Source organism: Myxococcales bacterium, from assembly GCA_016712525.1.
In the GTDB taxonomy this organism is placed as follows: domain Bacteria; phylum Myxococcota_A; class Polyangia; order Polyangiales; family Polyangiaceae; genus JAAFHV01.
Window position 1 is genome coordinate 230,687 of record JADJQX010000001.1, and the last position, 115,343, is coordinate 346,029.

At 69.4% G+C, this 115,343-nt stretch carries 98 protein-coding genes (1 of these 98 cut by a window edge); 53 read left to right on the top strand and 45 right to left on the bottom strand.

The genetic code is table 11. From position 1 onward, the window contains the following. Positions 1 to 55 precede the first annotated feature (55 nt). From arsB to IPK71_00990, 5 genes are all read left to right on the top strand, one after another. Positions 56 to 1,045, top strand: coding sequence for an ACR3 family arsenite efflux transporter (gene arsB, locus IPK71_00970; protein MBK8212293.1), 990 nt, complete (start codon positions 56 to 58; stop codon positions 1,043 to 1,045). 344 nt (positions 1,046 to 1,389) lie between these two features. Continuing rightward, positions 1,390 to 1,917, top strand: a complete 528-nt coding sequence (locus tag IPK71_00975; GenBank protein ID MBK8212294.1) for a VOC family protein — start codon at positions 1,390 to 1,392, stop codon at positions 1,915 to 1,917. Between the two features lie 2 nt (positions 1,918 to 1,919). Further along, on the top strand, positions 1,920 to 2,687 hold the full coding sequence (locus IPK71_00980; protein ID MBK8212295.1) for a protein-tyrosine-phosphatase: 768 nt from the start codon (positions 1,920 to 1,922) through the stop codon (positions 2,685 to 2,687). 237 nt (positions 2,688 to 2,924) lie between these two features. Next, on the top strand, positions 2,925 to 4,205 hold the full coding sequence (locus IPK71_00985) for a chloride channel protein (protein ID MBK8212296.1): 1,281 nt from the start codon (positions 2,925 to 2,927) through the stop codon (positions 4,203 to 4,205). A 29-nt stretch (positions 4,206 to 4,234) separates the two neighbouring features. Next, positions 4,235 to 5,476 carry a TPM domain-containing protein gene (locus IPK71_00990; GenBank protein ID MBK8212297.1) on the top strand — a complete coding sequence of 414 codons (1,242 nt, stop codon included), beginning with the start codon at positions 4,235 to 4,237 and terminating at the stop codon, positions 5,474 to 5,476. Here IPK71_00990 and IPK71_00995 read toward each other — a convergent pair. Further along, positions 5,470 to 6,624, bottom strand: a complete 1,155-nt coding sequence (locus IPK71_00995; protein ID MBK8212298.1) for a putative sulfate/molybdate transporter — start codon at positions 6,622 to 6,624, stop codon at positions 5,470 to 5,472. The genes IPK71_00990 and IPK71_00995 overlap by 7 nt on opposite strands. Positions 6,625 to 6,859: 235 nt before the next feature. Between IPK71_00995 and nhaA the strand changes: the two genes are divergently transcribed. Next, entirely contained in the window at positions 6,860 to 8,272 is a 1,413-nt protein-coding gene (gene nhaA / locus IPK71_01000) for a Na+/H+ antiporter NhaA (protein ID MBK8212299.1), read from the top strand. A gap of 22 nt (positions 8,273 to 8,294) precedes the next feature. On the opposite strand, the gene IPK71_01005 is transcribed toward nhaA, so the two are convergent. Both IPK71_01005 and IPK71_01010 read right to left on the bottom strand, forming a co-directional pair. After that, a complete protein-coding gene (locus tag IPK71_01005) occupies positions 8,295 to 8,780 on the bottom strand; it encodes a cytochrome P460 family protein (GenBank protein MBK8212300.1) in 486 nt (161 codons plus the stop codon). Between the two features lie 22 nt (positions 8,781 to 8,802). Beyond that, positions 8,803 to 9,501, bottom strand: coding sequence for a redoxin family protein (locus tag IPK71_01010; GenBank protein ID MBK8212301.1), 699 nt, complete (start codon positions 9,499 to 9,501; stop codon positions 8,803 to 8,805). A 99-nt stretch (positions 9,502 to 9,600) separates the two neighbouring features. On the opposite strand from IPK71_01010, the gene IPK71_01015 reads away from it, so the two are divergent. The 3 genes from IPK71_01015 to IPK71_01025 all read left to right on the top strand — a co-directional run bounded on the left by IPK71_01015 (position 9,601) and on the right by IPK71_01025 (position 12,292). Continuing rightward, complete coding sequence (locus IPK71_01015) at positions 9,601 to 10,485, top strand: hypothetical protein (protein ID MBK8212302.1); 885 nt, start codon at positions 9,601 to 9,603, stop codon at positions 10,483 to 10,485. A 104-nt stretch (positions 10,486 to 10,589) separates the two neighbouring features. Beyond that, positions 10,590 to 11,261 carry a carbonic anhydrase gene (locus IPK71_01020; GenBank protein ID MBK8212303.1) on the top strand — a complete coding sequence of 224 codons (672 nt, stop codon included), beginning with the start codon at positions 10,590 to 10,592 and terminating at the stop codon, positions 11,259 to 11,261. 26 nt (positions 11,262 to 11,287) lie between these two features. Continuing rightward, a complete protein-coding gene (locus IPK71_01025; protein MBK8212304.1) occupies positions 11,288 to 12,292 on the top strand; it encodes an NADP-dependent oxidoreductase in 1,005 nt (334 codons plus the stop codon). Positions 12,293 to 12,301: 9 nt separating this feature from the next. On the opposite strand, the gene IPK71_01030 is transcribed toward IPK71_01025, so the two are convergent. Together IPK71_01030 and IPK71_01035 are read right to left on the bottom strand one after the other, a co-directional pair. After that, positions 12,302 to 13,918: an amidohydrolase family protein gene (locus IPK71_01030; GenBank protein ID MBK8212305.1), complete on the bottom strand. Its 1,617-nt coding sequence runs from the start codon at positions 13,916 to 13,918 to the stop codon at positions 12,302 to 12,304. Between the two features lie 125 nt (positions 13,919 to 14,043). Next, complete coding sequence (locus tag IPK71_01035) at positions 14,044 to 15,378, bottom strand: flavodoxin family protein (protein ID MBK8212306.1); 1,335 nt, start codon at positions 15,376 to 15,378, stop codon at positions 14,044 to 14,046. 170 nt (positions 15,379 to 15,548) lie between these two features. Between IPK71_01035 and IPK71_01040 the strand changes: the two genes are divergently transcribed. Next, on the top strand, positions 15,549 to 15,914 hold the full coding sequence (locus IPK71_01040) for a translational machinery protein (protein MBK8212307.1): 366 nt from the start codon (positions 15,549 to 15,551) through the stop codon (positions 15,912 to 15,914). Position 15,915: 1 nt separating this feature from the next. On the opposite strand, the gene IPK71_01045 is transcribed toward IPK71_01040, so the two are convergent. Together IPK71_01045 and IPK71_01050 are read right to left on the bottom strand one after the other, a co-directional pair. After that, positions 15,916 to 16,299, bottom strand: a complete 384-nt coding sequence (locus IPK71_01045; protein ID MBK8212308.1) for a carboxymuconolactone decarboxylase family protein — start codon at positions 16,297 to 16,299, stop codon at positions 15,916 to 15,918. Between the two features lie 27 nt (positions 16,300 to 16,326). Next, complete coding sequence (locus IPK71_01050) at positions 16,327 to 16,746, bottom strand: YjbQ family protein (GenBank protein MBK8212309.1); 420 nt, start codon at positions 16,744 to 16,746, stop codon at positions 16,327 to 16,329. A 142-nt stretch (positions 16,747 to 16,888) separates the two neighbouring features. Here IPK71_01050 and phnD point away from each other — a divergent pair, with 142 nt between their 5' ends. The 3 genes from phnD to IPK71_01065 all read left to right on the top strand — a co-directional run bounded on the left by phnD (position 16,889) and on the right by IPK71_01065 (position 20,519). Then, a complete protein-coding gene (gene phnD, locus IPK71_01055) occupies positions 16,889 to 17,689 on the top strand; it encodes a phosphate/phosphite/phosphonate ABC transporter substrate-binding protein (protein MBK8212310.1) in 801 nt (266 codons plus the stop codon). 40 nt (positions 17,690 to 17,729) lie between these two features. Further along, positions 17,730 to 18,290, top strand: coding sequence for a CDP-alcohol phosphatidyltransferase family protein (locus IPK71_01060; protein ID MBK8212311.1), 561 nt, complete (start codon positions 17,730 to 17,732; stop codon positions 18,288 to 18,290). A gap of 84 nt (positions 18,291 to 18,374) precedes the next feature. Beyond that, complete coding sequence (locus IPK71_01065) at positions 18,375 to 20,519, top strand: beta-propeller domain-containing protein (protein ID MBK8212312.1); 2,145 nt, start codon at positions 18,375 to 18,377, stop codon at positions 20,517 to 20,519. Positions 20,520 to 20,525: 6 nt separating this feature from the next. Here IPK71_01065 and IPK71_01070 read toward each other — a convergent pair whose 3' ends face one another. Next, positions 20,526 to 22,424, bottom strand: a complete 1,899-nt coding sequence (locus tag IPK71_01070; GenBank protein ID MBK8212313.1) for a hypothetical protein — start codon at positions 22,422 to 22,424, stop codon at positions 20,526 to 20,528. A gap of 66 nt (positions 22,425 to 22,490) precedes the next feature. Here IPK71_01070 and IPK71_01075 point away from each other — a divergent pair, with 66 nt between their 5' ends. From IPK71_01075 to IPK71_01090, 4 genes are all read left to right on the top strand, one after another. Next, entirely contained in the window at positions 22,491 to 22,976 is a 486-nt protein-coding gene (locus tag IPK71_01075; protein MBK8212314.1) for a zf-TFIIB domain-containing protein, read from the top strand. Between the two features lie 67 nt (positions 22,977 to 23,043). Beyond that, complete coding sequence (locus IPK71_01080) at positions 23,044 to 23,703, top strand: AgmX/PglI C-terminal domain-containing protein (protein MBK8212315.1); 660 nt, start codon at positions 23,044 to 23,046, stop codon at positions 23,701 to 23,703. 85 nt (positions 23,704 to 23,788) lie between these two features. Further along, entirely contained in the window at positions 23,789 to 24,199 is a 411-nt protein-coding gene (locus IPK71_01085) for a YjbQ family protein (protein ID MBK8212316.1), read from the top strand. Then, entirely contained in the window at positions 24,196 to 25,503 is a 1,308-nt protein-coding gene (locus tag IPK71_01090; protein ID MBK8212317.1) for a hypothetical protein, read from the top strand. The genes IPK71_01085 and IPK71_01090 overlap by 4 nt, the downstream gene beginning before the upstream one ends. Positions 25,504 to 25,539: 36 nt before the next feature. Here IPK71_01090 and IPK71_01095 read toward each other — a convergent pair whose 3' ends face one another. The 3 genes from IPK71_01095 to IPK71_01105 all read right to left on the bottom strand — a co-directional run bounded on the left by IPK71_01095 (position 25,540) and on the right by IPK71_01105 (position 28,973). After that, the gene (locus IPK71_01095) at positions 25,540 to 26,247 is read right to left on the bottom strand and encodes a hypothetical protein (GenBank protein MBK8212318.1); all 708 of its coding nucleotides are present in this window, start codon (positions 26,245 to 26,247) and stop codon (positions 25,540 to 25,542) included. A gap of 7 nt (positions 26,248 to 26,254) precedes the next feature. Next, on the bottom strand, positions 26,255 to 28,255 hold the full coding sequence (locus tag IPK71_01100) for a serine/threonine protein kinase (GenBank protein ID MBK8212319.1): 2,001 nt from the start codon (positions 28,253 to 28,255) through the stop codon (positions 26,255 to 26,257). Positions 28,256 to 28,391: 136 nt separating this feature from the next. Further along, on the bottom strand, positions 28,392 to 28,973 hold the full coding sequence (locus IPK71_01105; protein ID MBK8212320.1) for a hypothetical protein: 582 nt from the start codon (positions 28,971 to 28,973) through the stop codon (positions 28,392 to 28,394). A gap of 74 nt (positions 28,974 to 29,047) precedes the next feature. Between IPK71_01105 and IPK71_01110 the strand changes: the two genes are divergently transcribed. The 3 genes from IPK71_01110 (at position 29,048) to IPK71_01120 (ending at position 33,963) form a co-directional block, all read left to right on the top strand. Next, the gene (locus IPK71_01110; protein MBK8212321.1) at positions 29,048 to 29,434 is read left to right on the top strand and encodes a hypothetical protein; all 387 of its coding nucleotides are present in this window, start codon (positions 29,048 to 29,050) and stop codon (positions 29,432 to 29,434) included. A 91-nt stretch (positions 29,435 to 29,525) separates the two neighbouring features. After that, complete coding sequence (locus IPK71_01115; protein MBK8212322.1) at positions 29,526 to 30,998, top strand: ferritin-like domain-containing protein; 1,473 nt, start codon at positions 29,526 to 29,528, stop codon at positions 30,996 to 30,998. Positions 30,999 to 31,065: 67 nt separating this feature from the next. Continuing rightward, complete coding sequence (locus IPK71_01120) at positions 31,066 to 33,963, top strand: vanadium-dependent haloperoxidase (GenBank protein ID MBK8212323.1); 2,898 nt, start codon at positions 31,066 to 31,068, stop codon at positions 33,961 to 33,963. 10 nt (positions 33,964 to 33,973) lie between these two features. On the opposite strand, the gene IPK71_01125 is transcribed toward IPK71_01120, so the two are convergent. Genes IPK71_01125 through IPK71_01135 form a run of 3 tightly spaced genes read right to left on the bottom strand, consistent with a single transcriptional unit; the run spans position 33,974 to position 36,967 of the window. After that, positions 33,974 to 35,173 (bottom strand): HupE/UreJ family protein, encoded by a 1,200-nt coding sequence (locus IPK71_01125; protein MBK8212324.1) that lies wholly within the window; start codon positions 35,171 to 35,173, stop codon positions 33,974 to 33,976. After that, positions 35,125 to 36,366, bottom strand: a complete 1,242-nt coding sequence (locus tag IPK71_01130) for a hypothetical protein (protein MBK8212325.1) — start codon at positions 36,364 to 36,366, stop codon at positions 35,125 to 35,127. Before IPK71_01130 ends, IPK71_01125 begins: the two co-directional genes overlap by 49 nt. A 7-nt stretch (positions 36,367 to 36,373) precedes the next feature. Next, on the bottom strand, positions 36,374 to 36,967 hold the full coding sequence (locus tag IPK71_01135) for a hypothetical protein (GenBank protein ID MBK8212326.1): 594 nt from the start codon (positions 36,965 to 36,967) through the stop codon (positions 36,374 to 36,376). Positions 36,968 to 37,157: 190 nt separating this feature from the next. On the opposite strand from IPK71_01135, the gene IPK71_01140 reads away from it, so the two are divergent. Both IPK71_01140 and IPK71_01145 read left to right on the top strand, forming a co-directional pair. Then, on the top strand, positions 37,158 to 38,774 hold the full coding sequence (locus tag IPK71_01140) for a DUF4331 domain-containing protein (GenBank protein MBK8212327.1): 1,617 nt from the start codon (positions 37,158 to 37,160) through the stop codon (positions 38,772 to 38,774). Positions 38,775 to 38,783: 9 nt separating this feature from the next. Beyond that, complete coding sequence (locus tag IPK71_01145; GenBank protein ID MBK8212328.1) at positions 38,784 to 39,107, top strand: hypothetical protein; 324 nt, start codon at positions 38,784 to 38,786, stop codon at positions 39,105 to 39,107. 75 nt (positions 39,108 to 39,182) lie between these two features. Here the strand turns inward: IPK71_01145 and IPK71_01150 are convergent, their stop codons facing one another. Next, positions 39,183 to 41,003, bottom strand: a complete 1,821-nt coding sequence (locus IPK71_01150) for a hypothetical protein (protein ID MBK8212329.1) — start codon at positions 41,001 to 41,003, stop codon at positions 39,183 to 39,185. 363 nt (positions 41,004 to 41,366) lie between these two features. On the opposite strand from IPK71_01150, the gene IPK71_01155 reads away from it, so the two are divergent. Genes IPK71_01155 through sdhB form a run of 3 tightly spaced genes read left to right on the top strand, consistent with a single transcriptional unit; the run spans position 41,367 to position 44,990 of the window. Continuing rightward, the gene (locus IPK71_01155) at positions 41,367 to 42,086 is read left to right on the top strand and encodes a succinate dehydrogenase (protein MBK8212330.1); all 720 of its coding nucleotides are present in this window, start codon (positions 41,367 to 41,369) and stop codon (positions 42,084 to 42,086) included. Positions 42,087 to 42,144: 58 nt separating this feature from the next. Beyond that, entirely contained in the window at positions 42,145 to 44,181 is a 2,037-nt protein-coding gene (gene sdhA, locus IPK71_01160; GenBank protein ID MBK8212331.1) for a succinate dehydrogenase flavoprotein subunit, read from the top strand. A 14-nt stretch (positions 44,182 to 44,195) separates the two neighbouring features. Further along, complete coding sequence (gene sdhB / locus IPK71_01165) at positions 44,196 to 44,990, top strand: succinate dehydrogenase iron-sulfur subunit (GenBank protein ID MBK8212332.1); 795 nt, start codon at positions 44,196 to 44,198, stop codon at positions 44,988 to 44,990. A 70-nt stretch (positions 44,991 to 45,060) separates the two neighbouring features. Here sdhB and IPK71_01170 read toward each other — a convergent pair whose 3' ends face one another. Next, positions 45,061 to 45,822, bottom strand: coding sequence for a DUF1275 domain-containing protein (locus IPK71_01170; protein ID MBK8212333.1), 762 nt, complete (start codon positions 45,820 to 45,822; stop codon positions 45,061 to 45,063). Positions 45,823 to 45,989: 167 nt separating this feature from the next. Here IPK71_01170 and IPK71_01175 point away from each other — a divergent pair, with 167 nt between their 5' ends. After that, complete coding sequence (locus tag IPK71_01175) at positions 45,990 to 46,892, top strand: prolyl oligopeptidase family serine peptidase (GenBank protein ID MBK8212334.1); 903 nt, start codon at positions 45,990 to 45,992, stop codon at positions 46,890 to 46,892. Between the two features lie 10 nt (positions 46,893 to 46,902). Here IPK71_01175 and IPK71_01180 read toward each other — a convergent pair whose 3' ends face one another. The 5 genes from IPK71_01180 to IPK71_01200 all read right to left on the bottom strand — a co-directional run bounded on the left by IPK71_01180 (position 46,903) and on the right by IPK71_01200 (position 50,989). Continuing rightward, positions 46,903 to 48,093 (bottom strand): metallophosphoesterase, encoded by a 1,191-nt coding sequence (locus IPK71_01180; GenBank protein MBK8212335.1) that lies wholly within the window; start codon positions 48,091 to 48,093, stop codon positions 46,903 to 46,905. Positions 48,094 to 48,202: 109 nt separating this feature from the next. Next, positions 48,203 to 49,069 (bottom strand): hypothetical protein, encoded by an 867-nt coding sequence (locus IPK71_01185; protein MBK8212336.1) that lies wholly within the window; start codon positions 49,067 to 49,069, stop codon positions 48,203 to 48,205. 165 nt (positions 49,070 to 49,234) lie between these two features. Further along, a complete protein-coding gene (locus IPK71_01190; protein ID MBK8212337.1) occupies positions 49,235 to 49,495 on the bottom strand; it encodes a hypothetical protein in 261 nt (86 codons plus the stop codon). 2 nt (positions 49,496 to 49,497) lie between these two features. Continuing rightward, a complete protein-coding gene (locus IPK71_01195; protein ID MBK8212338.1) occupies positions 49,498 to 49,941 on the bottom strand; it encodes a hypothetical protein in 444 nt (147 codons plus the stop codon). A gap of 100 nt (positions 49,942 to 50,041) precedes the next feature. After that, positions 50,042 to 50,989, bottom strand: a complete 948-nt coding sequence (locus tag IPK71_01200; GenBank protein MBK8212339.1) for an HDIG domain-containing protein — start codon at positions 50,987 to 50,989, stop codon at positions 50,042 to 50,044. A 134-nt stretch (positions 50,990 to 51,123) separates the two neighbouring features. Between IPK71_01200 and IPK71_01205 the strand changes: the two genes are divergently transcribed. Further along, a complete protein-coding gene (locus IPK71_01205; GenBank protein MBK8212340.1) occupies positions 51,124 to 51,738 on the top strand; it encodes a hypothetical protein in 615 nt (204 codons plus the stop codon). A 61-nt stretch (positions 51,739 to 51,799) separates the two neighbouring features. Here IPK71_01205 and IPK71_01210 read toward each other — a convergent pair whose 3' ends face one another. The 5 genes from IPK71_01210 to IPK71_01230 form a co-directional block, all read right to left on the bottom strand. Beyond that, positions 51,800 to 52,669 (bottom strand): SUMF1/EgtB/PvdO family nonheme iron enzyme, encoded by an 870-nt coding sequence (locus tag IPK71_01210; protein ID MBK8212341.1) that lies wholly within the window; start codon positions 52,667 to 52,669, stop codon positions 51,800 to 51,802. Between the two features lie 382 nt (positions 52,670 to 53,051). Further along, on the bottom strand, positions 53,052 to 54,026 hold the full coding sequence (locus IPK71_01215; GenBank protein MBK8212342.1) for an SUMF1/EgtB/PvdO family nonheme iron enzyme: 975 nt from the start codon (positions 54,024 to 54,026) through the stop codon (positions 53,052 to 53,054). A gap of 143 nt (positions 54,027 to 54,169) precedes the next feature. Beyond that, positions 54,170 to 56,491, bottom strand: a complete 2,322-nt coding sequence (locus IPK71_01220) for a hypothetical protein (protein MBK8212343.1) — start codon at positions 56,489 to 56,491, stop codon at positions 54,170 to 54,172. A gap of 223 nt (positions 56,492 to 56,714) precedes the next feature. Further along, positions 56,715 to 56,900, bottom strand: coding sequence for a hypothetical protein (locus IPK71_01225; protein ID MBK8212344.1), 186 nt, complete (start codon positions 56,898 to 56,900; stop codon positions 56,715 to 56,717). A 351-nt stretch (positions 56,901 to 57,251) separates the two neighbouring features. Further along, complete coding sequence (locus tag IPK71_01230) at positions 57,252 to 60,719, bottom strand: class I SAM-dependent DNA methyltransferase (protein MBK8212345.1); 3,468 nt, start codon at positions 60,717 to 60,719, stop codon at positions 57,252 to 57,254. A gap of 838 nt (positions 60,720 to 61,557) precedes the next feature. Between IPK71_01230 and IPK71_01235 the strand changes: the two genes are divergently transcribed. The 8 genes from IPK71_01235 to IPK71_01270 all read left to right on the top strand — a co-directional run bounded on the left by IPK71_01235 (position 61,558) and on the right by IPK71_01270 (position 70,822). Next, positions 61,558 to 62,349, top strand: coding sequence for a hypothetical protein (locus IPK71_01235; protein MBK8212346.1), 792 nt, complete (start codon positions 61,558 to 61,560; stop codon positions 62,347 to 62,349). A 90-nt stretch (positions 62,350 to 62,439) separates the two neighbouring features. After that, positions 62,440 to 63,246, top strand: coding sequence for a hypothetical protein (locus IPK71_01240; GenBank protein ID MBK8212347.1), 807 nt, complete (start codon positions 62,440 to 62,442; stop codon positions 63,244 to 63,246). Between the two features lie 512 nt (positions 63,247 to 63,758). Further along, positions 63,759 to 65,918, top strand: a complete 2,160-nt coding sequence (locus IPK71_01245; GenBank protein ID MBK8212348.1) for a protein kinase — start codon at positions 63,759 to 63,761, stop codon at positions 65,916 to 65,918. Between the two features lie 7 nt (positions 65,919 to 65,925). Then, the gene (locus tag IPK71_01250) at positions 65,926 to 66,747 is read left to right on the top strand and encodes a hypothetical protein (protein ID MBK8212349.1); all 822 of its coding nucleotides are present in this window, start codon (positions 65,926 to 65,928) and stop codon (positions 66,745 to 66,747) included. Between the two features lie 11 nt (positions 66,748 to 66,758). Next, positions 66,759 to 67,649 carry a hypothetical protein gene (locus tag IPK71_01255; GenBank protein ID MBK8212350.1) on the top strand — a complete coding sequence of 297 codons (891 nt, stop codon included), beginning with the start codon at positions 66,759 to 66,761 and terminating at the stop codon, positions 67,647 to 67,649. Between the two features lie 266 nt (positions 67,650 to 67,915). After that, the gene (locus IPK71_01260; GenBank protein ID MBK8212351.1) at positions 67,916 to 69,130 is read left to right on the top strand and encodes a DUF1565 domain-containing protein; all 1,215 of its coding nucleotides are present in this window, start codon (positions 67,916 to 67,918) and stop codon (positions 69,128 to 69,130) included. A 478-nt stretch (positions 69,131 to 69,608) separates the two neighbouring features. Then, positions 69,609 to 70,292 (top strand): DUF1565 domain-containing protein, encoded by a 684-nt coding sequence (locus tag IPK71_01265; protein ID MBK8212352.1) that lies wholly within the window; start codon positions 69,609 to 69,611, stop codon positions 70,290 to 70,292. A 170-nt stretch (positions 70,293 to 70,462) separates the two neighbouring features. Beyond that, complete coding sequence (locus tag IPK71_01270; GenBank protein ID MBK8212353.1) at positions 70,463 to 70,822, top strand: hypothetical protein; 360 nt, start codon at positions 70,463 to 70,465, stop codon at positions 70,820 to 70,822. A gap of 125 nt (positions 70,823 to 70,947) precedes the next feature. Here the strand turns inward: IPK71_01270 and IPK71_01275 are convergent, their stop codons facing one another. Together IPK71_01275 and IPK71_01280 are read right to left on the bottom strand one after the other, a co-directional pair. Then, complete coding sequence (locus IPK71_01275) at positions 70,948 to 71,154, bottom strand: hypothetical protein (protein ID MBK8212354.1); 207 nt, start codon at positions 71,152 to 71,154, stop codon at positions 70,948 to 70,950. Between the two features lie 427 nt (positions 71,155 to 71,581). After that, positions 71,582 to 71,944, bottom strand: coding sequence for a DUF559 domain-containing protein (locus IPK71_01280; GenBank protein MBK8212355.1), 363 nt, complete (start codon positions 71,942 to 71,944; stop codon positions 71,582 to 71,584). Positions 71,945 to 72,631: 687 nt separating this feature from the next. Between IPK71_01280 and IPK71_01285 the strand changes: the two genes are divergently transcribed. Next, the gene (locus IPK71_01285; GenBank protein ID MBK8212356.1) at positions 72,632 to 73,276 is read left to right on the top strand and encodes a hypothetical protein; all 645 of its coding nucleotides are present in this window, start codon (positions 72,632 to 72,634) and stop codon (positions 73,274 to 73,276) included. 253 nt (positions 73,277 to 73,529) lie between these two features. On the opposite strand, the gene add is transcribed toward IPK71_01285, so the two are convergent. The 4 genes from add to IPK71_01305 form a co-directional block, all read right to left on the bottom strand. Further along, on the bottom strand, positions 73,530 to 74,657 hold the full coding sequence (gene add / locus IPK71_01290; protein ID MBK8212357.1) for an adenosine deaminase: 1,128 nt from the start codon (positions 74,655 to 74,657) through the stop codon (positions 73,530 to 73,532). 139 nt (positions 74,658 to 74,796) lie between these two features. Further along, complete coding sequence (locus IPK71_01295) at positions 74,797 to 77,244, bottom strand: DNA internalization-related competence protein ComEC/Rec2 (protein ID MBK8212358.1); 2,448 nt, start codon at positions 77,242 to 77,244, stop codon at positions 74,797 to 74,799. 323 nt (positions 77,245 to 77,567) lie between these two features. Continuing rightward, the gene (locus tag IPK71_01300) at positions 77,568 to 79,049 is read right to left on the bottom strand and encodes a hypothetical protein (protein ID MBK8212359.1); all 1,482 of its coding nucleotides are present in this window, start codon (positions 79,047 to 79,049) and stop codon (positions 77,568 to 77,570) included. Between the two features lie 109 nt (positions 79,050 to 79,158). Continuing rightward, complete coding sequence (locus IPK71_01305) at positions 79,159 to 79,761, bottom strand: helix-turn-helix domain-containing protein (GenBank protein MBK8212360.1); 603 nt, start codon at positions 79,759 to 79,761, stop codon at positions 79,159 to 79,161. Positions 79,762 to 79,987: 226 nt separating this feature from the next. Between IPK71_01305 and IPK71_01310 the strand changes: the two genes are divergently transcribed. The 3 genes from IPK71_01310 to IPK71_01320 all read left to right on the top strand — a co-directional run bounded on the left by IPK71_01310 (position 79,988) and on the right by IPK71_01320 (position 83,814). After that, complete coding sequence (locus IPK71_01310; protein ID MBK8212361.1) at positions 79,988 to 82,102, top strand: protein kinase; 2,115 nt, start codon at positions 79,988 to 79,990, stop codon at positions 82,100 to 82,102. A gap of 138 nt (positions 82,103 to 82,240) precedes the next feature. Further along, on the top strand, positions 82,241 to 82,921 hold the full coding sequence (locus tag IPK71_01315) for a hypothetical protein (GenBank protein MBK8212362.1): 681 nt from the start codon (positions 82,241 to 82,243) through the stop codon (positions 82,919 to 82,921). Continuing rightward, the gene (locus tag IPK71_01320; GenBank protein ID MBK8212363.1) at positions 82,918 to 83,814 is read left to right on the top strand and encodes a matrixin family metalloprotease; all 897 of its coding nucleotides are present in this window, start codon (positions 82,918 to 82,920) and stop codon (positions 83,812 to 83,814) included. The genes IPK71_01315 and IPK71_01320 overlap by 4 nt, the downstream gene beginning before the upstream one ends. 6 nt (positions 83,815 to 83,820) lie before the next feature. Here IPK71_01320 and IPK71_01325 read toward each other — a convergent pair whose 3' ends face one another. The 3 genes from IPK71_01325 to IPK71_01335 are packed head-to-tail and all read right to left on the bottom strand — an operon-like array spanning position 83,821 to position 87,562. Beyond that, positions 83,821 to 84,360: an MYXO-CTERM sorting domain-containing protein gene (locus IPK71_01325; protein MBK8212364.1), complete on the bottom strand. Its 540-nt coding sequence runs from the start codon at positions 84,358 to 84,360 to the stop codon at positions 83,821 to 83,823. 58 nt (positions 84,361 to 84,418) lie between these two features. Continuing rightward, a complete protein-coding gene (locus tag IPK71_01330) occupies positions 84,419 to 85,306 on the bottom strand; it encodes a Dyp-type peroxidase (protein ID MBK8212365.1) in 888 nt (295 codons plus the stop codon). A gap of 48 nt (positions 85,307 to 85,354) precedes the next feature. Further along, a complete protein-coding gene (locus IPK71_01335) occupies positions 85,355 to 87,562 on the bottom strand; it encodes a S9 family peptidase (GenBank protein ID MBK8212366.1) in 2,208 nt (735 codons plus the stop codon). A 633-nt stretch (positions 87,563 to 88,195) separates the two neighbouring features. Between IPK71_01335 and IPK71_01340 the strand changes: the two genes are divergently transcribed. The 6 genes from IPK71_01340 to IPK71_01365 all read left to right on the top strand — a co-directional run bounded on the left by IPK71_01340 (position 88,196) and on the right by IPK71_01365 (position 94,953). Then, positions 88,196 to 90,337: a M4 family metallopeptidase gene (locus IPK71_01340; GenBank protein MBK8212367.1), complete on the top strand. Its 2,142-nt coding sequence runs from the start codon at positions 88,196 to 88,198 to the stop codon at positions 90,335 to 90,337. A 71-nt stretch (positions 90,338 to 90,408) separates the two neighbouring features. Continuing rightward, positions 90,409 to 91,311, top strand: a complete 903-nt coding sequence (locus IPK71_01345) for a hypothetical protein (GenBank protein ID MBK8212368.1) — start codon at positions 90,409 to 90,411, stop codon at positions 91,309 to 91,311. A 92-nt stretch (positions 91,312 to 91,403) separates the two neighbouring features. Continuing rightward, complete coding sequence (locus tag IPK71_01350) at positions 91,404 to 91,988, top strand: hypothetical protein (protein MBK8212369.1); 585 nt, start codon at positions 91,404 to 91,406, stop codon at positions 91,986 to 91,988. 226 nt (positions 91,989 to 92,214) lie between these two features. Then, positions 92,215 to 93,030: a dienelactone hydrolase family protein gene (locus tag IPK71_01355; protein MBK8212370.1), complete on the top strand. Its 816-nt coding sequence runs from the start codon at positions 92,215 to 92,217 to the stop codon at positions 93,028 to 93,030. 283 nt (positions 93,031 to 93,313) lie between these two features. Beyond that, entirely contained in the window at positions 93,314 to 94,336 is a 1,023-nt protein-coding gene (locus tag IPK71_01360; protein ID MBK8212371.1) for a DUF4388 domain-containing protein, read from the top strand. Between the two features lie 41 nt (positions 94,337 to 94,377). After that, positions 94,378 to 94,953: a GNAT family N-acetyltransferase gene (locus IPK71_01365; protein MBK8212372.1), complete on the top strand. Its 576-nt coding sequence runs from the start codon at positions 94,378 to 94,380 to the stop codon at positions 94,951 to 94,953. Between the two features lie 65 nt (positions 94,954 to 95,018). Here the strand turns inward: IPK71_01365 and IPK71_01370 are convergent, their stop codons facing one another. After that, positions 95,019 to 95,576 carry a Uma2 family endonuclease gene (locus IPK71_01370; protein MBK8212373.1) on the bottom strand — a complete coding sequence of 186 codons (558 nt, stop codon included), beginning with the start codon at positions 95,574 to 95,576 and terminating at the stop codon, positions 95,019 to 95,021. Positions 95,577 to 96,114: 538 nt separating this feature from the next. On the opposite strand from IPK71_01370, the gene IPK71_01375 reads away from it, so the two are divergent. Continuing rightward, entirely contained in the window at positions 96,115 to 96,843 is a 729-nt protein-coding gene (locus IPK71_01375; protein MBK8212374.1) for a hypothetical protein, read from the top strand. Between the two features lie 131 nt (positions 96,844 to 96,974). On the opposite strand, the gene IPK71_01380 is transcribed toward IPK71_01375, so the two are convergent. Next, the gene (locus tag IPK71_01380) at positions 96,975 to 97,736 is read right to left on the bottom strand and encodes a methyltransferase domain-containing protein (protein ID MBK8212375.1); all 762 of its coding nucleotides are present in this window, start codon (positions 97,734 to 97,736) and stop codon (positions 96,975 to 96,977) included. A gap of 209 nt (positions 97,737 to 97,945) precedes the next feature. Here IPK71_01380 and IPK71_01385 point away from each other — a divergent pair, with 209 nt between their 5' ends. The 5 genes from IPK71_01385 (at position 97,946) to IPK71_01405 (ending at position 103,612) form a co-directional block, all read left to right on the top strand. Beyond that, the gene (locus IPK71_01385; GenBank protein MBK8212376.1) at positions 97,946 to 98,476 is read left to right on the top strand and encodes a hypothetical protein; all 531 of its coding nucleotides are present in this window, start codon (positions 97,946 to 97,948) and stop codon (positions 98,474 to 98,476) included. Positions 98,477 to 98,527: 51 nt separating this feature from the next. Next, positions 98,528 to 99,640: an FHA domain-containing protein gene (locus IPK71_01390; protein MBK8212377.1), complete on the top strand. Its 1,113-nt coding sequence runs from the start codon at positions 98,528 to 98,530 to the stop codon at positions 99,638 to 99,640. A gap of 96 nt (positions 99,641 to 99,736) precedes the next feature. Beyond that, positions 99,737 to 101,647 (top strand): serine/threonine protein kinase, encoded by a 1,911-nt coding sequence (locus IPK71_01395; protein ID MBK8212378.1) that lies wholly within the window; start codon positions 99,737 to 99,739, stop codon positions 101,645 to 101,647. Between the two features lie 88 nt (positions 101,648 to 101,735). Then, the gene (locus IPK71_01400) at positions 101,736 to 102,485 is read left to right on the top strand and encodes a CPBP family intramembrane metalloprotease (protein MBK8212379.1); all 750 of its coding nucleotides are present in this window, start codon (positions 101,736 to 101,738) and stop codon (positions 102,483 to 102,485) included. Positions 102,486 to 102,517: 32 nt separating this feature from the next. Then, positions 102,518 to 103,612 (top strand): hypothetical protein, encoded by a 1,095-nt coding sequence (locus IPK71_01405; GenBank protein MBK8212380.1) that lies wholly within the window; start codon positions 102,518 to 102,520, stop codon positions 103,610 to 103,612. Between the two features lie 90 nt (positions 103,613 to 103,702). Here the strand turns inward: IPK71_01405 and IPK71_01410 are convergent, their stop codons facing one another. The 7 genes from IPK71_01410 to IPK71_01440 form a co-directional block, all read right to left on the bottom strand. Then, on the bottom strand, positions 103,703 to 104,896 hold the full coding sequence (locus IPK71_01410) for a PrsW family intramembrane metalloprotease (GenBank protein MBK8212381.1): 1,194 nt from the start codon (positions 104,894 to 104,896) through the stop codon (positions 103,703 to 103,705). Between the two features lie 129 nt (positions 104,897 to 105,025). Continuing rightward, a complete protein-coding gene (locus tag IPK71_01415; GenBank protein ID MBK8212382.1) occupies positions 105,026 to 107,824 on the bottom strand; it encodes a hypothetical protein in 2,799 nt (932 codons plus the stop codon). Between the two features lie 810 nt (positions 107,825 to 108,634). After that, positions 108,635 to 109,108 carry a ribosomal protein S18-alanine N-acetyltransferase gene (gene rimI / locus IPK71_01420; protein ID MBK8212383.1) on the bottom strand — a complete coding sequence of 158 codons (474 nt, stop codon included), beginning with the start codon at positions 109,106 to 109,108 and terminating at the stop codon, positions 108,635 to 108,637. Then, a complete protein-coding gene (locus IPK71_01425) occupies positions 109,105 to 110,622 on the bottom strand; it encodes a hypothetical protein (protein MBK8212384.1) in 1,518 nt (505 codons plus the stop codon). The genes rimI and IPK71_01425 overlap by 4 nt, the downstream gene beginning before the upstream one ends. Next, positions 110,619 to 111,134 (bottom strand): Hpt domain-containing protein, encoded by a 516-nt coding sequence (locus tag IPK71_01430; protein ID MBK8212385.1) that lies wholly within the window; start codon positions 111,132 to 111,134, stop codon positions 110,619 to 110,621. Before IPK71_01430 ends, IPK71_01425 begins: the two co-directional genes overlap by 4 nt. Continuing rightward, entirely contained in the window at positions 111,131 to 111,895 is a 765-nt protein-coding gene (locus IPK71_01435) for a hypothetical protein (GenBank protein ID MBK8212386.1), read from the bottom strand. Before IPK71_01435 ends, IPK71_01430 begins: the two co-directional genes overlap by 4 nt. A 69-nt stretch (positions 111,896 to 111,964) precedes the next feature. Continuing rightward, the gene (locus IPK71_01440) at positions 111,965 to 112,378 is read right to left on the bottom strand and encodes a chemotaxis protein CheW (protein ID MBK8212387.1); all 414 of its coding nucleotides are present in this window, start codon (positions 112,376 to 112,378) and stop codon (positions 111,965 to 111,967) included. 191 nt (positions 112,379 to 112,569) lie between these two features. Between IPK71_01440 and IPK71_01445 the strand changes: the two genes are divergently transcribed. Together IPK71_01445 and IPK71_01450 are read left to right on the top strand one after the other, a co-directional pair. After that, positions 112,570 to 112,998 carry a RidA family protein gene (locus tag IPK71_01445; GenBank protein MBK8212388.1) on the top strand — a complete coding sequence of 143 codons (429 nt, stop codon included), beginning with the start codon at positions 112,570 to 112,572 and terminating at the stop codon, positions 112,996 to 112,998. After that, on the top strand, positions 112,995 to 114,356 hold the full coding sequence (locus tag IPK71_01450; GenBank protein MBK8212389.1) for an amidohydrolase family protein: 1,362 nt from the start codon (positions 112,995 to 112,997) through the stop codon (positions 114,354 to 114,356). Before IPK71_01445 ends, IPK71_01450 begins: the two co-directional genes overlap by 4 nt. Positions 114,357 to 114,408: 52 nt before the next feature. Here IPK71_01450 and IPK71_01455 read toward each other — a convergent pair whose 3' ends face one another. Continuing rightward, positions 114,409 to 115,343 carry the final stretch of a response regulator gene (locus tag IPK71_01455; GenBank protein MBK8212390.1) on the bottom strand. It continues 1,327 nt past the right edge of the window, so 935 of the gene's 2,262 nt are visible here — the last part of the coding sequence; the start codon falls outside the window, past its right edge; its stop codon occupies positions 114,409 to 114,411.

A 115,343-nucleotide genomic window follows, 5' to 3' on the forward strand; every position in this document is an offset into this window, starting at 1 on the left:
TGGAAAGAAGCTCTCGTTCCTCGACCGTTACCTCACCGTGTGGATCCTCGGCGCGATGGTGCTCGGGGTCGTGCTCGGGGTCGTCGCCCCGGGCGTGCCCAAGGCCATCGCGAAGCTGTCCGTGGGGACGACGAACGTGCCTATCGCCGTGGGCCTCGTGCTCATGATGTACCCGCCGCTCGCCAAGGTCAGGTACGAAAAGCTCGGCGAGGTCTTTCGGCGAAAGCGGGTCGTCGCGCTCTCGCTCGTGCAGAACTGGGTCATCGGCCCCGTCCTGATGTTCGGGCTCGCCGTGCTCTTCTTGCGCGACAAACCCGAGTACATGCTCGGGCTCATCGTCATCGGGCTCGCGCGCTGCATCGCCATGGTCCTCGTGTGGAACGATCTCGCCAAGGGCGACACCGATTATTGCGCCGGCCTCGTGGCGCTGAACTCGGTGTTCCAGGTGCTCTTCTTCTCGGTGTACGCGTACCTCTTCGCGACCGTGCTCCCCCGCGCGCTCGGGCTCCAGGGCGCGGTGGTCGACGTCGGCATGGCGGACATCGCCAAGAGCGTGGCGGTCTACTTGGGTATCCCGTTCGTCGCGGGCTTCCTCACCCGAAAGCTCCTCGCGCCGAAGATCGGGCAAGAGGCTTACGAGAAGCGCTTCTTGCCGAAGATAGGCCCCATCACGCTCGTCTCGTTGCTCTTCACGATCGTCGTCATGTTCTCCCTCAAGGGGCACGACGTCGTCGCCCTCCCGCTCGACGTCGCGCGGATCGCCGTGCCGCTCCTCGTGTATTTCCTCGTGATGTTCGCCGTCTCGTTCGTCATGGGGCGCGCCCTCGGGGGCACCTACGCGCAGACGGCCACGTTGTCGTTCACGGCCGCGTCGAACAACTTCGAGCTCGCCATCGCGGTGTCCATCGCGAGCTTCGGGATCCATAGCGGCGCGGCCTTCGCGGCGGTGATAGGCCCCCTCGTCGAGGTGCCCGCGCTGATCGGCCTCGTCAACGTGGCTCTTTGGGCCAAAAAGAAGTACTTCGCGAGCGAGGCAACCTCATGAAGATCGAGAAGGGTGTCGTCTTCTTGTGTGTCGCGAACTCGGCGCGCAGCCAAATGGCCGAGGGCCTCGCGAAGAAGCGGTTCGGCGATCGATTCCCCATTTCGAGCGCGGGCTCGGCGCCGACGCGCGTGAACCCGTACGCCGTCGAGGTCATGCAAGAGGTGGGGGTCTCCCTCGAGGGCCACGCGTCGAAGTCGGTCGACACGATCCCGCCCGACAGCGTCGATCTCGTCGTCACGCTCTGCGCCGAAGAGGTGTGCCCCGTCTTCCTCGGGCCCGCGCGCAAGCTGCACCTCGCGGTGGCCGATCCGGCGAGCCCCGATCCCTCGATCCCGCGCGAAGAGATGCTCCGGCGGTTCCGCGCGGCCCGCGACCAAATCGACGCGCGCCTCGCCGTGCTCGAGAGCCTGCTCGACCTCCCCGAGGGCCCCTCTCCCCGCGAGTTTCACGCGAGTATCCGCGTAAGCGAGCTCGGGCGCACCGCGCGCTTCTACGCGTGGCTCCTCGGCACGGAGCCCAAAGAGTGGACCCACAGGTACGTGACGTTCGTCAGCGAGAAGCTCGCGCTGAACCTGGTCTTCCTCGTGTCGGACGGGAAAACACTGGGCAAAGACACGCTCTACCACCTCGGGATCGACGTGGGCGACAAGGCCTCCGTCGTGCGCGCCCACACGCTCGCGCTCGCGCTCGGGGCCACGATCACGAAGCCCCCGCGCACCACCTGGCGAGGCACACCGCTCCACGAGCTCTGGCTCGAAGACCCCGACGGGAACCTCGTCGAGATCTACGCGCGCCTTACCCCCGAGGAGCTCCGCGAGATGCCCGCCGATCAAGAGCCCGTCTTCCTCGTGCCCCCTCCGCCCACGGCCTGACCATGCGACATTCCATAATTGCATTCTGCACATTTTTCGCCGCCCTCGCCGCGACGGCCTGCTCCCCGCGCGCCGAGCCCCCTGCGACCGCCGGCGTCACCACGCGGAGCGGAAGCGCCCCTCGGGCCGAGGTCGTGGCACCGCTGTTCCCGGCGCTCGAGGCCAAGCTCTCGGGATGGGAGGGCATGGGTCCGTCGGGCACCCCCGAGCACCGCGCGAAGCTCGAGGCGCTCGCGGCGGTGATACGCGAGCAACGGCTCGCCGGCCACGAGGCGCAGCTCGTGTTCGTGTGCACCCACAACTCACGCCGTAGCCAAATGGCCCAGCTCCTCATGGCCGCGGCGGCGCGGCGCGCCGGGCTCTCGGGGGTGACCACCTTCTCGGCGGGCACCGAGCGCACCGCGTTCAACCCACGCGCGGTCGCGGCCCTCCGGCGCGCCGGGCTCGCGGTCGAAACGACGGCCGCGGGCGACAACCCGCGCTACACGGTGCGGCTCGGCGATGGGGGCCCCGCGCTCTCGGCGTTCTCGAAGCGCCTCGACGATCCCGAGAGCCCCAAGGCCGGCTTCGTCGCGGTGATGACCTGCTCCCAAGCCGACGCGGCGTGCCCGTTCGTGCCGGGCGCCGACCGACGCATCGCCATCCCCTACGACGATCCCAAGGTCGCCGACGGCACTCCCGAAGAAACGGCCCGCTACGACGAGCGCGTCGAGCAGATCGGGCGCGACATGATGTGGGTCGCGAGGGCCGCGGCGAAACAGACCCATTGACACGAGCGTCCCGTCGGCGCGAGCATCCTTAGGAATACGAAGGCGGTGGAGTCCGCCGAGAACCGCGGGAGCGTGCCCGCCAATGACTCCTACGTCGTGCCGATTCACCCCCGGCGCCGTAGGCCATTTCGCTCACGGCGCCGCCCCTCGCGAGACGCCGATGCCGAGACCTACCTCCACGAAGACAGTCGCCGAACCTCTTCGCGCACGAAGCTCGCGGAGGAGCCCGTGAAGCCCATGGGGCGTGCGCGTCGATTGGGGGAGACCGCGCTCCTCGGGGCGCTCGTGGGGGTCGTGTGCGGCGCGGCGTCGGCGCTCTTTTTGTGGGGGCTCGACGGCGTCACACGCGTCCGCACGAGCCACGAGGCCATCGTCTACGCTTTGCCCCTCGCGGGCCTCGTGCTCGGCGCGATCTACGAGAAGCTCGGCAAGCCGATCGAGGGCGGGAACAACCTCGTCATCGACACCCTTCACGACGATGGCGCGGAAATTCCCCTGCGCATGGCCCCCATGGTGCTCCTCGGCACGTGGCTCACGCACCTCTTCGGCGGCAGCGCGGGCCGCGAGGGCACCGCCGTGCAGATGGGGGCTTCCCTCGCCGACTTCGTCGCGCATCGCCTGAAGCTCACGAAGAGCCTGCGGAGGCTCGTGCTGGCCGCGGGCATCGCGGGCGGGTTCGGCTCGGTGTTCGGCACGCCCGTCGCTGGGACGATCTTCGCGCTCGAGGTCGTCATCTTGGGCAAGCTCGACACCGAAGCGCTCGTGCCCGCCCTCGTCGCAGCGATCGTAGGAGATCTAACCACACGCGCGCTCGGCGTGGGTCACACGCACTACCCCGAGCCCGCGAGCGTGCCACTCACGCCGTGGCTGCTCGCCAAGTGGGTGGTCTTCGCGGCCGCGGCGGCGCTCACGTCGGCCGTGTTCATCGAGCTCCTCCACGCGCTGAAGAAGCACGGAAAGCGACTCGTCCCACGCCTCCCCGCGCGCATGTTCCTCGGCGGCGTGGCCGTGGTGGTCATGTGGAAGCTCGTCGGGACGAGTGACTACTTGGGCCTCGGAGTGCCCACGATCGTGCGTGCGTTCTCGGACCCGAACCTGCCCGTCATGACCTTCGCCCTGAAGCTCGTGTTCACGGCGGTGACCCTCGGCGCGGGCTTCGTGGGCGGCGAGGTGACGCCCCTCTTCTTCGTAGGCGCGGCGCTCGGCAGCGTGCTCGCGCGAGCGCTCGGCATTCCCCTCGAGCTCGGGGCCGGCGTGGGGCTCGCGGCGGTGTTCGCGGCGTCGTCGAACACGCCGATCGCGCTGTCGATCATGGCGATGGAGCTCCTCGGCGGCCACGCGTTCCCGCACGTGTTCATCGTGTGCGCGCTCGCGTACGTCATGGTGGGGCACAGGAGCATCTACACGGCGCAAAGGCTCGCGCGAGGGAAGGGAGGCACGCCCCTCCCGCGAGCCCTCCCGCTCCGCGACGTAGGGGCGCACGGCTCCGAGCCGCCAGACTCGAAACACTCCGAGTGATCACGCCGCACTTCGCGTACGCTCGTGGCATGGGGTTTCGCGCTCTCTTCTCGGGCCTTTGGCTGCTCGTGCTGTCGCTCGTCGTGTTCGAGCGCGCGGCGATGGCGTACACACCACCACCGATCGCCGGGGCCGTGAACGACGGCGCGAACGTGCTCGGCGCGGACGAGCGCGCGAAGCTCGAGGCTCGCCTGAAGACCCACCGCGACACCTACGGGCACGAGATCGTCGTCTTCACGGTGGCCTCGCTCGGCGGCGAGTCGATCGAAGATGTGGCCTACGGCGCGTTCAACGGCTGGAAGATCGGCAAACAGGGCAAAGACAACGGGGTGCTGCTCGTCATCGCGCCGAACGAGCGCAAGACGCGCATCGAGACGGGCAAGGGCGTCGGGGGAGAGATCACCGATCTCCAATCGAAGCGCATCTTGTCGGAGCGTGTGGGACCTCGCCTCAAGGAGGGCAAGTTCTACGAGGGGATCTCTGCGGGCGTCGAGTCGATCGCGTCGCTCCTCACGGGCGGGCCGCTCGTCCCGGACGGGGGCACGGAAGCCCCGGTAGCCGAGAAGAAGAAGCCCGCGGGAGAAGAGAGCATCCCGCCCACGAGCGTCTTCGTCGACACCACCGGGAGCTTCCCGGAGGCCGAACGCGCACGTTTCCTCGCGGCGTACGAGGCACGCGTGAAAGCCAAGAAGGCGGCCTTCGCGGTCATCGTCGTGCCCGACACGCGCGCCGGCGAGCTCCCGAGCCTGTGCGGGTGGAACTCGGCGGACTACCAAAAAGCGCTGCCCAACGTGATGGCGCTCGTCGTGGCCACGCGGAGCGGCAAGTACATCGTGGGGTATCCTGCGTACGGCGCCGAAGGTCCAGGCGCGAAGGCCCTGCCCGACGAGATGTTCGCGCTCTCGGCGAAGATGAAGAAGGAGCGAGGCGCGGGCGCGGACACGGTGCTCGTCGACGGGCTCCTTCAATCCCTCGGCACGCTCGATATCGAGCTCCCGGGGTTCTGGGCGGCCCGAGACAAGGACGGGACGATTGCCTATTTCATCGTGGGGGGGGTGTTCGTCGCCATTCTCTTTTTCGGATGGCTCACCTCCAAGCTCGGTATCTCGAGCGGCGGCGGCGGCGGCAGCTCCGGAGGGTCGTCGTACTCCGGGGGCTCGTCGTACTCGGGAGGTGGGGGCGGCGGCTACTCGGGAGGTGGAGACAGTGGCGGTGGCTACTCGGGGGGCGGTGGCTCTTCGGGGGGCGGTGGCGCGAGCGACAGCTACTGAGCACCCGGCTGGGCGAGCACTCCGCGCTTCATGGCGTAGGCCATGAGAGTACCGACGACCAGGCCGATGAGGTACCCGTACGAGAAGCCCACGACCATAGCCGCCACGGCGACCGCGATCCACACCTTGCCCTTGTCCGAGGCTACGTCACGGACGAGCGCCATGAGCGCGACGGCCTCGAACGCGAGCACCACGCCGAGCACCGGCATGGGGAAGAGGCCCACCACCTTGCCCAAGCCCGGTGCCAGAAACAGACCGAAGATCAAGTACATAGACCCATAGATGACCGGGGCCCCGCCCGTGCGCGCGCCGAACCCGTAGAAGCCCACGAGGCCGCCGCAGCCATGGCACGCGGGCGCCCCACCGAACCAAGGAGCGACGAGGTTCATGAGGGCGTACGTGACGCCGATCTTGCGCACGGGCACGGGCCGCTCGGGGAAGAGATCTTGGGTCGTTTGGCTCGTCGCGAGCACGGAGTTGCCAATCGACAAGGGGAGCTGGGGGAGCGCGAGGAGGAGCGCGCCCTGCGACAGCTCGTGGGGAGTCGGCACGGTGAGCTTCGGGAGGCGCAGGCCGACGACTCCGTGAAGGTCACGGAGCCCGGATTTCGTCGCGAAGGCGTACACGAGGCCGAGCCCCATGACGACGAGGGGCGCGGGGATCTTCTTCTTGCCACGCATCGACAGGAGCAGCGCGGCCGAGACGGCGGCGATCACGTACCCGGGCACACCATCGCTCACCACGTATTGTTTGAGCGCGAGGGTCGCGAGCGTGATGCCGAGCCCGAGCTGGATCCCGCGCACGACCTCCCGGGGGACGACACGGGCGAGCCACTCGAGCGCCCCGGTGAAGGTGAGGACGAGCATCGCCAGACCGATGACGATGCCGCCGCCGGCGAACGTCCCCGCCGAGAGCTTCTGGGCGAGCATGATGGCCGCCATGGCCTTGAGCGGCTGCACGGGCATGGGCAAGCCGTAGACGAGCCCCGTCACGATCTGGAGCAGCCCGAACATGACGAAGATGCTGGCCGCGTCGAGCCCACACGTGGCCACGAGCGCGACGAGGAGCGGGAGGTCGGTGCCGATGTCGCCGAACGCGCCGGCGAGCTCGTGCCTGTCGAAGCGAATGCGCGGCGTCGCGGGGGGCATGCAGGCATCATGGTCGAGATCGGCGCGATTCGGAACCGCGAGCCTCACGAGGGCCACAAGAGCCTTCTCGAAGGCACGCGACGACGCACGACGGGGCGAAGCCCTCCTTGACACGGATCGCCCGAGAGGCGACCCTCGGGCTCGGGTGCGTGCCGCGTCGGCGCGCAGGCAACTGCGGAAGGTCGGGCCGCCGTCCGCGTCGGAGGAGCGCTCTTCAGGGTGCTCGTGAAGTCGCTTGCCGTCGTCCCGCCATCGTGAGCCCGAGCTACCGCCCCCGGAGGCATGGGGACCCGCCCTGCGCCTCGCCCGGATCGCGCGCAAGCCGCTCGAGAAATTCCTTCAAATCCAGGCCGCGAGCGGCATCCTCCTCATCGTCTGTGCGGTGGTCGCGCTGGCCGTGGCGAGCTCGCGCTTCGGCGCGTCGTACACGCACTTCTGGCACCTCCCCGTCGGGATCCAAGCGGGACCGTTCCACTTCGAGAGGCCGCTCGAGTGGGTCGTGAACGACGGGCTCATGGCCATCTTCTTCTTCGTCGTGGGCATCGAGATCCGGCGCGAGATCCACCAGGGAGAGCTCTCGGAATGGAGGCGCGCGGCCCTGCCCTTCGCGGCGGCGCTCGGAGGCATGATCGCGCCCGCCCTGCTCTACACGTTCGTCGCGCGCTCGGCCGCCGAGGCGCACCGCGGGTGGGGTGTGCCCATGGCGACCGACATCGCCTTCGCCGTGGGGGTGCTCACGCTGCTCGGCAAACGCGTGCCTCCGGCGCTGCGCGTGCTTCTGCTCGCGCTCGCCGTGATCGACGACCTCGGCGCGATCGTGGTCATTGCCATCTTCTACTCGAAGGGGATCTCCGCCTCGGGGCTCGCGGTCGCTGGGGTCGGGCTCTTCGGGATCTTCCTCTTGCGCACGATCGGCGTGCGCCAGAAGCTCGCCTACGTCGTGCCCGCCGTGGTCCTTTGGGCGGGTACGTACATGGTAGGAGTACACCCTACGATTGCCGGTGTGATCGTCGGAATGCTCACTCCGGTGCGGGCCTGGCTCGGCACCGAGGGCGCGCGGGAAGGGCTGAAGGACGACGTGGCCATCTTGTCGCGCTCGGGCGAGGACATCTCGTCGCAGGAGCTCGCCCAAGTGCTTCGGCACGTCGATACGGTGCGTCGCGAGACCTTGTCGCCGGCCGAGTCTCTCATCGAAGCGCTCCACCCGTGGGTGGCCTTCGTGATCATGCCCATCTTCGCGCTCGCGAACGCCGGGGTGGCGGTCACCGGCCTGTCGCTCACGCGCGGGTCCACGCTCGCCCTGGTCGGCGCCGCGGTCGGCCTCTTCGTGGGCAAACCACTCGGCGTCCTACTCGCGAGCTTCGTCGTGGTGAAGGCTCGGCTCGCCACCCTCCCGCGGGGGCTCGGGGCGAGGCACCTCGTCGTGCTCGGGTTCGTCGCGGGCGTGGGCTTCACCATGGCGCTCTTCGTCGCGCAGCTCGCGTTCGTCGACGAGGCCATGCTCGCGGCGGTCAAGATGGGTGTGCTCGGGGCGAGCGCCGCGGCCGCCGTCGCCGCGCTCGTGCTCGGTCGTGTGCTCCTGCCGGCCACTCCCGAAGAGCCCATCGCCGAGACGGCCGACGAGGCCGAGGCGTCGACCGAGACCTGAAAGCGAATCGGCCCGCGCGCCGTTACCTCGGCAGCTCGACCGTGAAGAGCCAGTCGGACTGGTTCTTTCGTGCTTCGTGGCAGTCGACGCAGATCTTGGGTTTTCCCGAGAAGAGGGCCTCGCCATCTCCCGAGTACTCGGCGAAGTACCACTCCCCCGCGCGCTTCTCCATGACCGCCACGATGGCCAGGTCGTCGCTCGTGCCCGAGTACCCTTCTTTGACGACCATCGCGCCATCGGGGAACTGCTGGAGCGGGGCCTTGCCGTCCCTCGCGGCGGCGAGCGCGGGGCTCAAGAAGATCTCGACGCTCCCACCGTGCAGCGTGAAGCTCGGCTCGCGCTTGGGGTACGCGCGGGCGCGGGTCCACTGTCGGTAGCCCGACTGGGACACCCTCGCCCAAAGCGCGTCGGCGCCTTGAGGATCTTGGTTGTCACGGCAGCCGGCCGAGACCGCCGCGACGACGAGGGCCACGGCGCAGGCGAACGAACGTCGGTGGAGGCGCTTCATTTCGGGACGAGCTTACTTCGGTCTACTTCGCGAGCGCCGCATCGATTTGCGAGAGCACCTGCGCCTTCGAGAGGCCGTGCTCCTTGTATGTAACCACACGATTCTTATCGAGAAATGCGGACGGAGCGGTGTAGTTCGAGGTCTTCAGCTTGGCGAACGCGACGCCCTTCGGATCGTCGTAGACGTACACGTTGGTGATGCCGGCGAGCTTGTAGGCCTCTTTCCACTTCGCGCACGAGGTCCCGTTGTCGTCGTAGACGAGGTGCACGACGGCCACGTCTTTCCCCGCGACGGCCTGGGCGACCTCGTCCGTGAAGCCGGCCGTGCTTCGGCACGTCGGGCAGTGCGTGTGGGCCGCGAAGATCCAGGTGGCCTTGGCGCCGCACGCCTCGTCGACCGTGGCAGGGGCTCCCGTCTCGCAGTCGCGCACACCGAGATCACCGAGCGTCTGCCCTACGGCGAAGCCCTTGTCGGCCGCGCTTGGGCACGCCTCCGCGCCCCATCCTTGTGGACGGCTCACGGCGCCCGGAGCGGGCGGAGCAGGCGAGGTCGACGAGCCGGTGGGCGAGGGCGCCTGCGGGGCCGAGGGCGTGTTCGTCGAGCCCGCGCCGTCCGCCGGGGGGACGCCACCTTCTTGCGTGGTGACGCTGCAGGCCGCGACCGAGAGGGACACGGGGACGACGAGCGCGAAGAACGAGGCGAGGCGGGCTCCGGAGTGCATGGTGGCCCCTACGCGGCGGAGCCCGAGAGGTTACGAGGTCGAGAGCTTTTTTTTCGAGATGGCCCGTAACCCCGGGCGCCCACGCGCGTAGGCGGCGTGATGTCCTTCTTTTTTCGGTGGATCGGCGTAGGGCTCCTCGGCCTCGGGCTCTCCTGTACGGCTGAGCCGACCAGCGAGGCGCCTCGGGACGCTGCCGCCCCCGACGCCGGCCCGGTGGTGTGCGGACCTCCCCCGGGCGGCGTGTCGAGCGACACCGCGCGATGTGTGAGGCGCGTCGAAGGCCGGCTCTCGGACGACCGAGGCGCCCCTGTTCCCGACCTCACCGTGACCGTGTGCGGGCTCGTGTGCTTCGCGGCGCTGAGCGACACGGGCGGCAACTTCTCCGTCCCCGTCGACGCGTTCCTCCCCGAAGGAGGGTACGCCGTGACCGCGAACGGTCGGCCCACGTTCGGTGGAATCTACACGCGTCTCCCCGCGGGGGCCGAGGGCACGGTGCGCCTCGCCGAGCCCGTCGTGCTCCCCCGGTTCGAGGCCGGAGCCCCGCTCCTCCCAGGCGACTCGGTGGGCGGCGTCGTGCGCGCGGGCCCGCTCACGCTCGAGATCCGCGAGGGCACGACCTGGGACCTCGAGCTCGAAGACCTCACCGATCCCGTCGAAGGGAGAAAGCTCCGCGTCGCGCAGGTGAAGACCGAGGCGCAGCGACCGGCCTTCGCCAAGGGCGCCGCGCTCGTCTTGGCTCTCGGCCCGTTCAAGGCGAAGCCCTCGAAGCCCGTCCCCGTCACGCTCACGACCGACGCGCTCCCCAAGGGCACGGCCGTCGACTTCGTGGTCATGACCGACGACGGCCTCGCCGCCAAGAACGACGCGGGCCTCGGGCGAGTCGTGGCGCGAGGCCGCGTGTCCGACGACGGCAAGACGGTGCGCACCGATCCAGGTCAAGGCATCGACAGGCTCACGTGGCTCGCCGTGGTACCCTCGAAGTAGCGGCGCGCCGCTCACGCCCCGAGCGACCCGAGGCCCGCCGTATTTGCGCCGACATGCCGATTGGTCTGGCGTAAGCTGAACAATACGTTAACTTACATCGACGTATGGAGAAGCTCGTCAAGGGCGTGCACGCCTTCCAAGAAGAGGTCTTTCGATCCGAGCGCGAGCTCTTCCAGCGCCTCACCGCAGGGCAGAGCCCCGAGACGCTCTTCATCACGTGCTCCGATTCGCGCATCAACCCGAACCAGCTCACGGCGACCGACCCGGGTGAGCTCTTCATCTTGCGCACCGCGGGAAACCTCGTGCCCTCGAGCAACGAGCACCCCTCGGGAGAGGCCGCCACGATCGAGTACGCCGTGTCGGTGCTCGAAGTGGAGGACATCATCGTGTGCGGCCACTCGCTCTGCGGCGCGATCGACGCCCTCCTCGACCCCGCGAAGACCGAGAACCTTCCGAACGTACGCTCGTGGCTCGCCCACGCCCGCGAGACGAAGCAAATCGTGGATACGAGCTACCCGGGCCTGAGCGAGGCCGCGCTCGCGAGCGTCGCCGTGCAGGAGAACGTGCTCGTCCAGATCGAGCACCTGAAGAAGATGCCGTGTGTCGCCGAGCGCATCGCGGCGGGCACCCTGGGTCTCCACGCGTGGGTCTACCGCATCGAGAGCGGCGACGTGTTCGCGTACGATCCTAGTGCCGGCCAGTACGTGCACCTCACCGAAGAGGTCGCCCGCGCGGGAGTGAAGAGCCGCGGCAATCGAGCGATTCGCCCGATCTAAACCCGCGTTCGGGTATGCTCGCGGTCGTGCGAGCCATGACCATCCACGGGTACGGCGGGCCCGAGGTCTTCCGCGAGGAGGACGTGCCGAAGCCCACCCCCCGCCCGAACGACGTGCTCGTGAGGGTGTGCGCGGCCGCGGTGAACCCGGTCGACTGGAAGATCCGCTCGGGTGGCCAGCGCAACATCATTCGCCTGGATTTTCCCTGGATCCTCGGGCTCGACGTGTCCGGCGTGGTCGAGGCCGTGGGGAGCCGGGTCACTCGCTTTCGCGTGGGCGACGAGGTGTACGCCTCGCCCCGGCACACCCGCCCGGGCTGCTACGCCGAGCACGTGGCGATCGACGAGCGCGAGGCCGCGAAGAAGCCCAAAAACCTCACCCACGACGAGGCCGCGTCGATCCCTCTCGTGGGGCTCACGGCGTACCAGTGCGTGCTCGAGAAGGGCAGGCTCGTGCGCGGGCAGCGTGTGCTCGTCCACGCCGGCTCGGGTGGCGTCGGTGCCTTCGCGGTGCAGCTCGCGAGGCACACCGGGGCGCACGTCGTCGCCACGTGCAGCGGAAAAAACGCCGATTTCGTTCGGGGGCTCGGGGCCGACGAGATCGTCGACTACACGAAGGGCCCGTTCGAAGAGGCCACCGGCGACATCGACCTCGTGCTCGACTCGCTCGGAGAGCCCGCCTTCGAGGGCAACCTGAAGGTCACGAAGCGCGGCGGGCGCATCTCGAACATCACCGTCGACGTGACGGCGCACGTCGAGAAGTACGGCGCGTTCTTCAGCCTCTTCTCCCTCGGGTACGCGATGGCCCGGTTCCACGTGGTGCCGTACCTCCGGAAGCGCATCGTGTTTCGCCACGTGATCAAGCGGTGCGACGGCGCGCAGCTCGGGGAAATCACGAAGCTCGTCGAAGAGGGCGCCATCGTTCCCACGCTCGAGAAGGTGTTCCCGCTCGGTGAGGTCGGCAAAGCCCACGAGCTGTCGGCCTCGCACCGCGCGCGAGGCAAGATCGTGCTTCACGTCGCCGACGGGTGACGAGCACGACTACTTGGAGCAGTTCACGAGGGGCGCGAGCGGGGCGAAGTCGTACCCGTCGCTCTTGGTGATCGTGTCCACGTCGACCATGGCCGCCTCGAGCGCCGCGCGGATCTGTGCGTAGGTCTGCCCGAGCTTCGACGCGGTGTCGGCCTCGGCCACGCACACGAGCTTCGACGCGGTGCAGACGTCGACCGTCTCGCAGCCGGGAGCCGCGGGGACGAGAGGTCGTAAAGCCACGTCACCATAGAGGATTTTGCCTCCCACCATGGTAAGTCGTACGTCCTTCGGGCGCGCCGAGAGCAGCGACGCGAAGGGATCTTGGCCCGCGCGCGGAACGACCATGAGGTCGGCGTAGTAGCCCGGGGCGAGCGTGCCGATCTTGTCGGCGAGGGCCACCGCGGCCGCGGCGTTCACCGTGACCATCGCGAACAAGTCTTTGGGGGTGAGCACGTTCCCGAAGTGCGCGTTGTCCCACCCGTCGGCGAAGCGGAGCTCGTCGAGGAGGTTCTGGCTGCCGCCCATGGACCAGTCGGGGGCGAGCGTCACGGTGACCCCGGCCGCGCGCGCGAGCGGGATGTTCGTGCTGCTGCCATAGAGGGCCACGTTCGACGCGGGCGACCACGTGAGCTTCATGCCCGCGGCAGCCATGCGCGCAAACTCGGGCGCACCGAACGCGGTGCCGTGGGTGACCGTGGTCTGCGGGGCGTAGAGGCAGCCCGGCGTGGTCGACACGGTGCCGAGCCTGTCGAGCTCTCCTAGCGAGCGAGCGTCGACGCCCTCGCCCACGTGGATGAGATACGCGTCGGTGCGCGCCGACGTGAAGTTCGAGCACACCCCGTCCGCGGCCGAGCGTGACGGAGGAAAGAGCGCGCTCGTCTGGATTTTGTCTTGTCCGAGGCCGTTCTGCGGGGCGTCGAGGGTGCGCGCGACCGACGAGAAACATGCCGAGGTGGTTCCCGAGAGTCCCACGATCGACGTGGTGCCCGCGACGATGCCCTTGAGCTCGCCGAACTTGTCCATCTCGCACTTGAGCGAGCCCGCACCGTCGTACGTCGCCGGGCACCAGGTGGGCTTCCCTTGAGAGGCGTCCTCGAGGCACTGCTTCACGTCGAGCATCGCCTGGTATTTCGCCTCGTTCGGCCACTCGTCGTGGTTCGCGTAGCGGCGCGCCGGGAGCCAATCGCTGTCGTCGAAGACGTCGAACAAAATGTGGTTGTGCGTGTCGATGAGCCCGGGAGAGATGACTCCATGGGTCTCGATGACGCTCGCGCCGTTCGCCCCCGGGGACGCCGCGCACGAGGGCCCGACGCACGTGATGCGATCGCCTTCGACGAGCACCTCCCCTTCGATGGCGCCGCTCGTCGCCAGGATCGTGCCTCTCAGCAAGGTGCGGCCAGCCACCCCGGGGATCACCGTGAGTGGAGCGCCGCCGTCGCCCGCGTCGGTCGAGGCCTCGGGGCTCACCTGGACGTCGGCGCCACCGTCGCGCGGGACCGGAGGCCCGATCTGGGGAATGTCGGTCGAAGGCGAAGCGTCGGGAGACGGCTCGCCGCCCCCTTCGGGGTCGGCACACGCGACGCTCACGAGGAGCAGAGGGATGACTGCGAGGAAGCGCGCGTACATGGCTCGTCGCCTCCGGGCGAGCCTATGTCGTACATGACGTCGCACTCGCGTGCCACCGCGCTCTTCGGCGACCTTTGACGCAAGAGGACACGAACCCCGCGTGTGGAGGACGACGCGCGTTCAGCTCATTCGGTATCGAATGGACGCGCCGTGAGGGCGCTCTGCGGAATGCCGTTTTTGTGGGCTTGGTAGCGCCAACCGAGGCCTCCGAGGAACCTGTAGAGGGACTCGGCCATGGCCTTGTCGGCCATCCCTTCGATGGCAGCCTCGGGCACGTTCTCGCCGCGTGCGAGCGCGTGCACGGCCGAATCGAGGGCTTTTTTGACGTGTTCCATGGGGCCTCGCTGCGCGTCGATGGGCCCCTCGCCGACCATCCCTCCCGCGCCGAGGGCGAGCCCACCCGCGAGGTGGTAGTGGGCGCGAGCGGCAAAATGGCACACGATGCGGAGCGCGGTGCGCGCGTGCTCGGGCTCCGGGAACCCGCAGTTTACGAGGGCCGCGAGCTTCCCACGTTTGGGCCCCGCAGCACGGACCGTCGCGATCCGCTCGAGCGCCAACGTGGTCAGGGCGGGGAGCGCGTCCCAATAGAGCGGCGCCGCCAGGACCAAGAGATCGGCCGACGCGAGCGCCTCGAGCTCGGCCGACGTCCTCGTGTTCTCGTGCTGGAGATCCGCGACGAAGTGCACTTCGCTCCCGACGCCCTCGTGCTCGAAGCGCTGCGCCATCGCCGACGCGAGGCGCTCCGACACGCTCGTCCCCTTGGGTTTCGCGCTGCCGACGAGGAACGCCACGCGCGCGGGCGCACGCATCGCCTCCGTCGAGAAGTCGCCCTTTGCGGCCTCGAAGAGGGCCGCGCGCAACGAGGCGCGATCCACGAGGCGGGCCCCCGGGACCTCTTCGGAGACGAGCATGCCCGTGAGCGCGTCGACCCTGGCCTCGGGAGACGACGTGTCGTCCACGACCACCGCCCCGACACGCGGCGAGATGAGGTTGATGGCGTTGGCGTCGGCGAGCCCGAGGAAGGTCTCCACCTCGGCCTCGTCGATCCGCGGCATCCACCCCACGGCGTGAAAGGAGGGCGCCCTCTCGTACCGGGCCGCGTGATGCGTGAGGAGTGCACGTTTCTCGAAGAACGGAGACAAGAGGCACAAGAGGCGGTCTTGCGCGCGCTTCACCGTGGAGCTGTGCCCGCCGAAGGTGACCGCGTCGAGCAACACCACGCGCGAAGCGTCGTGAACGGCCTTGGCGATCTCGTTCTCGGCGTCTTTCGCGCGGCAGGTCCCGGGCGACCTTGCCCAACAGTCGAACTCTCCGAGGCAGTGGGCGAGCGGGAGACCGGCGAGCTCGAAGGTGCGCACCTCGGTCTCGCCGACGGCCGCGAGGGCGCGCGCGAGCTCTCCGGCGATACGCTCGAGCGCGGGATACCGAGGCGAAGCAGCCGAAAGGACGACAGTGGACATGCTGCCCGTGAAGCAGGCGGCGTGCCGCACGAAGAGACGCGCAGGACAGCGCTCGCCGTTCACGGAACGAAGGATCGGCACCAGGGGCGCACCCTTTGCGTACAAGACGAGCCGAGGTGGCGGAAATGGGGCGTGCTCCGCCTTGGCCCGATGCTCGCATAGCGGGGGGCATGAGCTACCACGCCGCCGTCTGGATCGATCACTCGCAGGCCAAGGTCTTCCACATCGATCGCGAAGGCGAGATCGAAGACGTGCTGAAGGGGCCCAAGCACCATCGCGAGCGCGGCTCGGCCGAGATGGAGCACTTCTTCCACGACGTGGTGAAGGCCGTGTCCGACGCGCAGGAGATCCTCGTGTGCGGCCCGGGGTCGGCCAAGCTCGAGCTCATCCGGCACGTGCATCGGCACGACAAGCCGCTCGAGTCGCGCATCGTGGGCGTCGAGTCGGCCGATCACCCGACCGACGGACAGCTCGCCAAATACGCCCGTGCCTACTTCCGCGAGAAGGATCGCATGACCGGCGGCGGCCGCCTCTGATTCAGGCCTTTCCGTCGATCACCTTCGCGGCCGCACGAAACGCCTCGGCGGCCGCGGGGAGACCACAGTAGACCCCAGCGTGCAAGAGGACCTCGCGGATCTCCTCCGGCGTCGCGCCGTTCGTGAGCGCGCCGCGCACGTGGCCCTCGAGCTCGGTGGGCTTCCCGAGGGCGACGAGCATGGCCACCGTCACGAGGCTCCGCGTCCTCGTGTCGAGGCCGTCGCGTTGCCACACGTCTCCCCAGGCGTGGCGGGTGATGAGGTCGGCCAAGGGCGCGGTGAAGGGCGTCTCGGCGGCCTTGGCGCGATCGACGTGCGCGTCGCCCATCACCCTCCGTCGCATCGCGTCTCCGGCCGCCCACGCGTCGCGTTCGTCGTGTTTCATGCGCGCACTCTACCTCGGGAGCTCACGTCACTCGCCGAGCACGTGGAGCACGAGCTCGCGTGTATGCGGGTGCGACCTGTGCTCGAAGAGGTACACGGCCTGCCATGTGCCGAGGAGGAGCGCTCCGCCAGAGAAGGGCACGGCGAGCTGCGTGGCCGTGAGCGCCGCGCGCACGTGGGCCGGCATGTCGTCGGGGCCTTCGGCGTCGTGGCGGTAGCTCGGGTCGCCATCGGGGACGAGCCGCGCGAAGAACCGGAGCATGTCGCCGAGCACGTCGGGATCGGCGTTTTCCTGAATGATTACGCTTGCCGACGTATGACGAACGAACACGGTCACGAGCCCCTCCTGGAGGCCGCTCGCGCGAACGGCCGCCCTTATCTCGTGGGTCACGTCGACGAGGGAGCGGCCACGAGTCGGGACCTTCACACGTACGAGGTGTTGCCTCATCGGCGGTAGCGTACGCGATCGCCTCGTGCGCGGGCGAGCTGGGCTGGACGCACGTTCCGGGCTGGTTTCGCGCGGGTCTCTTCGCGTACCATGAGGCTTGGCGCGTGGCGCGGGCGGTGGGCCTTCGCGCTCGGAACCCCCTATGACATCGAGCCTGACCTTCGGATACTTCGCCCAAGAAGAGACGACACGCGCCGCCTCCGAGCGCCTCCGCGAGTGGATGAGCGAAAAGCTCGGGTTTCGCTTGGAGCTGCATTTTGCAGGCGGCTACGAGGCCCTGACCCGCGACGTCGAGTCGGGCAAGGTCGACATGGCCTGGCTCCCTCCGGTCGCTTACGTGAAGGCCGACCCCACCAAGGTGACCCCGCTCCTCGCGCTCGTGCGTGGGCGCCAGACCGGCTACCAAGGCGCGCTCGTCGTTCGCTCCGACGCCCCCTACGAGCGCCTCGAGGACCTTCGAAACGCGCGCGCGGCGTGGGTCGACGCCTGGAGCGCGAGCGGCTTCGTCGTGCCTCGCGTGGGCATGAAGAAGGCCGGGATCGACCCGAGGAACTTCTTCCGCACCGAGTCTTTCCACGGCTCCCACAGCGCAGCCCTCCGCGCCGTCATCGATGGTGCGGCCGACGTGACCGGCTCGCACGCGCGCCCCAAGGCGAGCGGCGACGAGGGCTTCGAAGGCTCGTGGACGCTCGTCGATGGCGTGGCGATGCGTGTACTCCGCACGTTCGGAGAGGTCCCCTCGGACCTCATCTGCGTGCGCTCCGCCCTCGAGACGCCCGTCCGCACCCGCCTCGCCGAGGTCTTCAAAGAGGCGGCCACGGCGCAGCGCGCGGAGATCAAGGCCATCTTCGGCGCCGATCGCTTCACCGACGCGTCCCCCTCGGGGTACGACGAGCTCCGCGCTTCGCTCGCCGAGGCGAGCAAGGCCGGCCTCTTCGACTGAGACGAGCGAGCGAGCGCTTCACGCGTTACGTTGGCCGCGGATGGGACGTTACCGCGCGCGCGATCTGGTGAACGCACCGACGTTGGTGAGCCTGCTCAGGTTCCCGCTCGCGGCCCTGTTCCCGTTCGTGCACGAGAGCGCGCCCACGAGCCTCGTCGTGCTCGCCGCCGCGGCGCTGACGGACGTGGTCGACGGCGCCATCGCCAGGCGCTTCGGCCTCGCGACCCCGACGGGCGCCGTGGTCGACGGCGTGAGCGACAAGGTGTTCGCCTTCGCCGTGCTGGCCACGCTCGTGACGAAGGGCGTGCTCACGCCGCTCGACGTCGCGCTCCTCGGCACGCGGGAGATCGGCGAGTTGCCCCTCGTCGTGTGGCTCGCGGTGAGCCCCGAGGCCCGCAAGCGAAAGGTCGACGACCGAGCGAACCTCCTCGGCAAGGCCGCGACGGTGCTCCAATTCGCCGCGATCGCGCTCGCCATCACGGGCTCGCACTTCAAGACGCCGCTCGTCGTGGCGACGGTGGTCGTCGGCGCCGCGGCGGCCGCGAGCTACTGGCGTCGCGCCTTGCTCGCGCGGCAACGAGGCTCTTCCGACGGCACGTAAGCGCCCGGATTCGTGAGGCTTTTTGTTTCGTCCGTCGGCGCGAAACACGGGAACTTCCGAGGCCGTCGTACCTCCAACGGGGCCATGCGACGCCTCTCCATCTTCGCGTTCTCGTGCTTCACCCTCGCCGCCCTCGCGCACACGACCTCGTGCCGCACCTCGCCGAGGCCAACGTCCGAGGTCGACGCCACGACGCCGGTCGACGCTACTTCGGCCTCGAGCGCGCCGGCCGATGGGGGCGTGCCCAAGCTCACCGCGTTCGCGTCGGCCGACGACCTCAGGGCCTACATGAAGAACCTCGTGCGCGAAGCCGACGAAAAGCGCAACGCGCAGAAGGCCAAGCGCCTCGCCGCGATCGAAGCCGGCGCCGAGGCCGGTCCTGGCGGGCTCTGGGGCGACGAAATCGGCGACGAGCTCGGGGGCGGAGGGCTCGGCCTCGGAGACATCGGGACGATCGGACACGGCACCGGCACCGGCACCGGGCAGGGGTACGGCGCTGGCTCGGGCAAGCTCTCGGGGCCGAGGCCTCCGGCGCCGCGACCCGCCGGCGCGGGGGCGAGCGCGTCGATCACCAACACCCAGGTCGATGGGATCGACGAGGGAGACATCGTCAAGGCGCACGGCGATCACCTCGTCGTGTTGCGCCGCGGACGCCTCTTCACCGTCCACGTCGGTGGAGGCGCGCTCGCCCCCGTCTCTACGGTGGACGCGTTCGGGCCAGGGATCTCGCCGAAGGGCGCGTGGTACGACGAGATGCTCGTCGCGAAGGACACGGTGGTCGTGCTCGGCTACAGCTACGAACGCGGAGGCACCGAGCTCGGCCTCTTCGACATCGACGCCGGAGGCAAGCTCACCTACCGCGCGACCTACCACCTTCGCAGCGCCGACTACTACTCGGGCCGCAACTACGCGACGCGCCTCGTCGGGGACAAGCTCGTGCTCTACGCGCCGGCGTCGTTCTCGGCGCGCGCGGAGGACCCGCTCGCGAAGCTCCCGGCGTTGCGGAAGTGGTCGGCCTCGGCGAGCCCCTCGGCGTTCGCGGGGGTGCTCGACCCCTCGCGGATCATGAAGCCGATCGTGCCCGACCTCTTCATGACCTTGCACGCGGTCACGATCTGCTCCCTCTCGACGCCCGAGCTCGAGTGCACGTCACGCGGCCTGCTCGGCCACTCGGGGCGCGTCTTCTACGTGTCCTCGTCGGCGGTCTACGTGTGGACCACGCCGTTCTCGTGGCTCACCCCTCGGACGGGCAAGGACGCGGGCGCACCGACCACGATGCCTCCGCGCTCGTACGTCTACAGGCTCCCGCTCGACGGTAGCGAGCCCTCGGTGCTCCGCGCAGGAGGCGCGCCCATCGACCAGTTTTCGTTCCACGAAGAGAACGGCCACCTCGACGTGCTCGTCCGCGACGAGGGCAACGGCGACGCCATGGGGTTCGCCGAAGGGCCGACCACGTCCGTCGCGCTCCTCCGTGTGCCCCTCACGGCGTTCACGAGCGCAGCGAACGTCGCGAGCCCCGACGCGTACACGGCGCTCCCGAACGTGCCGGGATACGCGCTGCAGAACCGCTTCGTCGGAGACCACGTCCTCTACGGATCGAAGCTCGAGCGGAGCGCGCGCGAGCCCAAGAGAGCCGAGCGGAAGCTCGTCACCTACCGCTACGCGAGCCGGTCTTCGGCGGCCGCACAGGCCCTCGCCCTCGACCATGACGTCGAGCGCATCGAGCCCATCGGCTCCGACGCGCTGGTCGTGGGGTCCCAAGGGGACGACCTCGTGTTCTCGTCGATCGCGCTCGGGACCGACAAGGCGGACACGAAGGGGCGCTACGTGAGGAAGGGCGCGGCCCAAGGCGAGACGCGCAGCCACGGCTTCTTCTACCGCCTCGACGGAGACCAGAAGGGCGTGTTCGGGCTCCCCCTCCATATCGTGAACCTCGCCGATGGCTCGGCGTTCGACTCGAGCTACCACTCCGGGAGCGCGGCGGTCGTGTTCGTGCGCAACGACGGCCTCGCGTTCAAGGAGCTCGGAACCCTGACGGCGCCGCCCGCGAAGACGAACGACGGATGCCGTGCATCCTGCGTGGATTGGTACGGCAACTCGAGGCCGATCTTCCTGGGCGACCGCGTGCTCGCGCTCATGGGGTACGAGCTCGTCGAGGCCAAAGTGGACGGAGACACCCTGCGCACGGCCCGGCGTGCGTCGTTCGCCCCACAGGAAAAAACGCCGTAGTTTCGGCTATTTGTGGCGCTTTTTGGCGACCACGAGCGGGCCTCGGCGCGGCCAGCCCTCGGAGAGGACGCGCAGCGACGAGCACACGTCGGCGTCGCGGCACTCGCCCACGGGCTCGCGGAGCGGGGCCCACGGCTCGACGCGGGGTCGAGGGCCGCGCATGTCGGGTCCACGCCAGGTGGGAGGCGCGTGGGCGAGCGAGGCCTCCCGATCGGCCATCTTCCCGGACTGAGGGCTCTCGAAGGGCACCTCGAGCGTCGGCAAGAGCCCGACCCGCTGGACGGGAGCGCCGTCGGGGAGCGCGTAGAGCAACGTGGTGAGACGGAGCACGCCGGTGCGCGGCTCGTCGTCGAAGTACTCTTGGGCGCAGCCCTTGCCGAACGTGCGCATGCCGAGCGAAGGCCCGCGCCCGTACGCCATGAACGCGCCGGCCATCATCTCGGCGGCGCTGGCCGTCGCGCCGTCCACGAGGGTCGCGACGGGGCCTCGGAAGCGATCGTCCTCGGAGGGCTCGGTGCTGCGCTCGATCTCGATGGTCCCATCGCGACGTTTCATGGGGAAGAGCGGCACCCCCGGCATGAAGAGGCCGAGCGCCTGCATCGCGCCGTCGGTCGAGCCGCCGCCGTTTCCGCGCAGATCGAGCACGACGCCGGCGAGAGGCCGCTTGCTGCTCGAGCGCTCGTCACGAAGGACGTGCGTGAGATCGTCGCCGAGGTCGTCGCGTACGTCGTGGATGGCCACGACGAGCACGTCGTTCGAGGCGCCCCAGGAGATGCGCTCGGTGGTCAGGAACGATTCGGGCTCCTTCTTCGGAGCGCCCGCGGCCGGTGGACCACCCACCGCCAGGGACACGAGCTTCTTCCCGCGCAGGACCACGGCAGGCACCTTGGTCTTCGCGTCCGAAGCGACGAACCCGAGCTGCTCGATCTGCTCGAGCGGCAGGCCCGCGGTCGGCAGATCGGCGATCGAGAGCACCACGTCGCCGACCTCGAACGGCGCGACCGGTCCCTCGACGATGGCCACTCCCACCGACGTGAGATCCCCGCGTGCCCAGAGCGCCTCGGGCGCGTTCGCCGCGAGATCGACGTCGTACACGCTCGCCTCTTCGTCGTAGGGGGCCCACGCGCCGTGAGGATCGACGAGCGGGACGTAAGCGCGCACCGCGGCCGAGAGCACGATCTCGCCCCACGCGTGCGCATCTCCTTTGGGGAAGAAGCGCTCGCGAGCATAGTCGCCGTACTTCTTTCCTTCGGGGCCGAGCGCGCGCTCGAACGCGCCGACCTTCGCGCCGAGATCTTTGGCGACCTTCTTGGCGTCCTCCGAGGTGGGGAGCGGCGATTTCGCGGCGTCGGCGTCCGCGTCTTTGGCGTCGCGACGGGCGGCGTCGAACGTGGCGCGTAGCTCGTCCACCCACGCCGCCACCACGGCGCCCGAAGCCTCGGAGGCGCGGCACGCCCCACGCGACGACTCTAGCTCGGGGAGGAGCGCGCGGAGCTCGCGCGTGAAGGCGTCCTTCGGCGAGTCGGGGGCGACGGTCCAGAGGGCGTGGGGATCGAGCCAGTCGGAGGCCGAATCGACGAAGGCGCGCGGATCGACGGGGGCCGGGGGCGCCGCCATCGTCGAACGGACCTGAGCCACGATGCGCTTGGCCTCGTCGCACGCCACGGCCGTGGGCCTTCCCGAAGGCATGTGAAACGCGTACCCCGAGCTCTGGCCGTCTTCGTCCTCGTCGTCCCGAGGGCCCGACGGGGCAGGCGCAGGAGCCGGCTTTTCCTTGTGTTCTTGAGAAGTTACAGGATGGCTCGGGAGGGTCACGTACGCGTGTTTCGCGTAGAGGCCCCCGCACACGCCGGCTCCGAAGAGCGCGGCGGTCAGAGCGATGGCCAAGACGGTGCGCGACCTCACGAACCGAAGGGTACCAGGCCTCGGGCCCAAGGTCTCTTTCTCGGCCAACGCTGGTAGTCTCCGCCCATGTACCGCCAAGACACGTGGGGGTGCCCGTCGTGCGAGAGCCCGATCACGCCGCTCGGCTCCGAGCTCCCCGCGCACGGCTGCGACACGTGCGGGGGCATGTGGCTCGGCCCCGAGGCGACGGTCCACGTCATGCGCGGGCTCGACGACGCGATCGATCGCCGCCTCGTGTGGAGCTCCCACACCTTGGCCGAGAAGGTTCGGAACCTGTCCCGCCTCGGGCACGAACGTGTCCCGAGCGTCCCCGAGGACGGGCGCGCCTGCCCTGCTTGCGCTCAGCCGCTCTCGCCCATCGTCGTCGGGGGAGTGCGAATCGACTCGTGCGCCGCGCACGGAGCGTATTTCGACGCCGACGAGGTCGCGCGGGTGGTCACGACCTGCGTCGCCTTGCGCGCCTACCGAAACGTCGAGAAGAACGTGCTCTTGGCCGGACCGCGCGATCTCTTCCGAGCCATCGCGCATCTCCTCTCGGAGAGATGGTCGTGAGCTACCGGGCGCCTCTCCACCGTCACGCGGACCCGACCTCCGAAGCTCGCGCGACGGAGGCCTCGCCATGAAGGACAGGGGCAGCCTCGCCGTGGGGGTGGCGGCGCTCGCCGTGCTCTTCCTGCTTTATTTCGCCCTCAAACGCCCGCAGGAGGCGCCGTACGCACGCGGCAGCACGAGCACCGATGAGCCGCTCTCGACCGTCTCCCGAGGGACCTCGGCGCCGACGCTCGACGCGCGCGACCTCGCCGACGCCCGAACGAGCCCCCGCGCTCGGCTGAGCCCCGACGAGCGAAGAGAGCTCACGAAGAAGATCCACGCGGCGCTTTGGGCCGAAGCGGGAGAGCGGCCGCCCGAGCCGGGAGCGCCCGCGCGTCTTCCGGACAAAGTGCCTGCGCTCTCGCCCTCGTACATCCAGGAGCGCATGCGGGAGGACTTCAAGCCCATGGCGATCAAGTGTTACGAGGAGCTCCTCGCGCGCGCGCCCGACGCGGGGGGCACCGCCAAGCTCGCGTTCACCATCGTCGCCGACGACGAGCTCGGGGCGATCGTCGAGGACGTGTCGCTCGGCGAGGGGACGACGCTGACGGACGGCTCCTTCGCGACGTGCCTTACGGAGTCGATGACGACCGTGCGGTTCGCTGCGCCCAAAACGAGCGGCAAGACCACCGTGCATTACCCGTTCCTGTTCTCGCCCGGTGACGAGCCCCCCGAAGGGCCGAAATAGCCAACGAGATCGCGCCTCTCCAGGGTGGGGTGGGGCACGTTTTCCACGCGATCTCGGCGCGCTCCGGGGGTACCCTCGGGGGGCCTTGAAAGCGCACACCGAGTACTTCACCTACCGCCTGAAGAAGCGCGAGCTCTTCCACATGACACCGACCCTCGAGGAGGTCCTCGAGCGTTCGGGCATCACCGAGGGCTTCATGCTCGTGTCGGCGATGCACATCACGGCGGGAGTGTTCGTGAACGACGACGAGAGCGGGCTGCACCAGGACATCTGGAAGTGGCTCGAAGGGCTCGCGCCTTCAGGTGTAGACTACAAGCATCACCGCACGGGAGAGGACAACGGGGACGCGCACCTCAAGTCGTTGCTCGTGCACCACGAGGTCACGGTGCCGATCACGAAGGGTCGCCTCGATCTCGGCACCTGGCAGCGTGTGTTCTACGCCGAGTTCGACGGAGAGCGCCCGAAGCGCGTCATCGTCAAGGCGATCGGCATTTGAGCGCCCGCGCCTCTCTGGCCCTCCTGGCCCTCTCGGCCGTCGGCGTGGGGTGCGCACCGCCCGCCGTGGTCCCTCCGAAGGCGCCTCCGAGCCCGGTCGTGGTCGACGACGGCGCGGCGTTCGTCCGCAGCGAGGACACGCTCCTCCGTGTGCTCGCGCGAGATGGGCGGTTCGCGGCGCGCGTCGGCCTCTTCTCCGAAGGGGGCGCACCCGACGACTACGATCCCTTCGACGGGAAGGCACGCGCGCAGGCGATCGCCGAAGCGCTCCGAACGTTCGAGGAGGCGACGAAGGGCTCTACGGCCCCGGAGCGTCGAGCCGCCATTCTCACGGCGAAGGCCGAGGCCGCGCGCGCAGGGCTCGAGGCGGAGCTGACCGTGTACGGAGCGGAGCTCCTCCTCGCGTTGGCCGAAGCGGCGAGCGACTCCCCCGCCGCGGCGCGGGAGGCCGCCGACGACGCCACGCTCGCCGAGCGCATCGGGGACGTGAACGACGCCTTCTCCACGACGAAACGATCCCTCGCCGAGCGCCGCGAGGTCGAGGACGCGCTGGATCCGCTGGAGCGGCTCCTCGTGCGGCGAGGAGGCGGCGCGCGCTACGCCAAGTCTCTCTCGGCGCTGACGAAGCTGCGCGAGACCACCGGCGAGGCGCGCGCGCTGGGAGACGCTCCGCTCCCGGATCCACGGCCACGGCCCCTCGACGCCGCGCTCGTGGTCGTGGGCGAGGAGCTTCGCCCCGACGAGGTCCTCGCGACGCTCGGCGCGGCCGAACGAACCCTCGAGGGGCTCGCGAAGGCGAAGCTCGCCGAGCTCGGAGAGAAGACCGCGACCTCCGTCACGAGCGACGCCGGTCGGAGGCTCGCACTACGTGCATCTTGCAAGGTTTCGATCCCGACGTCCACCTTGCGGAGCGCGGCGGCGAGCCCCGAGCGCGAAGCAGGCTGCCTCGCCGTGCGCGAGCTCGCGTTCGCGAAGACTCCGGCCGAAGAAGCCTCGGCGCTCGTCGCCCTCCACGACAGGGTCGCCGTGGCGCTCTGGGCTGCTGCTTTTCACACGTCGAGGGAGACGCTCGGCGCCGTGCGGGGCCGGGTACACCTCCTCGCGACGACGGACGATCGCACACGAGACGCCCTGCTTCGCCGCGCGACCCTGACCCCCGCGCTCGCCCTCGGCTCTGGGCTCGTGGCCGCGCTCGTGGGCGCGAGCGCAGAGGGCACGAAAGAGCGCGCCACGCTCCTCCAGCGCTACGGGGACGCGCCGATCGTCATGCTCCGCGATGCCGTGAAGGCCTCGTCTCCCAAGTAAGCCACCACCCCACATATGCGACGGCAGTGGTGAGGCTCACGCGTCGCGGAGGAAGGTCGCTACCGGCTCGACGACGAGCTCGGCCGCCGAGCGACGGAGGCGCCGCATCGCCCTGTCGGCGAGGTAGGTCCCCGCGCGGAGGCCGACCCACCGACGCCCGTCGCCGAGCCTTCCGTAGAGCCAGGTCGCGACGTTCGCGTCACGAGGGAGCGCCGTGAGCTCTCGAACCCACGAATCGACCTCCGGCGGGTACTCCCCCCACGGAGGTCGCGCCCCCGCGGCGTCGCGCTCGAACGCGGTCGCGAGCCCCTCGGCCACCATGTGGTCGACGAGCGTGCCGCGGGGGATCACCGTGTCGCGGACCAGGTGGTGGAGCTCGTGGAAGAGGCTCGCGCGGAGCTGCGACGCGACCACGCCGAGGACACCCGAAGGCCCTTCGGGGCAAACGACCCACGCGACCGTGCTCGGCGGGATCGCTGTCGCCGTCTCTCCGGTCTCGGGAACGACGTCGCAACCCTTCGTGACCGTGAACGTCAGGCTCGACCCGAGCGCGGGGAGGAGGGCGCGGACCTCCGAGAACGTGGCCTCGACCTTGGCGACGATGGCGGCCCGCTCACGTGCTCCGAAGCCGTTCGATGCGAAGTCGACCCTGACCGGGGAGCTTCGGCACGCCGCCGTTTCGACGAGCAGCCCGAGGCCGAGAGAGGCGAGCGCGCGACGCGAGACCCTCGCCGGACGGCTCATCGCGCGGTCACCCGCCGTCGCGCTGGCGCGATTCGATGGCCGCGACGGCCTTGTCGAACGCTTCGCCGCGAACACACGACGGATACGCCGCCCTCTTCTTGGCGGCCTTGGACGGCACGAGCTGCAGCACGGCGAGGGCGCGTTTGTCGCCTGCTTCGCCTGCGCGATCGACGTACTTTCGCATCTCGCACGTGCCGAGCGTGGCCCGGAGATCGAGCGCGACACCGAGCGCCGCGTTGCCCTTCGAGCGCACGTCCGTCTGCTTGAGGAGCCCCTGGGCGCGCTTCGCGGCCTTCGTGTAGTCCTTCGCGTAGTCGCCGAAGGCCATGTCGTAGAGCACGTCGGGACCGGAGGCGCCGAGCCCCGACGCGAGCAGCGCAAACGCCTCGTTTTCGGCCGCGTTTTCGCCGAGCGCGAGGTTCCGTACGGTGACGAGCACGTCGATCGCGGAGCGCTCTTGGGGGCGGCGCTCGACGAGCTTTCGCGCGTGGACGATCGCCTTCTTCGGGTCCGAGTCTTTGTAGGCCGTCATGAGGGCGCGGTGCACCTGGGAGGGGCACGAGCGCTTCTCGGCGTAGGGTGCGAGGATCGCGACGGCCTTCTCGGTCTGGCCCGCCTCGAGCGCGGCGAGGCCCTCTTTGATCTTCGGGTCGACGACGGGCGGCTCGGGAGCGAGCGGATCGAGCTCGATGATGGCCGCGGGATCGTCCCCGTCTTGGGGCGCGGACGACGCGGAGCTCGGCGCCGATACGAGGCCCGAGGGCGTCGCGTCGGCCTCGGATGCGGGGGGCTTCTTGCCCCCGAGCGCGAGCGCCATGACCACCACGAGCAGCACGACGACCGCCGCGCCGCCGGCGACGATCGCCTGCTGCCGAGGCGAGATGGGCAAACCCTTCGGCGCCGGTTGCGCGGGCTCCGGAGGTGGCGTGGGAACGAACCGCGAGAGCGAAGGAGCCGTGCCGCGGAACGCCGTGGGGAGCGCGCCCCCTTCGACCCGACCCGACGCCACGAGCAACAAAAAGAGGCCATCGAGCTGCTCGAGCAGCGTCTTCGCGTCGGGCGTGCGATCCGAGGCCTCTTTGGAGAGGAGGCGACGGACCACCTCTTCGACCTCGGGGGGAACGTCGGCGCCGCCCTTGTCGGCCATCTTCGGGACGGGCGCGGTGACGTGCATGCCGAGGAGCCGGATCTTGCTCTCGTCCTCGAAGGGGCGCGCGCCGCAGAGCATCTCGAACATCATGACGCCGAGCGCGTAGAGGTCGGCGCGGGCGTCGATGTCTTGGCCGAGCGCCTGCTCGGGCGCCATGTACTCGGGGGTGCCGTAGACCATGCCGGCTTGCGTGAGCACCGGCGCGCCCGGCTCGCCCTTCTGGGTCGACTTGGCGAGCTCGCCCACGGGCACCTTCGCGATGCCGAAGTCGAGCACCTTGACCACGTCCTTGTCGCCCTCGCGCTCGACGAGCATGACGTTCTCGGGCTTGAGATCGCGGTGCACGATGCCGAGCCCGTGGGCACGAACGAGCCCCTGCGCGATCTGCCGCACGATGCCGAGCGCACGCGCCACGGGCAGCTTGCCGCCCGCGAGCACCTCACGGAGGCTCTGCCCTTCGAGCAGCTCGAGCGCCAAGAAGAAGCCCCCGTCGGGCAGCTTGCCGAAGTCGGTCGCGGTGGCGACGTTCGGGTGGTCGATGTGCGCCGCGGCCATGGCCTCGCGCTCGAACCGCGCGACGACCTCGGGCATGTGGCTCATCTCGGGGTGGAGCACCTTGATGGCGACCCGCTTCCGCATGAGCGTGTGCTCGGCCAAGTAGACGGCGCCCATGCCCCCTTCGCCGAGCACGGAGAGGAGCTTGTAGCGGTCGGAGACCGTCGTGCCCACGAGGCTGTCGGGGCCCGTCTTCGCGAGGGTCGCCGAGCCGGCCACCGAGGTCTTGGTGCTCTTCGGGAGCTCGGCGCCACTGTCCCACGGCTCGGGGACGGGGGAGTCGATGGGATCCGAAGGCGCCATGGGGACCTCTCATCCCCTACCACAGGGAAGGCGGAAATGGGCGCGGAGCTGGACGAGCTCGACCACGCCGCCTACGCGCAAGCAACCATAACCATTAAGCATTTTGCGAAGGTGAGCGGGCGCGACCGTTCGCGGCTCACCAATCGGCCAGGAGGCCCACCGCGAGCGAGAGGCCGACCCCATCGGCGCCGCCGGCCCCCGAGTAGGCGCTCCCATGGTGCCCGACGCCGAAGACCGACTGCACCTCGCCGAAGAGGGAGAACGGCTTGCGAAACCTGTATCCTGCACCGACTCCGAGCGGCACCTCGACGAACCCGCCCGAGAGCGCGCCCGGTCCCGAGATCCACGTGCGCGCGTAGCCGACGCCCACGCCCAACCAGAGCGAGAACGCCTCGGTGCGTGGGACGGGCGAAACCAAGCGAAAATGCGCGCCGAGCGACCCCGTGTGGCGACCTTCTCCTGCCTGGGGAGCGAACGCGTAGGCGCCGTACGCGCCGACGCGGACGAACGGGAAGAGGGCGACGTGCCCGCGGAGATCGAGCCTCGGACCGGGCCCCGCGTCGGGGACCCCTGCCCCGCGCGACGACAAGAACCGCTTCTCGAGGCCGGCCGAGAGAGACGCGTCGGAGTGGAGCTGGGCCGAGGCCTCGGACGACACCACCACGACCGAGACGAGCACGAGCGCCGAGACGCACACGCGCGACGAGAAGGAAGCCATCTCGCTCAGCGTACACCACGGCGCGCGGTGCCAACGACCTTGCCCGCGCGGCGATGCCGTGAAAAGAAGCGACCATGTCGCTCCGCCCCGTCGTCGCCGCTGCCGTCGTCGCTCTGCTCGCCGTGGCGTGCGAGATCGAGCCCTACAAGGGGGACGCGGGGTCGTCGAGCACGTCCACGACCACCGACTCGGGGAAATACGATTGCTCGAAATTCTCGGGCTACAAGAAGATTTGCCCGAACGATCCTTCGCCCGCCGAGAGCCCGGTCACGCTCTGCCAACGGCACACGACCCACCCGAAGTGCGGGGACCTCGGGGCGGCGATCATGGAATGCTTGTGGGGGCTCCAGGGCCGCAAGGACATGTGCGGCGCCGACGGGGTCACGCTCGCCGGCCGCGTGCAGACCCTCTGCGGCAGCGCGGACGACGCCAACGAAGAGTGCCGCGCGAAGAACCCGTGATCCGGAGCGTGCCAGTGGCACACCTGGTCGGGCGAAGCATCCTGTAAATTCGGGCACTTACAGTGGCACACGAGGTGCATAGGCGGGTGCCATGTCCACGAGCCTTCGCCTCCACGCCCTCTTCGCTTCTCTCCTCGGCGCGACCGCCGTCGCCGTCGGCTGCAATGGAACCATCGCCACCGAGGCGGACGGCGGGGCGCAAGACGGGGGCACCGTGCTCCCCGACGGCGCGGTCGTGACCGACGGGGCGGTCCTTCCGGATGGGGCGGTGGTCACGGACGGCGGCACGCTTCCGCCGTTCGAGCTCGAGGTGTGCCTCTCCGAAGCCGAGAGCACCTACCTCTTCCCGAAGGACGCGACCTTGGCGACGGGCGTCGACTTCCTCGGAGGGTACGAGCTCGGCGGCGATCAAGGAGGCACGCCCTCGACGATCAAGGCGTCGGCGCACCTCGTCGGAAAGGCCTGTGCGACCGCGAGCGACGCGGCCGCGTGCGAGAAGGCGCTCGGCACCCTCGACGCGACGACGCCGTATTGGGGCTGCAATGGGTTCTGCCCACCGTTCCCGGGGTACCAAGCCCGAACGACCAAGGGCGACACGGTGTCCGTCATCGGCGACCGATCCAAGGTGAAGGACGCGTTCCTCCCCATCGACACGCCGAGCGAAGCGCTCGCGGCGGTCACCGCGCTCCACTACGCCGGCTGCGAGCCGGGCAAGAAGAACGTGAAGAAGCACGCCGACGGCAGCTACTCGGTCAAGGCCGTAGAGTCGCGCTGCGCCCAAGACCCAGCCGCTCCGACGAAGAGCATCGACTCGACCGACGAGGTGTCGTACCGCGTGACCGCGAGCGGCGCCGTGACCGAAGAGGCGCGCGTCCGCGTGAAGGAGCAGAAGAACGACCACGGATGCCCGGTCGCGGGGCGAAAGCCGATGGGCCTCGTGCCCGCGAACGAAAACGGGGGCTCCTGCGCGGGACAGTACTTCGCCAAGATGGCCCACCTCGAGGCGGCGAGCGTGCTCGCGTTCGCGCACATGGCCGAGGAGCTCCGGGCGCACGGGGCCCCCGAGGAGCTCGTGGCGAGGGCGGTCGCGGCGATCTTCGACGAGCAGCGGCACGCGAGCGCGATTGGCCAGCTCGCGCGTGAGCGAGGGGCCCGGGTCCCCGAGGTCGTCGCCGCGGCGCCGCGTACACGAACGCTGCTCGAGATGGCGATCGAGAACCGGCGCGAGGGCTGCGTCCGCGAGACGTACGGCGCGCTGCTCGCCCACTACCAAGCCGAGACCTCCGTCGACCCCCACGTACGCCGCGAAATGGCGCGTATCGCGCACGACGAGACCCTCCACGCGGCCCTCTCGTGGGACCTCGACACCTGGCTCGTGTCGAAGCTCGGAGAGGCCGAGCGCGCCCAGGTCCGCGAGGCGGAGCGCGAGGCCATCCGAGAGCTCACGATCGAGTGCGCGCAGCTCTTCGACGCCGAGACCCGCGCGGTCGTGGGCCTCCCGTCGCCCGAGCTCGCTCAGAGCCTATTTTCCAGCATGCGCGCCGGTCTGGGCCTGGCCGCGTGACGAGCCACCACCGCCACGCGAACCGTTGACCCTACCCCGTCGTGATGATTGCCTCGAGGAACACCCCATGAAGACGCCTCGCCTCCGCTCGCTGCTCCTTCCCCTCGGGGTGCTCCCCTTGCTCGCGGCGACGCTCGCGGGTTGCCCGGACGACCCCACGGTCGTGCCTCCCATCCCCGACGCCTCTCCCGACGTCGTACCCATTCCGGGCAAGGCGACGTGGCACGACGTGACCACCGAGCTGCCCGAGGCGCTCCTCTCGGTGAGCGGTACGTCTCGTGACGACGTGTTCGTGGTCGGCGCCGACAAGGGCAAGGGCCCGCGCGTCGAGCGGTTCGACGGCACCACGTGGAAGCCGCTGGCCACCGGTCAACATGGGGATCTGTGGTGGGTGCACGCGCTCCCCGGCGGCCCCACCTTCATGGCCGGGGCGTCGGGCATGGTGCTCCGCTACGACGGCCAAAAATTCGAGCGAATGCCCACCCCGGGCCTCGCCAAACAAACCGTATTCGGGGTATTCGCCCGCTCCGCCACCGACGTGTACGCCGTGGGCGGGGCGAGCGGTCGCGACGGCTTCATTTGGCACTACGACGGGAAAGCCTTCACCGAAGTACGGCTCCCCGACACGATGCCGCGCCTCGAGAAGGGCGAGATCCCCGGCCTCTTCAAGGTGTGGGGAGAGGGCGACGATCTCTGGGTCGTCGGCGGTGGCGGAACGCTCCTCCACAAGAAGGGGGACGGCCCCTTCGCGGTGGTCGCCACGAACATGACCGAGACGCTCTTCACCGTGCACGGCGCCAAGGGCAAGGTGTACGCGGTGGGCGGGGCCTCGAACGGCAAGGCCCTCGAGATCGACGCGGCCACGCTCGCGGTGCGCGACGTCTCTCCCGAGGGAGCGGGCCTCCTCCAAGGGGTGTTCGCCACGGGAACCCGGGTCGTCGCGACGGGCGAGCGCGGCACGGTCTACGAGCTCGGCCCCACCGGGAAGCTCGCGGCCGCGTCGGCCCAGCCGGGCGCAAAACCGCAGTCGTACCACGCCGCGTGGGCCTCGCCGGACGGCGAAGTGTGGGCCGTGGGCGGCGAAGTACTCTCGCCGGCGCTCGCGCAGGGCGCCATCGTGCACTTCGCGGAACGTGCCATTCCCGGAGTGAACAAGACGACCCCCGACGGCGGCACCGACGGGACGGTCCCCACGCCGGTATGCCCGCCCGAGGTGGTGAGCATCGGCGCCGACAAGTCGATCGCGCGCCGCTGGGACGAGCAGATCCTCGCGTCGATCCGGCGCGATTTGCCGCGCCCCACCGTGCACGCGCGGAACCTCTACCACCTCTCGGCGGCCATGTGGGACGCGTGGGCCGCCTACGACACGACGGCCGACGGCGTGTTCGTGAACGAGCGCCTCACGGCGGGTGACATCGAAGCCGCGCGCAAAGAGGCTATTTCGTATGCCGCTTATCGCATCTTGACGAGGCGCTACCAGAAGGCCGCGGGCGGGCCGGTCTCCGTGGCCTGCTACGACGCGGTGATGAAGGACCTTGGATACGATCCGAGGGACACGACCGACACCGGCGCGACCCCTCGAGCCCTCGGGAACCGCATCGCCAAGGCCGTGATCGCGGCCGGAGACAGCGACGGTTCGAACGAGGCCAACGACTACGCCGAGCTCACACCCTACACCTCGCCGAACCCACCGCTGGTGGTCGACTCGGCCGGCATCACGATGAGCGATCCGAGCCTTTGGCAGCCGCTCAACCTCTCCGTGGCCGCGACCCAGAACGGCATCATCTTGCCCGCCGGCGTGCAGGGATACATCGGTGGCAATTGGGGAGGGGTGACCCCATTTGCCATGAAACGAGCGTCGAGCACCGTGCCGTGGCACGACCCGGGGCCTGCACCCGACTTCGGCCCTGCGATGAAGCCGTGGGTCATCGACGTCCTGCGTACTTCGTCGAAGCTCGACCCCAAAGACGCCGAGACGATCGACACGTCTCCCGGGGCCTATGGCAATAACTCCCTCGGCGCGAACGACGGCAAGGGGCGCCCTCTGAACCCCGTGACGGGGCAACCGTACGCGCCTAGCGTCGTGAAGCTCGGGGACTTCGGCCGAGCCCTCGCCGAGTTCTGGGCCGACGGCCCCAAATCGGAGACCCCGCCGGGCCACTGGAACGTGCTGGCGAACGGCGTAGTCGACACCCCGACGGCCCCCAAGAAGCTCTTCGGCGCCGGCCCCGATCTCGCGCCGCTCGCGTGGGACGTTCACATGTATCTTGCACTCAACGGCGCGCTCCACGACGCGGCCATCACGGCGTGGGACGTGAAGCGTCGCACCGTGCGCGCGCGGCCCATCGCCCTCGTCCGGTACATGGCTCAAAAGGGGCAGTCGAGCGATCCCCAGCTCCCGAGCTACTCGGCCGACGGGCTCCCCCTCGTGCCGGGCTTGGTCGAGCTCATCACGAAGGAGAGCTCGGCGCCCGGGCAGCGCCACGAGAAGCTCTCGCTCTTCGTGGGGCAAATCGCCATCAAGACGTGGCGGGGCGAGCCCGGTGACCGCACGACGGAGCTCTCGGGCGTGGGCTGGGTGCGCGGCGTCGACTGGATGCCTTACCAGCGCCGGAACTTCGTCACCCCCGCGTTCCCGGGGTTCATCTCCGGGCACAGCACCTTCAGCCGCGCGGCCGCCGAGACGCTCACGCAGATCACCGGGAGCCCGTTCTTCCCGGGTGGGTTTGCGGAATACACGTGCCCGAAGGACAAGTACCTCTCCTTCGAGATCGGGCCGAGCACCGAAGTGCACCTCCAGTGGGCGAGCTACTACGACGCGGCCGACCAGGCCGGTCAGTCGCGCATCTGGGGTGGCATCCACATCGAGCCGGACGACTTCGTCGGGCGCAGGCTCGGGGCGCTCGTGGGGACCGAGGCCACGGCGCACGCGCGGAAGTTCTTCGACGGCACGGCCATTCCGTAGTCCGCCGGGCTCACGACTGCCCGAGGATCCGGAGCGAGAGCGCGCGCTCGGCGAGCCACACGACGCCGAGCGCGGCCAGCGCGAGAGACCCTACCGTGAGCACTCCGCGCCGGTAAAAGAGCGTACGGCGTAGGGCGAACGCGACAGGCAAGAACACCGCGACGACCGCGAGCTGCCCGAGCTCGACGCCGACGTTGAAGCCGAGGAGCGAAGCCACGAACGTGCCCTTCGCCAGCGCCAAGTCTTCGAGGGTGGCCGAGAAGCCGAAGCCGTGCACGAGGCCGAGAGAAAAGGCGACCGACCACCTTCCTTCGCGGAAGAGGGGCACGACGTTGTTCAACGCCGCGAGCACCACGCTCGCCGCGATGACCGACTCGACGAGGCGTGAAGGGAGACGCACGAGGCCGAACGCCGAGAGCCCGAGGGTGAGGCTGTGGGCGATCGTGAAGGCGGTCACCACGCGGAGCACGTCACGGACCACCGGGCCGAGCGCGACGGCGGGATCCCAGGAGCGCTCGCGCCTCACGAGCACGGCGGGGAAGAGCAACGCGAACAGGAAGGCCAAGTGATCCGTACCCTCGGCGATGTGCTCGAGGCCCGTCCTCACCATGGCAAGGAAGCTGCGCGTCGCCGAGGGCCCCTCCCCTACGTCCAGCGTGCACGATGGGCGCGTGGCCGCGAGCACGCACGTCTTCGCCCCCGCTCCCGAGCCGAGCGCGACGATGCCACGGTGCTGGGGATCACGGTCGAAGAAGAGCGAATACGTGAGCCCGAGCGAGCGCGGTGGGGCCGGGCAGGCATAGTCGACCGTGAGCACGAGATACGCCCCATCCGCGTGCCGAACCACGCGTGCCTCCGCGTCCGACGGGGGAGCGACGGGGCAGGGGGAGGCCCCCGAGCCGACCGTGAGCCCCGCCTCGGCGAGGGCCCGTGCGCGTGGCACGACGTGTTTCGTCTCGGCCCACGTCACCTCGCCGTCCTCGTTGCCGTCGAGCTCGGTCGCGTCGGCGAGGTCTCGTAGGGAAATGTCCCACCGCGCGCGCACCCGCGAACCTTCGACCGAGAGGTGGAGGTAGGCGTCGCTCGGCTTGTGAGCTTCGGCGCGGCGCACGACCAACGTCGTGAACAAGAACACGAGCGCGACGAGGAGCCAGGTGCGAATCACCGCGAGAGCTCCTTCGCGAGGCGCACCAAGGCGGGCTCTTCGCATCGTGAAGCGGCGAGCCAGGCGAGCACCGGGGCCGCGCGATCGGGCCTCTTCGCGGCGAGGGCAGCCTCGAGGAAGACACGCGCGTCGGCGACCTCCCGTTGGACCGCCCAGTTCTCCGCGGCCAAGCCTAGCGCACGATCGGCGTCGCCCTCGAGCACGAGACGAAACCGGGCCTCTTCACGCCGATGGACCACGTCTCCCCGAAGCGCGCTCGCGCGAAAGCGATCGGCGAGGAGCGCCGTGTGCGCCGCCGCATCGGGGTGGCCGAGCGCCTTCTCGGCGAGCGCGAGCCGCAAGAGGAGCCCGTCGTTGTCCTCGTGGCCTCGGAGCCTCGCCACGACGTCGCCCGCGCGACCCGTGTCGAGGTCGAGGTCCGAGAGAGCGCCGAGCACGTAAGGGTCACCGGGCTCCGCGAGCAGCGACGCGGCAAAATGCGACCTCGCGGCGTCGTTCTTGCCCGCGCGCACGGCGAGCTCCCCGAGCACGGACGAGGCCCACGCGCGCTCCCCGGGAGAGAGCGTGGACGCGGTGGCCGCCTCTCGGAGCGCGAGGCGGGCGTAGGCACCGGCCGCGTCCCCCGTGAGGCTCGCGATCGTCTCGGAGCACACGGCCACGACGAGCGCTGGCGCGCGGCGAACGAGCTCGTCGCAATCGGCCTTCGCCTCGTCGTACCGCGCGAGCACGGTTCGCACCACGGCGCGCGTGAGCCACGCTTGCGCGTCGTCGGGGGTAGCGCGGAGCACGACGTCGAGGTCGGAGAGCGCGCCCTCGAAGTCGTGGCTGCTCTGACGAATCGTGGCCCGGAGGACGAGCGACTCCGTGGGCGGCGAGGGCATCTCCCAGAAGGGCCGCAACGCGGACTCGGCCTGCCCCAAATACCTGGGATCGCTGCGGGCCCGCGACAGCTCGATCGCCGCGCGTGCCACTCGGAGCGCGAGCGTGAGATCGCCCGGCCGCGCCGAGAGCTCTCTGCGAAGGCGACCAAGCTCCCGAGAGCGCGGCCCCTCGGTGAACGAGGGGAGACGCTCGAGCACGACGCCATCGCCCGAAGGCACGAAGGGCCCCGCGGTCGCGGCGGAGGGCTCACGAAACCCTACGACGAGCGCACCGACGACGGCGAGCACGACGAGCGCGACGCGATGCCGCTCGACGAAGGCGCCGCGAGGCGCGCGAGTGCCGGTTCGAGCCCCCATGACCCGATTACTTCTTGGGCGCCTTGAGCTTCGCGAAGCCCTCGACGATCTTGGCGGCGAGCGCCTTGTTCTCGGGGCTCGGCTTCCCGACGCGGAGCGTGAGCAGCGTGGCGCCGCTCCTATGCACCTCGCGCCCGGGGATATTGGAGAATCCTTTTTTGGATATGCCTTCACCTTCGCGAGCAGCCTTTTCGTCGACGTACTCGCACACGTCGACCACGAAGTCCTCGGAGGGATTCTGAGCGGCGATGCAATAGGCAGCTTTCCACGCGGCCGCCAAGTGCTGCTTCGGAGCATCGAGCGACGCCCCGACGGACCTGGCCATGTCGAACACGTCTTCGGCGGGCACCGCGCCACGCGGGCGGCTCTTCGCCTCGGCGGCGAGGCGCGGTCCGAGCCCGAGCATCGCCTCGGAGAGCTCGAGGGGCGCGGCGTCCCGCGCGTCTCCCGCGTCACGGGCGTCGCTGGCGAGGGGCGCGGCGGACGACGACGACGACGACGACGATGACGGAGCCGAGCTCGCGGGCGGCGAAGGAGGGTCGGACTTCGTGCAGGCGGCGAGGACGACGAGCGCGAGGGCGGCGAGGCGACGGAGGGCCATGACCATTCGTTAGCACGCAGAACGAAGCCCGAGCCAAGGGCAAATTCGACCTATTTTCGGCCACGAAGGCGCGTCGAGCGCCATCGTCGGCGCCGATGGATCCAGCCGGCTCGCCGACTCGTAGCGTCGGGACGCGGGGCGTGCGCCTCGCGCGTACCAAGACCGTTTTTCACATGTTTCGGAGGATCGAATGCGAACGAGATTCATAGGGTGCGCGGCGGCTGCCATGCTGGCCGCACAGCTCGTCGGTGCGCCGGAGGCAAACGCCTCGAGCCACCGCGAGGCCCCGTTCATCACGAAGAACCCGAAGGTCGACAACACCGACTTCTACATGTTCCGGAGCTACGAGGCGGACCGCTCGGAGTTCGTCACGATCATCGCGAACTACATCCCGCTCCAGCACGCGTACGGCGGCCCGAACTACTTCGCCATGGACCCCGACGCGCTCTACGAGATCCACATCGACAACACCGGAGACGCCCAAGAAGACTTGACGTTCCAATTCCGGTTTCAGAGCCCGCTGAACGACGCGACCGGGAACACCGGATTCGCCCTCCCGATCGGCCCGGCCGGAAATCAGAAGACGGTATCGATCCCGCTCATCACGGCAGGCCCGATCTCCGACGCGAACGGCCCATTCGACGGCCTGAAGCGAAACGTCAAGGAGACCTACGACGTCAAGGTCGTGCGCGGTAACCGCCGCACCGGCCAGTCGGCGGCCGTCACGAAGACGACGGGCCCGGGCGGCGCGGTGTTCGTAAAGCCCATCGACTACATGGGCACGAAGTCGCTCGGCGACGCGGCCGCCTACAAGGCCTACGCGGACGCGCACATCTACAACGTGAACATTCCCGGCTGCACGGCCCCCGGGGGCAAGAGCGCGCGGGTGTTCGTGGGTCAGCGTCAAGAAGGGTTCGCCGTGCTCCTCGGCAACATCTTCGACCTCGTGAACGCCCCCGCGGGCGCCCTCACGGATCCCACACTCGACGTCCCGAACCCGATCGGCAAGACGAACGTCACGTCGATCGCGCTCGAGGTCCCCATCTCGTGCCTCAAGGGCGCGGCGACCGACGTGGTCGGCGGATGGGCGACGGCGAGCGTCCGGCAGGCGCGCGTCGTGAACCCGCAGCCGGGCTACCTCACGCCCACGAAAGAAGGCGGCGCCTGGGCCCAGGTCTCTCGCCTCGGGAGCCCGCTCGTCAACGAGGTCGTCATCGGCCTCAAAGACAAAGATCGCTTCAACGCGAGCGAGCCGAAGGACGACGCGCAGTTCGCGGACTACGTGACGCACCCCACGCTCCCGGCGCTCGTCGAGGTGCTCTTCGGGCCGACCGTGAAGGCCCCGACGGCCTTTCCCCGTGCCGATCTCGTCGCGGCTTTCCTCACCGGCGTGCCCAACGTGAACGCCTTCCCGGCGGGCGCGAAGGCCGCCGAGATGCTCCGGCTCAATACGGCCCTCCCCGCGCGGAGCTCGCAGTTCCGCGCGGCGGGCGCCACGGGCGGCGGCCTCGGCGCGGCGGGTTGTTTCAAGCCCGGCCCGAACCCCGCGACCGACGCCAAGGTGCTCGACACGGCGCTCCCGTCGTGTGACCCGGCGGGGTTCCCGAACGGGCGCCGGCCCGGCGACGACGTGGTCGACATCGCGCTCCGCGTCGTCATGGGATATCTCCTCCCGAACGACGCGGCGCCTGCCGGAAACCTGCCCTGGGGCGACGCCGTCCAGCAGCACGACGGCCAGTTCCAGGCGAGCTTTCCTTACCTGAATTCCCCGAACCCGGGCGCGGACTTCCCCCCGCTCCCGTACTGAGGAACATTCATGAGAAAGCCCATCCTCGCACTCTCGCTCGTGGCGCTCCTCGTGCCGCTCGCGACGGCGTGCGGCGACGACGACTTGCCCGTGGTCGTCGACGCCGCCGCGCCGGATTCGTCCGGTCCGCCCATCCCGACGGGGACGAGCACGAGCACGTCCAGCCCCGACGCCGGTGACGGCGGCGGCGGGCCGGAGCTCTTCACCGATTTCGTGAAGGACATCGTCGCGCGTGACACCGCGCCCACGACGTTGCCCCGAGCGATCAACGGGAAGACCTTCGCTCCCGATCCGGAGGACCCGCGCGCCTTCCCGGCCGCGTTCTTCCAGTAGCCCGACACCGAGGGCCCCGCGTCGCTGCGGGGCCCTCACCCCTCCCGCGGGGCCAACGCAGCGCGACGGACCTCGTCAGTCGCGCTTCATTTCGACGGCCCTCAGGGTACGCGCGAGCACGTGGCCGCCCTCGAACCCCGGGGCGTCGGTCGTCCAGAGTGGCGCTTTGGCACGCCCGAGCGCGCTCGCGACGATGGCGTGGCGCTGAGCTATGGCGTCGGGGTTCGCCGTGGTGTTCGCGGGGAGCGCCGAGACGGCCTGACGCGCGAGGATGCCTGCGTCCCGCGCGAGCGCCGCCCACCACGACGGGACGTGGCCGAGCTCATTGTAGAATGCAAGCACTTCGGGATCGCCGATGTCGGAGGCTTTGGCCGCGACGATCGGGAGCACTCCGGCCCCCACGGTGAAGAAGCGCGTGTGGGCGGCGCGGTCCGGGATCTCCGCGTCGAGGGTGGCCGCGAGGAACGGGGGAGCTCCGGTCCGGCGTGCGCCCATGATCTTGAGCTCGGAGATCACGTCCGATAGGCAATCCCGTGGCCCCGCGACCACGAACGCCGACACGTCGGCCTTGGCCCAGGCCGTGATCGGAAACCGCGGGAGGCCCGGCCGCGGCGGAGCGAGGTCGCACCCCACGGCGTCGAAGGCCTTCGTGAGGCCCCCTTGAGAGAGCGCACCGTCGAGCGACGATCTCCCCTTCGCGGGCGACGACGAGATCACCTGCGCCGCGCGCACGGAGAGGCCCGCGAGCGCGCGCGAGAGCACCGAGACCTGAGCCTCACGGGACTCTCCCACCACGTATCCCGCGCGGTCGGGCAGCGGCTCGGCCATCGGCGGATGCAGCAGGATCACCGGCATGCCGTGACGCTCGCCCCACCTTAGCGCGCGGTCGGCCGAGGGGCCGTCGAGCCCCGCGATGATGACGGCCGCGCCCTCACCGAAGAGCTCTTCCATGGCGAGATCCGAGCCTCCGTCGCCTGCGCCACCCGCGTCATTTCGCACGACGAGGCGCACGGCGTCTCTCCGCTCCCCCGCGGGCTTCGGGAGCTCGAGCGCCCACGAGACCCCGCGGAGCACGCTCGCGGCCGCGTCGCGCAGCTCGGGCTCACGAATGGGCAAAAGAAGCCCGATCGTGCGCCCCTGCACCTCGCGGAGGCCACGGCGGCTCGCGGCGAGCTCGAGCACGTGCGGGCCTGCGTCACCGAACGCGTCGGCGCCGCCGGGAGTGACGTCGAGGAGCCAGCGGGCGAGCTGCGGATCTTCGTTCTGGATCGCGATTTTGGCGAGGCGCGCGGCCACGAGGCGCTGGATGTCGGAGGAATACCCACTCCCGGCCTGCGCGCGCATCGCGCGGTACGTGGCTTCGATCACGCCCGCGGGCATGGCCTCGAGCGCCTTCGCGATCTTGGCGCGGCTCGCCTCGCGTTTGTCCTCCGAGACGCCGCGCAGCCACGCGTCCATGTACGCGATGGCCTCGTAGTCGTCCCCCGAGCCGAGAGACGCGAGGGTCAGCTCTTCGAGGAAGATCCCGCGCACGGTCTCGTCGACGGCCTTCCCCACGAGCGGACGGAGGAGGTCGAGCGCCGCTTGGTTGTCGCCGCGGTGCCGGAGCGACTTGGCGCGCGCGACGGCGAGCATGTCGGCCTCGGGGCCCGGGTGGACCGCGCTCGGCTCGCTCATGAGCAACGAGAGCTGCGCGTCGGCCGCGTAGAAGTCACCGAGCTGCATGTGGGTGAAGACGAGGTAGAGCTTCGCCGTGGTCGCGCTGCCGTCCTTTGGAAAACGCTTGAGGTGGCGCTCGACGAGCTTCAGGAGGAGCCGCGGCTCGACGTCGCGACGCTCCCACGCGTCGCGCACCTCCTCGAAGCTCTGCGTCGCCTCCACCGAGCGAGACGTCACGAAGACGGGCGTGGGCCCCCTCCCGGACGAGCCACACGACACGACGAGGGGTGCCAAGACCAGGCCGACCAGGCCGACGCCGAGGCGCACCCGAGCGGCACACATGCGCCGTCCCGGGCTCGTGGTTCGTGGCAGAAGGGCCTTCACCGCGCCCCGAGCTTAGCAGCCTGGGCATCGACCCGGCGCCTCGCAAAATCGGTGGCTCCCCGCCCGACACCGGGCCGAGCGACTCCAGCGGTCCGCTGATTTTCTCCCGCCCGAAGGATCACCGGGGCGAGAGACCGCAAATCGTGCGGGAATTTCCGGCATTTCGGGGGCTTGGAACCTTGACCTTTGCGGCCCCGTCTTCTACATGCGGACCCCGTGCGCGAAGGTCTCGGCGAAGCAACGGGTGAGGAGCGAGCGTCGTCGCGGCGTGCGTTCTTGCTCCGCCGCCTGCACTCGCTCTCCGGCGTGCTCCCGGTCGGGGTCTTCCTCGTCGTGCACCTTTGGACGAACGCCTCGGCGCTCGGCGGTCGTGAGCCGTTCGATCACGCGGTCGACGAGATCCAGAAGCTCCCGTTCCTCCCGTTGGTCGAGGTGGTCGGGGTCATCCTCCCGCTCGCGTTCCACGCGCTCTTCGGGGTCTACCTCGCCACTCGAGGGAGCGCCAACGTCGGGCGGTACAACCATGCGCGCAACTGGGCCTACGTGTTCCAGCGCGTCACGGGCGGCGTCGCGTTCCTGTTCGTGCTCGCCCACCTGTGGGAGCTGCGTATCCAGAAGTGGCTCTTCGGGATGTCGCACCACGCGTTCTTCGACACCCTCGTGTCGCACCTCGGGTCGGTACGATTCGGCCTACCACTGACTGCGATTTTTTATCTGATCGGCATCGGAGCGAGTGTGTTCCACCTCGCGAACGGCCTCGTCACGTTCACGATGACCTGGGGCCTCGTCACGTCCCGCCGAGCCCAAGGGCGTCTCGCCCTGGTCGCCGCGGCGTTCGGCACCATCCTTTTCCTCGTCGGAGCTGGTACGGTCGTGTCCCTCTCGACGGGGTCCGTGATCCCTCCCGCCTCGCCACGCGAGGCCCCCTGCCCCTGAGCTCTCTGCCCATCTTGGGCGCCATCGTCCGCTAGTTCGTCACTTCGAGGAGTACCCCATGGCCAAGGCCGCCATCACCACCAGCGAATCCGGGAAAGTCCGCCGCGTCATCGTCGTCGGCGGAGGCCTCGCGGGCCTCACCACCGTCATCAAGCTCTGCGAGGCGGGCGTCCCGGTCGACCTCTTCTCGCTCGTGCCGGTCAAGCGCTCGCACTCGGTGTGCGCGCAGGGCGGCATCAACGCGAGCGTGAACACCAAGGGTGAGGGCGACTCCCCCAAGGTGCACCTCGAGGAGACGGTGTACGGCGGCGACTTCCTCGCGAACCAGCCGCCCGTCAAGGGAATGGCCGACGCGGCCCCCGGCATCGTCTTCATGCTCGACCGCATGGGCGTGCCCTTCAACCGCACCCCCGAGGGCCTCCTCGACTTCCGCCGCTTCGGCGGCACGCTCTTCCACCGCACGGCCTTCGCGGGCGCCACCACGGGCCAGCAGCTCCTCTACGCGCTCGACGAGCAGGTCCGCCGCTACGAGACCATCGACGTCGAAGACGACAAGGGCGTCGTCATCCGCGGCGAGAAGATGGTCCGCAAGTTCGAGTTTTGGGACTTTCTTTCCATCATCCAAGACGACGAAGGCCGCGCGCGCGGCATCGTCGCCCAAGACCTCAAGTCGATGCAGATCGAGTCGTTCCCGGGCGACGCGGTGTGCCTCGCGACGGGCGGCCCGGGCATCGTCTTCGGGCGCAGCACGAACAGCGTCATCAACACCGGCACCGCCGCCGGCGCCGTGTACCGCCAGGGCGCGTGCTACGCGAACGGCGAGTTCATCCAGGTGCACCCCACGGCCATCCCCGGCGCCGACAAGCTCCGCCTCATCTCCGAGAGCGCGCGCGGCGAGGGCGGGCGCGTGTGGGTCCCCAAGGATCCGAAGGAGAAGCGCCGCGGCAAAGACGTGCCCGAGAAAGACCGCGAGTACTTCCTCGAGAACAAGTACCCCGGGTACGGCAACCTCGTCCCGCGCGATATCGCGAGCCGCGAGCTCTTCCTCAAGTGCTTCCACGAGGGCAAGGGTGTCTTCAACCCGAAGAGCGGCAAAAACGAGCTCGAGGTCTACCTCGATCTGACGCACATCCCGGAGCCTACGCTGCGCCGTAAGCTCGCGGGAATCCTCGAGATTTACGAAAAATTCGTCGGCGAGGATCCGTACCACAACCCGATGCGCGTCTTCCCGGCCGTGCACTACTCGATGGGCGGCCTCTGGGTCGACTTCGAGCGCTCGGCCGACGGCTCGCTCGTGAAGGGCTCGCCCAGGAACCAGAGCACCAACATCGAGGGCCTCTACGCCGCGGGCGAGGTCGACTACCAGTACCACGGGGCCAATCGCCTCGGCGCGAACTCGCTGCTCTCGTGCATCTACGCCGGCCTCGTCACGGGCCCGGCCATGGCGACCTACCGCCAGAACCTCGGCAAGAGCTCGTGGGACATGCCCTCGTCGCTCTTCGAGAAGGCCGAGAAGCGCGAGCAGACCAAGTACGACGGCATCCTCAAGCTCGACGGCCCCGAGAACCCGTACCGCATCCACAAGGAGCTCGGCGAGACCATGCTCCGCGACGTCACCATCGAGCGCCACAACGGCACGCTCGAGAAGGTGCTCGAGAAGCTCGGTGAGCTCGAGGATCGCTTCCACAAGGTGGGAGTGACCGACACGAGCGCGCGCGCGAACCAGGGCGCCCAGTTCGTTCGCCACCTCGAGAACATGCTCGTCATCGCGCGGGTCATCGCGACCGGCGCGAAGAACCGCGACGAGTCCCGCGGGGCGCACTACAAGCCCGACTTCAAGCAGCGCGACGACGAGAACTGGCTCCGTACGACGATGGCCATGTACAAACAAGACGGCAATCGCAGCGCCGTCGAGTACGTGCGCGCGGTCGACTACAACCTGCTCGGAAAGCCGCTGCACGTCACCGACGAGGTCGACATCTCGCTCGTCACGCCGCGCGCGCGCAAATACGAGACGGCAGGCGCGGCTTCGGCCGCCGCCACCGGCAAGGGCGACACCAAAGAAGCCGGAAAGGAAGCAGGCGCGAGCGCCTGAAAACGAGGCACACCATGGCAGACGGAAGCAGCCCCAAGAAGAAGTCCTCCGGAAAGACCGTGCGCCTCCGCGTGCACCGTCAAGACGGCCCGCACAACCCCGAGACCAAGCGCGTCGAGGAGTTCGAGATCGACTGGCACCCGCAGATGAACATCATCTCGGCGCTCATGGAGATCCAGCGGAACCCCGTGACGGTCGAAGGCAAAGAGGTGGCCCCCATCGTGTGGGAGTCCGTGTGCCTCGAAGAGGTGTGCGGCGCTTGCACGATGATCGTGAACGGCCGCGTGCGTCAGTCGTGCACGGCGCTCATCGACCAAATCTCGCCGAACGGCGAGGTCATCGACTTGGCGCCGATGACCAAGTTCCCGCTCGTGCGCGACCTCCAAGTCGACCGTAGCCGCATGTTCGACGACCTCAAGAAGGTCAAGGCGTGGATCAACCTCGACGGCTCGCACGAGCTTGGGCCGGGCCCGCGCCAGTCGCAAGAGAACCAAGAAGAGGCCTATCCGCTGTCGCGCTGCATGACCTGCGGCTGCTGCATGGAGGCCTGCCCGCAGGTGCACGAAGGCTCGAACTTCATCGGTCCTTCGGCCATCAGCCAGGTGCGCCTCTTCAACCTCCACCCCTCCGGAAAGATGCACGCGGCCGAGCGCCTCGAAGCCGTCATGGGCGAAGGTGGCGTCGCCGACTGCGGCAAGGCGCAGAACTGCGTCGAGGTCTGCCCGAAGGAGATCCCGCTCGTCGACAGCATCGCGCAGGTGTCGCGGCAAGCGACCAAGCAGATGCTCTTCGGCTGGCTCTTGAAGTAGTCCCGCGAGGACGACGTACCAGAAGGGCTCGCGCTCCGGCGCGGGCCTTTTTCCTTTGGCGCACTTCCACTCACTCGCGTTCGTCGACGCGAATGCTCCGCCCCGTGACCATGCCGAGCACACCCCCGACGACGAGCACGGCAGCCGGGACCAACACGGCGAAGCGGCCGAGGACCTCGGTCGAGAACGCGCCGAAGAAACCGCCGACGAGGAACCCCGCGGCGATCGTCGAGAGGAGCGCGATCTTCTCGGTCGGCGGGCGCACGGACGACGACGGCCCCACCGAGAGGCGCATGTTCACGCGGCGCGAGAGGCCTCGGCGCGCGTAGCGGAACCACCGCGCGGCCTCGATGCCCAAATCGGTGACGACCCCCGTGAGGTGCGTCGTGCGGACGACGGCCCCCGAGAGGCGCGTGACCAGGCTATTTTGTAGCCCCATCGCGCCGCAGAGGAGGAGCGCGGGCATGTCCTTCGCGACCGTCGCGCCGGGCTTCACGAGCGCGACGAACGCGACGAGCGTCCCCGCCTCGAAGAGCATGAGGAGGCCGTACGTGCGCGCGGGCGGCCCGAAGAACTCGCTCTCGATGGCCATGCTCGCGAGGAACGCGCCCACGAAGAACGCCGCGATGAGCACCACGGCCGTCACCGCCGAGAGCGGATTTCCCAGGGCGACGTCGTTCGCGAGGCGGCCGACGTTGCCCGTGACGTGCGCCGTGAACGCGCCCACCAAGAGGAAGCTCGCCGAGTTGACGAAGCCCGCGACCCACGAGAGGTACGCCGCGAGGACGCGGTTCTCTCTCGGTGTGCGATCTGCGCCTGTCTTGTGGAACACGGTCGACGAAGCCTCTCCGGGTGGGCCACGCCGACCTCGGAGCCTATGAGCCTACCACGGCGAAGCCCCGACGACCGTGCGCAGCCTCGGCCGAAATGGACGCTCGTGCGGCGTCACGCTCTCGCGCACGCGCGCACATGATGCGGGCGCGCTGCTACGCTTCGCGCATGAAGACGCTCGTCGCCGTCGTGATCCTCGGAGCCCTCGGCTTCGCGTGCTCGTCGTCGTCCCCGGAGGCTGCGCCCGCGCCCGAGGCCAAGGTGCGCGGAGATTTCGATCCGGTGCCCTTCGGCGACGCGCGCCCCGTGGAGCTCTACGTGCCGAGCACCTACACCGACGACCGCCCCGCGCCGCTGCTCGTGCTGCTCCACGGGTACGGCGCGAGCGGGCGATTGCAGGACGCCTACCTCGGGCTCCGCGCCCAGGCCGAGGCGCGCGGCTACCTCTACGCCGCGCCCGACGGCACCCCCGACGCGTCGGGAAAGCGCTTTTGGAACGCGGGCGCGTGCTGCGACTTCGGCAACGTGGGCACGGACGACGTCGGGTATTTGACCGGGCTCGTCGCCGCGATCGGGAAGCGTTATCGCGTCGATCCGAAGCGCGTATTTTTGATCGGGCACTCCAATGGTGGGTTCATGTCGTACAGGCTCGCGTGCGACGCCGCGGACACGTTCGCGGGCATCGTGAGCATCGCCGGCACGACGTGGACCGACACGTCACGCTGCGCGCCACGTTCGGCGGTATCCATTCTCCACGTGCACGGCACGGCCGACGACACCATTCGCTACGAGGGCGGCACCTTCTCCGGCTTTGCGTACGCGAGCGCCGACGCGACGACCAAGCGCTGGGCCACCCTCGACGGCTGCGGGAGCAACGCGGAGACCGCGCCCGACCTGGACGTCGACGCGTCCCGACCCGGCGCCGAGACGGGCGTCACGCGCTACACCGGGTGCCGCGACGGTGCGAACGTCGAGCTCTGGACGGTGCGTGAAGGGCAGCATTTGCCCGCGTTCGGGCCGCAGTTCGTGCCGAAGGCGCTCGACTTCCTCGACGCTCACCCGAAGCCGTGAGGGCCTCGGATCACGCCGGGTGGATGCGGAGCACGCTCTCCTCGGCGGGAACACCAAGGCGAATGGGAAACCCGTAGTGCGCCGTGCCTCGGTGCACCCAGAGCCTGTCGTGGCCGCGGCCCCAATAGCCATGATCGGGCATCTTGTTGCCGCCGAGCTTGAGGAAGGTCCACGAGAGGCCGAGGCTCACGAGGCCGAGCTGGCCCCCGTGCGTGTGCCCCGAGAGCACCAGGTCGGCTTCGCCCTCGGGCAAATCGCGGAACGCGCCGGGGTTGTGCAAGAGGATCACGCGCACGACGCCGGGGATGCGCGGGTTCTCTTCGCACACCCGAGCGAGGTACTCTTTGGTACCTCGAAAGGTGAAGTCGGTGCCGACGATTTGCACTTTGCCGCCGCGGGTGTCGACCACGCGCGACTCACCCAAGAGGAGCGGGATTCGATTGGCCTCCATGGCGTGCGCGACCGTACGCGGCGCCTCGAGATCGTGGTTCCCGTGGCAGGCGAACACGCGCCCCTCGAGCTTTTTCAAGGGCGAGAGCGCCTCGCGCAAGAGGCTCGGCTCGGGGTTCGACTCCATGGTGAGGTAGTCGCCCGTGAGGAGCACCAAATCGGGATCTTGTTCGACGGCGCGCTCGCAGATGGCCTTGAGCCGCTCGACCGACATGAAAGGGCCAATGTGCGGATCCGAGATCTGGACGATACGAATGGGGCTCTCGGTGAGGCGATTCCCCCGCTTCGTGGGGACGACGTCCCCCGCGCGATCGGCCGGTGAGCTGCGATCGGCGAGGGAGAGATCGATGGTCTCGCGCTTCGTGCGGAGAGACTGCACCATGCCTACGGCCGCGAGCACGTAAGGCACCCACGGCGCGGGGACGTGAAACCCGAGCCCGAGCGCCACGGCCCACGGGATGCCTAGGAGCGTGCCCGCCGCGAAGAACGACGCGGGCCAGCTCACCACGACGCGGTACCAAAAGGGGCGCATGCGCGGCCGCGTGAGCGCCACGAAATTCACGAACACGATGGCGTGGAGGACCGAGAACACGGGCAAGAGCGCGCCCACCTCGTGGCTCAACGCGTTCGCCACCGCGGCGTAGATGCCCACGAGGACGCCGACGAACACGGCGAAGGCGCGGCTCCGTCGCCACGCCGCGACGAACGTGATCGAGAACCCGACGACGGTGATCCACGAGAACGGTGACATCGCGAGAGAAGCTTGTAACGCGCCTTCGCCATGCGCACCGGTAAACCTACGTAAACCCGCACGGTCGAGCTCGGCCTTCCCGAGCCGAAGGGCTCGGGAGCTCAGGGATTCAGGGCCTTCGTGCGCCCTTCGCGTCGTCGGCCAGCGGGAACAGCGTGACCATGCCCCCGTCGGGTTTGGTCCAGTACACCCAGTCGACGTTCGCGCCGTAAATGCGGCTCCGGAACGCGGTGCGCACACCTTCGCTCGAGGGGCACGCGTGCTCGTGCGCGGCGACGCCGAGCGCCACGAGGCACGCGGGCGACATGCCCACGTGGAACCCGCCGACGGGCTTCTCGATGCGCGCGCCGAGCTTGGCGGGGGCCCACGTGTAGGTCACGGTGGCCACGTCGGCGTCGGCGAGGCCTTCGCGCGAGCAGGTGTACGCGATGCGCCCCGCGCGCTCCTCGAGGTACACACGCGACCAGAGGTGCTGCCCGCCCACCGTACCGTTGCCGTTCGATTCGCCGCAGAACACGTGCTCGAACGCGCCCGTACGCAGCCACGCGTCGGTCATGCGGTCGACGGCCGATTTCCCTTTGCCTTCGCCCCTCGCGAGCGCGCGCTTCATCGCGGGGCGCTCGGCGATCGTGGCGAACGTCTCGCGGATCTTCTCGCGCACCTCGGGCTTGTCGACGTCGTTCGTGTGCGGCGCGGGATCCATGAGGCCACAGAGCCCCTGGAACGCCTCGAAATCGCCCGGGAGCGCTCCCTCGATGGGCGCGAAGAGCGCGCCGTGATCGGGCCCCGCCCCGCACGCGACCTCGTGATGCGAAGGGATGCCGGGGAACGCGTCGCCGTCGGCCCTGGCGCAGAGGTCCTGAAACACGGCGTCCGTGCAGCCCGCGATCGGCGCGACCTCGGCGGCGCTCGACGTGCGCGGAGGAGCCACCTCCGGAGCCTGGCCACACGCCACGATCCCCACGAGTCCCACCACGATCCCCACGAACCTTCGCCCTCGCATGCGCCCCTCCCCGACTTCCCTCTCGAGACCGCTGTACGGTAGCGCGACCCGAACGAATGTCACTTCGAGAGCCTCGTCTCACGGAGGTCTCGCCGAGCTTGGGCAAAAACCGCAGCTGTTTCGACTACTTCGGGTCGCTCAGCCCGCGTCCGCCAGGGCGCTGACCCCGCGGCCCGTGACGCGGTAGAGGAGGCGTGTGTCGCCCATGGCGCGCTCGTCCTCTTCGCCGTCGGGGGCTTCGCCGTACTCGCCGCACGCCTCGACGAGGCCGAGATCGCAGAGCCGCTGCATGGTCTCGAGCTCGTCGCCGTCGAGCTCGTCGCCGTCGAGGCCGCCGTGATCTTCGTCGGAGATCCTCACCTCGCGGAGCAACGAGAGCTCGGCCGGAGAGAGGACCAACGTCAGTGCTCCTCGTGGAGCGAGGGCGTGCGTGGGTAGGCCTCGAAGGCGTAGTCGTAGCTGCCGTGATCGTCTTGGGTGCGGAACCTCACGCGGAGGCCACGCTCGGTGAGCTCGCACGCGATCTCGACGGGGCGCTGCACCCACGTGGTCACGATCGAGCGGACGAACGCCTGCACGTCGACGTAGAAGCGCTCGGCGAGCTGCGAGGGCGTGAGGCGCTTCGTGCCTTGTTCGACCATGTCTTTGAGCTCGCCCAGGTCGACACACGAGGCCACGAAGCCGGTGCCCGTGTCGAGCGCGCTCGGGAGCCTCGCCGCGAGGCCGGGCGCGAGCTCGAGGGCGTGCGCTTGACGCGGATCGGTCCCCCGTGACGGCCCCGGCGATTTCACGGGGGGCAGCGGCGGGAACGCGTTCTTCGCGCGCGGCTCTTCGTTCGGGGGCATGCGCGCCCATATTGGCAAACCCGCCCTCGTCCCGAAAGGGGGTGCGTGCACGGGCGTGTCTCGAGCCCCGCGGGCGCCGCGTTTCCCCCCCCCGGAGGCGTCAGATGCCGAAGCGCGCCTTGTCTTTGGCGACGAACTCGACGTAGGCCTCGCTCGGGAGGTGCGGCTCGATCTCGCCCGCGTCGACGGCCTTCTCGAGCTCGCGCTTGATGTCACCCACGAGGCGCGAAGGCGGGAGCCCGAACGCCTTCATGACGAAGTCTCCCACGCCCTTCGGGAGCGGGGGCTTCACGGCGTCCTCGGCGGCGAGCTTGGCGATGCGCTCGGCGAGCTCCTCGATTTGCTGGAGGCCTTTGCGCTTCTTCTCGGGGCGCTTCGTGGTGATGTCGGCGCGCGCGAGGCACAAGAGGTCTTCCATGTGGGCGCCGAGCTCGCGCGCGAACCTGCGCACGGCGCTGTCGGTCCACTCGGGATCGTACTGGTTCGCGCGGAGGTGGTGCAGCACGAGGAAGCGCACGGTGTCTTTCAGGGCGGCCTCGGGCGTGAAGAGGCCGAGGCGCCTGTCGAGCTTGTCGAACATGCGCGTGCCGACCTCGGCGTGCCCCAAGAAGTGCACCTTCCCGTCGGGGCTGATGCTGCGGGTCTTCACCTTGCCGATGTCGTGGAAGAGCGAGGCCCACCGCACCTCGAGCCGCGGGACGGCCTGACGCACGACCTGCTTCGTGTGCTTCCACACGTCCTTGTGGCGCCACTCGCCGTCCCCGAAGCCGACCATGGCGTGCACCTCCGGGAAGATGGCTCCGAGCGCGCCGCTCTCGAGGAGGATGTCGAGGCCGAGCTCGGGATCGTCGCCCATGACCACGCGGTCGAGGCGGGCGCGCACGGCCACGCGGTCGAGCTTCACGGCCGCCAAGAGAGACGCCGCGTCGCACACGACGAGGCTCGAGGGACGCTCCCCGCGCTCGGCGGCGAACGCGGCCTGCTCGAGCGCGTCCATGGTCGCGTCGGCCGAGCCGTTCGTCGGGGGGGTGGGCTCCTCGGGGGGCATGGGACGGGGTGCGCGTGTGTAGTGCAAGGGAGGCGTTTGGGCAACGAAGGGTGTGTAAGTCCGCGTCACATTTCCGTCTTTTGGTGGACGTCGGGCTTGCCAGGTCCTCGCGGTATGCGAAAACCACGGGGCCCATGCGCTTCCCTCGCTTCGCCGCCCCCACGCTCGTCCTCGTCGCCACCTCGGCCCTGGCCATCGCGGCCTGCGGCGGCTCCGTGCCGACCGACCTCTTCTCCGACCCGGGCGCCGACTCGGGGGCGACGGCCGACGGGAGCAGCGGAGGGGGCAACGGTGGCGGCGGAGGCGGCACGAGCGACGCCAGCTTCGAGAGCGACGCGAGCGTCCCCACCGACGCGGGCACGAACGACGCGGCGCGGCCCGTCGACGCGGGCCAGGTGGGCATCCCCTGCGGGACCGACGTCTGCGCGGTGGGCTCGGTCTGCTGCGCGAACGGGGCGCAGGCGCCCTTCCAGTACGTGTGCAAAGCCAAAGAGTCCGAGTGCGCCGAGACGTCGGTGCCTATCGCGTGCAACGGCGCCGAGGACTGCACGGGCGGTTCGGCGCGCATCTGCTGCGGCGATCGCGTCTTCGAGAACGGCCGCACGAGCTACGCCGACGTGACCTGCCGGAGCACCTGCAACAACGGCAACGTGCGCTTCTGCGATCCGAAGAACGCCGCCGCGAGCTGCGGGCAAAACGGGCGCTGCGAGGCGTCCACGATCCTGCCTGGGTTCTTTACTTGTCTGTGAGCCCGTAGGCGTCGCGATCGCGCGGGGGACGCGCGGGGGTGGCGACGGTGCGGGGCCGCGGCTACGGCACGTGAGGCGAGAGGGTCACTGACGATGACGTGGGACTCGATGCGCGCTTAGCCTCGGGCCGAGGGCACCGTGATGGCGGCGGGAGGGTACGCGCGAGCCGGAAACCCAGGGCTTGTATGCGATCCCATGTCGCCCCGAGCCGGAACGAGACAGTCGTCGCCCCGGCCGAGGACGTGACACCACCTCCCCGCTTGGTGCGTACGTCTCCCGCCCCGAGCGCTTGTCCAGGGTCGGTGTAGGGACCGGCGCGAAATCCGAGGCCGACGTACTCGTCACTCGTCCACTCGGCCACGTTGCCCAGCATGTCGAAGAGCCCCCATCCGTTGGGCTCCTTGGTCATCACGGGCTTCGTCGTCGTTGTCCGTTGAGCGAGGATAGTGGCGGTCACGCAGTACCACGCGGCGCGATCGAGGAACGGTTCGGAGAGCTCGTGACACTCCACCGTGGGGTCATACGACTTCGCGAGCATCGGCCCAGTGTAGTAGGGAGTACGAGCACCGGCTCTCGCGGCATATTCCCACTCTGCCTCCGTGGGGAGCCGGTAGCCACGGCATTCGTATACGTTCTCTGGTGCGGCGCGGACCCGCGTGCACTTGCTCCCTGCGCCACGCACGCCTTCACACCCCTCGAGGACGTAGCACTCCGCGAGGGGCGGCTCGTGACGGCGCGACGCTTCGTTCGCGTAGGCTATCGCATCGAACCACGAGAGATTCGTCGCCGGGCAATCTGAGGCGAGACAGCTTCCGTACTCGACTCCCGCCTCAGGATTCGGGGCAGTCGCCCCGTTGACGAAGCCGGCGGCGACCCACTCCCGCTGGGTGACCTCGTGCTGTCCCATCTCGAACCTGTGGCTGAGCGTCACCTGAGCCTCCTCTTCGGTCTTCGCGCCACGCCCCGCCTGGCACGACGGTTACCCCATCACGAAACAGCCAGGTGGAATCTCGCAGAAGCCTTCCTTGCACTTGGCCTCCACGGGCGGGTGCTTGCAGTCGGGGGTGACCGGGAAGGTGCTCACGCATGCCGTGCTCGGGGAGCCGGCGTCGGCTGGCGGACTTGCGTCTCCGAGAGCTGCGGCATCGGCGAGGGACCCGTCGCCCGTGCTCCCCGCGTCAACGAGGGGGCTCGAAGGGGTCGGCGAGCACGCGATGGCCAAGCCCACGAGGAGGACGGGCCAGCGGCGAGCGGTGCCGTGGGATGGCGCTTCGGGTGGGGAGCTGGGTTTTCGCGGTGGACGGCCCATCGGATCAGTCGAGTGTACGGACGAGACGGATGCCGATCCCGTCCACCCCATGCCAACTCGCCGCCACCCTCCAGGTTACTGTAGTGGAGGCAAATCCTGTCGAGGCACCACCTCCGCGCTTGGCGCGATACGGCCGAGCGCCGAACCGGGCCCCAGGATTAACATGGGGCCCGCCCTGGAGTCCGAAGTCGACCTTTTCTTCGCTCGTCCACTCGGGCACATTTCCCAGCACGTCGTATAGGCCCCACCCGTTGGGCAGTTTCTGCATAACAGGACGCGTCTCGTACACCAGCGGGCTCTCGCTTTTGGGGGTGCCGCAGTACCAGGCGATCTTGTCGAGGGCCGGCTCTTTCTGCTCGGTGCACGACTTCATGAAGTCATACATCTTCGCGACAATATCGCCTGACGGGAACGGGGTGCGTGTCCCTGCCCTGGCGGCATATTCCCACTCCGCCTCCGTCGGAAGGCGATACCCGCGGCAAGCGTAGACGTCCTCCGGCACGGCGTGGGCGCCCGCGCACTCGCGGTCGAGGCCACGTGTACCGGTGCAACCGTCGAGCGCGTAACATTCGGGGAGGGGGGGGCTGTGCGTGCGAGAGCGTACATTCGCGTAGTCGAGCGCGTCGAAGTAGGTGAGCATCGTCGCTGGGCAGTTCGGGGCGACGCAGCTACCGTACGAGTCAGGTTCATTTTTCGCTGGGACCGCGTTGTTCGGGAACCCCGCCGCCATCCACTCCTCTTGCGTCGTCTCGTGCTGCGCGATCTCGAACCGGTGGGTCAGGGTGACCTGCGACTCCGGCTCCGAGGCCGGGCCTCGACCTGCTTGACAAGGGGGTGATCCCATCACGAAACAGCCAGGTGGAATCTCGCAGAAGCCTTCCTTGCACTTGGTCTCGACGGGCGGGTGCTTGCAGTCGGGGGTGACGGGGAAGGTGCTGAAGCAGGCCCTGCTCGCGTCGATGACCGAAGACGAGTCCAACGAACCTCCGTCGGAGGGAGTTGTTGGGACAGAACGAGCAGGCGCACCCGCATCCCCGGCTCGCATGTCGAAGTCACTGCCTCGTGTACACGCAGTCGACACGAGTCCCACCCCTAGAATAGTGGCGACAATGGAGGACCGCATCAGTGTTGCGCCCCATAGTCGATGATAGCGTTTTCGACCTTCAGTTGTTTCGGCGTAAGCACGCCGAACTCGACCTTGCTCGCATTGACAATATCGTCCGGAGTCGGATTCTTTCGCAAGCAGTTACCGCCGCACGAGCGCGCCATCACGGTGGCAAGCTCGGCTACGGTGATCGCATTGGGGCCGGTGGTGGCGGCTCGCATCCAGTTCATCCAGTCCCACTCGATGCCGCGCCCAACCTCCAAACATCGCGTCTCGAGGTACTTCACCTGCTGGCTGCAGGAGACCGGAACCGGAGGTGAGATCGTCGCGCCCGTGTCGGGGAGAGCCTGTTCCTTGTAGTAGACGAAGTTGCAGTTTCCGGCGCTCGGATTCCAGGTGTTGGCCGTGACGACGTGCGCGAGCGCTTCCGTGGCTGCGCCCGCGTGGTATTCCTTCGATTGGATGCAGTGAGAGTCCTCGCTGGAGACAGCGACGTGCTTGCACGAACAATACGGCTCGGTGTCCTCATCGACCGGCGCCTTGTAGGTTACCCAAGCGTTGTCGACGTGGATCGACGGAGAAGCGCCGTACCTATCCATGAGAGAGTGCCCGAACTCATGGACGATGATGAACTTCCATTGAACATTATGGCTGTCGCGTTCGGGCTGGTTCGGCCCGAGCCACAAGGTGCCACCGAAATGGCACGCAGTGCCTACCCTCTTGTCAGGTGTCTGCGGATAGCCTTGGCAGAGGTCGAGGACCACGGGCATCGTTTGGTTGGCCTTGAGGCTGGGACCGACGGCCTTGAGCGCCTGACCGATGGCCGCCGAGGCCTGCAGGTTGTTGTCGGACACGAACGTCATCGTGATGGCGGACGTCCCCACTGGGGAGCCGACGATGGAGAACGACGTCGCGAGCGCGGTATGCACAGCGTCCCTGCCGCCAGTGCCAGGGGTGATGGGGTCACGGACGTCGACATCGACGCTCCTTGACGTGTAGCGCATGCGGCTCTCTGTCTTCAGCAGGTAGCCATGCCCGACGACGACGGTGGAGAGGCGCGGGGCGCAGCCGTTTTCGTCCGCGCTTCCGGCCCAGAGCAACGACGACGTCCCGTCGGAGAGGACCTCGTAGAGCTCGGTGCGGGCGAAGGCGGTCGGAGCCCGTCCAGCGAAGACGACGGCCTCGCCCTTGCCGTCGTCGAGGTAGTAGGCCCGCAGCCGCGCGCACACCTTGATGCCCGAGAGCTGGTCGGTGTTGGGCGAGGAGGGGGCGGGGAAGATGTCGAAGAGCGACTTGTCGACGTTGGAGAACACCTCGGTCGCGTATTGCACGGCGACCGAATCGACGAGGTTCGGGGCGAGCGTCGCGATATCGACCATCTGCGTGCCGTCCCAGATTTTGCCGGCGACGCTGCGGAGGGCGACGGCGAGGGGGCCCATGCGCGCCGCGATGTCGGCCTGGGAGGTGACGCCTTCGAGGACCGTCGGGCTCTCCCAGTTCGCCCCCGCGACGTCCACGGAGGCGTACGTCGGGTCGAAGGTGTAGGCGAGCTTCGGCGAGTGCGCGCTCACGCCGACGAGGTGCTCGTGGCCTGCTGGAGCGCCTGTGACTTCGGCGACGATCTCGGCCGTCGCTTTGGCATTCGTGGGTTGGATGGGCAGCGTCGAGTAGGCGACGACGACCTCCGTGCTCGCCGCGGGTGCGACCGACCCCGTCCAGATGGTGCGCGTGACCTCGCGTCCGTCGAGCCCCTGCGCGCGGATGGCGAGGGTGCCTGACAACGTTTGACCGGTCGTGTTGGTGATCTTGGCGATCCGAGTCGAGCCGGAGGCGAAGAGGCCAGGTGTGAGGGCGCCCCAGGAGGGAGAGAGAGGCGGCTCACTTGCGCCTTGATTGCAGACCGTATCGGAGATCCACTCGGCTTCGTTCGTCGCCGAGCCGTCCGGGGCGACCCCCCCGGCGACGAGGACGAGCCCGTTCGCGTCGGCCGTGGCCGTGTGCGCATAGCGGGCAGTGTGCAACTTGCCCACCGGTCGGCCGCTCGTCGCAGACTCGAAGAGGCGTGCGTCGTTGAGGACGGTCGTGCTCGCGTAGCCGCCCGTCGTTACCATCCCCTCGTGCATGGTCGCGGTCGCCGCCGGACGAATCGCCTCCCCGAGGAGGTTTGGCCCTTGGGTCCACGGGCTCGTCGCAGGCAGGGGCGCGTAGTCGGTACGGCTCGTCGCAGCGCCGCTCGTCGTCTCGCCGCCGGCGATGACGGCGGTGCCACTTGCGAGCAGCGCCGCCCCCGCCTTGGTGCGGGCGACGGGAAGGGACGTGAGGGTGGAGAAGGTATCCACCCCGGAATTGTACCGCACCACGGACGAAAGCACGGAGTATGCGCCGTCGTTGCGCTCGCCACCGAAGAAGGTGACGCCCGTGGAGGTCGCGAGCGAGGCATGCCAACCGCGCGAACCGCCAGGCATGGTGCGCGCGTACCATTGGTCGGCGGCCTTGAAGTAGACGGGAGCATCGGCGGTGGGCTCCCGGGCCTCGCCCGGCGACGCCCCCGGTCCGTCACTGTCAGTCCTCGGCCGTTGCCGCAGGCCGAACGAGGAAGCGAGCCCGAACGATCATGCTCTCGGGCCCCGAGGGCGCGGTGCCGAGGATGGCGTCGACCTCGTAGTCCACGGACTTGCCCCTGCGGCTGATGCCTTCGAGCTCGTCCTCCAGCGCGGCCCTCGGGTCGGAACCGAACTCGCAGACCATAGACGCGTCGAAAGACCACCGGCCGGCTACTGGACTCACCACGACGAATGTGTGCGGAACCTGGTTGACCTCTCCGCAGGGCCCGATTTCGGCGGTGAATCCAGGGGGTGGGAGGGTATAGAGCCGGGCGCTGTGGCAGCCCCGCGCGAGGGGTGTTTCGGCGACGTTCGCCAGAAGCGAACGAAGGTTGATGGCTTGGCAGACGGGGGGATGGGTTTGATTCATGGAGACAGACAGGTAAGCGCCGAGGGGCCATGCGCAAGGGGGTGCCCGGGGCATTGCCGGGGTAGGGGGCGGCCGGGAAGGGCGCCTACCCCATCGAGCACACGCCCGCATCTGACGTTGGGGCTCCTACCCTACGAACCTCGCTGCGCGCCACCGCTGGCCTTCGGGCAGCTCATACGTCACCAACACCCCCAGCGCGACGAGGCTCTCGAGCAGGTCGGCCACGGTCTCCGCCTTGGCGCCCTTGAAGGCGCGCGCCACGTCGTCCGCGGAGTGCTCGGCGCTCGTGTGAAGCACGAAGTCGCGCACGGCCGCGATCTGCTCGGGGAGCTTCTTGGGCCACGGGGTGGCCGTCGGTGGCTTCGAGGCGCGGGCCGGAGGGGGGGCCTCGTCGTCTTCGGCGGGCTCGGGCTCGGCGCCGGGGAGGGTCTCTTGTTTGGCGACGCTCGCGGTCCCCTTGGGGGCCTGAAAGTCGGGCCGGAGCCAGCGCACGAGCCCGCGGGCCTCTTCTTCGGCGCGCTCCTTGTTGAGGGCCACCAAGCGCTCGAGGATCTCGTCGTCGGTCAGCGTCGTGGGCCAGCCATACGCCTCGAACACGGCCGCGTCGAGGTCGTCGTGGATCGTCTTGAGGACCGACACGAGCCCCTGCTCGTGGATGACCTTGTCCTTCGCGGTGAGCGCCTCGCCGGAGCGGAGCTTCTCGAGGACGTTGTACATGCCGGTGATCGTGAGCTCCGGGTGCAGAGCCTGCTGGCGCTTGCGGTGGGCGTCGAGGCTTTCGGCGAGGGAGGCAAGCTTGGCTTCGCTCGCCTGCGACTGGCCGTGAGGGAATGGAAAAGTCGCGAAGCACTTGGAGTTGTTGTAGGTGAGATCGTTGCCGACGCCGTGGTGGCTTCCGACTCGCCGAGCCCACGAATCGTGGACGCGCGAGGATAGGATGCCTAGGGCTGACCAGCTCTCGAGGGCAATGGCAACGACCTTACTCTCGGCAAGGACGTTCGCTTCGACCGCATGGAAGACGAAGAACTTCGCGGTTCGACAAATGGCGACATACCAACGGAGGCCCTGGATGGCCTTCCTCATGCCCCCACGCCCCTCTGCGAAGAGCCACCAGTTCTTGCGATAGGCTTCCCGTTTCTGGAGGTCGCGTTCGGGCTTCACGAGCGAGACGAGTCGCTGGTACAAACCCGGGCATCGTGATCGCGCCTCGGCCTCCGAGAGTCCGAAGAGATCAACCACAAGTCGTCCCTTGCTCCGTCGATTGAGCTCGTTGCCGACCAGGTACGGGCGCAGAAACGTGCGTTCTGGCACCGAAACCGCACCGATCTCGTCGGGTTCGATGACGAAGCCTTGGCCGGATAGCGTTACTCCCATGAACGACAGCCCATCGTTCGAGCAGAGCCTCGCTGCGGCTCCCGCGTCGGCACCGGTGGCGATGTCGGCGTGTATCTGCCCATGGCGGATCGAAAACTCGAGAGAGGGCGCATCACCGCCGCCCGAAGGGCTTGGCTTCTCGTCGACGACCGTCATGTATTTGCCGGCAGTTGATATTCCGGGTTCGAGAACGGTCATGGCGATGCGAACCTGGGCCCCGTCTGCATGGTCGACCCATGGATGGTCGGGAACTGCGAACGCGAGGCTCGACGCGCGGAGCGCATCCTCCACTACGGAGCGGTTGAACACCTGGGTGATGCTGTTGGTCGTAATGAGGCCAGCGCGTCGGGTACCTCCCGAAGCGATGAGCTTGGCGCCCGCGTGCCACCAGTACATCACGAAGTCGACGCTATCGGAGACGTCGTTCCAGACACTTCGGAGCGCCTCGACGTAGCCCTCTCCAAGCACCGCTCGCATCCGCTTGTTTCCGATAAACGGCGGGTTGCCCACGATGAAGTCGGCCTCCGGCCAGGTCGCCTTGCGGGGGTTCGGATACGCGTAGACCGGCACGGTGGCGCTCTCGTCGGGGACCTCTTTGCCGGTGACGGGGCTCACCTTCATGGTCTCGCCGTCCCACCGGGTGATCGGCTTGCCGGCGGCGTCGCGCACGATCTCTGCGTGGGGGGCGCCGTCCCAGTCGAGCACGGCGTCGCGGCACTCGATGTTGCCGTAGTCTTGGAGCACCGGCTCGGGCACGGGCTTGCTTTTGCCGTACTGCCGAAAGTGCCACTGCAGGTAGCCGATCCACAAGACAAGCTCGGCGATCTCCTTCGCCCACGGCTTCACCTCGATGCCCAAGAACTGCCCCGGCGTGACGCGCAGGCCCTGGAGGCCCATGAGCAGCTCTTGGGACTCGCCGAGCGAGGCGCGGAGCTCGAGCACCTCGGCCTCGAGCCGCTTGAACAAGTCGAGCGTGACGTAGAGAAAGTTGCCCGAGCCGCACGCCGGGTCGAGCACCCGCGTTTTGCAGAGCTTCTCCTGGAACGCGAGCACCTGGGCGCGGGCTTCTTTGAGGCGCGCCTCCTTCACCTTGGGCTTCTCTTCGGACTCTTTGACGAGCTCGCGGACGTGGGCGCGCACCACGTCCCAGTCGGCGCGGAGGGGCTCTTCGACGGTGGGCTTCACGAGGCGCTCGACGTAGGCGCGAGGTGTGTAGTGCGCGCCGAGGCGGTGCCGCTCCTTGGGGTCGAGGGCGCGCTCGAGGAGCGTTCCGAAGATGGCGGGCTCCACGTCGGTCCAGTTGCACTCGGCGGCCTGGCGCAGCAGCATCAGGGCGTGGCGATCGAGGGGGAGCGCCGAGGGCGCGCGGAAGAGGCCGCCGTTGAACCGGAGGATCTTCTCGCCGGTGAAGAGACCGCCGCCGTCGTTCATGGTGCGCCAGAGCACCTCGACCCCCATCGTGAAGCTCGCGGGGTTCGGCTCCCAGTAGTCCCGGAGGGCCTTGGTAAAGGCCTCCTTCGGCAAGAGGCCTACGTCCTCCGCGAACATGGTGAAGAGGCACCGCATCAGGAACTTCGCGACAGACTCTTGCGCGTGGCCCTGGGACTCGAGCAGCTTCGCAAGATTCGCGAGGTACTCGGCCACCTCGCGCGTGACCTTGGCCGACTGCTTCGCCGGGTCGAGCGAGAGCGGGTCCGTCCAAATGGTGCGCAAGAGGGGCGCATGTTTCTCCAGGTCCGAGACGTAGATGCGCGAGGCCTGCGGGTTCGGGAAGGGGCGGTAGTCCCACGAGCCGTCGAACGCGGCGTAGATGTCGAAGCAGTGCCCGAGGTCGGAGACGATGAGGAAGGGCACGGCCTTCGCGAAGGCGCGCGCGTAGCCGAGCGCCTGGCCGTACGCGTCGTTCATGGCGATGTTCCACGCGGGCGTTCCGCGGCGCGCGGTGCCGAGCTTCTTCGCACCATCGTTCGAGCCTTGTTTGGCCTCGAGGATGAAGCAGCCGGCCTTGTAAAGGTCGATCTTCTTGGTCGTCGCCGAGGCGCCCTCGCGCCCGAGCTTCGCGTCCTTCTCGAAGACGTACGTGTCGCGCTCGGCGTCGCCCGTGGAGGGCTCGGGGTGAGGCAGCCCGAGGACGGTGCAAAGGTCCTTGAGGTAGCTGTCTTTGTTGGCGCGCTCGCCGACCGAGTCGGCGTACCGGGCGATGAAGGCCGCGTAATCCATGGAGGCCCGCGAGGGTACGGGGGAATGGGGGGCTCCGAAAGGTGGATAGGGGCGAAGGCGTCGCTCTTGACAGCCGGGGCACGCCGGCCCACGTGGCGCGTCGACCGAGAGCGACGTACATTCACCCCATGCCTCAGGTAGGGGCCTGGTACCCCGACGACCTGACGGCATGGGCGCCAGCTGTTCCAGGCGGTTCGCGCCGTCACCCTCGCCTCCGATCGAGGATCGCCGGCACGTGCGTGTGGCCCGGCGCGAGCGCCGCGGCCAGGCGATGGTTGCCGTCGGAGGGGACGAACCCAGGCGCCCGGTTCCCCACTATGACCGGCGGCATGGTCCACCGGCTGAACCGGGCACACGCCACCGTCCTCGAACCTCGTACATGGGCGCCGAAGCCGGTCCGGACCGCCTCTTCGGCCCACCAACGGGCGCCGAAGCCGGTCGCGACCGCCTCTTGAGCCCGTCAACGGGCCCGAAAGCCGGTCGCGACCGCCTCTTCGGCCCGTCAACGGGCCCGAAAGCCGGTCCGGACCGCCTCTTGAGCCCGTCAACGGGCCCGGAAGCCGGTCCGGACCGCCTCTTGAGCCCGTCAACGGGCGCCGAAGCCGGTCCGGACCGGCTGTTTTGGCCGAAATATGGGGTGTGGCCTCCGCGGCGGCGCCTCGAGTGCCAGGCGACGGATCGCGTCCTCGCGAGGACCGTTTCGTTCCGGCAACCTCTCGTCCTCGTGCTCGTCGGACGAGCGCGGGATCGCCTTGCGTCGCCCCTGACTTAGATCATAGCGTCTTCGCCTGGGGGGAGCGTCAGCGTGGCGGTCCGCCTGTGAAGAAAGGACCGTGCGATGGCATTGATCGATTTGACGACCCCCGAGATGGTCGACGTCTCGGGCGCTTGGCTCGACGCCGGCTCGCCCGAGGGCAAGGTGATCTCGCGGGCGAAGGGGCTCGTCCCGCTGCTCATGTTCGTGCGTGAGGCCCACGAAGGGCTGCTCGCGTCGCAGGTCGTCGCGGAGAATCCGCACGCTGCGCGCATCAAAGAGCTTACGCAGGCGAACACCGATCTCGACCGGGATCACGATCGCCACGTGCGCGGCAGCATCCTCCTCTTGGAGGCGCTCGCGCTCCTCGCCAAGAGCGACAAGCGGCGCGACGCGTACCGGGCGACGTCGCTCGCGCTCTTCCCCGACGGCGCGTCGACGACGCAGCTCTCCTACTCGGCCGAGGCCGGCAACGCGGCCATGGTCGACGAGCGCCTCAGCGATGCCCACAAGAAGACGATGGCCAGCATCACCACGCCCGAGGGCTCCCTCCCCGAGATCGTGGGTCGCTGGAAGAAGGTGGCGCGCGCGCTCGGCGAGTCCGACAAGGAGCGTACGCGGCTCATGGAGGTCAAAGCCGACGGCACGACGAAGTCCGATGGCATCCAAGCGCGCAACGCGTGGATCCGCGCGGTCGACGTGTTCCGCCGCGCCATCCCCATGGCGAAGCTCTCCCCAGAGGACGTGACGATGATCCTCGCGACGCTGACGAAGTCCGAGGAGCGCGGCAAGAACCGCGGCGGCGGAGGGGGTGGCGAAGAAGGGGGCGACGAGAGCGGCGAGGGCGGCGAGCCCACCGGAGACGGCGAGGGCTGACGACGATCCAAACTGCTCGGCGCGCTGCGCTCGGGGACCCCACGGATTCCACGAGCGCGGCGCGCCGCAGCGTTTGCTATGCACTTCGCCATGGGGACCGGTGATGCAGAGCTCTTCACGAGCGGCCAACGAAGCGACGGAACCCTGCTCATCGGCCCGGGTGTCGCGGTGTACGTCGGCGAGCGGCCGCCGCTCCGCTCCCTTGGGCGCGTGGTCGCCTGGGTCTCGGGGGTGAACGCGGGGCGTGAGGACGCGGGCGGTCCTCGTGTGCTGGTGGGCGGCGACGCGCTCGATGCACGCGATCGCACCGGCGCCGTGGACCGCATCGTGTTCGTGGACGAACGAACCGCGGCCGGCCGCCTGCTCGGCCTGACCCGGGGCCGGGCGCCTTCCGTGCGAGTGCCCAAGGACACGTCGCTCGACCTTCGCGAAGAGCGCCGCACGGTCGCGAGGCTCTTCGGCGCGCTCGGGCTCGACGCCGAGGGTTTCACGAGCGACGACTTCGCCGAGAGCGTGGCGCGGCTCGAGAGGCGATGCCTCACGTCGAGCGACACGCGGCGCGGAGGAAAAGCGAAGCTCACGCCAACCGGCAACTACGACCCTCTACCGGGCGAGCTTCAGCGGGTGGGCCTGAGCCTGTCGATGGCGAGCGAGTGGTACAGAATCGCGGGTCCACTCGTGGCGAGCTGCGCAGGCATCGCGGACGAGGAGCTTCGCCGGCACTTCACCGGGAGCGCGTTGCTGCGGTCGTCGCACTTCTTCGCGCGCCTCGGGCTCGCGGAGAGCCCGCCGGCTCACGTGGGCTTGCTCTTTGGGAGCGAGAACCAAGTGATCCCGGTCGGGAGCACGAGGATCGCCGTGACGGACTGGAGGGGTGGCTCGCCGTCGGGCGGGTGACGAGAGAGAGAAGGGGTGCCCCCACCGCCGGGTGCTCGGCCTACCGGCCTGCGCGCCCGACACCTCCCCCAAACGCCGTTCTCGGCTTCGCTTCTCCGTGACACGAACGTCACCCACGTGCGCGAAGCCTGCGAGCGGCGAGGGGGAGGTCAAGAGCTCGTGCGGCGGCGGGAGGCGCTCGGGAGGTCCCCAGAAATCGACAGGCGACGAAAGAAAACCCGCAACGTCTTCCCGGGACCGACCGAGACAGCCCCCGTGAACGGCAGGCTCGACCAGCACGAGAGCACGACGATGGCCAAGGCGAGGGCCAGGGCCGTGCCGTCGTGCGCCGCGGGCCGGAAGCAGGGCGACCGTAAGAAACGTGCCCTTCGGGCTCGAAGAGTTGCCGTAACCTGTCAGCCCCGGCGCGAATTTGCTATCCCGTACCCCGTGATGGTTGGGGCAAGGGCCGGCACGGTCGGGGCAGAGGGTGGGCGGGGCGCGACAGGGCTCACGGCGCGTCGAGGTGCGCGGTGACGGCGGCGCCGCACGCGAAGCCGAGGGAGCTCCTTCGGGGCGAGGTGATCCCGGGCACGTCGCTCCACGTGAAGGGCGTGCTGGGCCGCGGCGGGTTCGGCACCGTGTACGACTGCGTGAACGCGAAGCTCGAGTGCGACAGCGCGGTGAAGCTCTTGAACGCCGAGCTCTTCGGGCGCTCGGACCTCGAGAAGGGCATGCTCGTCGAGGCGCGGCGGACGGCGAAGATCGAGAGCGACCACGTGGTGAAGGTCCGTTCGGTCGGGCTGACGCGCGAGGCTCGCTCGCGGCTCTACGTGGAGATGTTCAGGCTCCAAGGCCAGAGCCTCTACGCGGTGCTGCGCGCGCTCGGGCGCCTCAGCGTGCTCGAGTCGGTGCTGTATGGCATCCACATGTGTACGGGGCTCGCGAGCGCCCACGCTCTCGGCATCGTGCACTGCGACATCAAGCCGGGGAACGTCTTCCTCACGCGGCTCTACGATCCGCTCACCCGCGGATGGGTGACACGCGCCGTGGTGCTCGACCTCGGCATCGCGCGCTTCGCGACCACCCTGAGGTCCGAGGGGGGCGACTTCGCGGGCACACCAGGCCTCGCCGCGCCGGAGCAGTTCGAGGGCAGGTTCTACCCGCAGTCGGACGTGTACGCGGTGGGAGTCACCCTCTTCATGATGCTCACGGGCACGCACCCTCACGCGCCCTTCACGAGCAACCGGCAGGAGCTGATGCGGGCCAAGCTCGACGTGTCGCGCATTAAGCGGCTGCGAAACGTCCTGCCCGAGGTGTCGCCGGGCTCGTACCTGTGCCCCGAGCTCGACGACCTCGTCTTCCGGATGATCCTGCCGGACTTTCGCGACCGGCCCGCGTCGATGGAGCACGTGCTCTCGGAGCTCGCGATCGTCCAACAGAAGGTCGAGGCGTGGGACCTGCGCAAGGCGCTCCTCGCGCAGGGCAAGGTGAAGCCGCGGGCCCGCGGGGCGGCGACCACGCCTGAGGCGCCCGACGTGATGGCGCACCGGGTTCGTGAGCACTACGGCCAAGAAGGCACGGAGGCTCCTGCGGGCGAGGAGCTGTCGATCGAGCGTCTGCTCGACTCGGCCGTCGAGGAGCGCAAGGAACGCACACGACGCGGCGGGACCGTACCGGGGCTCGGCGAAGCGCGGACGCCGGCTCCGATGCGCACGGCGGCGGACGTGCTTGCGACGGCGGCCGAAGAGGAGCAGCTCCGGGAGCTCGACTACAAGAAGGCGATGGACGATCTCCCGTTCCGCGGGCCCGCACTCCCGCTGGGCGAGCCGACCCCGGGCCCCGAGGCGTGGGCCAAGCTGGAGCAGGGGCTGCTCGGCGTCGACACGGAGCCTTCGGGCCTCGGGACCGAGGGGCGGCCCGAGGGCACGGGCGAGCCCGAGCCGGCGGTGATCGCGGAGACGTCGGCCGACCGCGAGTTCTTCTTGGGAAAGAGCACGCAGAAGTCGGCGGCAGGGCTTCCGATCTCTTCGGCGGAGCCCGAGATGGGCATGGAGGAGCGCGTGCGCATCGCGGCGCTCCCTCGGCCGGACCGGAGCTTCGCCAACCCGCGTCGTGTGTCGACGTTCGCCGGGAGCGTGAGCACGCCGAGCACCCCATCGCCGGTGCGGGTGCCACTCCAAGCTCGGCTCCGCGAGGTGTGGGTCACGTCTCCACGGCTGCGCGGGTACGTGTATGGCACCTTGCCGTTCGTGGTCCTGCTCCCCGCCTTCTTTTTCGTCATGGCGCGGATGGGGTGGGGTGGGCCACTCTTCCGGACCTCGTCTTCGGCGAGCGCGCAGACGGTAGAGCCGGCGGTCGTGGTGGTGAGCTCGGGCGCACCCGTGGCGCCGGAGCTCGTACCACTGCCGTCGACCGTGCCTGTCTTCGCCTCGCCCGCGCAGCCCGCTACGGGCGCGCACGGAGAGCCCGTGGCGTCGAGCTCGTCGCGGGCCCACGCCCCGCTGCCGACCGCGAGCGCTTCGGGGAAAGGCGCGCTGCCGACGGGGGCGTCGCATACTTCGAAGCCGACCGCGAGCCCCGCGCACGCCGCCGAGCCCTCCCGACCGAGCCCGCCAAGCCCGAAGCCCACCCCTACGGCTCCAGCCGTCGATCCGCAGCGCGCGTCCGACATCACCCACAAGATCGACTGAGGATGCCATGAGCCAAGACGACGAGCCCAAAGATCCGGTCCTCGAGAAGCTCCGCGCGGCGCGTGGAAGCTACACGGACGTGGCGCGTGAGATCGCGAAGGGCGTGGTCGAGTACGACCGCGCGAAGAAGCGCGCCCCCGATGGGGGGCCCGTGCACGATCCCGCGCTCTTCAAGGACGTATCGGACGCACCGGTTCGCAACGCGGAGCTGGGGATTCCGTTCCGAACAGCGCCCGGCTCCCCCGCGGAGGCCGCGGCGCAAGGGGCACAAAGGTCCGCGGAGGACCTTGGGATCTTGCCGGAGCCGAAGCCGTTCACGGTACCTCCGCGAGAGCCGCTGCGAGCGAGCCGAGAGGCCGAGACGGTGCCGGTGTCGCGCGACCCGGTGGTGGCTCAAGAACCTCGGAGGCGCGCGTGGGTGTTCCTGCTCGCGGCGCTGGTAACCGGGCTTGGCCTCATCGCGGTGGTGCGGCTCACGCAGAAGGGCGAGACCCAAGCCGACGCGGGAGCGACGGCGACGACGGCGAGCGCGAGCGCCACGGTCGTGTCGGCAGCCACGGGATCTTCCGCGCCGATCGTGGCGCCGTCGACCCCGCCGAGCGCGGTGATGGCGGCACCGAGCGCGTCGCCCATGGCCCCGAGCGCGGCTGTCTCAAGTTCTGTGAAGAGCGCGGCACATCCGGTGGCGGCCCCGAGCGTGGCGGCGCACGTCCCGACCGCACCCGAGCCCCCGACGGCCGGGACGGTACCCCCGAGCAAGCCAGCGGCGCCAGCCGCCTCCGCGTCGTCGCGGTTTGGTCAGTTCATCGAAGAGGAGAAGCAAAAGTGAAAAGGTGGTGCGTGATCGCGGCGCTCGTAGTGTTCCCGGCGGTGGCGAAGGCCGACGCCGTGTCGGACGCGGATGCGCGTTTCAAGGAGGGCGTGGCTCTCCAGAGGGCGGGCAACGTCGACGGGGCGCGCGAGAAGTTCCTCCAGTCGCTCGCGCTGCACCGGAGCGCGTCGACGCTGATCAACCTGGCGATCCTGGAGGCCGACGCGAAGCACCCCGACCGCGCGCTCGGCTACCTGCGGGAGTGGCTGAAGCACCCCGGAGCGGACGTGGCGAAGAAGGCGAAGGTGGAGCGCGAGATGCTGCCCGTGCTCGAAGCCGAGACGGGCCGAGCGGAGGTGAAGGCGCCACCGGGGCAAGAGGTGAAGATCGATGGACGGAGCCATGGGAACGCGCCGATCCGGGAGGTGGTGGATTTGATGCCCGGGAGCCACGAGGTGTCGTGTGCTGGCAAGGTGGTGACGATCACGGTCCGGAACGGGCAGGTGACGTCGGTGGACGTGACGGAGGGCACGAAGGGGCAAGGGCCTGTGACGCCGCCGCCCGAGACGGAGCGAGGCGATTGGCTATTGCCCGCGACGCTGGGCGGAATCGGGGTGGTTGGCGTCGGAGTGGGCGTGGTGCTCGGAGTGATGTCCTCGTCGGCGAAGAGCGACGCAGAGACGGCGGGCGCAGGGTTGCGATGTGCGACGCCGACGTCACGGGAGTGCGCGGACGTGCTCGACGCGACGAATCGGGCGAACGGCACGGGGACGGGCGCGATCGTGGGCTACGCCGTAGGCGGCGCGTTCCTCGCGGGCGCGGTGGTCTCGGCGCTGGTGATTCAGCCGTGGAAAGAGCGGCCGAAGAGGGTGAGTGTCGTGCCGAGCCTGGGCGGAGCGATGGTCGTGGGGACGTTTTGAAGGAGCCGACAATGAAGCGAGCCTTGACGATCGTGGGCCTTGTGGGGATGGGGTTGATTGTCGCGGGATGTCCGCAAGTGGGGCTGGACCCGTGCGAATTCGCGACGTGCGGAGCCGACGATGGCGGGGCAGACGTGAGCGCTCCCGATGGGACGAGCGACACGTCGACGGATGCGACGACGGACCGGGATCCGCCGCCTCCGGGCTGTGACACGCCGACGGAGCCCTTGAAGAACCCCGAGAAATGCTTGGTAGATTCGTTTGGGGTGTTTGTGTCGGCAGCCGGAGCCGACACGAACGACGGCACCAAGCAGAAGCCCTTCAAGACGGTCGGGAAGGCACTCTCGAGCGGCCGTGGGCGGGTGGTCGTGTGCGAGGGGACGTACACGGAGTCGGTCGAGATCAAGGCGGACGTCGAGATCTACTCGGGGGTGACGTGTGACTTCGCGAAGGCCGGCGGTAAGGCGAAGCTCGTCGCGACCAAGCCGGAGTACGCGGTGTCGATCTCGTCCCCCGCAAACACCGTGCGCTTCCAAAGCGTGGACGTCGAGGCCATCGACGGCACAGAGCCGAGCGTGAATAGCATCGCGATGCTCGTGTCGCAGGCTCAGGCCGTCACCCTCGTCAACGTCGGTCTTTCAGCGAAGACTGGCTTCGACGGCAAGAAGGGCGACGAGGGGACGGTGGGGGCCATGGGAGACGTCGGAAACGATGCCATGGGTGCCACGCCGGGGGTTGGAAAGTCGAAATTGTGCTCAGCGAACACGTCGGGCGGAGCGGGCGGAGCGGCTGGAGCAAACGGTGGACCGGGCGGACCGAATCTGCCGGAAAACCCGGCCGGCGCTACGGGGGCTGGGGGGACGTCAGGGGTGAATTGCGCCGCAAATGGATTCGCGGGCTTCGGAAAGAACGGAGCCGATGCGCCGAACGCGACACCTGCCCCCAAAGTGACGACACAAGGGACCATCGCGACGACGTGGCAACCGGCTCGGGGCCAAGATGGGGTCGCGGGCGGGCCCGGTCAGGGCGGGGGCGGAGGGGCCGGCATCTCCGGTGGCGGTGGCGGCGGTGGCACTGGGGGCTGTGGCGGATCCGGAGGTAAGGGAGGTCTCGGGGGTGGAGGAAGCATCGCTCTGCTTTCAATTGGCGCAAAGGTCTCCATGCAGGCCTCGACGCTCCGCTCAGGAGGAGGCGGAGGAGGCGGAGGAGGCGGAGGAGGCGGAGGAGGCGGCCTCGGTGGAAATGGAGGCGGCGCAGGTGCCAACGGGTGCCAAGCCGGAAGCGGTGGCCAAGGTGGCAAGGGCGGCGCAGGGTCTGGCGGCGCGGGCGGCATCTCCGTGCCTATCGTCTACAAGGGCACGAAGCCCGGAGGTGACGCCACCCTCACCTTCGGTACCCCAGGCACCGCCGGCCTCGGCGGCGCGCCGGGAGTGAACGACGGCCCTATGGGACTCGCGCAGAACGAGCTCGAGGTCCCGTGACGCGGGGAGCGGCGAGGGTTGCCGAGCGCGCCTCGCCGCACCACGGGCTCTGCGTCTCCCCCTGTCCGCTCGGAGGCTTCGCGCACGTGGGTGTGCGTGACGCTACGAGGGAAAGCGAAGCCGAGAACGGACGTTGGGGGAGACCGACACGATGGCGAAAGCGACACGAGGCGATGGCATGAAAGGACGGAACGAATCGGACGGAGCGCTCAGGAGGCGAGCCGGGCTTTCGCCTTCGTGGCGAGCGGGGGCACCCCTGCTCGTCGGGCTCGTCGTGGTGCACATGGCCTCGTGTGTCGGGGATGATCCGGTGGCCGTGGTGGCCGATGGCGGGGCAGACGTGAGCGCTCCGGATGGGGCGAGCGACACGTCGACGGATGCGACGACGGATCGGGATCCGCCTCCTCCGGGCTGTGACACGCCGACGGAGCCCTTGAAGAACCCCGAGAAATGCTTGGTAGATTCGTTTGGGGTTTTCGTGTCGCCTTCGGGAGATGACGGGAACGCAGGGACGAAAGAGAAGCCGCTGAAGACGATCGGGAAGGCGCTTCAGAGTGGGCGTGGACGAGTCGTGGTGTGCGAGGGCGAGTTTTCCGGTTCGCTCGACATCACGACGGCAGTGGAGATCTACGGCGGCATCTCGTGTGACTTCAAGAAGGCCGGAGCGAAGCCCAAGGTGCTCGCGTCGAAGCCTGGCTACGGGATCAAGGTCGAGAAGGTGGCGGGTGCGGTGATCCTCGCGGACCTCGATGTCGTCGGCATGAACGCCGCGGCGCCCAGCGAGAGCAGCGTCGGGGTGTTCGTGACGGAGAGCGCGAACGTGAAGCTGCTTCGGTCGCGGGTGGAGGCAGGAGACGGCGCGGATGCGCCTGCTGCGCGAGACGGGAGCTTCACGCTTGCCGCACGCGCACCGGATGGTCAGATGGCCGTCGCGAACACCGGCGGCGCGGCGGGAGACACCGGGGCCTGCCCGGGTGGCGGGTCGAGCAAAGGTGGCAAGGGCGGGGACATCGGACTTGAGGGGCAGGACGGCATGCCTCGGCCACCGGGCGGAGCCAAAGGGCCGGCGACTGCCGATTGTGCAGTCACGGGAACCGGATTCGGTGGCACCCCCGGCACACCGGGAATGGACCGCGCCGGGCAACCCCGGTCGCCACCCTGACCTCGACGGGCCTCACAGGTAACAAGGGCCAAGACGGCGCGTCCGGCAGCATCGGAGGCGGCGGAGGTGGGGGCTACGGGACGGCGGGAGCCGGGGGTGGAGGCGGAGCGGGAGGCTGCGGCGGGCAAGGCGGGTTCGGGGGCGGCGCGGGCGGCTCCAGCATCGCGGTGGTGTCCTTCTCGAGCACGGTCGCGCTCGAAGCCACGGAGCTCGTGGCCAAGGTCGCGAAGCCTGGCGGAGTCGGCGGCAAGGGCCAAATCGGCCAGGCTGGGGGATTCCGTGGCAACGGCTCTGGCGGTGCCTGCCAAGGCGGAAACGGCGCGAAGGGCGGCGACGGCGGCGGCGGCGGCGGCGGCGCGGGCGGCATCGCGGCTGGCATCGCGTGGGCCGGTGGCAAAGAGCCGACCAAGGACGCCACGACCAAGATCACTCGGCCGACGGGCGCAGGCCCCGCGGGTGGCGAAGGCGGTGCCGGAGCGAGCAACAAGGGCGTGGACGGCGTGCACGCCGACGTGTTCGAGGTGAAGTGAAGTAGTTTGTCTTGAAAGAGCGAGGCCCACCTGGGTCTCGCTCGAGGCGAACTTAGATTCTGGCCCATTGTCCGGGGACGGGCAGATCCTGGTGGCCGACCACGAGCTAACTTAGGGAGCTCCGTTCAGGTAACCCAAACATTCATGCCGGTAAACTCCTTCACCTGCCGCTCGACCTCAGCTCGTGTCGCGGCGGGCCACTTCATCGATTCTTGGTGGTTGACGATGATTCCGTCCGGCTCGACTTCAATGAAAAAGCCTGCCGGGTCTAGTTGAGCCGCTTTCGCGGCGACCGCAATGATTCGACGATCGTTGTTCCTGAACTTTGTCACTGATGTCACCTTTCTGAACGGAGAGCTGCGCTCGACGTTTTCCGTCGCGATGCCATGACCACTTTCGTGTGGCAGTTTGACGCTCCTAGCGAGTAGACCCAGAAGTGGAAGCCGAGCGCCGGAATCTTCCCACTCCAAAGGACTACACTGCGACACCGGGGCGGGGTGTGTGAGCGGAGATTAGCTGACCACTGTCGGTGCGCAAGTGCGCTCCTTGTCGTCTCGGTGCTGCCGGGAAATCGGGATGAGCGGAGCCGATAGGGCAGCCGGGCGATGGGCCCGCGACTGATTCCGGAGGGGGTGGGCGGAGCGGGAACGAGCACGAGGACGGACGCTGAAGCGCCGTGAGCGACCCAACCCGCCCACGGTTTCGCGAGCGGAGGTGGGATGACGGAGGAAGGGCGCCCTTCGGGCGCCCTTCCTCCCCTCACCCGAGGGCCGCGCGAATGCGCACGAGCACCGCGGGCAGCGCGCGCTCGACGTGCCACGCTTTGACGCGGAGCACCCGCACGCCGTACCGCGCGAGGTACGCGTCTCGCTCGCGGTCGCGCCACTCGCGGCCGACGTGGGACGTGCCGTCGACCTCGACGACGAGCCGCGGCTCGGGGGCGAAGAAGTCGACGATGGTGGCCCCGAGGACGACTTGGCGCCGGAATTTGACGCCGAGCCTTCGCCCACGCAGCGCCTCCCACAAGATGCGCTCCGACGCGGTGGGGTGACGCCGCGAGTGCTGCGCGCAGGGCGTAAGGAAGTTGCGCTCGTGACGAAGTGACGGAAAGAGAAACCGCATATGGACCTCCGGGCCGGCGAGAGCGCCGGCTTCGTGCCCACCGGCGCAGACGCCGTGACAGCGGCGAAGATCCGCCTCGCGACGCACCGAGCTGCCGCTGGCGCGGCGTGTGCGCCACAGCACGCAGCCGGCGCTCTCGTTGGCTCGGAGGGCGAGGGAGCTCGCGGCTAACGATGGCGAACGTGCTCTCTAGGCCAAGGTGCCCCCACTCGCAGGTGCTCTCCGCGCGAAGGTGCCCCCACTCGCAGGTGCTCTCCGCGCGAAGGTGCCCCCACTCGCAGGTGCTCGGCCTACCGGCCTGCGCGCCTGCGGTCTCCCCCAAGTGTCGAGCTCCGCTCGCCACGGGGGAGACGCAGAGCTCGTGACGCGCACGGCCCCCTCGAGCGAGCCACGAGGGTCGCGGGCTCTTCACCTCCCCTATCCGCTCGCAGGCTTTGCGCAAGCGAGTGAACGCGACGTGACGTGGAGAAGCAAAGCCGAGAACGGATTTTGGGGGAGGTGTCGGGCGCGCAGGCCGCTAGGCCGAGCACCCGGCGGTGGGGGCACCCCTTCTCTCGCTCTCGCTCTCGCTTTCGGCCGAGCACCCGGCGGGGGGCCACCGTCCCCCAAGCTTACATGAGTGTAGTCTACACGTCTCCCCCCGCATGTTCCCTTGCCGGCGCCGGCCGAGGTCGATAGCTTCGGCGCATGCCGCTCTCGAGGGGTATCGCTCGCTTCGTGATCCTCGCCGTCGGGCTCGGCGCGTGCGGCGGCGCGACCGCGGTGGACGCGACCGACACCTCGGACGCGAGCACCCCCCAAGACGCGAGCGCCGGCAGCACGGTCGACGCCTCGACCCCCGACGCACCCGTCGACGCCGGCCCGGCCGCGCGCGCGATCGTGACGGTGCATGGCGGCGCGGCCGCGGGCTGCGTGACGGTCCCGCCGATGACCGTCGGGGATTTCGGGGCTCCCGCGGGAGGCGTGCCCGCGAAGTCCGTGGCGAACGACGAGCGCGTCGACGGCAAGCGCGTCGGCGTCGCGTGCCGTGTCGCGGCGCTCTCCGATGGCTTCGAGATCGACGCGACCGTGTCGATCGAGGGAGGGCCGCGGCTCACGCTCACCGGCAAGACCGACCTGAAAGGCTCATCGTCGGCGACCGTCTTCTCCTTGGCGCAAGAGCGAACGTGGAAGTCGCCGACCTGCAAGCTCGACGTGTCGGGCATCTCCCCACAGGGCGGCGCGGCCTCCGGACGCTACTGGGGGCTCGTCACCTGCGCGGGAGCCACGAGCGATCTCGGCGCCACGTGCGACATCTTCGGGCAAATCCGTCTCGAAAACTGCCGCCCCTGACGCGAGGCATGGGTGTCTTCACCCGGTCGCACGCGACGCGCCCGCAGCGCTCGAGGGCGCCACGCCGCGCCGCGGGCTCTGCGCCTCCCCCTGTCCGCTCGCAGGCTTCGCGCAAGCGAGTGGACGCGCCGTTACGCGGAGAAGCGAAGCCGAGAACGGACTTTGGGGGAGGCCGCGGGCGCGCAGGCCGTTAGGCCGAGCACCCGCGGGTGGGGGCACCCCTTCTCTCACTCTCGCTCTCTCCCTCTCCCCCTCACGCCTTCGCGATGGCCGGACCCGAGGGCGCCGCTTCGATCAAGTGGCGCGAGGAGGGCGAGCCGGGGGGCGGCGCGAGGATGCCGTCGTCCGTGAAGAGGCGGAGCTCGTCGGACACCTTGCGCAGGTACTGCTGCTTCACGTGGAAGGGCAAAAACGCGCTCTTGAAGCCCGAGAGCACGATGGCCTTCAGGTCCTCGAGGGTGAACCCGAGGTGTGTGTGACAGAGGTAGAGCTCTTTGCTCACCGTGGTGTCGGTCACGAGGCGGTTGTCGGTGTTGACCGTGACGCGGAGCCCGAGCGCTTTGTAGAGCTTCAGCGGGTGGCTCGGCAGATCGCGGATGGCGCCGGTCTGCACGTTCGACGAGGGGCAGCACTCGAGCGCGATGCGGTGATCGTTCACGTAGTGGAGGAGATCGCCGTTCTCGCGGAGGCGGCACCCGTGCCCGATGCGGTGCGCTCCGCACACGTGGATGGCTTGCGCGATCGACTCGGGGCCGTAGGCCTCGCCCGCGTGGATCGTGACGTTGATGTTGTTGTCGCGCACGAGCTGGAAGGCCGTGCGGTGGTGCTTGGCGGGGTTGTCGTACTCGGCGCCGGCGAGGTCGAACCCGACGACGCCGCGGCCCTTGTAGGCCACCGCGAGCTCGGCCATCTCGAGGGAGCTCTCGGGCGAGACGTTGCGGATGCCGCAGATGATGACGGCCGACTCGATGCCGAAGCGCTCTTGCGCGGCGCGCAGGCCCTCGAGCACGGCTTCGACCACCGCCGTGAGCTTGAGCCCGCGCTGCGTGTGGAGCATGGGCGCGTACCGCACCTCCATGTAGCGGACGTTCTCGCGGGCGGCGTCCTCGGCGAGCTCGTAGGCGATGCGGGTGAGCGCGTCGGCGGTCTGCATCACGCGGAGGGTGACGTCGAACGCCTTCAGGTACTCGACGAGCGAGCCGCAGTTGCGACCGAGGTTCATCGCCTTGCGGAGGCCGTCCTCGTCGGACGCGGGGAGGACGATCTTCTCTTTGTCGGCGAGCTCGAGGATGGTCGAGAGACGAAGCGAGCCGTCGAGGTGAACGTGGAGGTCCGTCTTGGGGAGCTTCTCGATGAGCTCGAGCGAGAGTGTCTTCGTCATGGCGGACGCTTAGCACACTCCGGCCTCGTGACGTCGCGCCCGAATGACCCTCGACACGACGCCGCGCAGCATCCGCAACCACTGAACACGACGAGGATTTTCGCCATGGCACGCGCGCGCTGAACACGGGAGCAGACCCTCAGCGTGAGCCCCGCACGGAGAAGCGGTCGCCGTCCGTCTCGAACACCACGGTGCCCTCGAGGTCCGTCCGGTGGACCGCGAGCGGCCGCGCGGCGAACGTCGCGAGGGTCTGCACGTGCGGGTGGCCGTAGCGGTTCCTCACGCCACACGACACGACCACGTGGCTCGGGGCGACCGCGTCGACGAACGCGGGCGTCGAGGACGAGCGGCTCCCGTGGTGGCCGACCTTGAGCACGTCGGCGCGGAGGGACGCGCGCGTCGCCTCGCGTTTCACGAGGTCCTCTTCGGTGGTGTGCTCGGCGTCCCCCACGAAGAGCACCGACCGCGCGCCGTACGTGATGCGGAGGACGAACGAGTTGTCGTTGGTGCCGCGCGCGCTCGAGGGCCCGGGACATGGCGCGAGGACCTCGAAGATCGCGCCACCTACGTCGTGCTTTCCGCACAGCGAAGGAGGGCGCCTTACGATGGTCCCTCGCGCACGGAGCGCCGAGAGCGTCGCGGCATAGACGTGGGGGCCGAAGGGCGAAGCGCTCGGCTCGGACGACTCGACCTCGCCCGTATCCCACGCCTCGTCGACGCGCAGACCCGCGGTGGCCTCGGCGAGGCCCAAGAAGTGATCGGGGTGCGGATGCGAGATCACGACGGCCGCGAGCCGATCGCGACGGCGTGCGCGGAGGAGCGGCGCGAGCACACGCTCGCCGGGGTTCGTCGGGCTCCCCACGAGGCCCCCGGCGTCGATCAAGACAGCGTCTCCGCTCGGCAAATCCACGAGGGCCGCGTCCCCCTGGCCCACGTCGACGAACGTCACCCGGAGCACGCCCACCGGGGCCCCTTGGCGGCGCGCGACGACCTCCGAGACGAGGCCGACGAGCACGGCACCGACGAGGGCCACGGAGCGAAGGCGTGGCGCGACGACGGCGTCGTTCGCGCGTGGCCAGAGACCGACGAGGAGCCACACGGCCGCCACCGCCCCGAGCTCGGCGTCGGTCGGGCGGGGCAGCGCGATACGGCCGAGCCGGCTCGACGCCGTGGCGTGGGCGAGCGCGCGGACCACCACGAGCGCGCCACCTCCCGCGAGCGCGGCGCCACGCTCGGCCGCCGGGAGCGGAGAGAGCAGGGCGTGCCCGAGGCAGAGCGGCAGCGCGGCGACCTCGCCGACCGGGACGGCGACGAGGTTCGCGACGAGCCCCCCGAGAGAGATGGCGGGCCCCATGCGGAGCAGGATCGGCGCACACGGCACGGACGCCGCGACCGTGGTGGCGAGGCTCGCCATCACCGCCCGCACGACCTTGGGACCGCGCTCCGCGAGCGCCGCACCGAGCGGTCTCCCGAGCGCCACGAGGCCGAGCGTGGCCCCGGCCGACAGCACGAACGACACGTCGTACGCGGCCAGAGGATCCACGAGCGCCACGAGCACGATCGACACCCCGAGCGCGCGGAGAGGGCGCACACGCCGGCCGAGCGCGACGGCGCCGAGCGCCACCGAGAGCATGCACGCGGCGCGCACGGCCGAACCGCTCGAACCCGAAAAATCACAATAGATCCAACAGAATACGACACCCACGAACGACGCGACGCGCACGGGTGGGGCACGGAGCGCGAGCCACCTCACGCGCGCGAGGAGGGCCGCGAGCACGCCGACGAGACCGTTCACGGCGACCACGAGGTGCATGCCCGACACGGCGAGCAGGTGCGAGAGGCCGCTCTCTCGAAAGTCGCGCGCGTCGTCGCCGTCGAGGTCGGACTCGCCGAGAACGAGGGCCCGCGCGAGCCCGTTCGCGCCCGCTGGGAACGTCGCGTCGATGCGCGCGCGCACGTGAGCCCGCGCGGCGTCGATGTGTGCCCCGAGCCCGCGACCACGCGACACACGAAGCACGTCGGCCGCGCCTCCGGAGAGCACGACGAGCCCACGCGCGGACCCCGGCTCGTCGTCTCCCAGCTCGGGCACGGCGAAGCGCTGAGGAGGTCCGAGGCTCGCGACGAACGACACGCGGTCGCCTCGGCCGAGCGCCGCGCCCTCCCCTTCTCCCTCCGCGTCGGCGTAGAGCACGACCCGGCCCACGAGCGGTCGGAGCGACGAGCCCGCGGGGTCGGCCGCGTCGCACGCGAGGCGCACCTCGTCGAGCACGAGCCTCGTGGCCGCGGCGCGGCGCGTGGGAGAGACGGCGACCACGCCTTCGCCTTCGCACGGGAGAAGACGAGGTTTGCCGGGGGGCGCGGTGGGCACCTGCGCGGCGGCGGCGCGGGCGTCGACGATGGCGACGTGTGCGCGCGCGGCTCCGAGCGCCGTGGCGAGCACGAGCCCGAGCGCGAGCCCCGCCCTGCCCCGCCACGCGACGAGGGCCGCGGCGAGCACGACGACACACGCGACGACCGGCAGCGGGCCACGCGCGACGCACACGGCGCCCGCCGCGAGCGCCACGCCGAGGAGGAGAGCCGCGTCCATGGGAGGCGCCTTCGCATCGCGCGTGCCAGCGTGATTTCGCGAGGATTTACGGGGTTTCGACGCGACGGCGCCTGGCCTGGCCACCTTTGGGGGTGGCCCGGGCCACCCGTGAGATTCGGGGAGATCTCACCGACGTTACGAGGCGAGATCTCACCGACGGGGGCGAGATCTCACCGACGTTGACGCCAACCCCGCGAAACCTGGTGCGAGCACTCGACCCAAGAGCTCGGCGAGATCTCACCGACGTTGACGCCAACTCCGCGAAACCTGGTGCGAGATCTCACCGACGTTGACGCCAACTCCGCGAAACCTGGTGCGAGCCCTCACCGCGACCACCGCGCCGTCATCACCTCGACGGTCGGCTGCACGAGGGACGCCGCAGCCTGAGGCCCGGGCCCGGTCACGAGCTCGATGTCGCCCTTTCGGGCCCTCACGACCCGCGCCATGTTCGCGATGTCCGAGACCACCGAGGTCGAGGCCCCCGCCTCCGAGAGCACCTTGTGGGTGTTCACGTCGAAGGTAAACTGGATTTCCTTTCGCTCCGTCAGACCGACGTAGCTCTCGAAGGGGGGAAGCGAGGCGGTCGCTACGCCTTTGGCGAGCGGCTCGTCCGCCCCACCGACGCGAACCGTCACCGCGGCGAAGAGGGTCGGCCCATGGCAGATGGCCACCACGGGCAGCTTCTCGGCGAGGGCTCGGCTCATGAACGTGGCGACGTGCGGGTTGGCCGTGAGCCTTGCGCCCGACGGCGCCGCGCTCGAAGGCATGGCGACGGCCACGTCTTCGTTGAAACCGAGCCCACCGGCGAGATACACCGCGCCATACCGGCTCGCGTCGAGCGTCTCGGCCCCCGCCGCGCGACCGAGAATGTCGGCCGCCGCGCGCCCCGTCGGCCCCGCCGGGTCGAGGTCGGGTGGGCAGCCGAACCCGAGGGCGACCGTCTTCTTGGAGACCGAGAGGCTATCGCGCTGGAACGCAACCGGGCGCCCATCTGGCGTGAAGACCTGCAAAACGTAGCCCTTCGCGAGCATCGGCACGGCCCATCCCATGAGCTCCTGCCACTGCGCCCCATGCGAGCTCGCGATCACCGCGACCGAGCGCTCCCGAGGTGCCGAGGGGGTGAGGTCGGGCTTCGGGAGCTTCTCTTCGATCGTTCGGAGCCCCGCGTCGAGCCCGAGGCCGGGGCTCCGCGCGCTCCACACCCGCTCGAGGTGCCCACGCTCGAGCGCGTCGAGGGAGCGGTCGTTCGCCTTGGCGCGCACGGGCGCGTCCCAGAGGCCCATGCGCGGGAGCATCGCGAAGTACGTCGTGCGGTCCTTCGCCGTGAGCGCCGACGTCCGCGCGCGCGACAGCATGTCGACGAGCACCGAAACGTCCGCCTCCATGCGGGCGCCCACGAGCGACGCCACGAGCTCGGCCTCCTCGGCACGATCGAGCCGGACCAAGGGGCGAAACAGGCCGTCGCTTCGGATCGTGATCTCCGGATCCTCGTCGTAGAGCCGAATGTAGGCTGCACGTATCGCGTCGACCTCGTCGACCGAGAGGCCATCGAGGAGCCTTTTGGCCCCGGCGGTGCGCGCCGCGCGTTGCCCCGGGAATCGGTTCGTCGCGATCGACCGGAGCGCCTTCGCCATGCGCCCGGGGTCCTTCGAGGCGCGAGCCGCGTCGATCGATGCGGTCGAGATGGCGGACAGGTCGTCGTCGGCGGTCGCCTCGGGCGAATCGGCCTCGGCTCCGCATCCAGCTCCCGCGCTCACGAGGGCGAGCGCCAACATCCCGCGAAAGGCTACCGTCCCGAATTTCATCCGTTCCTCCCAATTTTCCGGCGCGGGCGCGATGTGCGTCAGCGTCGGGAAAAGGATGGCGATGAAGGACCGACACGCCACGGGCGCCACGCGACAAACGAGGGGCCTCTCACGACTCGCGGCGCTGCCAACGGTCCTTGGCGCGACGGAAGCTCTTGGGATCGGCGAACCCGAGCAGGAAGGCGGCCTCTTTCATGCTGAGGCCCGGTCGCGTCGCGACGCGCTCGGCGACGCTCCGTCGCACGGCGTCGACCACCTCTTGGAACGTCTTCGAGCGCGAGCGAAGGCGCCGCTGGAGCGTGCGAACGCCGACCCCGAGCTCGCGCGCCATACGCTCGATGGTGACCGTGCCCGAAGGGAGCGCGGAGACGATCGCGACCTCGAGAGCGGCGAGCAGGTCGTCTCCCCGTGGCAGGCGCTCGAGGAGGTGCTCGGCGCTCGGCACGAGGTACCGCTCGAGGGCCGGATCGTGCGGCAAGAGCCGGACCTCGAGGTTCTCCGAGAGAGCCCTCGCGAAGCGCACCCCGAGCAGCGGATCGGCGTGCTCGGCCGTGAGCTCCTCCCACAGGGCACACGCCGTCCCGTGGGAGAGGCGGGCGTCGGCGGCGAGGAGCGCGTCGAGCATCACGCCGTGCCGGGCGAGGACGGCCCTACGTTCGTCCGCGCTCGCGAGCTCGCGTTCGAGGAGCGCGACGGTCCACCGTGCGAGCATCGTGCCGTCTTCCGGAGGCAAAGGGGTCGGCGCGGCGGGCACGGGGCGCAGTATTCGTCCGGGGACGGCGCCGCACAAGCTCCGCGGACCTCTTCACGGAGGCGCGGGGCTCCCCTTACCGCGGCGTCGGGGGCGAAAAAAAACCGATGCCGCAGCGCGAAAGGCCACGGTTCTCGTTGGAAAAGCGCCACGGTCGTGAGATCGTTAGAGGGCCCGTGGGAGCCCCATGAGTCAGAGGTTCGTTCGCTGCCCGCACTGCGGAACCCCGCATGATGCGCGTGCGGTCGTGTGCCCGACCACGGGCCGACGCATGCGCGTGGACGGCCGTGGCGACGCCCCTCGCAAGTCCCGCAGCAGCGCGCCCCCCGCGTTCACCGCCAGCGCGCCGGCGAGCATCCAGCCCTTGACGCACGACGAGGACGAAGCGCCGCTCATCGGCCAGGTGCTCGGGAACCGCTACAAAATCCTGTCGATCCTCGGCTCGGGTGGCATGGGCATGGTCTACGAGGCCGAGCACCTCGGGCTCGAGCGCCAGGTCGCCGTGAAGGTGCTGAACCCGGTCCAGGCCAAGAAGAAGAACACCGTGAAGCGCTTCCAACAGGAGGCGCGCGCGGCGGGTGGCATCGGGCACCCGAACATCTGCGAGGTCTACGACATGGGCTGGCTCGAGGACGGCTGCCCGTACCTCGTCATGGAGCGGCTCCACGGCCAGACGCTCGCCGATCGCATCAAAAAAGCGGGGAATCTGCCCTTCCCCGAGATCGTCGAGGTGCTCTCTCAGGTGCTCGCGGGCCTCATGGCCGCGCACGAGAAGGGCATCATGCACCGGGACATCAAGCCCGAGAACATCTTCCTCGCGCGCCGCACGAACGCCGATCCCATCGCGAAAATCCTCGATTTCGGCGTGTCGAAGGGCATGGCCGGCGGGGCCGAGGAGCCGCTCGACCTCACGCGCACCGGCATGGTCATGGGCACGCCGTACTACATGTCGCCCGAGCAGGCGCGCGGCGAGCGCAACCTCGACGCACGGGTCGACGTGTACGCGTGCGGCGTGATGCTTTACGAATGCCTCACCGGTCGCAGGCCGTTCGTCGCCCCGAACTACAACGCCCTGCTCCTCCAGATCCTCACCGAGAACCCGCGCCCTGCGAGGGATCTTCGCCCCGACCTCCCGCCGGCCTTCGAGTCCGTCCTCCGCCGCGCGATGGCGCGAAACCGCGACGACCGCTACTCCACCGCGGGTGCGCTGCGACGCGATCTGCAGCAGCTCGGGAAGCAGCTCGGCTACCCCCACGAGCCCTCGGGGGCCGGCCGCGTCGACCTCAAGAAAGACGCCTTCCGGCCCGCCCACACCCCGCAGCCCCAAGCTCGCGAGGCGCAGCCCGCTCCGCCTCGTCCGACCGGCCCGCAAGAGCGCCCGCGCGCGCCCGAGTACCCGAACGTGCGCCCCGCCGCGGGTGCGCCTCCACGTGCTCCGGTCCAGGCCCCGCACCACCACGTCTCCCCGCTCGCCGCGCCATCTCCGCAAGCGCCGCAGGTCACACCCCACGCCGCGGTGCCACCGAGCGCGCCGCGTGAGCCCGCCCAAAACCTTCACGACCCGAAGCTCCGCCGCCAGACGGTGCGCATGAGCCCCCACGCGCAGGGCTTGCCTCCGCACATGCAGCCGCAGAGCGCGCAGAAGCCCCCGTCTGCGCCCGCGCCCGTCGCACGGCGCACCGAGCTCGGCCCCGTGGCGCCCCCCGCGCGACCGACGGACCCCGAGGATCTCCCCAAGCTCTTCGACACGAGCCCCAGCGCCGACGGCACGCCGAGCCCCCACGTGCGCCCGCACCCTGCAGCCAACCTGCGCGAGCGGCAGCCTCCCCCGCCCGCGATGGGGATGCGTCCCCACATCGAGCGCGTCGAGCGGTCCACGGAGCCGGTCCCTCCGCCGCGCATGAGCGAACGCAAGCCCGAGACCGTGCGAGGTGTGCCCGAGCTCCCACGTGTGCCCGAGCGGAGGACCGAGCCCGACTACGGCGACGGCCCCACGTTCGTCATCTCGCGCGAAGAAATCCTGGGCGACTTTCTAGCTGGTGGCCTCGGCGCCGACGTGTCGGACTGGGACGCCGAGACCACCGTGACGAGCGGCCCTCCCGAGTGGGTCGAAGAGACCCAGCGCGGCACGAAGCGGCCGACCTTCCCGCCGCCCGTCGCGCATTCCCCCGCGCCGGCGCCGTCCACCAAAGGGCAGACGACCGAGCGCGACCTCCGCAAGAAGCTCGAAGACGAGTACGGCGACATGCCGCTCGACGACGCGACCCTCGTGCACCGATCGCGGCTGCCGCGCCGCAAGTAGCGCCGCGCGACCGGCACGTGGATCGGGGTCGCTCGCCCAAGGAACGGCGAGGTCCTCGGGAGCGCGTGAGACGGGCCGCGAAATCCGCGAAACGCGCGTGGCATGCGTGTCGCAAGGTGAGGTGGGAGAGGCACCTTCATGCGCCGTAACTCCCTGTTCTTCCTCGTCGTTTCGCTGCTCGTCGCGTGCTCGGGCCCGTACACGGGGCAAGGGGAGCTCGCCACGGGGCTCCGCTCCGTTCCGTGCGTCGAGGGCGCGGCGTGCACCTGCGGAAACCTCACGCAGGGCACGCAGACCTGCCGCGCCCAGAAGAGCGTCTGCGCGTGCCCCGACGGCAGCGAGGTCCCGCTCGAGCCCGAAGAGAAGACCCCCGAAGCGACCGACGCGGGCCCGTCCACGCCGACGCAGGCGCCACCTCCTGCGGGCGACACGTGCGAGGCCGCGTCCCTCCAGAAGCTGCGAGTGCTCGAGCTCGCCCGCGGGGGTGAGATCCTGTTCGCCACCGACCTCGACGGCGCCACCGACACCTTCCGTTCGAGCTGCGTGCAGGCCGAGGGGCCCGACCTCGTCCAGCCGATCTACACGAAGTCGCAGGGCACGCTCGTCGTCGAGGTCGAGTCGACCTCGAGCTATACGGGGAGCCCCGTCCTCTACGCGAAGGCGACGTGCGCCGACACCCAAGATTTGAAGTGCGACTCGACGGGGCGCAGGCTCGAGATCCCGGTCGTAGCCAACAGAACGTACTTCCTGCATGTCGACGGGATCGCGCGCACCCAAGCCCCGGGCGCTCGCCTCACGTTGCGGGCGGAGCTCCGATGAGGACGCTCACCGCCGCGGCGTTCGGGCTCGTGCTCGTGCTCGGCTCCACGAGGGCCAGCGCGTTTTGTAGGGCGACGACGTGCAACGAGGCCAAACAGACCTGCGCCAAAGACGAAAAGGGCTGCATCACCGAGGGCACGCAGGTCTCGTGGCGCTCGTCGACGCTCGAGTACCACCTCCACGATCGAGGCACGCGAAAGCTCGTCCGCGCCGAGACACGGGCCGTGATCCGCGCGGCTTTCGGCACCTGGAGCGACGTGCTCTGCCCCGGGGATCTGCGCACGAGGCTAAGGTTCGTCGAGCGCGAGGACATCTCGCTCGATCCGTCCGAGTCCGCCGACCCGACCGACCCGACACGAAAGCTGAATGGTGTCTTCTTTCGGGACACGTCGTGGCCCTACGGCACGAAGAGCCCCCTCGCCTCGACGTTTCGCCTCTACGGCGACAAACAATCGAAGGGCACGATCACGAGCGCCCGCATCGAGGTCAACACCGCCGAGAAGGAGTTCTCACTCCCCGACGACGGCACGAACAAGACGGACCTCATGGCCGTCCTCGTGCACGAGATTGGCCACTTCATCGGTATCGGTCACTCGCGAGAGCCCGAGTCGATCATGATGGAAGCGTTCTGCGAAGAGGGCAATCGCTGCAACCTCGGGCGGAGGGCCTCACGAAGGCTCGCCGCGGACGATGTCGCCGCCGTGTGCGCGCTCTATCCGCCCGGAGAGCCCGAGGCCTCGGCGAGCGACGTACCCACGGCCACCCCACCCGAGGCGGGGTGCTCCGCCGGTGGCACGAGCCCCGAGGGCGCGCTCATCGCCCTGGGATTCGTCGCGTGCTTCGTCGCGGCGAGGCGTCGCCCGAGAGCCGTGAGGCACGAAGCCGCACCGTGAGCATGATCACGTAGAAGGCCGACGACGACGTACCCACGCCACCGCGAGGCCGACGAGCCCCAAACCCACGAGCGGAGCGTCGCTGCCTCCGCTGCTCGAACATCCACCACACCCGCGCACCTTCGTGGCCTCGGAGGGGGAGACCTGGGACGAGCCGCCGGAGGGCGAGACTTGGGGCGAGGCCTCGGAGCCGCCGCCGTGGAGCGCCTGCTCGGCCGCGAGGCCCGCGGGCAGTTTGCAGTAGAGGACGTCCCCTCGGTAGTTGCGTGTGAGAGGGCAAATCCATGTGTAGCCCTCGGCCTTCTGCGCGGCGTCTCGGTTCGAGGCGGCCTCGCCGGGCGACGTCGCTTCTTTCCACGGGCCGACCACACGGCACGGGGTCGGGCCGAGCGCCGGATCTTTCGCCACGATGCGCTTCGTGACCTCGGCTTGGACGCAGTCGCGCACCTGCTCGTCGGGCGGCGGGATGTCGGCGCGCGCGCCCCCCACGAGACCGAGCCAGGTGATCTGCGCGACGACGAACGACACCCCAAGACGTGCGTGCATGCCTCAGGATGCCACGCCTCTCCGGCCCCACCCGAGACCGAAATCCAGGATCGCCGCTTCAGCCCCCCGAGGCCACGAGCGCCGCGAGATCGTAACGCCGGTGACGCACGGGTGGGCAGAAGTAGTACCCGCCCGTAACCGGCCGTGAGTACGAGAAAATCGCGTCGCGAATGCCGTCGTCGAGGCCGGCCATGCGGCGCATCACGCGCTCGTAGGCGTCGAGCGACGCGCCGTAGGCGACGAAGACGAGGCCGTGCTCCTTGGTCGACCCATAGGGCATCGAGCGGCGCAGCATGAAGGCCTCGGGCGTGAAGCTCTCTTGGGCGGACCGCTTCACGTGCGCGCTCTCGGGTGCGTCGGAAAGCTCTTCGTTCGTGTCGCGCGAGCGGCCGATGACGTGGTCCCGCGCGGCGGGCGACATCGCCTCGAGCGCGGAGAGCGTGTGCACCCACCTCTGCACCGCGACGAAGCTGCCGCCTTTGCCTGGCCCCTCGGCGACGAGCGCCACCTCGGCCGCGCGCTCTTCGGGGTTCTCGGTGCCATCCTCGTAGCCCGAGAGATCCCGGCCGCCGGCGTACGAGAACGCGGGCACGTCCTCGACGACTCGCACCTCGCCGAGCGCCGCCACGAGCTCACGTGCACGATGCACACGTTCGCCACCATCGCCCCCCGAGAGGAACACGAAGAGCGCCCCTTGCGTCGACGGGACGCCCACCGAAGGCCCCGCCAAGGCTGGAAAACCTCGCAGGCCTTCGACCGCGAGGCCCGCGCCGCGCACGAGCGGCTCGCCGAGGCCGAGCACCATGTCGTCACGCGCGTCGAGGCGCTTCACCGCCTCGAGGACGTGCGCGGCGGCGCCGACGTGGGCCAGATCGAAGGTGAGGAACGTGCCCTCGGAGGGCACCTCGGCGAGCACGGCAGGCTGATGCGTCGTGGTCTCGGACATGGCGAGGTCATAGCGCACGAGGGCGCGCACGGGGAGCCCGTGGTCGCGTCACTCCTCGCCGAGCTCGTGCAAGAGGAACGCGTAGATGTCGGCGCTCTCGGCGATCTCGGCGTCGAGCGGCGTGCCCTTGCCGTGCCCGGTGCCCGCCGAGGCACGGAGCAGGATGGGCTTGTCCGAGCTCGTGGCGGCTTGCAGGCGCGCCACCATCTTGCGCGAGTGGTACGGATCGACGCGCGGGTCGTTCGCGCCCGTCGTGAAGAGCACGGCCGGATACGCGACGCCGTCCTTCACGTTGTGGAGCGGCGAGTACGCGTAGAGCGCCCGAAACTGCGCCTCGTCCTTCACGGTGCCGTACTCGGGCACGTTGAACGCTCCGTTCGGTGTGAGCTCGACGCGGAGCATGTCGTAGATGCCGACGCGGCTCACGATCGCGCGGAACGTGTCGGGGTGCTGCACCAAGGTCGCGCCCATGAGGAGCCCGCCGTTCGAGCCGCCCATCGCCGCGAGCTTGTCGTGCCGGGTGTACCCCTCCGACACGAGCGCCTCGGCGCACGCGTGGAAGTCGTCGAACACGTTCTGCTTCTTCGTAAGGTTGCCGGCCATGTGCCAGGCCTCGCCGTACTCGCCGCCTCCTCGCAGATTGGCCTCGGCGAACACCCCTCCCCGGTCGAGCCAGAGGCGCGTGAGCGCGCGGAGGCGAGGCTTTCGGCTCACGTTGTAGCCGCCGTAGCCGGTGAGCAACGTGGGGCGCTTGCCGTCGAGCGGCGTGCCCTTCTTGCGGAGCACGTTCAAAGGCACCTTGGTGCCATCCTTCGACGTGCAGGTCGTGCGCAGGACCTCCGTGTCCGAGAAGTCGATCGTCTCTTTCTCGGCGAGCGCCGTCTTGGTGACGGTGCCGGCCTTGGCGTCATACCGGAAATACGCGGGCGGGGACGTGTAGCTCTGGCTCTCGAAGACGACGTCGTCGCCATCACGGAGGATGCGCTCGACCGAGACCACCGGGGGCAGCGGGAGCACCTTCGTGTCACCCTTCTTGGTCGTCGAGACCGCGCGGATGCGCGAGGGGCCGCCCACGAGATCGACGAGGTACGCCGTGTCGCCCGTGACGACGAGCTGCTCGACCACGCCGTCGCTCTCGGGCACGAAGTACTCGGTCGAGAGCTCGTCCGCGAGGTTGGGGATACGGAGCACCTGGCCACGCGGCGCCTTGTCCCTCGAGACGACGTAGAGCTTGCCGTCTTTGCCGAAGGTCGCCTGGCCCCACTTGTTCTTGAAGGTCGAGAGGCGAGTCCAGGCCTTGCCGTCGTAGACGTGGTGCTCGACCTCGCCGCCGTCGCCGTTGGCCACACGCGCGAGCACCTTCCTGCCGTCGTCCGAGGTCTCGAGCTCCACCTCGGCGATGCGCGGAAACTCTTTTCCGATCGAGTAGTTATCGGAGCTCGGAGGCGCCCCGAGGCGGTGCTCGTAGACCTGCTGGTAAAAGCCCATGTCGGCCTCGGCGCGCTCTCCTTTGCGCGGGTAGCGCGTGTAGAAGAAGGCCGTGCCCTGCGCGTTCCACGCGAGGCTGCCCCCGGCGGTGCCGCCGTGCACACGCTCGATCGTGTCGCCCTTGCGCTCCTTGCCCGTCGCGACCTCGAACACGTGCACGTCACCGCTCTCGGAGCCACCCTTCGAGAGCGACACGGCCACGAGCTTCCCGTCGCGCGAGGGCACGAACCAATCGATCGTCGTGCCGCCCGAAGGGTCGAGCACGTTCGGGTCGAGCACGGTGCTCACCTTCGCGCTCGCGTCGAGCGAGGTGCGCAGCACGAGGAACGGCTGCTGCTTCGGAGGCTCCTCGACGAGCACGAGCCACGCCTTGCCGGCCTTCGTGAGCTCCGAGACGCGCCCGCCCTTCTTCCCGAGGAGCTCGCGCACACGCGCCTCGATCGCAGGTCGCCCACGGAGCCCGTCGAGCACGGTGCGCGTGAGGGCGTTCTGGGCCTCGGTGAGCTTCTGGACGGCGGGATTCGACGAATCTTCGAGCCACTGGTAGCCCGCGGTGACCTCGGTGCCGAAGTAGGTCGTCGTCGTGGGGCGCACGTCCACCGCGGGGTACGGGAGCTTCTTCACGACGGGCGTCGCCGACGCGGAGGCGCTCGGTGGCGGCGCGGACGGAGCCACGACCGGGCCCCGCGGAGGCGCCACGGGAGGCGCGCCTTCGCACGCAAAGAGAGCCACGACGAGAGAGCACGGGAGCACGCGAGTCAGCCTCATGGCCGCGCAGCATAGTGGAGAGAGGGAAGAGAACGAGAGAGAAGGTGCCCCCACCGCCGGGTGCTCGGCCTACGCGGCAGAAGAGAGAAGGTGCCCCCACCGCCGGGTGCTCGGCCTACGCAGCAGAAGAGAGAAGGGGTGCCCCCACCGCCGGGTGCTCGGCCTAACGGCCTGCGCGCCCGACACCTCCCCCAAAATCCGTTCTCGGCTTTGCTTCTCCACGTGACGGCGCGTTCACTCGCTTTCGCAAAGCCTGCGAGCGGATAGGGGGAGGTGAAGAGCCCGTGGGGCTCGCGGCTCGCTCGAGCGAGCCGCGCGTACCGCGAGCTCTGCGTCTCCCCCTGAGCGCGCGGAGGGCGGAGCCCGAGCACGCGATGGGGGGGAGACCGCAGGCGCGCAGGCCGGTAGGCCGAGCACCTGCGAGTGGGGGCACCTTTGCTCGATCTCTCGAGCCGTACGAGTGGGGGCACCTTGCTCCCGTGAGGACCGGTGGGGGGGCGCTCCACGTTCGCTTTCGGCAGAGCTATCCTATCGAAACCACGAGCAAATCGTCACCTCACACGGCTCGGTGTCGATTTCACGCAACGCCCCGACCGTGAGCGCCGACCTGGCCCACGCAAGGTGGGTAGCGCGATGAAGAAGCTCTCGTTCTCGGTCGGTCTCGTGGGTCTCGGGTTCCTTGCGGCGGCGTGCTCGGGTGGGGATGGCGAGCCCGCGCCGCTTCCCACGGGAGCGGGAACGGCGACCCTCGCGGCGAAGCTGGAGGCAGACCTCGGGGTGCCGGTGTACGTCGATCAGCAAGGTCGGCGCACCTTCGCGATGACACGAGGTGAAGGTCGAGTCGTCGCGGCGACCGACCGCTCGACCGCGGTGTCGACGTGGCTCGAGGCGTACCGCTCGGAGCTCGGCGTCGCGCCAGGCGTGACGCTTCGACCGAGCGCGGAGGCCACCGACGCGATGGGCCTGCGTCACGTCCTCGTGACCGCCGGCATTCCGGACGACGTCGCTTCGGGTGGGCTCGGCGTCGACGTCACGCTCGACGAGGCGGGACACGTCGCGAGCATCTCCGGCGACCTCGAGGGGATGGACCGTGAGCTCGTGCCGGCCCTCTCGAAGGAAGAGGCATCGAAGCGCATGCTCGCGCACCTCGCCACGTCCCCGGAGACCGCAGGTCTCGACGTGACGGCCCCGGAGCTCCGGCTGGGGACGCGCGACGACGGGAAGGTCGACTTGGTCTACGAATCCGGGATTGGCTCCACGATGGACGCGATCGTCGTGTCGGCGACGGATGGAACCGTGCTCAGCGTCGGAGACGGTGGCCTGCATGCCTTCGCCGAGGCCAAGTCCGTCCGGAATTACATCGACGGAACGTTCTCGGCCAAGGGGCACACGCTGAACGTGGGCTACGAGCTCACCGAGGGCAACACGGTCCACGACGACAAATACTCGCTGATTCGGGCAGGCGACTCGAACACGACGCGGATCGTGACCTATGGGCACAAGGGTTTCAGCGAAGACAAGACGGCGATCACGCTGCCTATCCTCAAAGACTCTTTCCAAGAGTTCGACGCCGACGGAAGCAAGGAGCAGGCGTATCTCGGCGCTGGCAAGGGCGCCGCCGTGGACGCCCATCATTGGATAAGTGCGGCGGACTCGTGGTACTCGCGTACCTTCGGCGAGCCCCTCGGCCGCCCCGACCCGAGCGGCAAGGTCCGAGGCAACGTCCTCAATATCGTGGTGCACCGAAACGACGCCAAGCCGAACGATGGAGCCTCTCGCTACGAGGCGACCTACGTCCCGGGTGCCAACGCCATCTACTTTGGCGATGGTGGCATCGGGAAGCCGACGAGCGAGGGTACAGGCGCGACGCTTCCCTTCCCCGGCAGGACGGCGCATCCCTTCGTCATCGCGCCGGACGTCACGGGTCACGAAGCGGGGCACATCATCCTCGCGCGACGCGGTCTGCAAGCGTACGGCGAGGCGGGGGTGATCCACGAGGGGCTGTCGGACGTGCTGGGGAAGCTCTTCGAGCTCGCCGAGCTCAAGCGGATCCAGCGTCCTGACCTCGTCGGGTACGAGATGTTCGAGGACGGGCGCGGCTTGAGAAACCTCGCGAGGCCTTCGCGCGTAGACGGCGCGTTTGGGTACAAGGCCGCCGACGCCATGGGCACCGCCGCCTACGAATGTCCGGACAATCGCGACAAGGGATGTGTTCACTCGCGAGCCACCGTCATCGGACATGCCTTTTACCTCATGACCTTCGGAGGCCGGAACGAGTCGACCGGGATCTTGATCCCCAAGGGAGTGGGCCTCGAGATCGCAACTTCCCTGTGGACGGCGTTGCTCCCGAAGCCGCCGGCCGGGGCGCCAGCAGGCTACGTGCCACCGACGATCGAAATGATCGCGAAACGACAGCTCGCCCACGCGCTCCGCATCTACGGGTCGTCGGTTCTCGCGGGGAAGGCCGAGCTGCCCTACCAAGTTGCTGCGGTGGCCTGCGCGTGGGAAGCGGTCGGGGTCCTGAAGCCCGGGCACGTTCTGGGCATCACCGGTGTCCCGTCCCTCTGCCTGCGCGCGAGCTCTTCGCAGTCGTGCGTGGGCCGGCCGGACGGCACGTACTGCGATCCCGAGCACCCGTACTCGAACGTCACCTGCCGCAACGGGGGAATCGCGGGCGCGCTCCCACAATGTGCGACCAATATGCGCTGCGTGTCCGCCGGATTCGACTATCAGGACAAGGCCGTCGTTCGAGATGGCGCCGTGGTGTGCGAGTGAGCCATGCCTCCTTCCGTCGCGCGTCCGGTGGAAATGCCGCCGGGCGTCCGGTATCGTCGACTCGACAATCCGTGCTCGACTTTGCCTTCCTCCGCAGCCTCGGCCATGGCCCACGTTGGCTCCTCGCCGCGCTGGTCGGGTGGCTCGTCCTCGCCATGCGTCCTACCCTGGCGCGGTCGTGCCACATCGAGCCTCCGGAGCCAAGACTCCGCACGTACGCCTGGTCGACGGAGGTGAAGGCTCGCATCGACGGCCCGCAGCCCGCCGACCCGCCGAACGACCAACGACGGAAGGAAGCGCTGCGGAGCCGGTGGCCATGGAACGGCGCCTACGTGGAGCCGGCGTTTCGCGGGCCCTTGGTCGTGATGGCGTGGAGCAAGTCGGAGACCGACCCCACACCGGTGATCTTCGCTCGCGAGCGCCCTACCGTCGAGTCGCTCGTCGATCTCGTACGAGAGTATCCCGCGGCGTTCGGCGCCCCGAAGGGCGTGAGCCTCATGGTCGCGCCCGAGGCCACCCGCGAGGAGCGTCTCCTGTGGACCCACGAGCGCGCCGACGCCTCCCTGCCGGACCATCTCCGAAACGAGAGCTGGACGGAGCTCGAGCAGGTCTTCGCCGAAGGGGTTCGGTGCTTCGAGTGTCGAATCCGTTTCCGGAGGGAGAATGGCAAGGTCACCCAGGTCCAAAACGACCTCGCGACCAACTCCGATACCCTCGACACCGCGCCACGCACCACCCCTGGCGAAGCACGCGAGGCGTTCCAGCGCCAACACCTCCCTGGAATCGTCCTTCATCCGCAGCTCCCCACACTCCGGGTGTTCGTTCGCCAGGATCGCGTCGCGCGTCTCGCGTGGACGCTCGTTTACTACTTTCGAGATCCGATCGCGTGGAGCGTGGCGATCGCCGAGATCGACCCCACCACCCTCGAGTGGATTCGCGATCTCCGCGTGGTGGATCCGGATTTCATCCTCTGACGGAGAGGTCGACGGGCTCGGGGGGTAGTAACCTCGGGCTGGTTTCGAGGTGCCTTTCGCCTCGAAGCATGTCGCATCGCCCCTCCCCGCCCATGCCCAGGCCCCTCCTCCTCCTCCTCGTCGCGTTCGCGGCGTGCCGTTCGCCCGAGCCCACGCCGTCCCCTCCCCAAAGCGAGACCGGGAGCAGCGCCGCGGATCGCCTCTTCGCCGACAGGCTCGCCATCCACTACGGGCTCACGCGCGAGGCGCTCCGCGAGAGACTCACGATCGTGAGGCGCCCGACCCTCGACGGGAGCCCCGAAGGCCAGTGCTACCGCGTGCTGCTCCGTGTCGACTGGGTTCACGTCGCGAGAGAAGCCTGTTTCGGCTCGAGCCCCGGAGCGAAGCCAGAAAACCTCGTCCTCGCCGACGCTAGCGCGCTGCCAAACGCCCCTCGCCTCGCCGTGCGCGACCTCCCCGACGCCCTCACGCGCATGCGCCGCGCAGGCCTCGCGCAAGAGGCGAACAACGTCGAGCATCGGTACCACGCCGAGGGTGATCGCCTCGTGGTCGACGACGACCTCCGCGTCGGCGACCCGCACGACGGCACGCTCTCCCTCGTCGACGGCAAGGCCCTCTCCGCCCCGAGCTGCTTCCCCACCCCCGACTCGAGCGCCATGATCCCGCTGCCGAAGTAGCTCCGCACCGCCGGAACAAGGCGATCCCGGCTCGCTCGAGCGTGCCGTGTGTACCGCGAGCTCTGCGTCTCCCCCTGAGCGAGCAACGCTCGCGATTTGGGGGAGACCGCAGGCGCGCAGGCCGTCAGGCCGAGCACCTGCGAGTGGGGGCACCTTTGCTCGCTCTCGCTCTCGCTCGACCATTGTCCGAGCTTTCGCCGCGAAGGCGTGCATAAAATCCGCCTCGATGCCGACCCCCGAGTACGAGATCACGGGCTTCGAACGTACGTCCCTCACCTTCGACGTCGGCCCCGACGTCACGAAGACGCGCGACGTGTACCTCCGCGGCGAAGGGCCCGCCGTCATCGTCATGGCCGAGGTGCCCGGGATCACCCCCGAGGTCGCGAAGCTCGCGAGCGCGGTCGCCGACCACGGCTTCGCGGTGTACATGCCGCAGCTCTTCGGCACACCGAACCGCGGATACACCACGGGCGCCACGCTCGGCACGCTCGCTCGGGCGTGTGTGAGCCGCGAGTTCTCCTTGCTCGCGGCCGACGCCTCGAGCCCCATCGTCGACTGGCTCCGTGCCCTCGCGCGGCACGCCCACGCGGAGCGCGGTGGCCCGGGAGTCGGCGCCATCGGCATGTGCCTCACGGGGAATTTCGCGCTCGGCATGATGCTCGACACCAAGGTCATCGCGCCCGTGCTCTCGCAACCTTCGCTGCCCGTCGCGCTCGGGGCGCGCCTATCGCGCGGGCTCCACGTCTCGCCCGAGGGCATGCGCGGCGTGCACGAGCGCATCCGCGACGACGGCGCCAAGGTGCTCGGCCTGAGGTTCCACGGAGATCCCATGTGCCCGGCCGCGCGGTTCGAGCGGCTCCGCGCCGAGCTCGGCGACGCCTTCGAGGGCATCGAGATCGACCCGAAGCACGCGCGCCAAGATGCCCCGAAGCCGGCGCACAGCGTGCTCACCGTGCACCTCGTCGATCGACCGGGCGAGCCCACGCGCGAGGCGCTCGAGCGGACACTTTCGTTCCTCACGGAGCGCCTGAAGCCGAGCTGACACGCGCCGCGTAGCGGTCCTCCCACGTTGACGCACCGTGCCGTCGACGCCCAAAAACCCGGTCGTTCCGCGGCTCTACGGCGCGTCGCGCGAACGTCACGCCCGCCTTTGGCGTGAGGCGCATTTCCATAGTACGACACGCGCCGCGGGGCGGCTCTCTCGGGGCCCGCCGAGCCGCGTGGGACATGGGACGACGAACCGAACGACCGAGCACGACCTCCCCGCGCGGCCTCTGGACCGACGTGGCGGTGCGTTGGCGCCTCGGACACGCGGAGCGCTCGCCGTGACCCCGGAGGAGACCCACGACGAGGACGGCGCGTTCCGATCGAGCGGCACGAGGCTCGCGCGCGCCGAGCGAGTCTCCGAGCCTCCCGTGCGCGCGGGCTCGTTCGCCGCCATCCACGACGTCACCCTCGAGGACCTTTTGCGTCTCTACGCGCGGAAGCGCAGCACCGTGGCCCTCGTGCTCGACGGGCCCGAGCGCGGAGAGATCGTGATGGCCGCGGGCGCGATCGTCCGCGCGCGGTTCGGGGCGCTCGTGGGCAAACCCGCCGTCGTGGCGATGCTCGAGGCGCCCGAGGGCCTCCTCCGCACCACCGAGGTCTCCACCCTCGACGCCGCGCGCGACGACCTCGAGACCCCGCGCCTCGGTGGAGCCCGCCCGCTGCGAGAGAGCGGCCGCGTGCGCACGGAGGCCCGCACCCCGGAGACCACGGAGCTCCCCAGGGCCACGCGCGCGGTACCGGCCGAGGCGTTCCGGTCGGCTGCGAGCCTTCCGCCCATGCCGGTGTTCGACTCGGACTCCGACCCCACGCGCGACGTGGGGGCCGAGCTCGCGGCCCTTCGAAGCGCCCCGAAGGTGCCCGAGGTCGACGGGACCACGAGGTTCTTCATGGTCGAACGCGCGCTCGTCGAGGCGTGCGAGCGTGCGCTTCGAAAGCTCACCGACCGGCGCGCGCTGCTCGAGGGGCGGATCGCCCTCTACGTGCACGGCCAGCACGATCCCCACGGGCTCCACGTGGCCGGCGGGAGAATCGATTGCGCCATGCACGGGAACGCCATCGCCGCGCTCCGGGCTGGGCCCTCGTCCGCGGCGTTCGAGCTCCGGGTCGCGCCGCTCACCATTTTTGGCGCGACGTGCCCCACGACCAAGAACACCGTGCTCACCGTCGCGCGTGACACGTTCGCGGCCTCCGAGGCGGCGCGCGTGGGCAAGCGCTTCGCCTCACTGCTCTTCGGGGATCTCGCCGTGAAGGGCGCGCGGCCGCCGTTTCGCAGCACGCTGCCGACCGTTCCCGCGCGCTGAAGGCACGCGAGGCGCTCGCGCCCTTGATAGTCTCGTGGGTCATGGTCGAGACCATCCCGATCTTCCTCGAGGGCGAGCTCGTCGCCATCGGTCCTTTGCGGCAACGCCTCGCGTCGACCTACGAGGCCTGGGAGCGCGATCTCGAGCTCGCATCCCGCGCCATGCGCGCGCCTCACGCCGGCGTCGAAGGCCACGGGGAGCCTCGCCTCTTCCGCGAGGCTGCGCGCCCCGGGACACACGCGTTCACCATCTACGAGACCATCTACGACTCGAAGGCCCCGCGCCCGATCGGCTTCGCCATGCTCTCGAACGTCGACGAGCGCCACCGCACGGCCACCTACACGATCGTGCTCGGCGAGCGCGACACGTGGGGCACGGGCCTCGGCTCGGCGGCCACGAAGCTCGTGCTCGACTACGCGTTCGACGCGCTCGGGCTCGCGAGCGTCGAGCTCCGCGTGCGCACGACCGACGAGCAAGCCATCCGCGCCTTCGAGCGCGCCGGGTTCGGCAAGGTGGGGGTGAGGAGGAGAGCCCTCTTCGCCGGAGCCTCACCCGAGGACCTCCTCGTGATGGACGCGGTCGCCGAGGGTCGTAAAGCCCCCGCCCAAAACACCTAGTCATATCGGCGAATGCGACACCCTCATGGCGCGCGCCCCGTGCGAGGGAGAGCTGCGCGTCGTCGTCACTCCGTCCACAGCGCGCCGAGATCGAGCTCGATCGCGTCGAACGGCTCCGCCCGAACCTTGCGGTCGCCCGCGAACGTGGCGACCAGTCGATACGTGGGGCCATCGAGGCGAAGCACTTCGAGGGTCTGCAGGGCAGGGTCGACCAGCCAAACATGCCCGACGCCCTCGCGGCGGTAGAGGTCGAGCTTCTCACCGCGATCGAGACGCGCCGTGCTCGGCGAGAGGACTTCGCAGCAGAAGTCCGGCCGCAGCGTCGCGAAGGCGCCATCGAGCGAGCCCGCATCGACCCGCTCACGGCGCCAGCCGGCGAGGTCCGGAACCAGGACGTCCGCGCCCAAGTGGAGCTCGGGTTCGTGGAGAATCACCCATCCTCCGGGGCCGTTCTTGCCACGACGGAACGGGGGCCCCAGCTCTTCACCAAGGCCCGTGGCCGCACGGGCGTGGGGCAAGGCAGGGCGCGGGTGCGAGTGAAGGGTGCCTCCCACGAGCTGCCCCGTGTGGTGCGAGGGCAAGGCAAGCAGGTCTTCGTATGTGGCCAGCTTCGGCGCACCCATGGGCAAAAACGTAGCACCGGAGCTCGCGCTGAACCATCGGAGCGTTCGAGGTCAGCGGGTGAGAAGCCCGCGAGCGGACCGCGAACACGCGGAAGCTCGGGCGAGCAGCAAGGAGAATGACTCGACGACGATCCTTCCATGCATAGTACATGGGATGAACCTAGGCACAGCCGGCGGTGCTTCCGGGCACAGCCGGTGGTGCTTCCAGGCACGGCCGGTGGTGCTTCGAGTGCTACCCTTCCGAGGTCCCGTCCTCGGGTATTTCGACTGGACGGGTTCGGCGAAGGGCTCGCCGCCCACCATGCGGGCTCGTGCGTCGACGGCGCCGTCGAAGAGCTCCCTCTCGACGAATTTCGACTGGCCCTCCGCGCGAACGGCAGCCGCGAGCGCCTCGGGGAGAAAGGGGTCCGGCAACGACGGGGCGTACGCCTCCGAATTCGCGGTCGGTTACGCGAATGTCACCTGGAGACGAGCCGGGGAAGCGCCGAGGACGATCTCGAGGCTTCGCGCCTCCCCATGCCTCGGATATAGGTCGCACATGGTCTCCTCGGCAGTCCGGAATATCGTCGTCCTCTCGCTCGTCACGCTCTCCCTCTCGGTGCTCACCGCGGGATGCAAGAAGGCCAAGCCCGGCGAGGCCTGCAAGCAGAAGGGCGACGTCCAATGCGTCGACAAGAAGACCGGGGTCCTCTGCGTCGGCGGAAAGTGGGAGACCATCGCGTGCGAGGGCCCCACGGGCTGCATGACCGTCGCCGGCTCGGGCAGCTGTACCCACACGAGCTACGCGGTCGGTGAGCCCTGCCTGAACGAAGGCGAGCCGCAGTGCTCCGGCGATCGCAAGTCGATGATCAAGTGCGAAAACTCGCACTGGAAGCTCCTCAACAAATGCGGTGGCGCACTCGGCTGCGTGGCCAACGTGAACGGCGCCAAATGTGATCTGGGCGCGGCCAGCGCGGGTGACGAGTGCACGAAGGAGAACGAGGGCAACGCCTCGTGCACGCCCGACAAGAAGAACCTGCTCGTGTGCAAATCGGGGAAGATGGTGCTCGCGCAGACCTGCAAGGGCATGCACGGCTGTCGGCAAATGGGCACGAAGCTCGAGTGCATGCAGACGATCGCCGATCTCGACGACCCTTGCGAAGGCAACGAAGGCGGCCTCGCCTGCACGCCGGACAAGAAGTCGCGCCTCGTATGCAAGGCCGGCAAGATGGTGAAGGAGCGCGACTGCAAGTGCTCGGTCATGATCGACAAGGTCAACTGCAACTGACGACCTCGGGGCGCCACGGGCGGCGATGTCGTCGACCCGCGACCAAACAGCCGTAGCTTGCCGCTCATCGGCCCGCCGCCGCATCCCGCCCACCACATCGCGGTCCGTGGCGAGGGCCTACCTCGCTCGACTCAGGGCTTCTGCGCCGCCTTCTTGAGCGGAACGGTCCAGAGGTAGATGGTGTGGGCGCGGAGCTTGTAGTTCTTCGTGTCCTCGGGCACGCCTTCGCCCTTGTACGCGCTGTAGCCCTCGCCGTTCACGAACTCGGGGGCCTGGATGGTGACGACCGCGTCCGGGGTGACGCCCTTCATGTCGAAGTCGTGAGAGACGATGCGCGAGCCGGGGCGCAGCTTCTCGAGCTGCGGGATGAGCTTCACGTTCAGCTCGGGCAAGAGATAGAGCATCACGACGTTGGCGGGCTTGAGGTCGACCGAGAACACGTTCGCCCACTTGATCGACGCGCTGGTCTCGAGCCCTGCCGCCTTCACGCGCCCTCGCGCCTCGGTCACGCGCGTCGGGTCGATGTCGAAGCCCATCGCCGTAGCGCCACGCTTCGCCGCCCCCACGACGATGCGACCATCGCCACATCCGAGGTCGTACACGACGTCGCCCTTCTGCACCTTGGCGACCTCGAGCATCTTCTCGACCACGGCCTGGGGCGTCGGAACGTAGACGATGTCGACGCGCGGGTCCTTCTCCCACGCGAGCTTCGCCTCGGCCTCGAGCGGATCGCCTGCGTCGGCGGTCGCGCTGCTCGCGGCGCTGCTCGGCGCCGAAGGAGCCGCGGACGCGACCGGGGCCACCGAGGCCGTCCCGGGGGCCGGGGCCGACGAGGGCGCGGTGCGAGAGCAGGCGACGAGAGCGAGGAGGGCGAGAGTCGCAGGGCGGCGCATGGAAAAAGAACGTACCGCGAGCCACGAGCCGCCGTCACCCACGCACTTCGCGCCCCACGGAGCGTCCAGGGCGCGAGGCTGCCGCGAGCGCCTCGAATAGGAAAAGAGGCGGATCCTCGACTCGTCGTCTGTCTACGATCCGAGAGAAACGTCGATGGGGGAGAGCGCGTGGGTCGAGCGGTCCTCTCGCTCGGTGGTAGCCTGAGGTCGTGGCTGACCCTTCTCCCCCTCGTTCGTCGAAGAACCCGGCCGGCGCCATCGTCGCCGGCATCGTCATCTTCGGTGGCATCATCGCGGCCTTGGCGAGCCACTATTTGGGCCCCAAAGGCGAGCGCGTCGGCGAGCTCGACCTCGTGAAGGCCTCGTCGGTCCCTCTGGAGCTGACGACCCCGCGTACGCTCAACTTTCGCCTCGACGTGACCGTCGTCACGGGGCCGCAAGGGAGCTCGCGCTCGGCGCGCGACGCCGTCTACGAGAAGCTAGCGGCCTCGAGCATCACGGTCTCGGACACCGTCCCCAAAGGGTCCCCTGCACGGGAGACGACCTGCGCCGCGTTCGATGGCAAGTCCACCTCGGCGAGCAGCTCCACGAACGAGGTCGAGATCCACGGGATCCCCGTCGTCTGCTCCCTCGCGCTCCCGGCTGGTCACCATGACCTCACGGCCAAGGTCGCCTGGGCGAAGGACCTCCAGGTCCGCTCCGCGACGCTCGAAGTGCGGAGCGAGCCTGCCCGCGAGTGAGCGCACGGGCGCGCCCGTCGTGGTAGGTCTCTCGACGGGGAGAGAGCCGACATGCCAGCTGCGCTTCGCAACCGCCAGACCGAGCAGCGCTATGCCTTGGACCCGACGCACTCGTTCGTGATCGGGCGCTCCCAAGTCGCTCAGCTCCGCATCACCAACGGAGAGGTGGCTCCCCGGCATACCTTCATGGAGGCTCGTCCTGCGGCGAACGGCGTGTCCTGGTGGGTGTGGGACGGAGGCTCCACCAACGGCACTCGACTGAACGGCCAGCGCCTCGACTTCGAGCCGGTCGCCCTGCAGCCGGGCGACGAGATCGAGCTCCCGGGAGACGTGGTGTTCGTGTTCGACGCCGACATCGCCACACCTTCCCCCGCACGCACGCCGCCACTCCCGCTCGAGCCGCCGGCCGAGGTGCTGCGGCAGGTCGCGCTCGAGCTCCTCGAGCCGGTCGTCATCCGAGGAGACTACCGCGCGTCGCCGCTCGGCCACGAGGTCCGCGCGGCGGTTCGTCGAGCAGCGGAGGGCCCGATCGACCGCACGCTCGCCGAGGCCCTTGCAGCCGTTCAAGCCCTCGATGGGCTCGACCGTGGAGACGTGGTGGGCGCCTTTCGAAGCCTCCTTTCCGAGCTGGATCGTGAGCAACCGCCTGGCCATCGCTACGTTCGATTGACTCAGTACCTCGTGGCCGTCTCTCCGGACGAAGCCGGCACGGTCCTGTGTCGGCGTGTCTGCGAGCGGCTCGAAGCCGGTGGAGACGCAGTACCCTACGCCTCCTTGCTGGGGGCGAGCGCACACGAGCCTTCGCTCCACGAGGTGCTCCACCGCGCCGCTGCGCTCCGCGATCGAGGGCACGTCGTGGCCCGGGAGGTGCTTCGGGAGCTGGCCCGTACCGACCCGAGCCCGTGGTGGAACCTGCTGTGCGAGCACCGCTATCCGGCACCTCTCGACGCCCCGTCCGCGGCCCCCGAAGGGTGCGACACCTTGCCTGCGCGTGTGGCGCAAGCGGTTCGCGCGGGCACGAGTGATCCCGACGCCGGCCTGGTCGCCGAGGTCGTCCAGCAGCTCCGAGCGACGGCCGTGAGCGACGTGGACAAACGATCGGCGCTGCGATCCTTGCTCCAAGATCTCACCGGACAGCGGCCTCCCGCGGGTCGGAGGTTCTGACCCGGTCTCGGCGACCCGTCGGCGCCGCAGGAAGCGCCGCGAGAGTGGGCGTGCGGCAGCGCGGCACGCGGGCCCAGCTTCGGCTATTCTCGCCACGTGGCCCCCTCCCCGCCGCCCACGCGACTCTGCCCACGCTGCGGCGTAACGTACCCGGGAGACGCCGCGTTCTGCCCCGCCGACGGCACGGCCCTCACGAGCCCACGCAAAGAAGACCCGTACCTCGGCACGGTGGTCGGGAAAGACGTCGAGCTCCGCGAGGTGCTCGGCGCGGGCGCGATGGGCAAGGTGTACCGCGGGCACCAACACGGCACCGGGCGGGACGTCGCGGTCAAGATCCTCCACGACGAGCTCAGCGGGCGCTCGCAGCTCGTGCAGCGCTTCTACCGCGAGGCCAAGATCGCCGGCCGCCTGCGGCACCCTCACGTGGTCGAGGTGTACTTTACAGGAGACATCCCGAACGCGACTCCGCCCGCCTCGTACATCGTCATGGAGTTCTTGGAGGGTCGAAACCTCCAGCAAGAGCTCGTGGCGTGCGGAGGCAAGGTCCCGCTCGAGAGGGCCATCGGGCTCGTCCTCCAGATGTGCGACGCCGTCGGCGAGGGGCACCGCCAAGGGATCGTGCACCGCGATCTGAAACCCGAGAACGTGATGCTCGCGCGGCGGGAGGGGCGCTCGCGGGACTTCGTGAAGGTCCTCGATTTTGGCATCGCGCGCGCGAGCTTGCCCAACGAGTCGATGGAGACCGCGGCGGGGGCGGTGTTCGGCACGGCGAGGTACATCTCGCCGGAGGGGGCGCAGGGGCTCACCGCCACGCCCGCGAGCGACGTGTACTCCCTCGCCGTGATGCTCTATCAGCTCCTCTCGGGCAAGACCCCGTTCGACGCCGAGGGCACGGTGGGCCTGCTCTTGAAGCACGTCCACGAGCTCCCTCCTCCTCTCGCGAGCCTCCCGGGGTGCGAGGGCCTCCCCATGCCCGTGTGCAACCTCGTAATGGCGTGCCTCGACAAATCTCCCGAGAAGCGGCCCGCCGACGGCCGTTCGCTGGGCGCGGCGCTCGTGCGCGCGGCGCGAGAGGCAGGGCTCGTGATCGCCGGCGCCGATCGCTTCGACGAGCACCACGAGACGGCCGAGCCCCCGCTCGTGCGCCCCTCCGGCGCAGCGTTCGTCGCCCCCACCCTCGACGACGCGACGCCACCACCCGCAGAGCCACCCCGCCCAGCTCCTTCGCCCGAGCCCTCACTCCCCGTGAGCGCGAGCCCGAAGGTGGCTGGCAAGATCGCCATCGCGCTCGGCGCGTTCGTGGCGGGCGTCGCCATCATGGGTGGCGTCATGCACCGCATGACCCCCGAGCCCGCCGCCGCGAGCCCCGAGGACGAGCGGAAGGAGCTCATCGAGCGCACGCGCATGGCGCTGAGCGATGGCCACTACATGGCGCCGCCGGGGAACAACGTGAACGAGCTCACGGCGGCTGGGCTCAAGAAGTGGCCAAAGGACTCGGACATCCGGCGCCTTCGCTCCGAAGCGGGCCAGGAGCTCGTCACCATGGCCATGACCGAGCGCGGGTCGGGCGACGTCGTCGGGGCGCGCAACCACGCGCGCGAGGCCACCACGCTCGACCCGACGGACAACTCGGCCAAGCTCCTCGCCGCGCAGCTCGACGACGACCTCAAGGCGATCGCCGCGGGGCCCGGCGCCACGACAGGCGCCCCGAGGCTCGTCTTCGAGGCACCGCGTGTCATCAAGGCCGGGAACGCCATCGAGCTCTTCTGCCGGGTCGTGCCGGGCAGCGCGGGAGCCAAAGCGAAGATCGGCGCCGCCCGCATCTCGCTCGCGCCCACCCACGATCCGAAGGCGGAGGTGACCGTATCGATCACGAGCACCGACCCCGCGAACATACGAGCCCGCGCCACGGCCCCCAAGGCGCTCGGCACGCTCGACCTCGTCTTCGAGACCACGGTGGACGGCGTGACCGTGCGCGCCATCCGGGATCTCGACGTCATCCCCTGACGAGGCTCGAAACCTCAAACCTTTCGGCAGGTTGGCCACTGCAAGGAAGTGGGCCGCGGCGCGCACGGCGTGCCAAAGTCCTCGATCGATGAACGCCGTGGCCAACGACGCGGAGAAGATCTCCGACAAGCCCGGGGCGTGGGTCGACCTGGGCCTCACGCTGCCCATCTTCGTCATCTACCACCTGTCCGTGATCTTCCTCGACGTGAAGAACGCGACGGACATGGTGACGAGCCACCTCTTCCGCCTGGCCGACGGGAGCACGTCGTCGTACGTCGGGATCACGCTCGCCATCGGCATCGTGTTCGCGGGGGTGTTCGCGTTCCTCGGGCGGGGACATGCGTTCGAGCCCTGGAAGTTCGCGCAGATCGCCTTCGAGGGCGTGCTCTACGCGGTGCTCATGCGCCTCGCGGCCGGCGCGCTCATGCAGCGCGTCTTCGCGGGCAACATCCACGAAGAGACGCGCTTCGTCGGGTTCGTCATGTCCCTCGGCGCGGGGTTCTACGAGGAGCTCGCGTTCCGGGTGGTGCTCTACGGCGCCGGCGCCAAGCTGCTCGTCTTCATGTTCTCGAACGAGAAGGTGTCGCTCGTCGAGCCGGGCAAGGGCACCTTGAGCCTCTCCTCGGTGGGCGTGATGCTCGGGTGGGCCGTCGTGGCGTCGGCGATCTTCAGCGGCTTCCACTACGTGGGCCCCCTCGGAGACTCGTTCAAGATGGCCTCGTTCGCGTTCCGGATGTTCCTCGGCCTCGCGCTGACGCTCGTCTACGCGACGCGCGGGTTCGCGGCCGCCGTGTGGACCCACGCCGTGTACGACATCTGGGTGCTCGTCTTCCGGTGAACGTGCGCCGAAACGCGCGTACGATGAGACCGATGCGACGCCTCGCCCTCTCCCTCCCGACGGCGCTCCTCCTCGCGACCGCGTGTGGCACGTCCTCGGGACCTGCCCCCGCAGAGCCCCCGCTCGCCGACGCCGGCCCGGCCCCGGGCACGAAGGTGCAAGATACACCTATTACGCGCGCGCGCATCGGCTCGAAGGCCGAGGAGGCCGACTTCCACGTCACGAAGGGCAACGTCTCTCTCGACGGCAAGTACGAGAAGGTGCTCCTCGTGCTCGATCTCGAGTCGCCGTGTTTCCCGTTCGACAAATGGAAGGACGAGCCGCCGCCTCCAGGGCACAACTGGCCGGCCTCGTGCGACGCGTTCGATCGCAACTTCGAGACGGCCCTCTTCGACCCGAGCAAACCCGACGCCCCCGGCCTCGAGCTCGTGCGCGCCATCACGCCCTTCGGCGGCCCCCTGCACGTCGAAGAGGACGTGACCGACATATGGAACGGCCTCGACGGCCCGCGCGAGCTGCGCGTCCGCATCACCACCTACTCCGACGGAGCGGGGAAGGTGTCGGGGTCGAACGGCTCGTGGTTCGTGACGGCACGCATCGAGCGCACGTACGGGCCCGCGCCGCGCGAGGTCCTTGCCGTGACGCCGCTCGTGTACGAGAGCGTCAAGGCCGCCGCGCCCTCTCGCTCGATCCCTTTCGACGTCCCCGAAGGCTCCTCGGAGACCAAGGTGCGCTACCGCGTGACGGGGCACGGCGGGCAGATCGAACAAGGTGCAGAATGCAGGCAACCGGCCGACGAGTTCTGCAAGCGCGAGCACACGATCGGGTTCGACGGCGGGGCGAAGACCGCGCTCACGCCCTGGCGAAACGACTGCCGCACCCTCTGCACCGTGAAGCACTACAAGGGCAACGGGCTCGACCTCGACTACTGCGCCGAGAACCCCTGTGGCGCCCAAGCAAGCGTGCGCGCCTCCCGCGCCAACTGGTGCCCGGGCTCCGTGACGCCTCCCACCGAGCACCTCCTCGAGGGGAGCACGAAGGGGCGCCACACGTTCGACTTCTCCATCGCCAAGATCGCCCCCGAAGGGTCTTGGAGCGTATCGGCGACGGCGTTCTCGTACCGCTGAGACGCGCCGCATCGCCTCACCCAAAAAGCACAGCCGGCGGTGCTTCGAGGCACAGCCGGCTGTGCTTCTCGGGCGGGGCGCGAAGGACAGCTACGGACGGCGGAAGGGCCCTTGGTTCGGGCTCCACGGCTGCGGCTGGGGGAGCTGCCGACGCAGCGACTGGGACATCTCGCCACGGTACTTCGCGAGGTCTTGCCGGAGCGGGACGACGAAGTCGGCGCTGATGGTCGCCTTGCGCGCGCGGGTGGCGCGGCCGGTGTGCCATTTCGAGAGCGCGAGGCGAGCCGCCGCGTCCACGAAACGCCGGCCCGGTGCGCCGCCCCACGAGAACGTGGCCTTGATGTGCGCGATGGGGGACGTCACGAGCAAGAGCTCCTGCGGCGTGAGGTTGCCGAGCAAGACCTCGTCCTCCAAGTTCGAGCGGATGATCTTCCCCTTTCGCATCACGAGCCACAAAAGAAGGCCAAAGAACGCGATGACGAAGAGGAACCACAAGGGCAACATCAAGAGCGGGAGCATGTTCGACAGCGTGGCCGACGTGTTCCACACGCAGTGCAGGAACACCGCCCCGCAGTAGCCGGCGAAGGGCGCGAACCACTTCACCCAGCCCTTCTCGGTCTCGCGCGCGATGCCGAAGCCGATGCCCGTCATCGACGTGTAGAGCGGGTGGCCCCACGGGGCGAGCACACCACGAATGACGAACGTGGCGGCGAGCGCGCCGTCGTGGCCCATGGCGAGCTCGGCCTTCGCGGCGCGCCCATAGTAGATGATGTTCTCGATCGCGGCGAACCCGAGCGCGGCGAACGTGGCGTACACGATGCCGTCGACGATGCCGTCGAACTCACGCCGGGCGAAATAGAACACGCCGAACACCGCGAGCGCCTTGGCGAACTCTTCGACGACGGGCGCGCTGATGCACGCGCCGACCACGTCCCCGGCCTCGGGCCCCGCGATACCGGCGGCGATGCCTCCGACGACCGTGTTGATCAACGCCGAGAAGCCGCACGCCGCGATGCCACCCCACAAAAGGCACATCGTGAGCGCCCACACCGGCTCGGGGTCGTACCGGTCGACCACCCACGGGACCCACAAGTAGATGACGAGCGGCGGCAGCGCGAGCACGGCGCCCGTCCCCATCGCGTAGTACTCGAGGCCCGGGTCCTTCGAGAAGAGCGGCGGGATCAGGAACATGGCGAAGAGCAACACCCCGCCGATGAGCATGCCGAGCACGTAGAGCACGATGCCCGCGATCTTTCGCGAGCGCTCCGGGTCCGCTTTTTTCATGGGCGGCGGCTGCGGGGGCGGATAGCCCTGCTGCTGCGGCGAGTACTGCCCCTGCGGTCCATACCCTTGTTGGGGGTAGCCCGGGCGTCCCCCGGGGTGCATCGGATATCCGGCCATGATGGGTCGATCCTACGGGATCTCGAGCGCCTTCGCGTCGGCGTTCTCGGGGTCGAGTTTTTGGGCTTCGGCCTTGGCCTTCTGAGCCTCGGCCTTCTTCTTTTGGGCGAGCCGGACGCGCGCCGTCATGACCTCGACCGCGGCCATGACCTTCGGCCCGGGCTTCGTGAGGCGCGCGCTCTCGACCTCGAAATCGGCGTCGGCGACGCGCCCCTTCTCGAGCAGCCCACGCGCGTAGTCGAGGTGCACGGCCGCGTGCCCCACGTCGACGAACACCGCCGACTCGCCCGCGGTCACGAGCTCGTCCCACGCCTTCGCCTCGACGAGCTTGGCGGTGTAGACCTGCCACACACGAGGGTCGTGCTGCTCGAGCATGGCGAGCTTTCGCACGAGCGGGAGCACGTCACCTTCGCGTTTGTCGTCGATCGCGAGCTCGAGGAGCCCCTTCACGGGATCGGGGCGGCTCGCGTCGAGCCTGTGCGCGCTCTCGAGGGCGTGCCGCATGGCCGCCTTGTCTTTCTTGGCTTCGGCCACGTCCGCGAGGAGCATGCGGGTGTCGTACCCGTCGTGTCCCCCGTCGAGCAACGCACGCGCGCGCCGCTCCACCTCGGCCGGATCCTTGGCGCCCGCCTTCGCCGCGAGGTAGTTCGCGTCGGCGTTCTTCGGGTCGGCCTTGAGCGCCGCCTCGAGGGTGGCCTTGGCCTCCTTTTTGTGGGCGACGAACTGGGCGAACGCGAGCTCGGCGAGGGCCTGCGCGTCGTTCGGCTTGGCGCGGACCTTGGCCTCGGCCTCGTCGAGCGCGGGCGGGCGGTCGTCGAAGACGTACTGCTTCTGGTACCTGGACATGCGCGCCATGGCCCACGCGCGGAACTGCTTGTCGTACTCGTCCGCCGAGATCCCGAAGGCCTGCTGGATGACCTCGGGCGTGCGTTTCCCGGCGCCCCAGAGCTCGAGCGCCTTGGCCACCTTGGGCATCCCGAACGACTCGACCGTGTACACGAGCATCTGGCTCGACGCGTAGTACGCGACCGAGACGTCCGCCCCGTTCGTGGCGTGCGTGAACGCGCGGTTCATCGCGACCGCGCCGGGGAGCCTGTTCTTCTTGATGGCGAGAAAGAGCTCCGGGTCGAGCTCGCGCTGCCACTCGGGCCTCCGCGCGATGGTCTCGTACTCGGAGAGGCCCTCGGTGAACCAGCGCGGCACGTGGTTCTTCGACTGCTGGATCGCGAACACGTGACCGAGCTCGTGCCACACCACGTTGCCCCAGTTGAAGGGCTCGCTCTTCGGGCTCATCGCGGCGACCACGCGCCCGAAGCACACCCCCTGGATACCGATGTTCGGGAGGCCGCTCGTGCGAATACTGAAGGGCTGTCTCCCCTCGTAAAGCTCGAGATGCACTGGGTTTTTCGGCACGAACCCGTAGCGCGCCTTCATGCTCGCCCACGCCTCCCCGGCGAGCCGCGGCACGTACCGCTCGAGCACGGCCTTCTCTTCTTTGGGGTAGCGTATCTTGAAGCGCCCCGAGTCGGCCGACTCGTACCTCTGGGGGATGGTCTGCTCGTAGAGGTTCAGAGTGTTGAAGACGCGGACGTTGTAGTGGTCCTTCTTCCACGCCGTCTGGATCGCCGCGAGACCGCCGGCCTCGTCGCCGTTTCGCATCGCCGTGAGCCCGAGGTTCGCCCAGGCCTTCACGTCGTCGGGGTCGAGCTTCGTGGCCTCGCCCATGAGCTTCACGATGTCGTCGTACCGGTGCTCCCACTCGGCGTACTCGGCGACGATGCTGTAAAACTCGGAGTATTCGGGGTTCTTCGCGAGCACCTCGCGCTTCTTCGCCTCGAAGCCGGCCGGATCGTCGTCGAGGAAGCGCGCCGCGGCCCACAGGGACAAGAGCTCGGTGTTCTCGGGGTCGACCGCGAGCCCGGCCTTGATCGCGGCCTCGGCCGCAGAGATTTCCATGTCGCGGAGGGCGATCCCTGCGCGCACGGCGAACGCCCCCGTGTGCTTCGGGTTCACGGAGAGCGCCTCGGTCACGAGCTTCTCGGCCGCGTCGAAGTCGACGGTCTGGTCGAGCTTCACGCGGGCCATCGCCACGAGCAGGTCCGGTCGCTTCGGCGAGAGCGCGAGGGCCTCGCGGAGCACCTCTTCGGCGTGCCCCGGATCGTACTTCTCGAGGAAGAGCTCGGCGCGCGCGAGCAGCGTGTCGACGCGCTTCTTGTCGGCGCGTTCGCTCTCGTTGAAGAGGGTGTTCGCGTCCTTCGGGACACGGAGGAGGTGCGCCGCGCGGCCGGCGAGGGCCAGGCCTTCGGCGTCGGTGTTGGTGATCGCGCCCGAGTTGTAGTCGCCGATGATGGTCATCAGCACCGGCTCGGCCTCGTTCCGCTTGCCCTTGGCCAAGAGCAGCTCCCCGAGCAAGAGGCGGATTTTGCGGCCTTCGGCCCCCGGCGCGCCCTTCTGCGCCTCGAGCAAGCGAATGCCGTCGCCCCGGCGGCCCGTGGCCTCGAGCACCTTGGCGCGGACGAGGGTCGCTTTGGCCTTCGCCGCGGCGGATCCGCCGACCTGACCTGCGAGCCTCTCGGCCTCGGCGTAGTTGCCGCGCACGAACGCGAGCTCGGCGAGGCCAGCCTTCGCCATGGCTTCGTCGGCGCCCTTGATCGCCGAGAGGGATTTTTCGGCGGCGTCGTAGGTCGAAGCCTCGAGCTCGGCGAGGCCCCGCGAAAGAGGGGTGGGGGCCGCGTCGGCGTGGGCGGCTCGCGAGCCCCCGAGCGCGAGCACGAGGACCGCAGCGACGAGCACCTTTCCGGCAGAGCGCATGGGATGGAACGGTATCGCAGCCTGCCGGCACCACCCTACGAAAAGAAGGGGGACGGGCGACGGGCGGCCGGCGGAAGAGCGGGGCGCCTCGTACGGAGATCGAATCCGTCTCACGCCATGGACAGTGGCGCTGCGACACCAGTCGCATCACGAGGCAATGGATCCGTTCGGCTGTGGCCGCTCGGACGACATGGAACGGGGGCGCAGGAGGACCGCCTTCGCGGATACCCGGTGACGGTCCTCCGGCGCCGATGACGGCGACGTCGGCGCGCACGAAGCCGCCGAGTTATCGCGAATGATTTTCCAAATCTATCGCGTTTGAATTACCGGCCAGCGCCGTCGCCGACGTGCCGACCTTCGGGCCGAGCTGCGCGAACCTTCGACGCCTCCCGAGCCAAGCGGAGCCCCGGCCGCTTCGGCCCCAAGGAAGGGCCGAGACCGCACCGGAGCGCTTCGACGGAAGGACGCGCCGACCGACGTGCGAGGGTGCGCGGCGAGCACCACCCCACACATGGGCAGCGGGGCGCGCCTCAGTGCGCGTGCGCGAGGCTTCTGGAATCGAGCCGTTCGCGCGCCGACTCCACGCCCCGATCGCGATCGCCGCCGAGCGTGACGCTCGAGCGCGGGACCGACCAGAGGCAACGGACTTCTTTCGTACGCGAGGGGAACATGGCTCGAACCGGGCCGCCGTCGAGGGGCGGCCTCGTCTCCAGGGAGGAAGATGACTTCAGGACCTGACGAAGCCTGATCCACGACCGCTCGGTCGTCAAGGCTGCCATGTCGATTTTCAAACCAAATTGTTCCACCAAATCATTTCGCAAGGTTGGCATCGGCAGCCTGCACGTGGGCGTGCATGTCGACCGCGTCCTCGCCGTCGTCGTAGTAGCCGCGGCGAACCCCGATCGCCTCGAAGCCGAGGCGCTCGTAGAGCGCGATGGCCGCGACGTTGCCCTTCCGCACCTCGAGGACGACGAGACGCGCGTCCCTCTCGCGGGCGAATACGAGCAGCTCTTCGACGAGGGCGCGACCGGCCCCACGGCGCCTCGCCGAGGGCGCGACCGCGACGTCCATCAGGGTAACCTCGTCGGCCACGGCCCACGCGACGAGCACGCCGACGACCTCTCCGGTCGGCACCTTCGCCACCGTGACACGCGCGATCGGCCGCGCGAGATCGTCGTGGAGGCTCGCGACGCACGCGGCGAGATCTCCCGAGAAGAGCCGCGCGTCGTGCAATATCCGCGCGGCCGCGTCCACATCGGCGGGCGTCGCGAGCGCGACGTTCACGGGGGCGACGATCTCCGAGGGGGATCGCTCTTTTGAAGGCCATCGGCGACCCGGCCCAGCGCCCGAACGCGAGGGGCGAGCGCGACCACGTCGAGCACGAGGTGGGTCGCGCCGTCGCCCAGCACCACCGCGCCCGCGTACGGCCCCATCGCCACCACGACGCCGCCAACCGGGCGCACGAGCACTTCGTGGGGGCCGCTCACGGCGTCGACGCCGACGAAGAACGGCATGGGCTCGGCGCCGCCCGCCTCGAGCTCGGCGACGAACGCGTAGGGCTCGGACGGCCCCGGCTCGAGGCACGCCCCGAGGTGGGGCGCCCGCACGCCACGTTTCTCGGAGGCTTGACGGACGGAGAGCACGTGCGCCGACGGGATGGCGTGCGTGATCCCCTGCGCGGTGACCCACAGCACGCTCTCGAGCCCCGACTCGACGGGCACGTCGATGCGCGCCTCGAAGCCGAAGCCACGCCGGCTCTCGACGCGGAGCGAGCCCCCGAGGCGCTCGACCGACGAGAGCGCGATGTCGAGCCCGATGCCACGGCCCGCGAGCACGTCGGCGTTGTCCTTCGTGGAGAAGCCAGGGAGAAAGAGCAGCGCGAGCAAGGTGTCGTCGTCGGCGACCTCGGCGAGCTGCGGGCTGATGGCACGCGAGGCGAGGGCCCGCTCGCGGAGAGCTGCGACGTCGACGCCGGCGCCGTCGTCGCCTACGGCCACCGTGAGCCGGCTCGCCGCACGCCGCGCGGAGAGGGTGACCGTGGCGACGGCGGGCTTCCCGAGCGCTTCGCGGGCCTCGGCGGGCTCGATGCCGTGGGCGATCGCATTGCGTGCAAGATGCAAACATGGATCGAGCAGGCGCTCGACGAGCTTGCGGTCGACCATCTCGTCGGCGCCTTGCTGCACGACCTGCACGTCGCGCCCCGCGCGACGTGCCTCGGAGGTGATCACCGCCGCGACCTTGGCGAAGAGGTCGCGTACGGGCGTCTGGCGCATGGACAAGAGCTCTTTTCGCGCAGCCTGCGTCAGGTCTCGAAGGTCCACGTCGGCCTCTCGCCCGTCTGCACCACGCCGCTCGAGATCGTCGGCGGCTCGCGCGAGCCCGACGGCCACCCTCTCGATGCGACGGAGCGCGGCCGCAGGAGCCCCCCAAGGGCGAGGCGGACCGATCAGCCGAAGGGCGTCGGCGAGATCGCCGCGAAGACGGCGCAGCTCCCGGGCCTGGCGCGCGTCGGCCGTGGCCCTCGCGCCGATGCCGTCACGCACGGCTCCGACCACGGAGAACCCGTCGAGGAGCGTGTCGACCGAGCTCCGATCGATGCGGATGGTGTCGGCGTCGCGGTCGTCTTCGGCGGGGCGCGTGGTGCCTCGGGGGCGTGGCTCGGGCCGCGTGCCCCGTGACTTGAGCACGTCGAGCGTACCGCGCGGATCGTCGAGCAGCGCCGAGAGCGTGGCCCGGTGGCGCCCGACCTCGGCGAGCCCCTCCTCGAGCGATCGCTCCCCGCCGATGGCCTGCTTCATGCGGCCTTCGAGGCCGTGGCAGAACCACGTCGTGACCTCGTCTCCGACGGCGCTCGCAGCCCCTTCATGGTGTGGAGGTGGCGGTAGATGCTCTCGGCCGCGGCCGCCGTGTCGTCGTCGCGGAGCGAGAGATCGAGCTGCTCGAGCCGCTCTTTCATGCTGAGCATGTACTCTGCACGAATATCGCTCGGCACCTCTCCGGGCTCGAGATCCATGGGGGGCACGGGCCAGGGGGACTCGAGCGCCGCTTTGCCTTCGCGGAGCCTCGAGGTGGCCCGACGGACGAGGGACGCGGCCTCGGCCCGTGCCGAAGCGTCTCCCCGCGCATGACGCCGCTCGAGCCTCTGGAGCGCCCCCGCGAGCTCGGCCTCTCCGGCGAGACCGGCAGCCCCTTTCATGGCGTGGATCGCGCGCCGGGTCTCTTCGGGCGTAGGGGTGCCCTCGAGCGAGAGCGCGTGACGCTCGAGCTCGATGACCAAGAGCCGCAGGAGCTCCGGGTCGCTCGTCGTCACGCCTCTTCCCCGCCCTCTTCGTCGCCGACCCACTTGGCGAGCGGCTCGAGCACGGGCCGGAGGACGCCCATCAAGATACTCTTCGGCACCTTCTCGCCGAGCGCTCCGAGGGCCGTGACGAACGCGCGCCCATGTTCGACCGCGTCGGCGAGGGCCTTCGCTGTCTCGGGATCCGAGCCCGTCGCGCGCTTCATTCGGTCTCCGAGCTCACCGAGCGCGCGCTCCGTGTCGGACGACGAGGCCCCGACGCGCCCCGCCTCTTGGGCGACCTCGGCCGCGGCCTCACGGGCACGATCGAGGCTCGACGTGACCTGCGCGAGCTCGGTCGAGACCTCGGTGAGCGCGGCCGAGAGCTCACGGGCGCTCTCGGCGCCGCGCGCGGCCGAGAGCCGCACCTCCTCGGAGACGAGCTGGAGAGACTGCCCGACCTGCTCGCCGAGCCGCGCCCCTTCGAGCCCGGTGTTGAGCGCCACGAGAGAGAGCTTCTCGAACGAGTCGACCACGCGCGAGAAGCTCGTGCCGAGGTCTTGTGCGCGCGCCGACACGGCCCGTGCACGGTCTCCGATCGAGTCGAGCGCGCCGCGTTGTTTGGCGATGTTCGAGGCGATGCGTTGTGCGGCCTCGCCCGACTCGCGCGTGCTCGCCTGGGCGCGCGCGTGCACGGACCAGAGGGCCCCCGCATCGGCGGCCGTGCTCGACGCTCGGTCGGTTTTTCCAGGCCTCAGGAGGCCGAACAGTCGGCGTTTCGGTTTCTCGGCCATGATCGCCCTCGTTTCGTTTCGGGCGTGAGGATAACTCGCGCCGGGCACAGGCTCACACGAAAGCGTACGTCACGCGCGGACGCGCCCCGCCCACGGCCTCGCGTGGAGCTCCGACACGAGGCCCGGTAGGTCGAGGTCGGGCACGGTGTCGCCGTCGAACCGGACGCTGCCCACGTCACCGTCGAAATGGCCCACGGAGACGACCTCGATCCCCGCCACCCCCACGCGCTCCCCGGCGTGCAAACACACGACGAGCACACGCGCGTGCGACTCGCGCATGCCCGGGAGCGCCGAGGTGGGCCGAGGCTCGCCGAACGGCGCCAACACCGGCAGCACGGCCCCGTCGACCTGAGCGACCCCGAGCATCGGAGGCCTCGCGCCGGCCACAGGCGACACACGCGGCATGCGCACGACCGAGAGCACCCCTTCGGTGGGCAGGAACGCCTGCACGACCCGCGAGGCCTCGGGAGGGGTGCGAACCACGATGCCTGACCTTCGCCTCATCGCGCTTGGGACCGTACCCGACGCGAGGCGGCGAACCAAGGCACGACGGCGCGCCGCCGGAAGATGACAAAAACCGCATGAGTATCGAGCAGTTACACCCACGACGCCCGCTTCGAGCGAGGACGCTCCCGGCCCACGCCTGCCCGCAAAATCCGCTAAGCTCGGCGCCCATGAGCCCTGCCTCGCCGCACACGCGGCTCCGCGCCACACGCGTCGCGATCGGCACGAACGCCCCTTGGGAGCCCATCGTCGGGTACTCGCGCGCGGTCCGTGTAGGCCCCTTCGTGGCCATCACGGGCACGACCGCGCTCGACGCCGACGGCAAGCTCGTGGGCGAAGGGGACCCAGCGCTCCAGGCGCGCACGTGCCTCACCAACGTGCTCACGGCTCTCGAGCGGGTCGGCGCGACCCGGGCCGACGTCGTCCGCACGCGCATCTACGTGACCGACATCGCGGCGTGGGAGGCCATCGGCCGGGAGCATGGAGCCGTCTTCGGCGACGTACGCCCCGCGACGACCATGGTCGAGGTGAGCGCCCTCATCGACCCCCGCATGCTCGTCGAGATCGAGGCCGACGCGATCTGCGCGGAGGCGCCATGAGCACCTCGAAGCTCCCCGCGCGCGAGGCGATCCTCGTCGAAGGCGGCACCGTGGTCACGTGCGACTCGGACGACACCGTCATCGAAGGCGACGTCCTCATCGACGACGGCCGCATCGTCGCCGTGGGCAAAAAGGCCCGCGAAGCACGGAAAAAGGGCTCGCTCGTGCGTGTCCTCGACGCCTCGGGTTGCGCCGTGCTGCCGGGCTTCGTCCAGGCCCACGTCCACTTGTGCCAGGTGCTCTTCCGCGGCATGGCCGACGATCTCCCCCTCCTCGACTGGCTCCGTGAGCGCATCTGGCCGTTCGAGGCCGCGCACGACCCGGCGTCCCTCGGGGCCAGCGCCGAGCTCGGTCTGCTCGAGATGTCTCTCGGTGGCACGACCACCATCCTCGACATGGGCACCGTGCACCACCACGACGCCGTGTTCGACGCCGCCGAGCGCAGCGGCATCCGCGTGATCTCCGGCAAGGCCATGATGGACGACGGCGTGGGCGTGCCGAAGGGCCTCCGCGAGACCACGCGCGCGAGCCTCCGCGAGAGCGACGCCCTCCTCGCGCGATGGCACGGGAAGGGAGAAGGTCGCCTCAGGTACGCGTACGCGCCTCGCTTCATTCTCTCCTGCACGGAGGCCCTCTTCCGCGGCGTCGTCGAGCGGTCCGCCGAGAACGGGGCCCTCATGCACTCCCACGCGGCCGAGCACCCCGGCGAGCGCGCGGCCGTACGAAAGCTCCTCGGGAAAGACGACGTCGACGTGCTCGCCTCCTATGGTTTCTCCGGTGAGCGCGCGGTGTTGGCGCACGGCGTTCAGCTCACGATGGCCCAGGCGAAGCGCGCCGCGAAGGACGGCACCCGCTACGTGCACTGCCCGAGCGCGAACCTGAAGCTCGGCTCCGGCATCGCGAAGGTCCACGACCTGCTCGAGACGGGCGTGGTGCTCGGGCTCGGGGCCGACGGAGCTCCGTGCAACAACAACCTCGACGCGCTCGCCGAGCTCCGCCACGCGGCGCTCCTCGCCAAGGTCACCTCGGGCACGACGTCGCTCCCGGCGCGCCGCGCCCTCGCCCTCGCGACGCGCGGAGGGGCGAAGGCGCTCGGGATGGGCCACGAGATCGGCGCGCTCGTGCCCGGCATGCGGGCCGATCTCCAGGTCGTCCGCATCGACGGCCCCCACGTCGAGCCGGGTGGAGACGTGTTCTCGCGGGTCGTCTACGCGGCGACCGCGCGCGACGTCACCCACGTCGTCTGCGACGGGCGCCTCGTCGTACGCCAGGGCGAGAGCACCGTGTTCGATCGCGAGGCCGTGCTCGCCACCGCGCGGGTGCAGGCCAAAAAAGCACGCGCCCGCTCGGGTGTGTAGCCTCGCGTAGGCCTCGTTCCGGCGCGCGGCGGGCACGCCACCCGCGCCGGATTCACGAGCTATTCTGCGAGCTTACGCGACTCGGTCTCTTCGATCTGGGTGAGCACCATCGCGAGCGCGTCCTTCGCGCGGTCGAGAGAGGCACGGTCGGCCTCCCACTTCGCGGTCGCGGTGCGCGTGCGGGTGCGCTCCCTCTCGAGGTCGGCTTCGGCCGAGTTGAGCTTCTGCTTCGTGTCCTCGAGCGAGGACTGCGACGCACCGTAGAGTCCCTCGAGGGCCTTGATGCGGTTCTGCGCCGACTCGAGCTCGGCCTTCGTGCCCTCGAGCTCCTTGTCGCGCTCCGCGAGCTTCCCCGTGAGCGACTCGATCGTGGCGCGAGCCGAGGTGTGCTCGGCCTTCTCGTCGTCGAGCGACTTCTTCGTGGACTGCAGGTCCGCCTCGAGCGACCCGATGGTCGACTCGCGCGCCGCCACGGTGCTCTCGAGCCCCGAGATCTTGCCATCACGCTCGACGAGCTTCGCCTCGAGGTCGGCGATGCGCGTGTCGCGCTCGGAGACCTTGCCCTCGAGCTCGGCGATCGTCTTCTCGCGCTCCGACACCTTGCCCTCGAGCTCGGCGATCGTCTTCTCGCGCTCCGACACCTTGCCCTCGAGCTCGGCGCGTGTGGCCGCGTGGGCCGATTTTTCGGCCGAAAGCTCGCTGTTGGCCTTCTCGGCGGCGGCGGCCGTTTGCTCGGCGTGCGCCTTCTCGACGGCGGCGAGCTTCTCGGCCTGGGCCTTCTCGAAGGCCTCTCCGGTCTCGATGAGCTCGGCCGCGTGTTTCTCTTCGGCGGCCTTTGTCGCGGCCTCGTGTTCGGCGCGGAGGTTCGCGACGTCGGCTTCGTGGGCGGCCTTCTGCTCGGCGAGGGCCTTCGCGCGCTCGTCGTCCTTCTCTTTGGTGCGGCTCGCGACGGCCTCTTCGCCGAGGCGGATCTTCTCGGCGACCTCG

Bases quoted from the DNA above. Each gene is read 5' to 3' on its own strand.
- arsB (MBK8212293.1), top strand. From the start codon at position 56: ATGGTGCTCGGGGTCGTGCTCGGGGTCGTCGCCCCGGGCGTGCCCAAG.
- IPK71_00975 (MBK8212294.1), top strand. From the start codon at position 1,390: ATGCTCCGGCGGTTCCGCGCGGCCCGCGACCAAATCGACGCGCGCCTC.
- IPK71_00980 (MBK8212295.1), top strand. From the start codon at position 1,920: ATGCGACATTCCATAATTGCATTCTGCACATTTTTCGCCGCCCTCGCC.
- IPK71_00985 (MBK8212296.1), top strand. From the start codon at position 2,925: ATGGGGCGTGCGCGTCGATTGGGGGAGACCGCGCTCCTCGGGGCGCTC.
- IPK71_00990 (MBK8212297.1), top strand. From the start codon at position 4,235: ATGGGGTTTCGCGCTCTCTTCTCGGGCCTTTGGCTGCTCGTGCTGTCG.
- IPK71_00995 (MBK8212298.1), bottom strand. From the start codon at position 6,624: ATGCCCCCCGCGACGCCGCGCATTCGCTTCGACAGGCACGAGCTCGCC.
- IPK71_01005 (MBK8212300.1), bottom strand. From the start codon at position 8,780: ATGAAGCGCCTCCACCGACGTTCGTTCGCCTGCGCCGTGGCCCTCGTC.
- IPK71_01010 (MBK8212301.1), bottom strand. From the start codon at position 9,501: ATGCACTCCGGAGCCCGCCTCGCCTCGTTCTTCGCGCTCGTCGTCCCC.
- IPK71_01015 (MBK8212302.1), top strand. From the start codon at position 9,601: ATGTCCTTCTTTTTTCGGTGGATCGGCGTAGGGCTCCTCGGCCTCGGG.
- IPK71_01020 (MBK8212303.1), top strand. From the start codon at position 10,590: ATGGAGAAGCTCGTCAAGGGCGTGCACGCCTTCCAAGAAGAGGTCTTT.
- IPK71_01030 (MBK8212305.1), bottom strand. From the start codon at position 13,918: ATGTACGCGCGCTTCCTCGCAGTCATCCCTCTGCTCCTCGTGAGCGTC.
- IPK71_01035 (MBK8212306.1), bottom strand. From the start codon at position 15,378: ATGTCCACTGTCGTCCTTTCGGCTGCTTCGCCTCGGTATCCCGCGCTC.
- IPK71_01040 (MBK8212307.1), top strand. From the start codon at position 15,549: ATGAGCTACCACGCCGCCGTCTGGATCGATCACTCGCAGGCCAAGGTC.
- IPK71_01045 (MBK8212308.1), bottom strand. From the start codon at position 16,299: ATGAAACACGACGAACGCGACGCGTGGGCGGCCGGAGACGCGATGCGA.
- IPK71_01050 (MBK8212309.1), bottom strand. From the start codon at position 16,746: ATGAGGCAACACCTCGTACGTGTGAAGGTCCCGACTCGTGGCCGCTCC.
- phnD (MBK8212310.1), top strand. From the start codon at position 16,889: ATGACATCGAGCCTGACCTTCGGATACTTCGCCCAAGAAGAGACGACA.
- IPK71_01060 (MBK8212311.1), top strand. From the start codon at position 17,730: ATGGGACGTTACCGCGCGCGCGATCTGGTGAACGCACCGACGTTGGTG.
- IPK71_01065 (MBK8212312.1), top strand. From the start codon at position 18,375: ATGCGACGCCTCTCCATCTTCGCGTTCTCGTGCTTCACCCTCGCCGCC.
- IPK71_01075 (MBK8212314.1), top strand. From the start codon at position 22,491: ATGTACCGCCAAGACACGTGGGGGTGCCCGTCGTGCGAGAGCCCGATC.
- IPK71_01080 (MBK8212315.1), top strand. From the start codon at position 23,044: ATGAAGGACAGGGGCAGCCTCGCCGTGGGGGTGGCGGCGCTCGCCGTG.
- IPK71_01095 (MBK8212318.1), bottom strand. From the start codon at position 26,247: ATGAGCCGTCCGGCGAGGGTCTCGCGTCGCGCGCTCGCCTCTCTCGGC.
- IPK71_01100 (MBK8212319.1), bottom strand. From the start codon at position 28,255: ATGGCGCCTTCGGATCCCATCGACTCCCCCGTCCCCGAGCCGTGGGAC.
- IPK71_01105 (MBK8212320.1), bottom strand. From the start codon at position 28,973: ATGGCTTCCTTCTCGTCGCGCGTGTGCGTCTCGGCGCTCGTGCTCGTC.
- IPK71_01110 (MBK8212321.1), top strand. From the start codon at position 29,048: ATGTCGCTCCGCCCCGTCGTCGCCGCTGCCGTCGTCGCTCTGCTCGCC.
- IPK71_01115 (MBK8212322.1), top strand. From the start codon at position 29,526: ATGTCCACGAGCCTTCGCCTCCACGCCCTCTTCGCTTCTCTCCTCGGC.
- IPK71_01120 (MBK8212323.1), top strand. From the start codon at position 31,066: ATGAAGACGCCTCGCCTCCGCTCGCTGCTCCTTCCCCTCGGGGTGCTC.
- IPK71_01125 (MBK8212324.1), bottom strand. From the start codon at position 35,173: ATGCGAAGAGCCCGCCTTGGTGCGCCTCGCGAAGGAGCTCTCGCGGTG.
- IPK71_01130 (MBK8212325.1), bottom strand. From the start codon at position 36,366: ATGGGGGCTCGAACCGGCACTCGCGCGCCTCGCGGCGCCTTCGTCGAG.
- IPK71_01135 (MBK8212326.1), bottom strand. From the start codon at position 36,967: ATGGCCCTCCGTCGCCTCGCCGCCCTCGCGCTCGTCGTCCTCGCCGCC.
- IPK71_01140 (MBK8212327.1), top strand. From the start codon at position 37,158: ATGCGAACGAGATTCATAGGGTGCGCGGCGGCTGCCATGCTGGCCGCA.
- IPK71_01145 (MBK8212328.1), top strand. From the start codon at position 38,784: ATGAGAAAGCCCATCCTCGCACTCTCGCTCGTGGCGCTCCTCGTGCCG.
- sdhA (MBK8212331.1), top strand. From the start codon at position 42,145: ATGGCCAAGGCCGCCATCACCACCAGCGAATCCGGGAAAGTCCGCCGC.
- sdhB (MBK8212332.1), top strand. From the start codon at position 44,196: ATGGCAGACGGAAGCAGCCCCAAGAAGAAGTCCTCCGGAAAGACCGTG.
- IPK71_01175 (MBK8212334.1), top strand. From the start codon at position 45,990: ATGAAGACGCTCGTCGCCGTCGTGATCCTCGGAGCCCTCGGCTTCGCG.
- IPK71_01180 (MBK8212335.1), bottom strand. From the start codon at position 48,093: ATGTCACCGTTCTCGTGGATCACCGTCGTCGGGTTCTCGATCACGTTC.
- IPK71_01195 (MBK8212338.1), bottom strand. From the start codon at position 49,941: ATGCCCCCGAACGAAGAGCCGCGCGCGAAGAACGCGTTCCCGCCGCTG.
- IPK71_01200 (MBK8212339.1), bottom strand. From the start codon at position 50,989: ATGCCCCCCGAGGAGCCCACCCCCCCGACGAACGGCTCGGCCGACGCG.
- IPK71_01205 (MBK8212340.1), top strand. From the start codon at position 51,124: ATGCGCTTCCCTCGCTTCGCCGCCCCCACGCTCGTCCTCGTCGCCACC.
- IPK71_01225 (MBK8212344.1), bottom strand. From the start codon at position 56,900: ATGGTCTGCGAGTTCGGTTCCGACCCGAGGGCCGCGCTGGAGGACGAG.
- IPK71_01230 (MBK8212345.1), bottom strand. From the start codon at position 60,719: ATGGATTACGCGGCCTTCATCGCCCGGTACGCCGACTCGGTCGGCGAG.
- IPK71_01235 (MBK8212346.1), top strand. From the start codon at position 61,558: ATGGCATTGATCGATTTGACGACCCCCGAGATGGTCGACGTCTCGGGC.
- IPK71_01240 (MBK8212347.1), top strand. From the start codon at position 62,440: ATGGGGACCGGTGATGCAGAGCTCTTCACGAGCGGCCAACGAAGCGAC.
- IPK71_01250 (MBK8212349.1), top strand. From the start codon at position 65,926: ATGAGCCAAGACGACGAGCCCAAAGATCCGGTCCTCGAGAAGCTCCGC.
- IPK71_01280 (MBK8212355.1), bottom strand. From the start codon at position 71,944: ATGCGGTTTCTCTTTCCGTCACTTCGTCACGAGCGCAACTTCCTTACG.
- IPK71_01285 (MBK8212356.1), top strand. From the start codon at position 72,632: ATGCCGCTCTCGAGGGGTATCGCTCGCTTCGTGATCCTCGCCGTCGGG.
- add (MBK8212357.1), bottom strand. From the start codon at position 74,657: ATGACGAAGACACTCTCGCTCGAGCTCATCGAGAAGCTCCCCAAGACG.
- IPK71_01295 (MBK8212358.1), bottom strand. From the start codon at position 77,244: ATGGACGCGGCTCTCCTCCTCGGCGTGGCGCTCGCGGCGGGCGCCGTG.
- IPK71_01300 (MBK8212359.1), bottom strand. From the start codon at position 79,049: ATGAAATTCGGGACGGTAGCCTTTCGCGGGATGTTGGCGCTCGCCCTC.
- IPK71_01305 (MBK8212360.1), bottom strand. From the start codon at position 79,761: ATGCTCGCACGGTGGACCGTCGCGCTCCTCGAACGCGAGCTCGCGAGC.
- IPK71_01310 (MBK8212361.1), top strand. From the start codon at position 79,988: ATGAGTCAGAGGTTCGTTCGCTGCCCGCACTGCGGAACCCCGCATGAT.
- IPK71_01315 (MBK8212362.1), top strand. From the start codon at position 82,241: ATGCGCCGTAACTCCCTGTTCTTCCTCGTCGTTTCGCTGCTCGTCGCG.
- IPK71_01320 (MBK8212363.1), top strand. From the start codon at position 82,918: ATGAGGACGCTCACCGCCGCGGCGTTCGGGCTCGTGCTCGTGCTCGGC.
- IPK71_01325 (MBK8212364.1), bottom strand. From the start codon at position 84,360: ATGCACGCACGTCTTGGGGTGTCGTTCGTCGTCGCGCAGATCACCTGG.
- IPK71_01330 (MBK8212365.1), bottom strand. From the start codon at position 85,306: ATGTCCGAGACCACGACGCATCAGCCTGCCGTGCTCGCCGAGGTGCCC.
- IPK71_01335 (MBK8212366.1), bottom strand. From the start codon at position 87,562: ATGAGGCTGACTCGCGTGCTCCCGTGCTCTCTCGTCGTGGCTCTCTTT.
- IPK71_01340 (MBK8212367.1), top strand. From the start codon at position 88,196: ATGAAGAAGCTCTCGTTCTCGGTCGGTCTCGTGGGTCTCGGGTTCCTT.
- IPK71_01350 (MBK8212369.1), top strand. From the start codon at position 91,404: ATGCCCAGGCCCCTCCTCCTCCTCCTCGTCGCGTTCGCGGCGTGCCGT.
- IPK71_01355 (MBK8212370.1), top strand. From the start codon at position 92,215: ATGCCGACCCCCGAGTACGAGATCACGGGCTTCGAACGTACGTCCCTC.
- IPK71_01365 (MBK8212372.1), top strand. From the start codon at position 94,378: ATGGTCGAGACCATCCCGATCTTCCTCGAGGGCGAGCTCGTCGCCATC.
- IPK71_01370 (MBK8212373.1), bottom strand. From the start codon at position 95,576: ATGGGTGCGCCGAAGCTGGCCACATACGAAGACCTGCTTGCCTTGCCC.
- IPK71_01375 (MBK8212374.1), top strand. From the start codon at position 96,115: ATGGTCTCCTCGGCAGTCCGGAATATCGTCGTCCTCTCGCTCGTCACG.
- IPK71_01380 (MBK8212375.1), bottom strand. From the start codon at position 97,736: ATGCGCCGCCCTGCGACTCTCGCCCTCCTCGCTCTCGTCGCCTGCTCT.
- IPK71_01390 (MBK8212377.1), top strand. From the start codon at position 98,528: ATGCCAGCTGCGCTTCGCAACCGCCAGACCGAGCAGCGCTATGCCTTG.
- IPK71_01400 (MBK8212379.1), top strand. From the start codon at position 101,736: ATGAACGCCGTGGCCAACGACGCGGAGAAGATCTCCGACAAGCCCGGG.
- IPK71_01405 (MBK8212380.1), top strand. From the start codon at position 102,518: ATGCGACGCCTCGCCCTCTCCCTCCCGACGGCGCTCCTCCTCGCGACC.
- IPK71_01410 (MBK8212381.1), bottom strand. From the start codon at position 104,896: ATGAAAAAAGCGGACCCGGAGCGCTCGCGAAAGATCGCGGGCATCGTG.
- IPK71_01415 (MBK8212382.1), bottom strand. From the start codon at position 107,824: ATGCGCTCTGCCGGAAAGGTGCTCGTCGCTGCGGTCCTCGTGCTCGCG.
- IPK71_01425 (MBK8212384.1), bottom strand. From the start codon at position 110,622: ATGAAGCAGGCCATCGGCGGGGAGCGATCGCTCGAGGAGGGGCTCGCC.
- IPK71_01435 (MBK8212386.1), bottom strand. From the start codon at position 111,895: ATGGCCGAGAAACCGAAACGCCGACTGTTCGGCCTCCTGAGGCCTGGA.
- IPK71_01445 (MBK8212388.1), top strand. From the start codon at position 112,570: ATGAGCCCTGCCTCGCCGCACACGCGGCTCCGCGCCACACGCGTCGCG.
- IPK71_01450 (MBK8212389.1), top strand. From the start codon at position 112,995: ATGAGCACCTCGAAGCTCCCCGCGCGCGAGGCGATCCTCGTCGAAGGC.